Below are 115,343 nucleotides of genomic sequence, written 5' to 3' on the forward strand. Positions count from 1 at the left end.
GGTCAGGTTCACTTTAAAAATGGCTTCGAAACCTTGGTGATAGGCGCGAACGTAGAGGATATTAGGGTCTGCATCAAAACCTAATGGCCAAACAGTGTCCTCAGAAAAAGCTTTAAAGGTCCAAAGCAAGCGTGAATCACTCTTTTGCTCGGCCTGTTCATAAATGCGGTACTCAGTATCATCGTTGTAGATAGAAATTCGGACTTTGTGCTGCCTGTCGGTAATCCAACTTATAATCTTCTTTTTAGCATTTTGGGTGTAACTGGATTTCCCCTGCGCTAAATTGACTTTCAGAACGCTGTCTTCGCCTACGTTTTCTCCCATTCCGTCTAATGACAGTAAAATATTATCGGGATCATCTGGCATAAGATCGATAATTTGCCCCTGATGTTGCGGGATCCAATTAAGACGGTCTAAGACGCTGCGCGGAAGGACACTCGAGGTCTTTTTCGTGGTCAAATCATACTTAACAAGGCGGGTTTCGGTTGTAGGTGTACCGTAACGGTTAGCCGGAAACTTAGCACTGATCAGTAAGATATTATCGTTTGCCCACTGCAGAGACAGGATGACAAATTTTTGGTTATCTGTGTGCAGCGGAATGCTTTTTTCGCCAGTTTCTATATCTTGGATACTAACGACAGTACCTTTGAGTTTGGCTTGATCGACCCGTACAACAGAAGCGATTTTTTTGCCATTAGGCGAGAGTTGCACAGAGCTAACATCTGGGATGCTTGCAAAGGCTTCAACGGGTAATTGTGGCGCAGTGTTGGCAACCGTATAGTTACATAGCCACAGCAATAGCAGCGGTAAAATCCTTTTCATTATCGATTCACATCTTTATTACATTTGTAAAATCAACATAATAATGATTTTGAGATTAGTAAACTACTGTCTTTACAGATTTATTTCTGTAAAAAGGCCTGACTGAAATAATAATGCCCCGCGAGCGTTAGGCTTCTGACGATCATGAAGACACTCATCGCGGCCCAGAGGGCATGGTTGCCTTGCTCTGGTAGTAATAGCAGCTGCAGTAAATACCATGTTGGGAAAAACGCGCCAAAGGTGGCGAGTATCATGCTATTGCGCATCACTTTTCCTTTAGCGGCACCTATGTAAACCCCATCGAATAAATACGAGCTAAAGGACCATAAAGGCAAGAATATTAGCCAGATAAGATAGGTTTGCGCAGTGGCTCTGACCTCATTAATACTGGTCAATAACGCGATAATATTACTGCCAAAAAGACTAAATACAGCGCAGAATCCTAGTGCCGTTATGGCCGACCAGCACCAAGCTAAGATCACAGCTTCCCTTAATTGTTCTGCCTGTTTTTGCCCATAGGCACGGCCGACTTCTGCCTCGGCATAATAGGCTATACCATCTAGAGCGTAGGAGATTAATAGCAGTAAATTCAATAACACGGCATTGGCCGCAACGGTATTATCACCTAGACCTGCACCATGGAATGTCATAAAGGCAAAAGCTGCCTGCAAGCAGAGGCTACGGACAAAAATATCTGTGTTGAGCCTCAGTAATTTGCCATAACCCGTTAAGGTGACATGGGGGAATAGGTGGGATAAGTGAAACTCGGGTGCACGCTTGAGTTGTTGTAACACCATAGTGAGTGCGACTGAGAAAGCGGTGATATCGGCAAAGACTGAGGCGAGGGCAGCGCCTTTAACTCCCCAACCCAAGCCGAGGACAAACACCACATCGAGAATAATATTGGCAAGGTTCGCTAAAATCAGCTGCCACATGGCGGCTTTAGGTTGTTGTCGCCCTAAGAGCCAACCTAACATTACTAAATTGAGCAGGGCGAAGGGCGTTGACCAAATCCGTACCTGAAAATACTCGCGGCAATAACGTTCGACCTCGCTACTCGCTTCGGATAATCCTAACGCTAAATTCAATATCGGGACTTGCAGTGCGATAACGCCTGCGCCCAATAACATTGCTAGCATAGCGCCTTGGACTAAGAGTTTGTGCTGGGCGTGAAGATCGTCAGCACCAAAGGCTTGCGCGACTAAACCTGTCGTCGCCATACGCAAAAATCCCAATAACCAAATGATTAATGTGATAATCGTTGACCCGACAGCGACTCCCCCTAAATAATAGGCCTCACTCAGATGACCTATAACAGCCGTATCGACTAAGCCCAACAGCGGGATAGTGATATTGGAGAGTATCATCGGCAGGGCGAGCGCTAGTAACTGGCGATTTTTCGCGCCGTTGAGCATGAGGTCGAGCCAAGTTGATTTAGCAGTATTCATTAATTTCAGAGGTGTTCACATTATGGTTAAACGTGTGCTGTTGGCACTCATAGGGCTAATGACGTTTTCTGCCCATGCCGTGGTCATTCTGCAATATCACCATGTGTCAGAAACCACTCCGGCGGCAACCAGCGTTACGCCCGCGCAATTTCGTGAGCAAATGCAGTTTCTCGTCGATGACGGCTTTATGGTGATCCCGCTTTCTAAAGTGGTTGAAGCGATCAAGCAAAAACAAGATTTACCCGCTAAAACAATCGCAATTACCTTCGATGATGGTTATCGCAGTATAGCGACTACGGCGCATCCTATCCTAAAGGAATTTGGATTCCCCTACACCTTGTTTGTGGCAATTGAGCCGATTAAACAAAAGTTTACCGAGATGATGACTTGGGATGAACTCATCACACTATCCAAGGAAGGCGCCGATATTGCTAATCACAGTTGGGCGCACGAACATTTGATCCGCTCCTTAGAAAACGAATCACAGGCGCAGTGGTTAGCGCGGATAAAAGCCAATATCTTAGATACAGAAAAAGCGATTGCAGATGCCACTGGGCACAATTTTAAAATGTTGGCGTATCCCTACGGTGAGTACAATCAAGCGTTGCAGGATATGTTAACTGAGAACGGCTTTGTCGCTTTTGGGCAACAGTCCGGTGCCGCCGGGCCCTATTCGCCATTAACGGCCCTGCCGCGTTTCCCCGTTGCTGGACAATATGCTGACCTAAAAAGCCTTAAGGCAAAGTTATACAGCTTAAATATGCCTGTGATTGCACAAACCCCAAGTGATCCTGAGTTAAAGGGTGGTCATTGGCGTCCAGAGCTTAAAGTGACCCTCGATATGAGTGATATCTCTGCTAAGCAAGTGATGTGTTACATCCAAGGTCAAGGCTCAAAACAGCCGACTTGGCTCAATGAAAACGAGTTTAGTGTTCAAGCGGATTTAGCCTTGCCTGCGGGGCGCTCGCGTTATAACTGCACAGCGCCGAGTAAGGCGCGCAATGGCTACTATTGGTTTTCTCAGCCTTGGGTGAGGCCAAAGGACGATGGCTCTTGGGTTAAAGAGTGATCAGCGGCTAGGTTTGTATTGCGCTACTATTTTTTCAAAATCGCTAATTAATTTATCATTTAATACCTGCGGCGGTTTGCCTAACGCTGCCGTAGGTTTAAATACCGCAACTCGCGTTCCCTGCGGCGATACCAACACATAACCTGCACTATGGTCGACTTGGTAATTTTCTCCTTCACCCACCATGGCATAAGTGAGTCCTAAGCTGCGGGTGAGTGGGAAGATTTGTGTCTGCTCGCCCGTGACCGCTTTAAATTCTGGATTGAAAAAATTAACATAGGTCAGGAGTTTATCCTGTGTGTCCCGTTTGGGATCGACGGATAAAAACACTACCTGCAATGGCGCTATTTTGTTTAGATCAGGATAAGCCGCCGCAAGTTTATTTAAGGTCGTAGGGCAAATGTCGGGACAAAAGGTAAAACCGATAAAAAATAAGCTCCATTTCCCCTGCAAACTGGCATTGGTAAAAGCTTGCTTGTGTTGATCAACCAATTCAAAGGGCGCTAATTCATAGGCCTGTGGAAACAGAAAACCGCTCTCTAACTCGATAGGTTTTGGGGGATTAAATTTCACCGCAAATAGGCCGCCAAGACCGAACAACAAAATGGCGATGACTAAAATTCTTTTCTGCATTATTCGCTCCATAAATACAGGTTAGCGCGACAAACTCGTTCCATACACTAGTTCCACAAATAGTGGTCTAGCAGTAATGCCATAAATAACAACATTAAATGGTAGATAGAGAAGCGGAACACTTGCATCGCTAAGCCATCATGATCCCGATATTTAAGTTGCCATGCTTTATAGATAAATCCCGTACTGAGTAAACTCGAGCTGACGAAATACACTGGCCCACACATACCAACCAGCACAGGTAACAGGCAAGCAATCGCCAGCAATACTGTGTAGAGCAAGATGCAGGTTTTCGTAAATTCGACACCGTGGGTGACTGGTAGCATGGGAATATCTACTTTGGCATATTCGGCGCGTCTGTGAATGGCCAGTGCCCAAAAATGTGGCGGCGTCCACGTAAAAATGATGATCACTAGCAATAACGCATGGCCGTGAAATTCGTTCGTTACTGCCGTCCATCCCAGCAGGGGTGGCATAGCTCCCGCAAGGCCACCGATCACAATATTTTGTGATGTTGCGCGTTTCAAATAGGCAGTATAAACCAAGGCATAGCCAATCAGGCTGGCAAAGGTCAACCAAGCTGTGAGTGGATTGACTAAGGAATATAAGACGATAAAGCCAAAACTACCTAAGCTAGCGGCGAAAATTAACGCGCGCGTGGCAGAAATACGCCCTTTGGGTAGCGGGCGATTGTAGGTGCGCGCCATTAAGCCATCGATACGGCGATCGATCAGATGATTCAACGCCGCCGCAGAACCCGCCATCATGGCAATTCCAAGCATACCCGCGAGCAAAGGTTGAACGGGCACCGCATGGGGCACAGCCAGACACATGCCGACGAGGACAGTGAGCAGCATGAGTGCGACCACTTTAGGCTTGGTCATTTCAAAATAGGCGCGCCATGTTACGCTGAAAGTGGGCAGGCTACTGGTGATTGAGAGTGGTTTTGCCATCTTGGATCCCTCGCTTATGCTTTGCGCCATAAAAAATAGTTGATTGTGACTAAGGTCAGTAGCAGTAGTGCCGCACCACCGTTGTGAGACACGGCAATACCGAGTGGTAAATGCATCACTACGTTAGAAATACCTAAGCTCACTTGTAGTATGACTAGGCCCACTAATAAAAGGCTTAAAGCCTTAAGTCCCGTAGCGCCAACAAATAATCGGTAGGCGAGCACGAGTAACAAGCTGGCAGTGACGATAGCGCCAATTCTGTGGGCTACGTGGATAGTCATTCGTGCAGGGTAATCGAGCACCCCAAATTCGAAGCTAGGGTGTTGGCCTTGGAACGGTGAAAATGCCTCGGCTATTGCTAAGTTATCTACCCAATTTCCCTCACAGATGGGTAAAGAGGTGCAGGCGAGCGCCGCATAATTCGATGATGTCCAAGCCCCCAACATAATCTGACCCACAAGGACGAATAGGCTCACCAACGCTAACGGTGCGAGATGTCGAGCATGGGTTTCGCTATTAAATATACGCCGAGGTCGGGTTCGCAGGTAAAGGAGTAACAGCAGTGAGATTAGGCTAAAGCCACCAATAAGATGCGACATCACAATTATTGGCATGAGTTTCATGGTCACAGTCCACATGCCTAGTGCTCCTTGAAAAAGGATCAGCAGCACTATGATGATCGGCAACTTTTTGGGTGCTTCCGGTGTTTTTAAGCACAAAATTAAGATGAATAACACCAGTAAGCCAAGTCCGCCTGCGATATATCTGTGGATCATTTCCAGCCAAGCTTTCTCTGGATTGATATCGTGATCTGGGAATATAGTTTGCGCATGGGCGATTTCATGGTCTTGGGTGGGCACTTTAATATGGCCGTAGCAGCCTGGCCAATCGGGGCAGCCGAGCCCTGCATCCGATAGGCGGGTGTAAGCGCCCATTAAAATCACCAATAGGGTAAAGACTAAGGTTAAGCGTAGGATCCAAGTTAGTTGCATCAATCTACCCTCGACAGTTTTAACAGCTTACGCAGATCCGCAATCAGCGCCTTGCCTTGAGCTAAATGTGCTTCTTTGCCCTGCACTTGAGGGTAGCGCAGGACTAAGCTGCCTAAGGGATCGACTATGATTAGCTGCTGTTCATCTAACCATTTGCTTAAGTCTGCATTGGCGGGGCGAGTGTTGAAGTGAAAGGCGCTTAAGGCGTTAAGATCGCTGTCGGGATGGGTGAGGATGAGCGGTTCTACTCGCGCCTGATCTGGCCCTAGCGCTGTGTGGCTTTGGCGCAAAATATACAGGCGTTCGCGGCAAGTATCGTTGCATTTGGCGGGCAATAAATATAGTAGTTGCCATTCTTTGGGATTAGAATTTTCAACCCCAAGGCTGGCATAACTGGTTTCGGGACTGATCAGCTCGCCATGATTGGTGGCACCGCCATGGTATAAATTCAGGCTCAGCACTAGCTTAGCAATCACTACGGGGGCAATAAACGCCAGCAGTAATAGCCCTAATGCTTTGTGTTTAGATTTGTTCTGGGAGTTCATGCTTGCTCCTCTCATTCAAATTATCCCTAATTTATTGTTTTATATTTATTTAGTTTTATTAGTGTCTTGCTAAGTATGGTACGAATTTCCCTATTGGCTCCTTGAGTTTGCGACTGTTTGGGCGCTATGGCGTTTTACATATTTAATCCCTTGCCACAGCATTAGTCCTGCAAATACGGCTGCCATCGAAAACCACTGCAACGCATAGCCCCAATGTTTTTGTGCCGACAGTGGGAAAGGTTGCCAAGGATGGGGCAATGTGAGGGAAGGTAATTGCTCTGGTTGCAACACGACAGGTAACAATGGGTGCCCTAATACCTTAGCCATTTCGGGCATATTTAAATTTTGAAAGCGAATACTTGTCCCTGTTTCTGCCATTAAAGCTTGGCTCAAGGGATTGATTTGCTTTTGATAAAGCTTGCCTTCGATATTTAATTCCCCGCTTAGGGGAGTGATGTGAGGCAACTCATCACGATGGGAGCCTGAGGCAACAAAGCCTAACTCGACCAGCAACCAAGGTTTTTCAACTTCTACTTGCAGAGGTTGAAAGGCTAAATATCCCACTTGACCTTGATAGATTTGATTATCCAGCAGCCAGATTTGTGAGCTTGCGGGAGTGGCGCGTACTTGCAGTCGATAACCCGTTACGCCTTCTTTGCCGACCTTGAGTTGGAGCTGCTCAAAACTTAATGGCAGCAAAGCTTGCCTTGCTTCCATTTGGGCTAAAAGCGTCGTTTTATCTTCACCACGGGCTAACTGCCATAAACCCAACTTGACCAATATAGTTAATACAGCCACAGTCAATATCAGTAGAAAAACCGTTAATTTATTCAGCAGAACATGAGGATATTGTATGAATAGCCTGTTCATTTTTAAGTTGGTCTTAGTTCTGCTGTTGCTATTCATCATTTTTAATCTAGGTCGCGCCTTGTTTATTATGGTGAAAGGTGATGAAAAAGTGCCTATGAGCCGTTATCTTGGGCGGCGAGTGATTTTCTCCGTGCTCGTTATCTTGTTATTGCTGGTGGCCTTAGGGACTGGGTTAATTAGCCCCAATCCCACGCCTTACTAAAGCACTAGAGAACGTAAACGAAAATAAACAAACACAGCCAGACCACATCCACAAAGTGCCAATACCAACTCCCTGCTTGGAACGCAAAATGTTTATCTGCGCTAAAGTGCCCCTTCAACACTCTGAAAAACAACACGAATAAAAAGAGAGTCCCCAGTGTGACATGCATGCCGTGAAAGCCAGTTAACAGGAAGAAGGTGTTGCCATAAATCCCAGAGGTCAGGGTGAGTCCCATTTCCCGGTAGGCATGCATATATTCTTCTGTCTGTAAGGCAAGGAAACCCATACCCAAGAGTATGGTGATACCAAGCCAGAGAGTAATGGCAGAACGTTTACCTTTTTCTAGGCTGACATGGGCGAAATGTAAGGTAACTGAGGAGGTTAGCAGTACGATAGTGTTGATTAATGGCAGTCCAGTCCATGGCATGGCTTGGGTTTTAGTGCCATCTGGCGTAGTTATGAGCGGCCAAATAGCTTCAAACTGAGGCCAGAGCACTTCGTGGGTCATGGCATTATTCGATGCGCCACCGAGCCAAGGCACTGCGAACATGCGGGCATAAAATAGTGCCCCGAAAAAAGCCCCGAAAAACATGACTTCCGAAAAAATAAACCAGCTCATACCTTGGCGAAACGATCGATCCATTTGGCTAGAATAGAGCCCTGCCATCGACTCTTGGATCACGGTTCTAAACCAACCCACCAGCATGAATAGGATCACAGCGATCCCAACCAGCAGCACATAACCGCCACCGGATGCACCTGATTTCAACTGCTGCACGAAAAGGCCTGCACCAGAGGCGATTAAGAACAAGCCAATGGCACCTATAATAGGCCAGACACTTTGGGATGGAACGTAGTAAGTCTGATGTTTCGTTGTCATTTTGCAGCTCCTTGCTCTATGGCAGACGCTAACTGCTTGTCGGTAATGTCGTAGAGAGTGTAAGAGAGGGTCAGAGTGTGGATAGACTCAGGTAACTGAGGATCCACATAGAAAATGAGCGGCAGCTCTGCGCTAGTGTCCGCCGCTAAGGGTTGTTGATTAAAGCAAAAGCATTCTGTTTTATTGAAATAAGCGGCACCTTGGCCGGGCGAAACTGAAGGTATCGCTTGGCCAATCGTTGCTTTAGCGGACATATTGCGCGCCAAAAATGCCGTATGGATTAGCTCGCCAGGGTGAACTTCGAGCCGTTTGGTTTGTGGCGCAAATGTCCATGGCATGCCTGTTTGTACCTGAGAAATAAATTCCACAGTCACTATTCGGCTTGTATCTACTGTGATTGCTTGATAACTACTCGCGGTATTGGAGGGTTTTCCATTGATACCGAGTTGCTCGCACAACACATCGTAGAGCGGCACCAGCGCGAATCCAAAGCCAAACATGCCAATACAGCCGATAACTAACATGCTGATAAGTTTACGATTTGACTTAGGTTTATCTTGCTGGTGTTGGGTTGCCATTTCATTTCACCTCAGGTGGTGTCGTGAAGGAGTGGTAAGGCGCAGGGCTTGGCAATGTCCACTCTAAACCCTCGGAACCTTCCCAAGGTTTAGCGGGGGCTTTTTCGCCGCCTCGGATGCACTTAATTACTAATACTAAGAAAATCAATTGCGATAAGCCGAAGGCGAACCCACCAATCGAGACGATTTGATTAACATCGGCAAATTGAATCGAGTAGTCAGGGATACGCCTTGGCATACCTGCGAGCCCAAGGAAATGCATCGGGAAAAATAGCACATTGACTGAAATCACCGAGCACCAGAAATGCCATTGTCCCAGTCGTTCGTTGTACATGTGCCCCGTCCACTTAGGTAGCCAGTAATAGGCCGCTGCCATGATGGAGAAAATCGCACCAGTTACGAGTACATAATGGAAATGTGCCACAACAAAATAAGTATCGTGGTACTGGAAGTCAGCGGGTGTAATGGCGAGCATTAATCCCGAAAAACCGCCAATAGTGAAGAGTATGATAAAGGCTACAGCAAACAGCATGGGCGTTTCGAAACTGAGTGAGCCGCGCCACATAGTGGCAACCCAGTTAAACACTTTCACCCCAGTTGGCACTGCAATCAACATAGTGCAATACATGAAGAACAGCTCGGCAAACACAGGCATACCTGTGGTGAACATATGGTGCGCCCACACGAGGAACGACAGAATTGCAATACTAGCCGTAGCATAAACCATGGATGCATAGCCAAATAAGGGTTTACGACTGAAGGCTGGGACTATTGCAGAGATGATGCCAAAGGACGGCAAGATCATGATGTAGACTTCAGGGTGGCCGAAGAACCAGAAAATATGCTGGAACATCACAGGATCGCCGCCGCCAGCCGCATCGAAGAAACTCGTGCCGAAAAACTTATCGGTCAGCACCATAGTCACTGCGCCAGCGAGTACGGGCATAACTGCGATCAGTAGGAATGCCGTGATAAGCCAAGTCCAGACAAACAATGGTAACTTCATCCATGTCATGCCTGGCGCGCGTAAATTCACTATGGTCACAATCACGTTGATCGCGCCCATGATCGAACTTATCCCCATGATATGAATAGAAAATACAAAGAGCGCAGTGCTATCTGGGCTATAAGTTGTTGATAGTGGTGCGTAGAAGGTCCAACCAAAGTTAGGTCCGCCACCTTCCATAAATAGCGAACTGAGAAGAATAGTAAAGGCGAAGGGGAGTATCCAAAAACTCCAGTTATTCATCCGTGGCAGCGCCATATCGGGCGCCCCTATCATCATAGGGATCAGCCAGTTAGCGAGCCCTGTAAAGGCTGGCATTACCGCACCGAATACCATGATCAGCCCATGAACAGTTGTCATTTGGTTGAAAAAGTTGGGCTCGACCAATTGTAATCCAGGTTGAAAGAGTTCAGCGCGGATCACCATGGCCATAGCGCCACCGGTTAAGAACATAATGAAGCTGAACCATAAATACAAAGTACCTATGTCTTTATGGTTGGTGGTTAGCAGCCAGCGCATGATGCCCTTTGGCGCACCATGATGATGCTCATCATGGGCTGCGGTTTGATCTTGAGTCGTTGTGCTCATCATTATCCCCTACTGTCCATGACTTGCGATATCAGCAGGTTGCACTGTATCGCCGGTATTGTTACCCCAAGCATTGCGTTCATAGGTAATGACTGCTGCAAGTTGCTGTGGGCTAAGCTGTTTGCCAAATGCCTGCATAGCCGTGCCCGTTTTGCCGTGCATCACAATATCGATGTGATTGGCGACTGGTCCAATGGCGATAGCACTACCCACTAGCGCGGGGAAGGCGGGTGGTATTCCTGCACCTGTCACTTGATGGCAGGCAGCACAGAAGGTCGCGTAGACAGTTTCACCTTCGGCCATGAGGGCGTCATGGCTGAGTGTGGGGAGGCTTGCGGGATCGACTGCAGCTGAGACGTCTGTTGCAGGTGTGGGTGTTGGGGTTGTACTGCTTGGTACCGCGGCGGATGTTTGTGCAGAATTGCCGTTCATGTACTCGTTGACGTCTTTGGCTTGCACTGCATCGTCAGTATTATTGCCCCAAGCATTACGCTCGTAGGTAGTCACTGCCGCGATTTCTTGTGCAGTCAATTGCTTACTAAACGCTTGCATGGCTGTACCCGTTTTACCGTTGAGCACAATTTCAAGGTGGCCGCTGAGCGGTCCCGTTGCAATCGGGCTACCTTTAAGGTGCGGAAATACGCCTTGCAACCCTTCGCCATTGGGCTGGTGGCAGGCTGCGCAGTGCCCGAGGTAAACTTGTTCACCTTGAGTCATCAACTCTTCTTTACTTAGGGTTTGTGATAAAGCGGCTTGAGCGGCTTCAGCCGCAGCACCTGCGGCTTGTTTCTGCTCTGTTACCCAAGCCTCAAACTCGGCTTCAGGTAACGCTTGTACTACGATAGGCATAAAACCATGGTCTTTTCCGCAAAGTTCGGCGCATTGACCGCGGTAAATGCCGGGTTTGTCGATGCGAGTCCAAGCCTCATTGATAAATCCAGGGTTGGCATCTTTCTTAATGGCAAAGGCGGGTACCCACCAGGAATGGATGACATCCTCTGAAGTCATCAGAAAGCGGATTTTGCGGTTTATCGGTAGAACGAGCGGTTTATCGACTTCCAATAGATAGTTTTCACCCTTGGTTTCGGTGCCTTCAATTTGTGCTCTGGGTGTTGTCAGTATGCTATAAAAATCAATATCTTGATCGAAATAGCTGTAATGCCATTTCCATTGGGACCCCGTGACTTTTACGGTGAGATCGGCGTTGCTGGGATCTTCCATTGCGATTAAAGTTTTTGTCGCTGGAATCGCCATTAAGATCAAAATGATAAATGGCAGAATCGTCCAAGCGATTTCAACTTTAGTGCTTTCGTGAAAGTGGGACGCGACAGCGCCTTTGGATTTTCTGTGGTTGATCATGGCGTAAATCATGACGCCAAAGACCACTAGGCCTATTGCGCAGCAGATATACAAGATGGTCATGTGCAAGTGATAAACCTTGCCACTGATCTCGGTCACGCCAGGGGTCATGTTGAACCGCATGTCTGCGGCGGTCAACGGTGGTGCGAAAAGCACCACGAGTAAACAATACAACAATTGCTTCACAAGACTTCTCCTCTGCCAATTGCGAATAGCAACTACAAAGAAGAGCAACACAGTAAGTCTCAACTCTATGCAAACTCTTCAGTTCCCAAAAAAGCTTTTTTGACTTCAACGTGCGTTGGCGGCTGTTACTTTTAATCAAGTATTGTTACTGCTGGTAATTAGCCACGCTGGCACATACTGCTGAAATAAATCTGTTCTCTATTTTTAGTGGCGCTTCGAGTTCGATAAATACTCGATTCATTGACCACGGAAGGTGATATATCATCACCGACTTAACCAACCATACTTGCTGTTTAAATATTGATCAAGATCACTTATTTATCTAATTATCTGAAAAATTGCCAAAAAAAAGCCTCACATTCATAGGTGAGGCGGCTTTCAAGGTAAAAAATTAAATGAATATTTAGTGTACAGCGCTAAAAAAAGATTGCTGACCGAAGAGATTGCCTTGCTCAATGCGTACGTCGGCATGTAAGTGACTGTTTACGTCTTCAAGCACTATGCCCATAGCTCTGGCACTTTTAGCCACGATTTGTAGGCGTCGATTATCCCGCGCATCTAATGATTGAGTCCAAGTAATGACTGCACTGGACGTACCACTTGTCAGGGCTTTTTCCATCGCCCACAGGGTTTCGACTTCATCTTTAGCATGTACCAGCAAAACTCTATCCATACGCACACCCGCGTTAGCGAGCGTTTGCTTGTAGCCAATACTTGGTGGGTTGATGAGCACTAACCAACGGCCCTGTTGGCTTAACTGAGCGAGTTGTGCACTCAGATGAATTAATTCTTGGCGACCTTGAGTCTTAGTTGGCATGCAGGCGATAGGCGCATGGTGCCAGTCATAGTCGGCATCACGGACTTCATCGAGCCACAAGCCCGGATGGCGGGGGGCATTGCCAAGTAGTTTATTCATAGCCAATCTCCATTACGGATCACACCGACGGCGAGTCCTTCAATTGTTAAACTTTGGAAGCCTAAATCCACTTTAATCGGGGAGTAATCTTCATTTTCGGCATGTAGATAGACCACATTACCTTTTTTTTCGAAACGTTTAACAGTGACATCGTCATCGACTCTAGCGACAACCACCTGACCATTTCTAGCTTGTTCTACTTTATGAACTGCCAGCAAATCACCTTCGAGAATGCCGATATTCTTCATGCTGTCGCCTTTTACTCGCAGTAAAAAATCGGCGGCGGGATGGAACATGCTTGGGTCGACTTGGTAGTACTGTTCAACATGTTCTTGGGCGAGGATAGGTTCACCCGCGGCCACTTGGCCGATGAGCGGTAAACCTGTTTCAGTCAAATCTTCGATTTCCGCAGGCAGACGAATGCCCCGAGATGTGCCAGGCATGATCTCAATGCAGCCCTTTTTCGCCAACGCTTTAAGGTGTTCTTCAGCCGCATTGGCGCTCTTAAAACCTAAACGGGTTGCGATTTCTGCCCGAGTGGGTGGCATGCCAGTATCGGCAATATTTCGTTTAATTAGCTCTAATATTTCAGCTTGGCGTGGCGTCAAAGGTCTCATGGTGTTTCCTGTTTTTCTATACAGTTACTGTTAGTATATACAGTATTATTTGCAGCGCAAGTATTAACCACTTTTTAGCTATGTTGGAGAGAATTAGCGAATATTACCCATAGTCTGGTATTCTATCGGGCTAGTAAACGCACTTAATTGCATAAGAATAATGCCTAAACACGACTCTCTTTGGTTGAAATCATTACGTTGGATCCAAAAACACTTAGTGCACACTATTGTGGTGCCTCAGGATCCCTTTGCCGATCTGAATCTGGATGCTTCCAGACCCCTTGTTTATGTGATGAAAACAGAATCCCTCAGTGACATAGCTGCTTTGAGCGAAATAACGGCTAAGTTAGGTTTACCAAGCCCTTATGAGCCTCTAGTGGCTAATGGTGTGACTGCGCCTCGGGTTGTCTGTCTTCAAGGACGTAAGCCACTGTTTGGCGAGCGTGCTGGTAATGAGCCTTTCCTCGAATGTTTTATGCGTTTGTTAGCCGTGCATAAGGAACGTCCTGAATTAGATATTCAACTGGTACCCGTGAGCTTGTATTGGGGTCGCACGCCAGGGAAAGAAGACGACACTATGAAGGCGGCCGTATTTGAGCGGGAAAACCCGACTTGGCTGCGCAAGTGCTTGATGATTCTGTTCTTAGGTCGACATAACTTCGTGCAGTTTTCGAATGCCGTATCCCTGCGTTACATGGCTGACGAACATGGCACCGACATGGGGATTGCCCATAAGTTAGCACGGGTTGCGCGCGTGCATTTCCGTCGTCAACGTAAGGTAATGACAGGGCCTGTGCTGCCAAACCGCCAAGCACTGTTTCATTCGTTACTCAAATCTGAGTCGCTGCGCAAAGCGATTCAAGAAGAAGCCGCCAGTAAAAAGATTTCTGAGACCCAAGCGCGCGAGACGGCTATTGAGTACCTCGATGAAATAGCAGCCGATTACTCAGATAGTTTAGTGCGTATTGCCGAGCGTTTCTTAACTTGGTTGTGGAACAAGCTTTATAGCGGGATCAACATTAAAGGCGCCGAGCAAGTTCGCCAGCTGCATCACGATGGCCACGAGATTGTTTATGTGCCTTGCCATCGCAGCCACATGGATTACCTGCTGTTATCGTATATTTTGTATTATCAAGGCATGGTTCCGCCGCACATTGCTGCTGGCATCAACCTCAACTTCTGGCCCGCGGGACCTATGTTCCGTCGCGGTGGTGCCTTCTTTATCCGCCGTAGTTTTAATGGCAACAAGCTGTATACCGCAGTATTTCGTGAGTATTTAGATCAGCTGTTTGCTAAAGGTTATTCGGTGGAATACTTCTCCGAAGGTGGCCGTTCACGTACTGGCCGTCTGTTGGCGCCGAAAACTGGCATGATCGCCATGACGATGAACAGCGTACTGCGCGGTATTGAACGTCCTGTCACACTTGTGCCTGTGTATTTAGGCTATGACCATGTGATGGAAGTGGCGACTTACCATAAAGAGTTAAGCGGTAAGAAAAAGAAAAAAGAATCTGTGTGGCAGGTGTTCGGTGCCATTCGCAAATTAGGTAATTTTGGCCAAGGTTACGTGAATTTTGGCGAGCCTATTACCTTACAAAATTTCTTAAATGAGCGTGCGCCAAACTGGCGTGCTGAGTTGGCCGATGATCCCGAGCAGAAACCAAGTTGGTTAACTCCAGCGGTAAACGTGCTGGCTAATCGGGTGATGACGCGTATCAATGATGCCGCAGCCGCGAGTTCGGTGACTTTGACTAGCTTAGTCTTACTGGCGACAGATCAAAACGCCTTAGAACGTAGTCTGCTGGAGCGTCAGCTTGATTTGTATCTGACCCTACTCAAAAAAGTGCCTTACACTTCTTATACATCTGTTGCCGAAGGTGATGGTAAGCATTTAGTGCAGCAAGGTTTAGAGCTGAACAAGTTTGTTGTTAGTGCCGATCCTTTAGGGGAAATAGTGTCTATCGAAGCGAGTCAGGCTGTGTCTATGACTTACTATCGTAACAATATCATTCACTTATTTATCGTACCGTCATTAATTGCGAGTTGTTTAACCCACAATGAACAGATCCTGCGCCAGCAAGTGGTTTCAATCGTTGCCGATTTTTATCCACTGCTGAAAGCCGAACTCTTCATGGGAATTAAAGACTTACCAGCCTATGTTGAGCAAGTGCTGGATTTCCTGATTGGGCAAGGTTTAGTGGTTGAGACAGATACTTTAGCTGTCGTGCCTGAGCACTCAAGCCAATTATTGTTGTTAGCCAGTTCAGTGAGTGAAACTTTGCAACGCTACGCTATTATTTTCAATCTGTTAGCGAACAGACCTAAGATGGAGCGCTCAGAACTTGAGTCTGAGAGCCATTTACTCGCTCAGCGTTTAGGGGCTTTACATGGTATTACCGCGCCTGAATTCTACGATAAAAAACTCTACGGTACTTTGAGCGTGAAGCTCAAAGAATTGGGATATCTGGCGGATAGTGAAGATAAGTCCAATATCAATCGCATACGAGATCAGGCCAATAGCTTATTACGTCCGTCAGTGAGACAAACGATAGTGGCGAGTGTCACCGCGGAGCACACAGTTTAATGGCAAATCATATGAATGCGGCTAAGCATAAGCCCGCAGGTAAGTCCTTGCTTGGTGGTGCCATGATTATTGCTGGCACGACCGTAGGTGCTGGGATGTTTTCTCTGCCCGTGGTCGGTGCAGGTATGTGGTTTGGCTATTCGATTTTAATGTTATTGGGTATTTGGTTTTGCATGTTGATGTCGGGCTTATTGTTGCTCGAAACCAATTTACATTTCGAACCCGGTGCTAGCTTCGATACCTTAAGCAAGCAAACTCTTGGGCAGTTTTGGCGGATAGTGAACGGCGTTTCTATCGCTTTCGTGTTGTATATTTTGACCTATGCCTATATCAGCGGCGGTGGTTCGATTGTGAATCATAGCTTGCAGGGCATGGGAATTGAGTTACCGCAAAGTGTGGCAGGGCTGGTGTTTGCCATAGTATTGGCGAGCATAGTGTTGATCAGCACTAAGGCCGTGGATCGGATTACCACGATTATGCTCGGCGGTATGATCATTACCTTCTTCCTCGCTATCGGCAATTTATTGATCGAAATTGATGTGACTAAGTTGCTCGAACCTGATGGTAATAACAGCTTTTCACCTTATCTGTGGGCGGCGCTGCCCTTTGGTCTCGCTAGCTTTGGTTACCATGGTAACGTTCCCAGCTTAGTGAAGTATTACGGCAAAGATTCCTCCACCATTATCAAGGCGATTTTCGTCGGCACCTTTATCGCGCTGGTGATTTATGTCTGTTGGTTAGTGGCGACTATGGGCAATATTCCCCGCAGCCAGTTTATCGACATTATTGCCCAAGGCGGCAATATGGGGGTGTTGGTGGGCGCTTTGTCTGAGGTGATGGCGAGTAGCTGGTTAAACAGTATGTTGACCCTGTTTGCTAACTTAGCCGTGGCTTCATCTTTCTTAGGGGTGACCTTAGGTCTGTTCGATTATCTTGCTGATTTGTTTGGTTTTGATGATTCACGCTCTGGCCGAATGAAAACCGCGTTAGTGACCTTTGTGCCGCCAACGATTTTAGGATTACTGTTTCCCGACGGCTTCTTAGTGGCGATTGGCTTTGCGGCATTAGCGGCAACTGTGTGGGCGGTAATCGTCCCGGCGCTGATGGCCTATAAATCGCGGCAGTTGTTCCCCGATAGCACAGGTTTTAGAGTGATAGGCGGTACACCGCTGATTATTCTTGTGGTGTTATTTGGCATAGTCACAGGTGCATGTCATCTGCTCGCGATGGCAAATTTACTGCCGCAATATTCCTAATTTGTTGTGATGATTTAAGCCCTCTATGTGAGGGCTTTTTTGTCTTTAGTGGTTGAGTTTTGTCTTGCAGATCTTTTTAACCTGAATACTGGACAGAAATACAAACTCAGGCTTAACTCGAATGATTGTTAAGACAAAGGAGCCGATAATGAAAATGACTCAGTACGCACAAGGACATGCATGTTGGGTTGAACTTGCAAGCCATGATTGGCAGGGAGCAACAGTATTTTACCAAGCGTTATTTGGTTGGAACGCGGTTGAAATGCCGATCCCAGAAGGTCACTTTTCGCTATTTAATTTAGCGGGAGATGACTTAGGCGCCATGTATCAAATCCCTGAGTCTGAAGCACATATCCCCAGCCACTGGCGTATCTACTTTGCCGTCGATGATATCGATGCCAGCATTGCAGCGATTCAAGCGGCGGGCGGCCAAGTGCACATGGGGCCGCATATTGTGGGTGATGCGGGCGTGATGGCGCAGGTCAGCGATCCTGAAGGCGCACGCTTTGCTTTGTGGCAAGCGAAGAACCACATAGGTGCTCGCCGTCAGGGTGAACTCAATACCCTTTGCTGGGTTGAGCTGGCTTGCAAAGAGCCGCGTACTGAAGAAGCCTTTTACTGCAAAATCTTCCCTTGGACCAACATGCCAAGTGACATGCCTGACATTGAATACTCAGAATGGCAGCTTGATGGTCAATCCATCGGCGGTATGATGACGATAATGCCTGAATGGGGCGATATTTCTCCCCACTGGCTGCTCTATTTTGTGGTGGCGGATTGCGATGCGTTTGCTGAGAAAGCCCAAAGCTTAGGCGCGCAAGTGTGCATTCCGCCTAGTGATATCCCTGATGTGGGACGATTTTCTGTCATTGCTGACGCCCAAGGCGCTACCTTTGCGGTGATCAAGCTTAATCAGATGTGATTGCCATATTAAGTGCTGTCATTAAGGTTAAAAACGGCGACGCTAAATCGCCGTTTTTATTTGTCTAACTATTTGTTTAATTAGCGTTATCAATCATGATTGTTTCAGGGCAAGAGCCTTTTGAGGCCTTATTGGCTTTGGCGAGTAGGCTAGGTAAGGAGTCAGAAGTTTTAATGACTTCGGGCAAGTTAATGCGGATTTCACTCAGTAATCCCTTGCCACATTCTAGACTCATTTTAGTGTGAGCGCCTTGACCGAAGCTGTCATCAAAACTTTGGTTTAACTCACTTTTACTGACACTCTTACCTATGTTGTCATGAATAAATTTTTGTACCCATGCCGAGGCATTGACCGCTTGGGTCAGCTGGGTTGCCAATAAAAAGTACTCGTTAGGGTCTTGGCTACGGCAAGTGCCGTGTTTCCACCATTCGTGGCGTTCTAAACAGGTGCCATATTGGGCGCTAGGCATGACTTCTTCTAAATTTTTGCGCACCGATGGATTCAGTTCAAACTCTGGATAAGTACAGAAATCATTCGGTTGCAGTTTGACTGTGCTGCAATAGCCATATCGCGTGCCGCATTGTTGTTTATTCGGCCACAGTCCGTGCAGGCTGAAGTGTTGCCATTGGCTCGATTCTGGCGTTTGGCTGAGGGCGCGACATTCGGCTTTACGGCGGCCATAGAGTTCACAAAAGGTGCTTTGCCAGCTTAATGCGAGCACGTTAGCATCGAATTCGCCACCTATTTGACATTGATTCCCTTGGCGTTTCTCTGGGGAACCATGCTCTTTAAGGCTATCTCGGCTTTTGGCTTTGATGTCCGATGCCGTGGTTGTTTGCGCCGGTTCCGCCGCCGTTGCAGGTGTTGATAAATTACTGCCAGCAACATTAGATAGATATTGACCACAATCGCCGCTGATCCAACGCATGGGAGACTTCACCGCATTGGTGCGCACTCTTAGCCAATCAGGTTTAGCGCTATTGCCGAGGATTTCAAGTACAGGGTAGCGCTCACCAATATTGCTCTGCCATTGATCTGGATTCGTCTGCTTATTTTTCGATTGAAATAGCTCACAGCGTTTGTCGGCAACGAATTCACCGGTTGCGGGTGCGGCAAAGGTGGGTGCTGTAATGATGAGCGCAGAGCATAAACCGAATGCGGCAAGTAATGCGCGTGATGGGGTTTTAAGGGAAAGTGCTTGCGGCCATATCCGGCTGATGGTTAAACAAAATGACTTGGTCATGTGATTGGATCCTTCCTACGGCAGTGAATTGAGTCAATTCTGTGTGGCACTGAGTCAATGGTACACATAAGCGCTATAAACTTAGAGACTTATTTTATGGATAGCGAATACTCATGTAATTATGGTGTCATGCATTCGACTTATATTCAGGTTTCTACTTGTGAATATAAAGAGGTTATTCGTGCGTAAGGTAATCAATCTAAATGCTGTTTTGTTATCGTCTCTTTTGGTGCTATCGGGTTGTAATTCTGACTCTGACGATACTAATCCTATACCGATTGAACCAACTGGGCGTTGGTTAAAAGGTGACTTACATGTACACACCGCGGTTTCGCAGGATGCTCGCGAAACCCAGTCTGATATTCTGAAGTGGGCCTTTGATGACTTCGGTTTAGACTATGTTTCCTTATCGAATCATATGCGTAATAACAGTCAAGATAATGATGATAACGACGTAGGTGGTTTGCTTTATTACGACGCATTAACTCAGTATGAAATGCCTGGTCTAAAAAAGGCCATGCCTAACTATGAGGGCAAAATTGCCTATTCGAGTTTCGAGTGGGATATGCCAACCCATGAGCACTTTAATATCGGTATTTTAGGTGATGAAGCTAAAGTCTTGTCGGCGATTAAAATTTTCGAGTACAGATTTAGTAGTAAAAATGATATTGCAGACTTTGATCCCCAAGATATCGCCGCTTGGACTGCTGCGGGTTATACCCGTCAAAACCAGACTCATGAAGATGCCGTTGCGGCGTTGAAATGGCTAGAGACTCATTATCCCGATAGCAGCTATGGGATGTTAAATCATCCTCGTCGCTATTTAACCAGCTATACCATTAAAGATGTAAGGGAACTGAATGATGCTGCACCCAATGTCTTCTTTTTAGTTGAAGGTCTGGTTGGCGGACAATTTAGCGGTAATCGCGGCGATTATGCTGAGCGCAGTAGCGGTGTATATGGTGGAGTCGACCCTGTGGTAGCGCAGGTCGGCGGTTGGTGGGATGCGCTGTTAGGCGAAGGTCGCCAGATCTGGAATATGGGTAACTCAGATATCCATTTCAAAACGCGCCCACCTTATGCAAGTAGTTATTATCCCGGTGAATATGCGAAAAGCTACACTTGGGTCGATGGTCAAGATACCACGGCGCTTTTGAAGGGGTTACGCTCAGGTAATAGCTTTTCTGTGTTTGGCGATTTGATTGATGCCTTGGATTTTAAGCTTGAAAGTAGCAATAAGAATAGTGTCACTATGGGGCAAACCTTGGTAGCGAAAGCGGGCGACAAGTTAACGCTCACTATTCGCTTTAAAAGTCCGGCCTTGAATAATAAAGAGTCGGATATAGGTAATGAAGTTTATGCCGGCATTAACCCTGGTGTACACCACATCGATTTGATCGCAGGTAATGTGGGTCCGCGTGCTGAAGCGGGTACAACGGTATTTGAAAAGGAAACAAACGATTCAACCTTAGTTGTTAAAACTTTTACCAGTGCTGACTGGCATAAAGATGCCGATGGCTACTACAGCATGAGTTACAGTTTTATTGCGGATCAGCATCAATACTTCCGTTTGCGTGGGACTAATTTAGATTACAACCAAGCTAACCTGACGGAAAAAGGTAATCCTTTAAAATCAGCTGTGATTAATCAAGCCGAAGATGAATCGGTTCAGGCTTGGTATAACAAGATTAATGATCGTAACTATAACGACCTGTGGTTCTATTCTAACCCTTTGTTTGTTAAAACGAATAAGTAACTCTCTTTAAAGACCGTTGAATAAAAAATCCCCCAGACTATTTCGGTTTGGGGGATTTTTTATGTATGTGTTATTACTGAACTGCGTCTTTCTTTAATTTACGCGAGTAAATCAGTAAATAAAGCGCGGGTAGTACAAACAGTGACAGTAATGGGGCCGTAACCATGCCGCCGACCATAGGTGCGGCAATTTTCTGCATCACATCGTTACCCGATCCTGCACCCCACATAATGGGGAGTAGGCCGAAGAAGATGGTTGCTACTGTCATGGCTTTGGGGCGGATCCGCATAACGGCACCTTCCATTAACGCTTCTTTGAGATCGGTAACTGTATGGTAGTTATTCTTCTCTTGCCTGTGCTTAATGGCATTATTAAGGTAAATCAGCATGATTACCCCAAACTCCGCGGCAACGCCCGCCAAAGCAATCATACCGACTGCGACGGCGACTGAGATGTTGTAATCCAGTAGATACAATAGCCAAGTGCTGCCGACCAGCGCGAATGGGAGGCTGAGCATGATAATACTCGCCTGCAAAGTAGAGCCAAATGTCATCATCAACAGGATGAATATCACACCTAAGGCCATAGGGATCACTTGCTTCAGTTTTGCATCGACTCGCTGCATATACTCGTACTGCCCAGCGAAGCTGTAGCTGTAACGCGGTGGTACCTTGAGTTCGGCATTTAATGCTTGCTTTGCGGTAGTAATGTATTCGCCGATAGACGTGCCTTCAATATCGATAAACACCCAAGAGATTAAGCGACCATTTTCACTGGTGAGCATAGGTGCGCCATCGGTGATTTCGATATCCGCTAAATTTCGCAGTGGTAGATAATTTCCCGATTTAGTGATCACAGGGAGTTCGCGTAGCTTTTCGATATTATCGCGAAGCTCACGGGGATAACGTAGGTTGATGGGATAGCGCTCAGCCCCTTGTACCGACTCGCCAATATCCATACCGCCAATGGCGTAACGCACGACATCTTGAATATCTTGCAGTGACATACCGTAACGTGCGGCGACATCGAGTTTTGGGGTGATATCGATATAACGCCCGCCACCACTGCGTTCAGCATAGGCTGACTTTGTGTGTGGTACTTTGCTGAGAATGGCTTCTATCTTAGCTCCTATGCTTTGCAGTTCGTTGACATCGGCACCAGTGATCTTAATGCCGACGGGGGTTTTTATCCCAGTCGAGAGCATATCGATACGGGTTTTGATGGGTTGCACCCAAGCATTGGTCATCCCAGGTACTTTCACCGTTTGTTGTAATTGGGCGATGATGCCATCTAAGGTCATACCCTCGCGCCATTCTTCATGGGGTTTAAGCATGATGGTGGTTTCGAGCATAGTTAACGGTGCGGGATCGGTCGCAGTCTCGGCGCGGCCCACCTTACCAAATACGCGGGCGACTTCGGGGACGGTTTTGATCAAACGATCCGTTTGCTGTAACACTTCGGCGGCTTTGCCCGCACTGAGTCCCGGTAACGCAGTTGGCATATAGAGTAAATCGCCTTCTTCTAACTCGGGCATAAACTCACTGCCCATGCGCGTCATCGGATACCAAGCACTGACTAAGGCAATCAATGCTAATGCTAGGGTGATTTTAGGAAACCTAAGTACCAGATTAAGCGAGGGCTTATATAAAGCGATCAGTACGCGACTGATGGGATTTTTATGCTCACTCGGAATTTTTCCCCGAATAAAATAGCCCATTAAGACTGGCACTAATGTGATTGCTAATAATGCGGAAGCGGCCATAGCAAAGGATTTGGTATAGGCCAGCGGTGCAAATAAACGGCCTTCCTGCGCTTCGAGTGCGAACACAGGCACAAAGCTTAAGGTGATAATAATCAATGAGAAAAATAACGCAGGGCCGACTTCAATCGACGCTTCGGTGACGATCCGCCAGTGTTCTTTGGTATCGGGTTCTCGGTTGTTTTCTGTGTGAAACTGCTCCAAATGTTTGTGCAGGTTTTCAATCATCACAATTGCGCCGTCTACCACCGCGCCTATGGCAATCGCGATACCCCCAAGACTCATAATGTTGGCGTTAACCCCCATCTTATTCATTACGATAAAGGCAATCAGGATTGAAAGCGGCAGGGTAATGATGGCGACTAAGGTTGAGCGTGCGTGCAGTAAAAACAGCAGGCAGACCAACCCTACCACTAGCATTTCTTCGATGACCTTGCTGAATAAATTATCAACGGAATTAAGGATTAATTGGGATCTGTCGTAGGTGGGGATGATTTCAACCCCATCGGGTAAACCAGCTTTCAGTTCTTCAAGCTTAGCTTTTACGGCATCAATCGTGGATAAAGCATTTTCGCCGTAACGCATCACAATAATGCCGCCTACGACTTCACCTTCACCGTCAAGTTCGGCTATACCGCGGCGTGAGGCCGGGCCTTTGCGCACGGTAGCAACATCTTTGAGTAATAAACCTGTACCAGAAGGGCTGGTGATACCAAGGGGAATTTCGCGGAAATCCTCAAGGGTTTGACGATAGCCTTTGGCGCGCACCATATACTCGGCTTCAGCCATTTCGATGACCGAGCCGCCAGCTTCGCTATTAGATTTTTCTATCGCATCTTTAATGCTGGCGATATCCAGTTTATAGATCGCCATTTTGTCGGGTTCGAGTACGATCTGGTAGGTCTGCTCCATACCACCGACGGTGGCGACTTCAGACACGCCAGCCACGCTTTGTAGCTCTAATTTAAGATACCAGTCCTGCAGGCTTTTGAGTTGTGATAAATCTAAACTGCCGGAGCGATCGACCAGCGCATATTCAAATACCCAACCCACACCTGAGGCATCGGGGCCAAGAGACGGTTGTACGCCCTGCGGCAATCGGCTACTGATCTGACTTAAGTATTCTAATACCCGTGAGCGCGCCCAGTAGATATCTGTGCCATCTTCAAAAATCACATAGACATAAGAATCGCCGAACATGGAATAGCCGCGTACCGTTTTGGCGCCGGGTACAGCTAACATGGCGGTAGATAAAGGGTAAGTGACTTGTTCTTCCACCAATTTAGGCGCTTGCCCTGGGTAGGAAGTTTTAATAATCACTTGCACATCCGACAGATCGGGCAGTGCATCAAGCGGTGTTTTGCGCAACTCTTGTACGCCCCAGACAGTGATCATGATGGCAATGATCAACACCATAAGTCGTTGTCTGATGGAGGCTTCGATAATGTATTTTAACATGCTGCGCTCCTAGTGCTGATGACCGCTGCTTAAACGCATTAAGCTGCCCTTGAGGCTGGCCTCGGAGTCGAGTAAAAATTGCCCTGAGATCACCACGCGCTCGCCTTCGGTTAAGCCCGAGACAATTTCTGCCTTACCTTGACTCATCATGCCGACGGTCACGACTTTAGCGGCAAAACTATTGTCGTCTTGTTTGACTATCACGCGATTCTCTTTACCCGTTTGGATTAAGGCTTCCTGTGGGATTACTAGCGTGTCTTTATTGGGGCCGCCAAAAAGCGAGACCTTGGCGAGGGTTTTAGGTCTAAGGGAAACATGGGTGTTATTGAGCACAACACGCACTCGCAAGCTACGCGTGACAGGATCAAGTTCCGGATAGATATAATCTATAGTGCCTTTTATCCCGCTTAAGTTCATGGCGGGCACAGCCACTTCAGCCTGTTGGCCTTTGACTATCCAGCTTTGTTCATTTTCAAACACATCGGCTATGACCCATACCTTAGAGAGATCGACTAACGACATCACTTCGGTGGATGGCTCAATATACATACCATCGCGGATAGACAGTGTTTCGACTACACCATCCTGTTGTGCATAAAAGGGTACCCGATATTGGGTTTGGCGCGAGTCGGCTAATTGCTTGATTTGTTGCTCGGTAAATCCTAAAAATGACAGTCTTAAGCCTGCTCTACGAACAAGATCCTGATATCTCTGATTGCCTGCTGTTTTGGCGGTATCTAAGGCGAGTAAATAATCATCCTGAGCATTGACTAAATCGGGTGAATAGATTTCATAGAGTAGCTGCCCTTTTTTGACTGTGTCTCCCATGGACTTAACCATCAGTTTTTCAACCCAACCCGTTACTCGAGCATGGATATGCGTTATTTGGCTTTCATCGTAATCCACTTGTCCAACGGTCTCGACAAATTTCCATAGCGTATCGCGCTCAACTTTAGCGACTTTTATGGCTAGCGCTTGCTGCATGCTGCCGGAAACATTGATATTGATTTCGTGAGTGTTACCACCCGTTTCGACTTTTTCTAAATTCATACCACAGATAGGGCATGTACCGGGTACATCGCTGATGATGTGGGCATGCATAGGGCAAATGTATTTAGTTGTTGTTTCTTCGCTGGTTTTTTTAACAAGATTGTTAGCCTTAGGGGTTGGTGTGTCGAACACTTGGCTTGCCGCTTTCGTGGTCGAGGTGTGCGCATGTTCTGTCGCTAAGTGATCTGTATGTTGATGTTCAGCATGTGGATCTGCTGAATTGGTATCGGTACCTTCCTTTTCAACTAAAAACATATTGCACTTAGGGCAGCGACCAGGCTCATGGCTGAGCACTTCGGGGTGCATAGGGCAAGTGTATGTTTTTACTTGATTTAACGAATTATTTTTAGGTGCTGTTGCAGAACTTACTGCAGCTTCGGTCACCACGGGCTGTTGTGTGCTCGCCAGTTGGGCATGGCTCAACCAAGGCGTACCTAAGAGTAAGCTACTCAAGATCAGTACGGCTTTAGGGGTCTGCTTTTTTACGGTTTTAAATGAATTCATATGCCTCATCTCCAGCCTCGCTTAGTGGTGTTTGTGGGCGTTTTTTGCCGCACCTTCAGCTGGTTTTGCTTCTACCGCCTTTGGCTCTAAGTTCATACCACATTGAGGACAAGTATCCTCTTTGCTGCCAGTCACTTCAGGGTGCATAGGGCAAACATGGGTATGGGCTTGTTCCTGTGGATTGGCATTGTCGTGTTGATGTGCGTGCGGCGCGGCCGTCGCAAACACGCTTGTGCTGGTCAGCAAGAATGCGATTAAGGCGAGATTAGTTAGTGTTTTCATATTATTCACTCCATCAGATTAACGGCCGAATACGAGCGCATAAACGTCAGTGAGCACAGTGGATCAAAGCGGTTCGCTTCGATAGACGGATTGATGCCACAATTTGGCATTCGGCTCAGTAATCAACGTTTTGCTAGACTCGGGTGCACGATTTAATGATAAGGCACCACAATAAACGGCTAAATAGGGCGTTAGCTTAGGGCTAACAGCATTGTCGTTTTAGCTTGGTCGTTTGGCTTTTTTAAGGGTTGATTTGCCCAATAAGCACAAAGTAGGGCTAGGCTATCGGTGGTTTAAAGGCCGAAGACAAAGAGATAGAGTGGAAATGAGGCATAGGAGTGGCCATTGCAGTATCGCTCATGCTCACACTTGGCCAGAGGTGTGGGCTGAATAGAGTGCCAGCGACTGAAATCGTCAAACAATGACCACAATCATTTGAACATGATGTGGTGCCATCACAGCAATGCTGTTTCGCGCCGGGAAGCATTTTATCGTTGCAGCAATCCGCGTTGGCCATTGAATGTGAGTCAGAACTGTTCTCTGTGTCCATCTGCATCATTGTAGCGTGGTGCATTTGGGAGGAAACCTCATGATTCATCGCACTCATATCCATAGTGTGTGGCACCATGGCGTGACCATTAGACACGATACTTTGCCCGACGAGTGCGAGTAGAGTGAATATGACTAAAAAATAACGACCGAGTGTGTGATGCATAAGTCTTCCAAATGATGAACGGCTCGATTCTAGCATAGCGATGTTTAGCTGTAATGATTTAACTCACACTTCAGTTAACGCCTCAATTCAAATATCTAATTAATCTAAATTAGCAAATAGAATTTCTGACTCGCAGTTTTGTCTTCAACGGGCTTATCATGAATATGACTGCGTATTTTAAGAGACTCAAATTGATCGTAGAAAGTTTCATTTCGAACAGTATTATTCGGCTTACCTGCGTTTTACCATTTATTTCTGCTTCACTCTACGAGGTGCAATAAACATTGGCGCGATCACATTTCTGTTTTCTAGAAAATAAATTTCTAGTTCTAGATTATCAAGGGAAAACCTAACTATAAAAAATCGGTAACTTGCGATTATCGGGTGATTGCATTAGCTTTAGTTAAAGTGCATCACAGTTCAGCTAGCGGTTTTTACCAAATGACGTCCAAATAGTTAGAGCTAAGTCTCATTTTGCGCTTTTAAGGTTAATTTAATCAGCAAATTTCGGCTTAAAATCAAATTTCTAATAAATGAAAGAGCATAAACTAGTCTTATAAAAACTAATTTTGACAATTTTGGAGATAGAGTGATGAACTGGCGTGCACTATTTAAACCTAGCGCGAAATATTCAATCCTGGCGCTACTGGTCGTCGGTATTGTAGTGGGTGTTGTGGGGTACTTTGCCACTCAACAAACATTACACGCGACCAGTACAGATGAGTTCTGTATGTCTTGCCATAGCAATCATTCGCTGAAGGATGAAGTGTTGGCTTCTGCACATGGCGGCGGCAAAGCGGGGATTACGGTTCAGTGTCAAGACTGTCACTTACCCCATGGTCCGGTCGATTATTTGATCAAAAAAATCATCGTATCTAAAGATTTATATGGTTTCATGACAATTGATGGCTTTAACACTCAAGCTTGGTTAGATGAAAATCGTAAAGAACAAGCGGATAAAGCGCTGAACTATTTCCGTGCGAACGATTCTGCTAACTGTCAGCATTGCCACACTCGTATTTACGAGAATCAGCCAGAAACTATGAGTAAAATGGCTGTAAGAATGCACTCAAATAACTTCAAGAAAGAACCTGACGCGAGAAAGACCTGTGTTGACTGCCATAAAGGCGTAGCACACCCATATCCAAAAGGATAAGGTTTAGCGTCTAGTTGACCATTAAAAAGCCCTCTATTGAGGGCTTTTTGCTGTCTGTGTGCTCGGTTAATTCGCTTGAATCATCACCCGTTGCCGATAAGCTAACAGGCTGAAAATTCCGAAGATAAACACTTGTAGATAATCTTGTTTCGTTAATGGCAGCAAGGTCTTAAACAGCATGTGGAAAATCGCGACTTGGAAGCAATGCATCATGCAGGTAATGGCAAACAGGATATTTAAAGTAATCGCCACATTGCCTTCAAAGGGGATGACTAAGTTGTAGGCCATCATCAACCATGCAATCAGAGTGATGGCTTTACCTAAGTTAATTAATAAGGGCATGGTTTTCATCTTCGATGGGCTCAACAGTGGTTTCTGAGTGATATTGATATAAACGGTAGCTCACTTGCCCTGCATTCTTTTCTTTTAAGGCGTGCCAGCGAGAAGGGATAGCAAGTTGCGTCAATTCAGACTCGATTTCGACATAAATCAGCGCACCATCATTGAGCCAACCTTGAGTATCGAGCAGTTGAATCGTCTTTTCTGCCAATCCCTTACGAAAGGGTGGATCGATAAACACCACATCGAAACCTTGCTCGCAGCCCCTTTGCAGTACCACTAACGTATCAGCATTGAGCACTTCGGCCTTATCGCATTTAAGGGTTTGCAGATTTTCTTTTAATTGCAGGGCTGCGCCGCGTTGCAACTCGATAATTTTGGCGAAACTGGCATAGCGGGACAAGGCTTCGAGAGCTAAAGCGCCGCTACCGCCAAAACAGTCGAGTACACGTGCATTGACTAAATCATTCGCCAGCCAGTTAAAGAGTGTTTCGCGAACCCTGTCTGTCGTTGGGCGTAAACCTTCGAGATCTTGGATAGGTAGACGACGCGAGCGCCATTGGCCTGCGATGATCCGCACTTGTCCACTGCCGGGTTTATTTTTGGCTGTTTGACCCTTGGTCACATTATTTTTGACCGTTCGATGATTAACCAAAGTGCCCCCGTGATTTTGCCTGAAGAAAGAAAGTGGTAGACTGTGCCACCTTAATAAAGGCCGCTATTTTATATCAAAGTCTCACTAAAAGGTGAGAAGGCTAACTGAGCTTAGCTAATTGCCGACTTTTTGGGCGTAATTGCCGAGGCAATCTGGTATAACATCAGGGTCTTATTCAAAATTCAATACTGAAGTAGAGCGCTGGAATCACACATGGCAAAGAAAGGTTTTTTCTCTTGGTTTCGTAAAGATAAGTCACAAGATGAGGTCGTCGCTGAAACGCCAGTTGTTACTCCAACACAAGATACTGATGCAGCACAGCGTGTAGCGCAGGAACAAGTAGAGGCACAAGGGGCCATCGAGGCCGAAGCTCATGCTGAAAAACAGGCTGCAGAACAGTTAGCGGCCGAACAAACACAGGCAAAAGCCGAGGTCGAGCAATTCGCCCTTGAGCATGCCCGAATCGAATCGTTGCATTTTGCTAATCAGCAAGCTGAAGCAACACGTTTGGCTGCAGAACAACTTAGTGCAGAAAAGCATGCTGCAGAGAAGTTAGCCGAAGCACAGTTAGAAGCAGAGCAACGCATCGCAGAACAATTGGCAGCACAGCAGTTAGCGGTTGAGCAAGCCGCCGCAGAGCAATTAGCTCAAGCAGAGGCGGTGCGTGTAGTTGCCGCTCAGCTAGAAGCAGAATTACTCGCAGCGGAACAAGCTGAACTTGCCCGTTTGGCCGCCGAACAGCATGCCGCTGAAGCCTTAGCGGAAGAACAACTCGCTGGCGAAGCACTAGCACGTGAGCAAGCAGAGGCTTTAGTTCAGCAACAAGCTGAAACTGAGCAAGCTGTTATAGCCGTTGCTGAATTGCAACCTGAGCCGCAGGCTAGACCCGTTAAGGAAGGGCTCTTTGCTCGCCTGAAACGTGGCTTAATGCGTACCAGCGAGAATATTGGCAGTGGTTTTATCGGCCTATTTCGCGGCAAGAAAATCGATGACGATCTGTTTGAAGAACTCGAAGAGCAATTATTAATCGCTGACGTTGGTGTCGAAACCACTACGCGATTAATCAAGAATTTGACAGAGCATGCTTCACGTAAGCAGCTTAAAGATGCCGAAGCTTTATATGAATTGCTGCGGGATGAGCTGCAAAAAACACTGGATCCAGTCGCTATCCCGTTAGTACCAGACAATGCTAATGGCCCATTTGTTATCTTAATGGTTGGCGTTAATGGCGTGGGTAAAACTACCACTATTGGTAAATTGGCCAAACAATATCAGAGCCAAGGTAAGTCAGTGATGTTAGCCGCGGGTGATACCTTCCGTGCTGCAGCGGTTGAGCAGCTACAGGTTTGGGGTCAACGTAATGATATTACAGTGATTGCCCAGCATACAGGTGCCGATAGTGCCTCTGTGTTGTTCGATGCTTTGCAAGCGGCCAAGGCGCGTAAAGTGGATGTATTGATTGCCGACACTGCTGGTCGTTTACAGAACAAAGCGCACTTGATGGAAGAGTTGAAGAAAGTGGTGCGAGTGATGAAGAAACTCGACCCAGATACGCCACATGAGGTCATGCTGACATTAGATGCGAGCACGGGGCAAAACGCTATTAGCCAAGCACAATTATTCCAGGAAGCCGTAGGTGTAACGGGTATTACCATCAGTAAGTTAGATGGAACGGCTAAGGGCGGCGTGGTATTTGCGATTGCTGATAAGTTTAATATTCCGATCCGTTACATAGGTGTGGGTGAGCAAATTGATGATTTGCGAACCTTCAATTCGAAAGAATTTATCGATGCTTTGTTCACTCAAGAAAAAGCGGATAGCTAATTTATGATTGATTTTCAGCAGGTCAGTAAGATTTATCCTGGCGGCCAAATGGCGCTGGAGGATGTGAATTTTCATCTACAGCAAGGTGAAATGGCATTTTTAACCGGCCACTCGGGGGCGGGTAAAAGTACGCTGTTGAAATTAATCACGGTAATCGAGCGGGCAACAACGGGGCGCGTCGCGATTAACGGTCACGATATTGCCAAAGTCAGCCCTAAACATGTGCCTTATTTGCGCCGCAATATCGGGATGATTTTCCAGAACCATCACCTATTGATGGACCGCAGTGTGTTCGACAATGTGGCTTTACCACTGGTGATTGAGGGATTCTCCCATGGCGAAATCCGTAAGCGTGTTGCGGGTGCCCTCGATATGGTGGGTTTATATGGCAAGGAGCGGCATAACCCAATTATGTTGTCCGGCGGCGAACAGCAACGTGTTGGCATTGCTCGTGCGATTGTGAATAAACCACCTTTACTGCTCGCCGATGAGCCTACGGGTAACTTAGATCCTAAATTATCTATGGATATTTTGCGTCTGTTTGAAACCTTTAATGATGCGGGAACCAGCGTATTAATTGCCACCCATGATTTAGGTCTTATCGCAAGAATGAAATATCGCACTTTTACCCTCAAACAGGGCCGTATGTTAGGTGCACAAGAGTTGCATCCTAATGTGCACACTCGCAGTGCACCGACGAATAGAGGTGAAGGGCAATGAGCGATAGCGCAAAATTAACTCGCAGCAAGCTGCCTCTGTCTGGTCGGATTGTGATGTTTTTTATTCGCCATGCGCAGCAAGCAATGGCGAGCATGGGAGAGCTCTGGCGTAACCCAATATCCTCTGTGATGACCATGGCTGTCTTAGGTGTGAGCCTAAGTTTGCCTGCAGCATTGCAAGTGTTAGTTAAAAATGCCGAGACCATTACCAGTTCCTGGAACAGCGCGGCAGAGATCTCCTTGTTTATCGACGATAATCGTAGTGAACAAACGATTCAGAGCCTGCTGACTCGCATTCGGACATATCCCGAAGTGGATAAAGTGCAATATATTGATAAAAATCAAGCGCTAGAAGAATTCCAACGCTTATCTGGGTTTGGTGAGGCCTTGGCCTATTTAGATAAAAATCCTTTGCCCGCGGTCATTACCGTTACGCCTACGCCGCGTTACTCAACGCCGGTGGGCGCCCGTGAACTCTTAACTAAACTAGAGCGCGAGCCTGAGATTAGCTTTGGCCGCTTAGATATTGAATGGTTAGAACGGTTACAGGCGGTAGTGCGTCTACTCGAACGCACTGTGATGGCGATTGCCGCGTTACTCGTGCTGGCCGTGGTCTTAGTGATAGGTAATACGATTCGCTTAGCGATTATGAATCGGCGCAGCGAAATTGAAGTGATGAAGCTAGTCGGAGCAACTGAAGCCTTTATCCAGCGCCCATTTCTCTACACAGGGATTTGGTACGGAGTCATTGGCGGCATATTGGCTTGGCTTATCATCAACTTATTAGTGTGGTATCTCGATTCCGCCCTTGCTGAGCTTTTAGGCTTGTATGGCAGTCAGCTTGAAATGAAATCACTCACTTTTATTGAACTGCTGCAATTGGTTGGACTTGCCTCATTTTTAGGTTGGTTAGGTTCGTATTTGTCTGTACGCCAGCATTTACGGTCGATTGAACCTTCATAATAATCAGTCGATTAAACTAAAAAAAGTGACGAAAAAAATGCTGAGTAATGAACTTTTGTTCACTTGCAATGTCTACTTCAGCGAGGTAAAAAGGGTATCTGCAAACGAGCTGAGGTTGACATACTCTGTCAATTAGCCGATAGTTCGTGAGCTTATTCTTAGGGTATTTTGTTGTTGAACCTAAGAATGCACTCGTTAAGTAGTCTGATAAATGTAGGAGAGCGAATGACCTTTCAAACGCAATCAATGGCACTGACAGTCCCACAGGGCGCCAGTAGTCTAGAAGCTTATATCCATTCAGTGACTAGCATCAGCATGCTGGACGCTGAGGCTGAGTATGAGTTAGCCAAGCGTTTACAGGAAACTGGTGATCTACAAGCTGCGAAGCAACTGATTATGTCGCACTTACGTTTTGTAGTGCACGTTGCAAAGGGCTATTCAGGCTATGGTTTGCCACAGGCAGACCTGATCCAAGAAGGCAACATAGGCTTGATGAAAGCGGTTAAACGCTTCGATCCCGATGTTGGCGTGCGTCTTGTGTCTTTTGCTGTGCACTGGATCAAAGCTGAAATTCATGAATATGTGCTGAAAAACTGGCGCATTGTTAAAGTCGCGACCACTAAAGCACAACGTAAGTTGTTCTTTAATATCCGTAAAGCGAAAAAACGCTTAGGTTGGTTCAGCGATGCAGAAGTCACTATGGTGGCTGAAAATTTAGGTGTGTCTAAGGCCGATGTGACCGAAATGGAATCACGTATGGCAGCGCAAGATCCGGCATTTGATTTAACCAATGATCAAGACGAGGAGCATGATTTTGCCCCTGTCCATTATTTGGAAGATCATTCATCGGATTTAGCGGAAAATATTGAAAACGACAACTGGGAATCCAATGCTCAAGGTCGTTTATTATCGGCCATCAAAACCCTAGATGAACGTAGCCAGCATATTCTGCGCGCCCGTTGGTTAGATGACGATAAAACCACACTGCAAGAACTTGCAGAGACTTATCAAGTGTCGGCCGAACGTATTCGCCAACTTGAGAAAAATGCCATGAACAAGCTAAAAGCTTGCATGGAAGCCTAAGTTACATCACGTGTAAAGTGATTTTAACTTAGCCATAAAAAAACCTGCTGCGGCAGGTTTTTTTATGGGAGAAAGAATGGATTTAATCGCGCTATTTAAAGTGAATTTCGCTATAGCTATAAAGCTCAATCGTATTGAAACGTAGGCGACTATGGCTGATTTCACCACGAGACATCGGATTTATCCTACATTTAGAGCCGTTATAAATAGTTAATATATCGCTAACTTTTGAGCCTCAATTCGAAAGTTATTTTCGATGCTTATTATCGAACGGTTTGTTCCTCCGCATTTTGAGTATCGCCTTAAGCAAGTTGATATAGGCATCGGGCATGGAAGGTTGGTCGGGTAGCGATGGATTATGTACCAAGGAAAGCATTTAAGTTAGAAGGGATACCCGCCAATTTACGATAGATACTCATTATGCGTTTTTTTTAATGCTTACAAAGGTGGGAAGTTATGTTCTCAATGATCACTAAGTTAGCCCTATCATCAGAATCTGGTTGGGGTACTGCATTTCGTGTCAATGGGGGCGTCGAAGTATGTCAGCAGAGCTTGTTTTGGTTAGTTTGCAAGGGTATCGCTTTTGAACGCGAGGACTTAAAGCTTAGTTATGTATTGGGAGCTGAGGTCATTCTATGCCAATTTGAGACGAGAGTTTTAATTGAGTTGCTTAAAAAAAATAACATTCATTATTTTCAAGACGATAGCCAAGTGCGATGGTTGCTGCCCCGTAATGTATCAACAATCTTCTATGCGCAGTGGAAGAATAGTATAGCGGTTGATCTTAACCAAACCTGTGCTGACTACTGTTTTTTTTAAATGCTTATTCTTGCCATGACATTTTTATATGAATGAGTAGTGTTTTAAGCTAGATAAGTGTGATTAGTTAGTTATAAATTTTTAATCTATTAATAAGTACATTTATTGCCAGTAAATATACTTCAGAACATCCATTCTTGGTCGATAGTTAGGAGGTGTCCTACAAATCGAAATGGGTGATGAGATGTTAAAGGTATCGTTATTCGGCGTAACTACAGTCATGTTGAGCGCGGTGATAAGCTGTAACGTGATAGCAAAAACTGAGTTTAAAACTCTTTCTTTTCAAGGTGAGATAGCAGAACCAAGTTGCTACTCCGATCTATCTACCATTTCTTGTTATGACCAGAATCTCAATCAATTTATCTCTCAGACTATAACTCCCCAAGTGTATGCAAATTCTATAGATAGCGACAAAATACTTGTTATATCAACTCAGTTCAAACAAATTAATAATCTAGTTTTTAGCCGAAAAAATGAGAATGAAGTTATTCTTGCTCTTCATTATAATTGATTCACAATTTTGCCATTAATAATGGCGATTTCATTTTTTGAAATCGCTTTTTAATTTTTATCTTTAGTATATTTATTGTCAGAAATTTCCTACAAGATCGCAAGTCTAGTCCTATATGTAATTGTTAGTGTTGTTGCTATTGTGTGCTCAGCTTCGATGAGCCATAACCTTAATATTTCCATATAGTAACAACAGTAGGATGTCTGATGAAAAAATTAACGCTATCTATTTTAGTTTTAGGTGCATTGTTTGGTACTAGTGTTCAAGCGAATAATACTATTACTTTTTTGGGTGAAGTATCGGACCAAACTTGTGAAGTGGCGATTAACGGAAATGCGGCTAATCCCAGTGTCTTGCTACCAACAGTTTCTACGGCTCAACTTGCCACTGCAGGCTCAGTTGCTGGTGAAACACCTTTTACCATTTCAGTCAGTGGTTGTACTGTCAATGCAACGCAAGCTTTACCTATTAAAACCGTATTTTTGGGTAACAATATCACAACCGCAGGTAACTTAGGCAATACTGGTACGGCAACGAATGTAGCATTACAGCTTCTTGATTCAGTTGGTGGAACGAGTATCAATTTAACAGCAGGAAGTGCTGTTGATGGATTAAATGTTGCTGCAGGTGCAGACTCTGCCTCCCATGATTTTGCTGTGCAGTATATTTCTGAAACTGGTAGTGCAACAGCAGGTCGTGTGATTAGCTCTGTCCAATATGCAGTTTCTTATCTTTAATATACGATAAATTATGATTATTCGCTCACCCAGCCTATGGGTGAGCGCTGCTGCTTTTTGGGGCTTCTATGATTTTTTCTAGCTTACTTCTTCGTTTAATATTTTTGACTCTACTCATGATCGGTTTTTCAGTTAATGCGAGTGTGGTCATGACCAATACGCGAGTCATTTATCCTAGTGATGCTAAAGAGCGCAGTGTTCAGTTAACAAATAACGATGCTTTTCCAAATGTTGTTCAGGTCTGGACTGATATTAATAACCCAGAGTCGGCACCTGAGTATGCTGATGGCCCATTTTTGGCCTTACCCGCTATTTTTAGAATAGAGCCTAAGCGAGGGCAGTTAATTCGCTTAATTTATAGCGGCGGTGAGCTGCCAAAAGACCGTGAGAGTGTGTTTTATCTTAATTTTCTACAGATACCTCCATTATCGAAAGAAAATGCTGGTGAAAATCAGATGCTAGTGATGCTCAAAAATAGAGTGAAAATATTTTATCGGCCTGTAGAGATTGAATCTAATCCAGATGATGTAGCAAAAGAGATTGCCTTTGATGTTCAGTATGCTGATGCTGGAATTCACCTTGATGTGAAAAATAATGCGGCTTTTTTTGCCTCTTTTGTTGAGGCAAAAATTAAGTCGGGAAAACAAGAGCTAATCATCCCTATTACTATGCTTGAACCTAAGTCTAATCAGTTGATAGACATTCAGAATAAGCAGTTTGTCATCACATATCCAATGACGATTGAATTCACTTTAGTAAATGATTACGGCGGATTTGTAAAAAGTGAATATGTTATTGCATCTGCACATCATTGATAAGATTGGTTATGAAAAAATCCATGCGTTTGATGAGCCAAATTTACTCTTTACTGCTATTGATTGGTGTGATCTTTTGCATGTCTTCATCGTTGAGGGCCGATGACTTACAGGATTTCACATTTGATGACAGCCTATTACTTGGTGGTGGTTATGGCGATAGTTATCTTTCTCGCTTTAACTCGATTGCAGAAACTATTCCAGGTCAATACCAAGTTGATATCTATATAAATGGTACTTACTTAAATAGGGAAATTATTAATTTTGTTAAGGTTGGCTCCCAAGAAGTTGTGCCTTGTCTCGACCTTAATTTCTGGAACAAGTCGAATGTGACTGCAATATACATAAACGAAGATGCATTATTGCAGGCTGAATGTGCGGCCCCTGATACTGTGGTCAAGGGCGTATCGACGCAATTTGATGCCGAGAAATTAAGATTAGAGATTGCGATCCCACAAGCTTATTTACGGCAGATTCCGCGTGGCTATGTTGATCCTTCATCTTGGAGTGAGGGAGAGAATGCTGGATTTATCAGTTACAACAGTAACTACTATCAAACTAATAGCCGCAGTGCTGGTAGCGATATGCGTGCCATTTATACGGGCCTTAATTCAGGTGTCAATTTAGGATTATGGCGCCTGAGAAATCAATCGAGTTATCAGTACAAGGATGTTGGCCAAAATACTCAAGAAAGTTTTAATTCTATTAGAACTTATATCACCAGAGCCTTGCCGGATATGCAGAGCGAACTCTTGCTTGGTGATGCCTACACTCGAGGAAATATTTTCGGTAGTTTAGCTTTTACCGGCGTACAGTTGCTGACTGATAATCGTATGTTACCAGAATCCCAGCGTGGTTATGCACCTGTCGTCAGAGGACTCGCTAACTCAACCGCCAGCGTAGTGATTAAGCAAAATGGTGTGAGTATTTATCAAACCACAGTAGCGGCGGGGCCTTTTGTTATTAATGACTTATTTCCCACAAGCTATGAGGGGGATTTGTTAGTTGAAATTAGTGAAGCCGATGGAAAGGTCTCTAGTTTTACTGTGCCATTCAGTGCTGTGCCTGGCTCGTTGCGTGAAGGAAGTTTCCAGTACGGGTTATCATTTGGTGAAGTAGATCAAGCAGAGTCTGGTGGGTACTTTGTAGATTTAATTTCTGAATATGGTTTGAGTAATATGCTGATGCTAAATAGCGGTGGGCGTGTCGGAGATGATTATTTTGCTTTGAGTCTAGGGACTGTATTAGGTACAGAATGGGGGGCTCTAGGGTTAACCGCAGTACATTCTATGTCTCGTATTTCTCAGCCTTCAGTATTAAATGAGTGGAAAAATGGCTGGCGTGTTGGGCTTAATTATAGCCATTCGTTCGATTCGGGGACATCAGTGGCACTTGCTGGATATCACTACTCTACTGAGTCATTTCGGGAGTTGAATGATGTTTTAGGTTTGAGGAGGGCATTGGAGAGTGGGAATATTTTTGAATCTGAGACCTACAGTCAGCGGTCTGAAATGAGTTTGAGTGTGAATCAGAGTTTAGATGACTTTGGCTTTGTGTATTTGAGTGGTTCTAAACGTCAATACCGTGATGGGCGCGATGATGACGATCAACTACAGTTCGGTTATACGGTGGGTATTGGTCGTGTGAATATAGGGCTCACTTTTTCACGTCAATATACCAGTCAAGTTCCGCTACAGAATGGGTTTGGTGGTCAGCTATTAACTGAAATGAGCGGTTATTCCTCTGATAGGGTGAAGGAAGATCTCGTGAGTCTCACCGTGTCCATTCCATTTGGTAGTCGCCAGTCAAACATGCTTAGCAGTGGGTTTAGTCACTCATCTAGGGGTAATGAACAGTATAATCTAGGACTCGCAGGCACTGTGGACGATGATAATACTTGGACATATGGCCTGAATGCTTCACTGCAGCGGCAGGATAGTTCGAGTGAAAGTGTCAGCGTCAATACGCAAAAGCGTTTTAGCCAAGCGACTTTATCGGGTAACTATTCGATTTCTGATACTTATCAGCAGGTTGGCGCTGGGTTGAGTGGTGCTGCAGTGGTGCATTCTGGCGGCGTAACATTAAGCCAAAACCTCAGTGATACTTTTGCGATTGTTCAAGCTGAGGGAGCTTCTGGCGCAAAAGTGACCAATAATTGGGGTGCTGAGATTGATGACTTGGGATATGCAATTATCCCATCTTTGACGCCTTATCGCACAAATAGTGTCACGCTTGATACGGGATCTATGTTAAGTGGTACAGAACTTATCGAGACACAACAGCAAGTTGCGCCCTATGCTGGCTCTATCGTTAAGATGAAATTCGAGACTAGACACGGGATAGCCGTCGTCTTCATGACTCAGCAAGCCAACGGCGGCGTTATTCCTATTGGCGCCGAAGTCGTGGACGAAGATGGCCTAGTATTGGGCATGGTTGGACAGGCTGGTATGGCTTATGTCAGAGCTTCTAAACCGAGTGGTCAGTTGACCGTTAATTGGGGAAATAAACCCGATCAGCAATGTCACTTTGACTATACCCTCGAAAGCAGTCGTGATAACACTTTATTAAGAATGCCCGCGCTATGTGAGCGGGTTAATTGAGATAAAAACTATGATTGAGTTCAACCTAGGTCGGCTGTTGGCAGTGGTATCTTTTGTGTTTGCCACTTTAGTTAGTGGTCAAGCTATGGCGACTTGCTACCGTATATCGACGACTACAACAGATCCGGCAAATTTTTATTATGTCGCACCTGCGTATGGTAAAACAGCTATATGGTATGGTGGTCACGATCCCAATAGGGGCATACTTAATCTGCCTATCATCAATGTTACCGATGAAAGTTTTCAACCCAATGGCACGTTATTGGGATCGAGTGTTGCGCCCTTCAGTACCTATGGACAGACTGGCGGGTATGATCCTGAACAGGTGCTTTTTCGTTGCGATGCGGCGGATGAGCACCAACTAAATGAGATCTACTCAGTAAACGCTGATAATGCTTATGGCGGCATGTACGAAGATGGCGTGGCTTATGGTATTAACAAAGGTTATGCCACTTACCATCGAAATGTTGTGCTCAGGGTTAAGAATAATGCCACCGGTCAGTATTTTTCGCGCTTATGGCAATATCGACCGCTGCGGGGGTTAGACCGTGATGCTCAGGGAAGAATATTAGTGAAGGCGAAAAACTTTACTGATGTCACGATAGAGCTGTTCCAGATTGGCAATATCAGAGGTGTGACTGAGTCTATCGCATACAGTTATAATCAACCTGCAGCTTATATTGCTTTTGGTGGGCCTGGCCTTGCCTATCCTACGGAAGGGGTTGACCATATTAGTCATTATCCAGGCTGGTATGCGAATTGGCCTGGGAATATCAGCTTATATCAACAGTTGTATACGCGAAGGGCTGGAGGTTGTGCGGTAATGAATGTCACACCTTATGTGTTGTTCCCCACTGTGACTATCGCGGAATTAAACAGCGGCGTTACCCGAGAAGCTGACATCCAGATTAATTATCGTTGCCAACAGAAAGCCAATATTAATGGCCCCGCAGTTAATGCGAATGCTATCGCCTTTAAGATTGAGAGTAATAATTACCAGATAGCGAGACAGTTGGGGTTTGCGACTCAGGATGCTGTGACATATCTAGTCAGTAACGGCTATGGTACTAATACGGTTGCTAATGGTGTGGGGGTAAAGCTACAACGCAATGATGGTGTGATTCAACCCTTTTTAAATTTTGATAATAGAACCAGCTTAGACTCACAATATAATGCATGGAAAGACGGTTGGCGGCCATTACAGGGGAATCGGACTGGTATTGTCGGTACGAGTTATCAATATATGGATAATTACAGAGTTGTTTTTGGTAAGTTGCCAGGAATGAGTCCAACGGCAGGAAAATTTTATGCAAAAGCGGAAGTGCTTATTCGGGTTCAGTAGTTTAGTTTTATGGCTCCTAATGTTGCAAACCGCTCTGGCTGGCGTAGTCGCCGATCGTAGTCGAATTATTTTTGCGGCTTCCGATCGGGATCAAGGGTTGTCACTGGTGAATATTAATGACTACCCTGTGATGGTGCAACTGTGGGTGGATGACGGCGATCCAGACTCTGGCCCTGAAACTGCAAATGCGCCAATTTTGCCCTATCCTGGCTTGTTGCAAATAGCCCCAAAGGAGCGCAAGCACATAAATCTGCTTAATATTGCGGAGCAGGAACCTGAAAAACAAGAACAGTTATACTGGCTGAATGTATACGAAGTTCCACCCACCCCCGCCAAAAATATTGATGAAACCGAGGGGCAACTGTTGATTGTCGCTTTACGTACTCAAATGAAGGTTTTTGTGCGGCCCAATAAGCTCGCTATTGATGTTTTAGACTTAGCAAAGTGGCAGTCATTTATATTGAAAGACAATATGTTATCAATAGAGAATAAGTCACCTTACTATGTGACCTATCAGAACCTCAGTTTGAGTTTTAAAGGGAGGGATTATGCTATTTTTCAAGGAATGCTAGCCCCTTACTCCGTAGAAACTGTGACTATCACTGAGAGCGAGTTAATCGATCAGCTTGGACTTATCCTAAAGGCCGAGTACATAGACGATGAGGGGAATGCTCAGCCGCTTGCTTTGACAGTGAATTGAACATAAGGCTCTGTTTACAACAGGGCCTTATGTGTATGTATTTATATAGCGTGACTTGAAGCTATGGGCTTGGGCATTATTTTGAGGCTGTTTGGGTATAAGAGATCACTTCTGCCTCGAGTGAAGCAATAGCCTGAGATACGGCTTCAACATAAGCATTCAACTGCTGATGGCTCGCATTTTCCAGCATTTCACAGGCAGACATAAGCTTCTGTGCATCGATAATTCTCGCAGCACCTTTGATCTTATGGGCGAGATCTTTGATGGTACTCAAATCATTATTTTCGAGGGCTACATACAGGGACTGCAAGTCGCTTTGATTGCTTTTAAGGAGTTCTTTAAGCAATTTATCAACTAACTCTGCATTATTTCCTGTGAGTTTTTCTACTGCGTCAGCGGCAAAATGTGTGGCGGTTATGGTGATTTTCTCTGGGGTAAACCGTTTAATCATACTTTCTAGCTCCATTAGGCTGATGGGTTTGAATAAACAGTCATCCATCCCTGCAGTTAAACAGGCATCCTTGGCTTCTTTTTGGGCATTAGCGGTATAGCCGATGACGATAGCATGCGTGTGACGTTTGTGTTCGAGTTGGCGAATTTTCTGACAGAGTTCATAACCGTTCATTTCTGGCATATTACAATCGGTGATCACCACAGGATACTGTTTACTTTCGAACATGTTTAAGGCAATTAAGCCATTTTCTGCTTCATCAACACTATGGCCTAAATATTTAAGCTGCTGGGCTAATAGCAAGCGATTCGCAGGGTGATCGTCAACAATTAAGATATCGAGGGGATTACTCACATGCGATTCTGGAATGGGTTGTGAAGGGTTATGGATTGCTTCGGCTTCAAGCTGGGTGAGGGTTAATTGCATGCTGATCTGAGTTCCTTGATGCAATTTACTTTCAAGGGTTAAACTCCCACCCATCATTTCGCACAGAGAGCGGCTAATCATGAGCCCAAGCCCTGTACCACCATGGGTTGTGTGGGTTCCTTGCGCTTGGCTGAAAGGGGTAAATAGTTTCTGTTGGTCGTCCCCCGAAATGCCAATTCCTGTATCCGTGACAGTAAATAGAATCGTGTGAGTTGTATTGGTGAAACTTTCTGATTGAATTTTCACTTTTACTCCACCGCTATCAGTAAATTTAATGGCGTTACCAATTAAATTTGACAGTATTTGCTTAATCCTCATAGGGTCAACGAGTACATCATTCGCAATAACAGGATCGAAATCCAACTGTAAAGTGATTCCTTTTTGCCTTGCTAGTCCATCAAACACTCTCACGACAGAGGTTGCAATTGTCTTAAGATTGGTTCTCATGGGCGAAAGTGACAGCTGACCCGCTTCAATACGAGCAATATCTAAAATATCACCAATAAGTTCAAGTAAGTCATTAGCGGAATCATAGGCAACTTTAATTGAATTTAAATCAAACTGTTGTGAATTTGTACGTTTTAGTACCAGTTCTAACATTCCTATGATGGCATTCATTGGCGTACGGATTTCATGACTCATAGTTGCTAAGAAAGTACTCTTTGCTTGGCTTGCACTGTCCGCAGCTTCCTTAGCATATTCTAATTCTTCAATAAGCTTGACTCTATCGCTGACATCTATCCAACCACCAATAATCCCTTCTATATTGCCAGCTTCATCGCCATAGGATTTAAACCAATGATAAATATTATATTTATGTCCATTTATATGAAGTTCTCTATCCTTAAATATGGCAAGACCATCCTCTAAGGCTTGCACATATTCTTTATCTACAATAGGAGCCTCTTTAGAGCGACTGGCTCCTTCCATTGTGGTCTTATATAGCAAATCTTCGCGTGAGGCGTTGAAAGCATTAAGGTAACTCTCGTTACACATAGTCAGTTCACGCCGCTTATTTCTTACATAAATAGGATGAGGTATGGCATCAACAATGGACTGCATAAATTGCAGTTGTTGATTAAGTTCTTTTTTGGCTAATAGCCGCTTGCGATAATGAGTTCGAGTGTAAAGAGCCCAAATAATTGAGACTAAAATCATGATCGTTGAGGCAATCACAATAGTGTAAATAGTGTACTTATAATCCTTCCAGCTTTGGCGTGCAGGCAGGGCATTACGGCGCCAGCGATTTTCTGCCATTTGTAATTCATCAGGAGGAATAACAGTTAATGTTTTATTAAGTATACTCTTAAGTAGTTTATTTGAACTCGCCATTCCGAATGCCACAGATGCTCTTGGCATTTCATCTATGATCTTACTTACTTCTAAAGTATCGCTGAAATAACTATTTACATAGAAGTCGGCTAAAGCCAGTGGCACAATAGTGGTATTTGTTGCACCAGTCGCTATATCATTCAATGCCTCAAGATAATTGTCAGCGATTATAATGTCTGCATTAGGATTTATTTTTCTGAGCATGTTATCATTAAAAGTACCATCGGGAACAACTATAGCGTTAATATCTAGGTCTTGTGCATTTTTCTGTGTTACAAAAACATAAGGTGAATTTGAGAATTCTTTAGTAAAAATAATATTTTTATTAAGTTCTTCACTCGGTGAGAATATTGTCATCATAGCTTTATGATTGAGGACGGAACTAATCTGTTCTGAAAACCTATTGTTAACAATATAGTCAAACTTTAGCCCTGAATACATTTGTATTAGTTCCAAAACCTCAATGCCAAACCCTTCAGCGTTATGTGTATCGTCAAGGTATGTTAGCGGTGCCGCATACTTATTAATTGCCACTGTTATTTTAGGGTTTTTTTGTAGCCAAGCCGTCTCATCTGCTGTAAAACTGGGGAGTTCTGAGGTAAAAGGAATGGTGCTTCCACCGCCACTCCAGCGTTTTCTAATCAACTTTCTCTGTTCGAGTGAAATATTACTAATAGATTTATTAATTATATCTATTAAGGCCTTATTTTGTTCTGTTGCAGCAAAGGCGCTGCCATAGGAGTTTAGAGACAAGTGAGTGTCTAATTTAAGTTTTCCAGAGAAGTTGTTGTTTATTAAATAGTTGGCGGAGACTTGGTCGACAATCACAGCATCAACTTGCCGAAATGCAGCTGCAGCAACGGCCGCCTGTCTAGAGGAAAATTTGAGTAATTTTCTATTTGGATAAATATCTGTTATCGCTTCATCTGGTAAGTACTCATAGGCCATAGACATTGACTTGATTTGTTCATTATCACCTAAGTTAGCATTTCTGAATATAGAAGGCTTATCAACAGTATAAGGTGTACTTAGTAGCAGACCGTGCATTTGTTCAAATTTATTTGCTGTAGTAATTAGATCTACTTCTCCATTGAGCGCTGCGGTAATTGTTTTTTCCCGAGATGTATAACGTTTTATATTGACTTCAATGTTGAGCATATTAGCAATAATATGTATATAGTCAGCACTAATTCCTTTATAAAATTCTTGTTCACCATTTACTGTCATGTCAAATGGTGGATAGTCAGGCGACGATATGCCAATATTCAGAAATTTATATTTTTTAAGTGTATCAATCTCTTCTAATGATAGCTGGATAGGCAATGCAGCCTTCTCTTGATAGCCGATCAAATGATAATGGGTAAATTTACTTTCATGTGCTAGTGAATAAATTGAATTTAGACTCAATATAAGAATGAAAATAACATTTCTCATATTAAGTTTTGCCTCTTTGCTATTTCAATTATATCTACCAAATTTTTTGCATTTAGTTTATCAAGTAGTCTAGTTTTATATGTGCTAATGGTTTTGTTACTTAGCAGCATACGCTCGGCTATTTCTTTATTAGATAAGCCGACTGCTAGCTGCTGCAACACCACCATTTCACGAGTTGAAAGCTTTTTTACGAGTTCAGCCTCGTCCTGACTCGATTTAGCAATCATGTTGTTATTGCTTATAATCGGAAAATAGGAGTGGCCTGTGAGAATTGCTCTAAGCGCGCCAGTGACTTCATTCATGTCCTTTTGTTTAGAGACAAAACCTGAAGCTCCGGCTTGAATACAACGGGAAACAAAGTGATCAGATGGTTGTGCCGTCAAGACTAAAATTGGCGGGCTCTTTACGAGTTTTCTTGACCTTTCTATCACTTCTAATCCATCTAATTGGGGGATGCCAATATCGAGAATAACAGCATCGGGTGAGAGTTCTTTAATAAGTTTTAATGCATCAACACCATTATTGGTTTCTGCTATCACTTCAAAGCCACTTTGTTCTAAAATGATTTTTAGTGCTAAAACAACAACTGGATGATCATCTACTATTAATATTTTTCTTTTCATTCATGTAACTCCATAACTATTGAGTACAGATTTTATCCTTTGTAAGTCGCTACAGTGAAATAAAACTATGTGATTAAGATTTTTCCTACATATTTTTCAGCAATTTCTTTTAAATAATAGTCGTAAAATATTTGAAGGCAGATGAATTTAATCATAGGCATTCTCATTGTTTTTAATTCATAAACATCTGTATATATTTGTATCTCGAGTTTTGATCCTCTAGTGATTTAAATTATAGCTGACTATCTATATCTCGGTGTTGCAGCTTTTTTGCGGCAAGGGCGTAACAGGCATTTGTCTATTAGTATTTTAATTTTAAAGGGTATTCAATGGGTAAGGTTAGAGTGATTGTCTTAGAAGACCACCCCTTTCAACGTGCAGTACTTGAGCATAATCTTGCATCTCTTAGCAACGTTGAGGTGTTTGCTTTTGGGGCAGCACAAGATGCGCTTGTTTGGCTCGATGAGCATCATAGTGCGGACATAGTGATATGCGATCTTATGATGGCAGGTATTGATGGTCTATCGTTTTTGCGCAAAGCAAAAGCAAAATACGATATAGCTTCAGTTGCATTATTTAGTTGTATTGATAAGGAACTCAGGCGGTCTGTATCGCAGATGATTAAAATGCTTAATTTTGAATATCTTGGTGATTTAAGTAAGTGCCCTTCAGTGGATAATTTGCAGCGTATGTTAGATAGATTTACCAACAGTCGCATTCAAAGGAGTCAAATTTCTTCGGGTTTTATAGCTGCTAGGTGCCCCGAAAATTTTGTATTTGAGGATTTTGAACAAGCATTGAAGCAAAGGCAGTTCGTGGGTTTTTATCAGCCCAAATTTGATGTTGCAGGCTTTAACTTGAAAGGGGCAGAAATGCTCGCACGCTGGCATCATCCTGATTTTGGATTGTTAAATCCCAGTACTTTTATTGACCGGTTAATTTCACATGGCTTACTTGACGATTTATTCTTACAGTTATTCGAGCAAGGCTGCGCTTTACAGCAGCGTTTACAACAACATGAAAGCCTAATTTCTCTCGCCTATAATCTCGATATCTCTCAACTTAATTCGACTAAATTAGTGTATCAGATTGTCGATATGGTAAAGAAATTTAACATTCATCCTCAAAGTATTACCCTCGAAATTACTGAGACTGGCCTGTTGGCTGCGCCAGCAGTGAATATGGAGAATTTAATCCGCTTGCGAATGCTAGGATTTGAATTGGCGATTGATGATTTTGGTGCTGCACATTCTTCATTGGCACGTTTATGCGAATTGCCTTTCTCACAAATTAAATTAGATGGTTGTTTTGTGCGTGAACTTAGTGTTGAACCTAGGTGCCAAGCCGCAATTTCCAGTGTGATAGCGTTATCACAAGCACTTAATATGGAGTTAGTGATAGAAGGTATTGAAACAAATTCCCAATTAGTATTGTTGCAACAGCTTGGCTGTACGATTGGACAGGGCTTTTGTTTTTCTCGTCCTATTGATGAGCAAACATTTATCCAACGTTTTTTCCCTGCGAGTTTACAGCTTAAAGAATTACAGGAGCTTAGCCTTGAGTTTTAGTGGATTAACTTGTTTTTGTTAGCTCACTGATCAAGGATTTTCGGTTCACTTTCAGTCCTATTTGTTCATTATTTTCTGGCCATGAATAATATTGTCTTGGACGTTTGAAGCGGGCGATTTTGTTGGCAAGGAATAGTTCGAGCGTATTTGCAATCGACCCTGGGTGGTGGGTTAAACTGCCGCGAATGATGGCGGCAGGGAGATTGCCAAATTGTATATCTGGTATGGCGAAAACGATTGCATCGTCTATTTGTGGGTGCTGTTTAAGCGCGGCTTCGATTTCTTCTGGCTGGATGTTTTCGCCGCCGCAGATAAACATATTATCGACGCGGCCAAGAATGCGAAGATTACCATTTTCGTCCCATTCGCCCATGTCTTTGGTGTAAAACCAGCCGTCTTGTTCAACGCACTTTTGTATTCCATCCGCGGTGAGATAGCCCATAAACAGGCATTCACCGCGCACCAAAATTACACCGTCTTCGATTTTGAGCTCACGTTTGGGGAGTAGTTTGCCACTGCTGCCGTCGCTTAAAGCGTGACCTGTGGTGATCTGCGAGCCCATTTCCGTCATGCCGTAACTGGTGTAACTGGCGATATTGCGTTGCTTAAGTTGTTGGAGTAAGTCGATTGAGACTGCGCCGCCACCAAGTAATAAGGCTTTGATACTTTTAAGCTTGCTGCTCGTATCGGCGAGTAACTTGCTCAGTTGTGTGGGAACGAGAGATATGTGAGTCAACTGTTCTTGGTCAATCTGCTGACCAAGGCTAAGCGCTTGATCTGGTATGACAACACTGGCACCGACTAAGGCACAGCGGTTTAATATCGCAAGACCGCCAATATGGAATAAGGGCAAGGAGAGTAGCCAGGCATCACCTTGTTCGAGTGGGATTAAGCTGCGTGCACCTTCGGCATTGGCAATATGATTCGCTAAGCAATGCACCGCCGCTTTGGGAAAGCCACTAGAGCCTGAAGTTAAAATCACATTAGCTGGACGAGTAAAGTCGACAGGTTGGACCAAGTCACTGCTAATGCTATTAAAATTTAAGCGCAAGTGATGACAATTCTGTAGTTCACAAACCTCAGCACTCCAAACATAGCGGATCTGATGTTCATCAATTAAGTCTTGGATCTGCGCGAGGGGAAAACGTGGCGAGATAGGAAAAAAGATTACTCCTATATCGATGCAGGCCCAATAGAGACAAATGATCTCGAGATTATTGCTAGCAATACAGGCGAGCGGTTCACCCTTTGAGATCCCCGCAGCGCTTAGCTGCTTAGCCAGTGCGATAACGCGCTGGCTAAGCTCTGAGTAGCTAATGTCTTGCCCCGCCAACTTGATGGCTGTCTGCTGTGGAAACGCAAGCGCAGCTTGGTGCACGGGTGACAGTGCAAGCGGTTTTGATAGGCTGGCATTAGACAAACTCGTTTCCCTCACTTTTAGCTGTATCATTATTTTGTTGCATTGAATCAATGGCGGGCAGTGCAATTGGCTCAAGTTGCGCGAGTGTGAGGCAGTATTGTTTGCCCGATGACACGACTAAATCTTGGCTAAAGGCGCAGAGGGTATCGAGCCCAGGGATTTCATCCGGAGTGAGAATCGCGGCTAAATGAGCCAGATCATTAATGCCTAAACTGCTCTCTAGACTCGAACTGATAATGCAACGTACGCCATAGCTTTGCGCCGTATCGATTAAATTAGCTAGTTTTTCGATACTGCCGAGCAGCATAGGTTTGATGACAAGCGCAGTCAGGCCATTTTGCATTACAAACTGGTATTCTGGATCGTTGAGCGATTCATCGAGGGCGTAGGGTATACCAATTGCTTGATAAAATTCATGATTATCATGATGATTCAGGCAAGGTTCTTCAATGTACTCTATGGTCTCTAGGGGCAAGCAAGCGGCAAATTCGATTGCTTGCTCAAGTGTAAACCCTCGGTTCGCGTCCAAACGCAATTTGAGATCGGGGCGGGTACGCAAAATGCCATAAATCAGGCTTAGTTCATCTTCGATTGAAGTTTGCGCGACTTTGACTTTAACCGAGCGAACATTCCAGCCAAGGGCGGCAATTTTGCTATCGAGCAAGTCTTTGCTGGCATCCGTTGGATGATAAATCAAAGGGACTGTGGCCGTTTGTGGACGGATGGCATCGAGTTTGCCCATTAACTTGGCATGTAACAGACTTAAACCAAAGGCCAAAGAAGGGTAAGGACTTTGCTCGGCGCATTCCAGCAATGTATCAATATGCTGACCGTAGAGTTGGGGTAATAATCCAGTCAAAGCCGTTTGCACTTGAGTGAGTGTTTCACGGCTGAACCCCATCAAGGCTTGTTCATCGACATCTATGCCAGAGAGTGGGGAAATTTCAACTTCGACTTGTCTATGCTCGCCACCAAGATTAGCGCTGGCACAGGCTTGTAATACTAATCCCGCTCTGTGATCGATACGTTGCTTGCCGACGGGCAATAATACGTCGAGCGGTAGTCGATATTGATACAGGTTAAGCGAAGTTAATATCATATATTTCCTACATTTTAATTCTGTCATTACCCTAGCAACTTCACTATTTTTGAGGTTAATGCCTCGGGAGCAGCTTGGTGTATGTTGTGGCCGGCGCCGTGAATACTATGGATGAGGATGGGCGCGTGTAATTGCCACTCTTGGGCGAGGGCATGGAACTTAGCATCTTGGTTGCCCGCAAAGAAATGGCACTCACAGGTAAGCTGCAAAGGTACATCCCACATCGATGCTTGGTGTGCGAGTGAGGTGGCTATGAATACCTCTTTAAGCCGCTGTTTAGGATGCAGATCTAATGCTGCAGAACGATGCTCGATTAAGGTTTTTCGTTTGGTAGCCGTCATATCGGCAAATACGGGCTGCTGATACCACAAGCTTAAAAAGTCTTTGCTATTCAGATGCAGTAAACGCTCGGCCCACTGAGTATCATTTTTGATTCTGGCAAGTTTTTCTTGCGGGTCTGTAAGTCCAGGATGGCAGGATTCGAGGTTTAGGCTCAGTAGTCTTTCTGGATAGGCTTTGGCAAGGTGCAGAGCAATACGGCCACCGAGAGAATAACCGTAGAGATGGAATTGACCAATGTGAAGGTCATTCAGGTGTGCCAACACATCTTCAACACATTGGTTAAATCCATTTAATTCGGTTGGCTTCAACTCCCTTTGGTTATCCCCATGGCCCGGCAGATCTAAGCAAATACAGTGAAAGTGCTGGCTTAGCGCAGGCATTAACGGCAACCAGTCGGCCTTAGTGCCTAAAAATCCATGCAGTAGCACTAAGGTCGGTAGTGAAGAATTGCCGTAACGGGCCATGGTTGGCATTAGCTTTGTTTCACCCACAAGTTGAGCTCGGCGATTTGGTCGCTGGCTTGTGTTTGACTTACATTGACTTCAATGATCGAAGCCCCCTGAAAATCCAGCGCTTCATTATAGCTATCTTGAAAATCGGCTAAATTATCCACTTGATTATAGGGCAAATTAAACATGGCTGCGGCATAGCCAAATTCTAAACCGTGGCTGAGTCGATAATAATCGCTACGGACTTGTTCATTGGGAACAGGCAATAAGTTGAAGATGTTACCGCCATCGTTATTGAGGATCACTATCACCAGCGGGCTGGTTAAGCCTTTAGCGATGGCTAGCGAGTTAAGATCGTGCAGTTGTGATAAATCACCGATTATTAAACTCGTGGGTTTGCCTTCATGGGCCGCAATACCGCAGGCGGTGGCGAGTAGTCCGTCAATACCTGATGCGCCACGATTAGTATAAGTGGTTGCCGTACAACAACTGACAGGGGCATACATGTCGTACAAGCGTACAGGCAGGCTATTGCCGATAAAAAGCTGCTGTTCTAGCGGTCGAGTATTGGCGATGGCACGCACAACTTGTGCTTCACCAAATTCCCCTTGGTCGATATTGCGCACAAATAAGTTATGCAATTCATCGTTATAGGTGATTAGAGTATTCGCCCAGTTTGCAGAGGATGAGCGATACCAATTTAAGGCCGCAAACTGCTGTGCATTCGCGTGCCAAATGTGTTTAGCATTGTGACTAGGGTCAAGCCGGTCTTGTTCTGGTAAAACCTGCCAATAGCTGTGCCAATTTTGCTCGGCGAGATAACCTATCAAGCGTTTTGATAATAAACGGCCGCCGAATACGAGTACACGATCCGCTTCCTGCAATAGATTACGCGCCCTTGGATGTTGCAGCAGTTGATCAATATTACCTATTGCCGCGGGATGCTGACGCAGTTGCGACTGGGCATCGGTAAGTAATGGCCAGCCGATTTTTTGCGATAGGGCAATGAGCTGTTGTGGATCTTGTTCAGGCGTGAGAGTACCGACAACTATTACCCCTTTACCGTGGACGAACCGCATAATGGCATCATCACTTGGGCTGCTCACCTGTTTGCTCTTACCGTAATGGGTATACGGGCGTGCGAGCTGCAGCCAAGTTTGCAATGGTTTGAGGTAGGGTGATTCGGCATCGAGAATCGCGCCACTGAGTTCACTCGGATACAAGGGCTCACGGTACATGCAGTTGATGTGCACTGGACGAGTTTGGTTCGCCACTGCTTCATCCACTGTGGTAAGCAACGCCTGCGGTGCGATATGTGTATCCGGTGTTGGCAAATTCACTTGAGTGGCGTAATTCGCAAAAATTCCCGGTTGGACTATGGCTTGATTAGCACCGCAGCCGAGTAATTCTGGTGGACGATCGCCACTTAAGACGATTAAAGGTACATGGGTCAGCCACGCCTCCACAATGGCAGGGTACAAGTTGGCGACTGCTGTGCCTGAGGTCGTAATGATGGCGACCGGTGCACGGCTAGCTTTTGCTAGACCTAAGGCCATAAAGCCGAGCCCACGCTCGTCGAAATGTAAGTGACGCTGGAGTTTAGTTTGCTGGGCGGCGGCGAGGGTTAACGGTGTTGAGCGCGAGCCCGGCGCCATACACACATGTTGCACGCCAAGACGTGCTAACTCCTCAAGAATAAGGGCGCCCCAAATAAGATTAAGAGTGGCTGTATTTTCGGTCCGCATAGCTGAATCTATTAGGATAAAGATGGGCTTAGTGTAACGTGTTTATGCTCCAAGATGTATGCTTGGTTTAACAATTCTCGAGTGGATCGCATGGGGGCTGAGGTGGAGCCTAAGCTAAGGCAGAGGATGCCTATCACCTCGTGTATCGGTGGTTTGTTGTTTGGATATGTTGAGCTATTGCTTGGCTAGATAATACGATCGACGATTTTTTTAATCTCTCCGCTTAACCATTTCAAGTCCTCATTGATTGCATTAGGCTGATTTTTTTGCACTAAGAAAATCGTTGGGGTTTCTGTATCTGCATATAAACGTTCTGCTTCATACTGCGATAGTTGACACGTATGCAGTTCAGGAATATCGCTCACCATTTCGTAAACAATCCGATAAGGCAATAGGGAGACTGCATTACTTTCGCCTAGATATTCAAACAAACTTGAAATACTGGTAATGGTAATTTCAGTATTGAGTTTAATGCCATTCGTTATGCAAAACTCTTGGTATGGACTCAATTTGGTGCTGGGATTACCAAGATCCGTATTGACATAGGGGTATTCCGCAATCGTTTCTAGGGTGATTTCCCTTTTAAAAATAGGATGATGCCTGCTAGCAATCAGGTAGAGTTTGTCCATACGTTGCAATTCAGTCGTTAGCAGTTTATCGCCGAAGGCGGCAACATCGGCAGCACTTTTATTGCAACAAATACCTAGGGTTGTATCACCATTAATAATGTCTTGAGTCGTATGCATAGACCAAGGGTTTATATTAATGTGCATGGTTTTTTGCTCTTCTTTAATAGCCTGCATCAAGGCCTTAGGGAAGGTGTAGGCAATTAATCCTGGCGCTGCAATTTCGACATGTGTCTTAACTTGGCGAGTGTTTGCTATTCTGGCTTTTTGAAACTTATCAGTACACTCAATTGCTTCTTTTGCAATTGGATATAAATGAGTAGCAAACTCATTTGGGAATAAGCCATATTTACGACGAATAAATAACTCATCACCAAAAATTTCCCGTAGATTTTTAAGGCTACGGCTGATTTTAGGAGCTGGAATGTCTAGCGCTTTCGATACATAGGTTGCTGACTTGTTCTCATATAATGAAACAAGTATTTTTAAACTCAGAATATCGAGGCCATCCATGTTACTAATGTGCATTTTTTATATTCCTTAATATTGAGCAAATACTTAAATCAACGCCTAATTATGGTGCTAATTAATAATTTTAATGTGAAACTAATCCCAAGTTTTGGATCTAGATTTTATCTATGTGTATCAAAGGTTTTTTGTTTTATTTTTAATATTTAAAATGGTTTTTCATAAAATTTAAAATTTCAAAAACTAATATTTGCATATTTAAAATGCAAATACTGAATTATCAAGTATCAATATTTGTATTTAAGATTTACATAATTTTGCAATGTGACGCGCAATGTAAATCATTGTTTATATTTAAGTTGTTATTTGCAAGTGTGACGTGTGTCAAGAAAAGATAAGTGTTTTCAAATAATACTAAAGTTGCTTTAAAGGAGATAACAAAAAATAAATTAGTTTTTGGAGGCGTGTATGAATACTTCAGTCATTCTCAGCTATGCGTTTATGTACTTCGTACTATTCGTAGCAGTACCATTCGTGTTTGTGATGTTTGTCATGACTTGCATTAAGTTTTTTAAAGCAGGTCCTGATGAAGCCGCACATCATGAGATGAAACTTAAACCAGTATTGTTTGATAAACAAAGCTTCAATTTTTTTAAATCATTAAAAACAGTTGTTGAAGGTAAATACGATGTTTGTTGTAACGTGCCATTAGACACTGTATTTGAGATGGACAAACATGATACGGAATTAAATCATGAATGCCGACTCGATTATGTATTGATCGACCATGATTCATCTGAAGTGAAAATGGTTATCAGTGATTTTGGCAAAGAAACTAACTCACCACTGAAAAAACTGTTTAGCAAGTTCAATATCAGTTTCATTGAAATGAACCAGCATAAACAGTGGGATACTCAGAGTCTTAAGCAAGCCTTGGCTGTGTGATCTTGACCGTCGGGTTCGGAATTATCCGAACTCGACCCCTTCTTTACCTTCCTACGGATAAATGTGAGGACTTCCTATGTCCAAAAGACAATGGCTGTGGTCGTTACGCTTAGGTGCTGCTGCGTTGCTTTTAAGCTTTTCTGCAATGAGTGCTGAGCCAGCCAATCAAATTAACAGTGATGCTTGTATGAAGTGTCACAAGCGTAATGGTCAAATGTTAGGGCATCATGGTCAAGATGCGATGAAAATGAGCTGTTCTTCCTGTCATGGAGAAAAGGGCGACCACCCTAAGAAACCGAATGATATGGTGGTCTTTGGTATGGAAGAATCGTCGGATCTGACGGTTCAGCTGAGAGTGTGTCAGAAGTGTCATACCAAGAAAAAACTCAGTGGAGCAGATTGGACGCATAACGTACATGCTCAAAAAGTGCCTTGTGCCGCCTGCCATAAATTACATAGCCCAACGGATCCAATGGCGGATATGACGCCGAAGGTTCGCAGTGAGCTATGTAGCAGTTGCCACACTGGCAAGCAGGAGTAAGGTTATGGAAAATTCAAAAAGAAGATTTCTAAAAGGCACCTGTGCCTTATTTGCCGGCGCTACAGGTGCATCATTACTCGCCACAGTGAATGCATCGGATAGTGTTAAAGCAGAACCTGATGTCAAATATGCACTTATTCATGATGAAACTAAGTGTATAGGTTGCCAAGCGTGTGAGGTTGCTTGTCGTGAAGTGAATAATGTACCCGAAGGTGTTTCTAGGCTTCAAATTAAGCAAGCGGGTCCCTTTGGCGAATACCCTAATCAGTTTTATCACTTTAGTCGCAAGTCTTGTCAGCATTGTGAAGACGCGCCCTGTGTAAATGTATGTCCAACTGGAGCTGCATTTATTGATAAAGAAACGGGTATCGTTTCTGTCGATGCATGGAAATGCGTAGGTTGCCAATACTGTATTGCAGCTTGTCCTTATCAAGTCCGTTTTATTAATCCTGTCACCCATGCGGCGGATAAGTGTGATTTCTGCCGAGAAACTAACCTAGCTCAAGGTAAACAACCTGCCTGTGTTGCTGCTTGCCCAACAAAGGCACTCGTGTTCGGTAATTTAAAGGATCCGATTTCTGAGGTTGTTCAAGTTCTGCGGTCTAATCCAACCCAGCGCACTAAGGTTGATCTTGGAACGAGACCTAAATTGTTCCGTATCGTTGCAAAATCAGGGGAGGTGATACTATGAGTGCCCTACATTTTGATACCTTAGTGTGGCATTGGCCGATTGCAATTTACCTGTTTTTAGCGGGTGTATCTGCGGGAGCTATGTTCTTCGCCGTACTGTTGAAACATTTTGTTTTGAAGCAAAACGCCTATCAGTCTGGTTTTGTGCGAGCCGCTTGTATTGTCGCGCCTGTAGCTGTGATGGCCGGGTTAGGGATATTGGTCGCAGACTTAACTAAACCTCTCGATTTTTGGAAGATTTTGGTGTTCTACAACCCTAAATCTGTCATGTCGATGGGCGTGCTTATTCTGCTGATTTACCAAGTATTTATGTTTATGTGGATTGGTTTGACCTTCCGTAAACCTGTTGATGCTTGGTGTGAAACACGCTTTCCTATTGTGCTTAAGTTGACCGCATTATTGGCTCGATTTGAAGCGACAATTACAGGATTGCTCGTGATTCTATCCTTGGCATTGGGCGCGTATACAGGCTTCCTGCTCTCGGCCTTGCCAGGCTATCCCATGCTTAAAAACCCTGTGTTACCTCTGCTGTTTTTGGCATCTGGTTTGTCTTCCGGTGCGGCATCATCTTTACTCGGTGGCGTGTTGATGAATGGCAAACCTAATGACAAAGAGGTGCACTTTATCCACAAGGTTGAAATCCCACTGATTTTAGTCGAAATCGTGCTGATTTTTACCTTCTTTATGGGCTTAGTGCTAACAGGTGGACAGAGTAAAATAGCCGCCTTTAATGCCTTAGGGTATGGCTTCTGGGGATGGATTTTCTGGCTTGGTATTATTGGACTCGGTTTGTCTGGACCATTGGCGATGAATCTGTTTATGACGGCGACATCTAAACGGAAATGGGCCTATGTGGCGGGGACGGCTTGCTTGAGCTTGATCGGGGTATTACTGCTACGTAACTTCATACTCTATACAGGACAAATGACGATCGCTTAAGGCGTACCGTTAATTAATGACGAAAAAATCATAATAATCAATGGAATCGACGGATCGCGGAAACAATGTCAAAGGAAAACATTGTAGATGAGGCCCTTGCGGCGCTGGCTGAGCTCTCAAGGGTTAAGTCTAGCCGCGGTTGGTTGTGTAACAGGGAGGTCGCTGGGCAAGGATGCCATATTTTACACTTCAATATTTTGCCCTGCCTCCAAACGGGCCTCGCCACCTTATTCCTAAGGGTGGCGTTTCTTGTTTTAGGGAGGCACGATTTACTCGCCGAGGTTATTAATCCATTCACTCATTACCACATGGGTTTTGATCTTGATGATGTCAGTGTGAGTGTCGATATACTCACGGATCTCATGCAGGCGGCGCATCGAGGGCGCATGCACGTACACGAGTAAATCCATATCACCAGAAATACCACGGCAGGTAATCACTTCGGGAATCGCTTGGAATACGTGTACCACGTCGGCGCAACGTGGACATTGATGCTGGATTTCGAAATAAGCCGATACTCCTTCTTTTTGCGACTCACTCAAGAGCACTTGATAGCCACGGATCACTCCAGTTTGTTCGAGCTTTTTTATGCGCTCGGCAACCGCACTACGGGATAGATTGACCTGTTCGGCGATATTCGACACGCTCTGGCGCGCATCCTGACGCAAACTATGAATGATGGCAGTATCGAATTTATCCAAGGGTGACTCCAGTGAAAATGGCTATATTGAATCTGTGTGTTATTTTGCCATTGGTTTGAATAACCGCAGAATTTGCTGAGTATTTTTGCTTAAAATTTTACCAAAATTTAAGCTGGCCGTCATTTTGATGGAAATAACGCTATTTGCCGCGATTTTACCGGTATTGGACGTGGAGAACACTGAAATTAACGGCAGATTGTAGGGCGAAATCTCATTATACTGACAGCTCAAAAACCACAGAATATTAACAGATGAATTCAAATAGCGGAACTATAGGTCGTTGGCAAGGTGCGGGTTTAATGGCGACCACTTTGCTCGGTACAGGGGTATTTATTTTGCCTCAGATGACTATTGAAAAAGCGCATTCTGGCGCCTTAGTCGCATGGATCTTGTTAACCTTGGCCATTATTCCAGTGGCACTTGTCTTTGGTCGTTTAGCGAGTGTATTTCCCCATGCCGCAGGCCCCGCTTACTTTGTCGAAAAAGCCTTTGGTCGCACTGCTGGTCGAACAATTGGACTGATCTTTTTACTGGTTGTGCCCATGGGGGCACCGGCCGCGATTTTGATGACCTTTCAGTTTGTGAATGCCTTAATCCCGATATCGGGTTGGTCCAAGGTTGGTGTTGAAATACTCGTGATTTTTGGCTTGTTTCTGATTAATTTAAGAGGCATCCAAGTGTCGGCTAAGCTGCAATTTGGCCTGACACTTTGCATCGTCGCCGTTGTTGTGGTCTTGTTTGGTGCGAGTAGTTTTCAGCAAGGTCATCTCACGACACTTGCTAGCCATGGTATGCCTGAAATGCCGACCGTGATGATTGCCGCTGGCATCGCTTTTTGGAGTTTCTTGGGTATAGAAGCTATGACCCATCTTGCCGATGATTTTCGTCGTCCGCAGCAGGATATGATCCCCGCTATGATGATGGGCACAGTGCTGGTGGGTGTGATTTATGTGGCTTGTACACTTTTACTGCTATTAGTGCCGACAGATAAAAGTGTCGCCATGATCGGCGTGTTTGACCAACTGCTCGGTGGTTACGGCGCACAAGTGATTGGTGTGTTAGGTATCGCAAGTGGATTGGCTACCGTTAACGTGTATGCGGCCAGTGCGGCACGTCTGGTCTGGAGTTTTAGTTGTGAAGGCATTTTACCGCGCTTCTTTGCCGTTAAGAATGCCCACGGAGTGCCCATTCGAGCACTTGCTGCGCTGTTATCTGTGATGGCAAGCGTGATTGTACTGACTTACCTTACCGGGCAAGAGCTAGAGCACCTTATCGCATGGAGCAACGGCGTATTTGTAGTGATCTATTTGATGGCTATGCTCGCTGCCGCTAAGTTATTACCACGGCACAATTGGCCGCTGGTGGCGCTGGGTTGTGCGTTTTGCTTAGTATTAGGTTTTGCCCTAGGTGCAAGTATGTCCTACGTGCTTGTGTTGATCTTAGTGGTCGCACCATTTTTGTGGTGGCAAAAGACCCATATTAGTCGCAAACAAAGCTTGGCGTTACCTGAGTAATATTCGCCCCCTCTGGGGCTAAATCAACATGATGGGTTAATTAAAAAAGCCCCGAACTTTTTATTGTCATAAGAGTTTGGGGCTTTTTTGTGTGGTTTAGTGGATTTCGAAACTGGATATGATTGAGTGCGATTAAATCGAATGAAATAAAGAAGTAAACCTTAAGTCTGATGGCCGCCAAGCTTTGTTGCCTAAGGACTGCACATTACTGATATTTAATGTATCTCGGTGAGCGAGGCGATAACTTGTGTTCTATATTTTGATCATTCATTCGGAAGGAGAATAAATATGGATTCAGCTGCGTTGCTCAATCGTGTCGATGAGTTACCTAGGTTACCTAAGGCGATCAGTGAATTGTTAGATGCGGTCAATGATGACAATGCGACAGTAAAAAGCATTGCCACTAAAGTTTCACACGATCCCTTAATCAGCGCTAGGGTGTTACGCCTTGCTAATTGTGCCCACTATGGACGCAGTCGAGAGGTTGGCACTATCGATGAAGCTGTTGTGCGTCTTGGAATGCAAACCCTACGAACCTTAGTGCTCGCATCGGCGGTGATTGGTGCAGTCCCTAAGTGTGAAGGAATAGATTTAGCTCAGTTTTGGGGACAAACCTTTGAGATTGCGCTTTATAGTCAAGAAATGGCAAAGCGTTGTGGTGCTGTACCAGAAGAAGCTTTTACGTGCGGTATCTTACATCGAATTGGCGATCTATTGATTGCGGCAGTATCGCCTGAAGATGCGGCGAAAATTGCCGAAGCTGTGGCGCAGGGTAAAGATAAGCATCAGTTTGAGCGCGAGTTACTCGGATATGATTCCCCGGATATTGGCGCATTACTAGCGAAAAATTGGAAGTTTACACCAGCGTTAGTGCAAGGCATTTTGTATCAAGACCACCCTAAGGATTCAAACCCATTTTCAAAACTTGCTGCGTTATTATGCTTATCTTACAAAGTTCTAGATGAGTGGGATACGATTGAGGATGAGGAGAAAACCAGTTGGTTATCTCAATTAGCGACTAAGAAAGGATTGAAGATGGAGATGGGCGGGCTAAGGACTAAGTTGACTGAATTACACGGTTCGGGATATGAAATCGGTAAAGCGTTAGCTTAGGATCTTGTTTAGCTTAGTTTTTTGGTGAGTAGGGCGGCAGTAAAAATATTTTTAGCCAAAGAGCGATATCAATTTAGTCTTAAGAAAGCAATCGCGTGAATGGGGAACGGACGTTTCGCATTCACGCTTTTTTATGGGCTTTTGTTGATTTGCACTTTGACTGAATAGCGGATGTGGCTAGCCAGTTTGTTGGGTTGCAGCTATGGCAAGATTACGCATTTGGATCAACTCGCTGTGTTTGAGGTGCAACAAATCGGCGGTACGTCGAATGATCTGGTCTTCATATTGGGATAGCTGGCCATCGGCGTAGGCCAGTTGCCACATTGCGAGCAACAATTGCTGCTTTTGCGCTAGGCTAAATTCAGCGTTAATGGCTGAGGTGAATTCAAAGAGTGAGGTCGCGCTGCCTTGTACGCTTTTAGCCTCATCAATCAGCATCTTAGCGTCTACTTCTGACATTGATAAGGTATCGGTTAGCAGCTTAGGTAATAAGGCTTCTTCCTCTGCCGTTAAGGTCTCATCGGCAAACACGACTTCAAGTAACATACTCGCTGCGGCCAGTTTAAGTTGATGTGCCTTGTCTTCAGGGGAGACTGCTTGAGTATGAGCTTCAAAAAATCGTCTTAATTTCGCAATCATATTTGGCGGTTCTCATGCTGGAGGGAATATAAAGTAGAGTCGATTGGGAAGTGAAAGTTCACCCTAAACCTTGTATTGCTTAGGGTGAGGTAAGACTGAATTACAGTAGCGAGTTCAGACCTTTCACCAGTAAGTCTGAGGTGCCTTCAGTGCCATTGGTATCTAAGTAAGACTTAGCTATGTTGATCATTGGCATTGCTAGATCTTTAGAAATACCCAATTTTTCAAAGGCGTCTAATACCATAGCACTGCCTTGCAGTGATGAACCTAAATCACCCGCTTTGGATAATAAGCCAGAAACACCCGATTTTGAGTCCAATTTAGGCGCGGCGGCGAGCAAACTATCGGCATTAGGAATGCTGGCAGCCAGTTTTGAGTAGTCGGTTGTTCCTAGGCTTGATTGCGCTAAGCCTAATAAACTGCCTAAGCCACCTTCGGCTTGAGTTTGGTTTAAACCCAATTGTGACATGACGCTGCCAACTAAATCATTCGACTGAGTTGCCGCTGTTGTAGTGGTCGCTTTTTCAGTTTTGGCTTGAGTTCCTGCCAAGTTATCTAACCAGCCTGCACTGGCGGGCGCCGCTAAAATACAAGTGCTGAGGAGGATAGAGAAGGTCAGAGTGTGTTTCATATGGAAGCGTCCTTTGATGGTTTGCGCACGAGTTCGCTGGACAGTTTAGCGGGTTTGTCACTTTTGTTGCAGTAGTTTTCTGTGATTTACGGTTCACACTGGTGATTTCTACTGTGCATTGCCAAGGGATTTTCGGTATCCTTAGCGGCAATTCTAAGTGTTAATTCATTTCAATTATTTGGAAAGTCGCATGTCACTATCCGCAATTTTGTCAGAAGCCTATAACTTCTTCCGTAATCATCTGGCGCAACTCGCTATGCTGACGATCCCATTACTCTTGATCCAAGTGGGGATCCAGTTATGGCTTGGTATAGAGATGAGTAAAGTTGATCTAGAAAACCCACAGTTTGGCGCTCCGCATATGATCGCCATGATGCTGTTACTACTTACTTTTTCGGTATTAATTGCCGCTTTGACTCTGTTTTTAGAACTGCGCTCACAAGGGCATAGTCCTTCAGCGGGAGTGGTGTTGAAGGCGAGTTTACCGTTTGTTCCACCATTATTATTGGCTGGGGTGTTTTCTGGTCTAGCGATTTTAGCACCAGTGATGCTGTTTGCCGCCTTCGGTCCTGTGTGGCTGGTAGGATTGGTAATTAGCTTCTATCTCTTTGCGCGTTTAGCCTATGTTAACTTTATGGTTGTGGTTGAGCGCTTAACACCGCTAGAAGCGATTAAGGGTAGTTTTAGTTTTAGTGGCCCTATCGTACTGAAAACCATTGCATTATTGATGTTATATTTACCACTCTCCGTCATAGGTAGCCAGCTTTCTGGGTTAGCATCCATGGGCGGATTACCTGTGCAAATGTTAGCGGATACTTTTATGTCTTTTATTGGATTATTCGTTAACGTCGCTTTGTTCCGCTTATATATGGTGTCGAAAAAACCAAGCGTCGAATAGTGCAACATCAATTCAGCCTGTAGGGAATCACTCATGGGGACGAAAACAGTCATTAAGGATAGTGAGTTTATCCACGATTTTTCGGTCTCCTTGAGTGATGATTACCTCAAGGCGAAAAGCTATGTGCAGGATGTACCGACACAGTCGCTACTGCACATTCGCAGTTTTACCCATAAACTTACAGAGTTACTGGGGCAAGATAAGCAAATCGCGTTTTCGAGTCCGAATTTATACGATAGGATCGAACAGCTAAATCAGCGGCGCGTGATTGATGTGAAGACCACTCGTGCCCTGCATCGATTGCGTGCCGACGGTAACCGCGGTGCTCATCCTGAGAAATACCATCTCACCCAAGAACAATTACTCGCGCTAGCGCAAAAATCCATTAAAGATGTTCTGACTTTAGTCGAGCACTTGTATCCTAAGGTTAAAGGTCGAGTTGCCCCTGCCTACTGTTATGAAGCGACTGACGCAATGACGGTGAGGGACTTGTGCTACCGCGCTGTGATGGAAGATGACCCGCAAGCGCAGTATTTGGTGGGGATATCGTTTAAGACCAAGGCTTTGATACTGAAAGAACAAGAACTGCTCAAAGAGCAAGAACTTGTGGCTGAAGCCGAAGCTATATCAAGCCAAGATTTATCCACAGTTTCACCTCTAAATGTCATTTCTCACATTAGCGCTGCTGACAGTTTTGCCCGGGCGGCCTATTGGTTTTCCCTTGCGGCACCTAAGCACATGGAAGCCTTACATGAGCATGGCGTAGCACTGATCCACGGTTATCAAGGCGCGCCAGAAGTGGCTAAAGGTGAACAGATCATTGCCACTGCAGCGGCAGCAGGTGTGGTCAATGCGATGGCGTTATTGGGATATTTTTATCTTGTAGGCAGTGAGTCGTTTCAACCCGACAGCAAGTTAGCACAGCAATATTTACAAGGTGCGGCAGATGGCGAGCAAACCGAAGCGATGGCGAATCTAGGTGTATTGCATTACCAGCAAAAGAACTTAACTCAAGCCTATCATTTTATAAGCAAAGCCGCGCAAGCAGGTTATCCCCATGCTCAGTATCATTTAGCATTAATGCTTGCCAATGGAGATGGTTGTACTCGAGATATGATTGCCAGTGAGCATTGGATGGCCGAAGCTGCCGAGCAAGGACAACTCGATGCTATGCTCACGCGGGCGCAGCATATGCTCAATGATGACAATGCCTTTGGCAGTGATTTGACTCAAGCTGAGGATTATTTGCGCCAAGTGATCAAATATAGCCACAGTGTGCCTGCGATGATTGAGCTGAGTATGGCACTGGCCGACGGTATCTTAGGACGAATTGATGTCGTTGGATCTGCTGCTTTGCTTAAGCTGGCACGGCAAAATGCCAATAAAAAAGAGGCGGATATTATCGAGCCTCTGTGGCGTTCACTGGTATTACAGATTGAAAATGTGCTTGAGGTAACCCAAGATCCCGCCGAAATTCATAGCCTTAAACGCGCGCAGACCTTACTCGCTTGAGCGCAGTTTTGCTTCGATTGAACTAGTGTTCATCCTCTTTATGCTCAAAAGTGCGCCCTTGATGGCGTGCCGCATTAGATTCCCTAACAATAGTGTCAGATCCATAAACCTGACTCTGCGGCTCCTCTGTCGCGTGGGCATGCTGCGTTGCGTTTGCCTGAGCCTGATTAAACTTAGCCAACTGACGTGCCATATAAAAACGGCTAAATAGGACTAAACAACCGAGCGCAATGGCGCCAAATAAGAGCACGAAGGGCAATAAAAATAGTGATAAACAAATTAGGCTAATGCTAATTGCCATCGCTAACCAAGCCCGTGGGCCAGAAATTCGGGTCTGCAGTGGGCTCTGTTGGAACTGTTGAAAAATCATAAGAACTCCTCGATAGGCAGTGGACATTTAGTGTGCAATAGCGAGTGCGTATAGGTCACGTTAATCTTGATTAATTTACTTTATTTTACTCGGGAGGCCATTTTGGTGTTGCGCATTACTTTGATATGTGATCGCATGTCTATCTATATGTTGTTGCTCGAATAACGGTTGGTTAATTATATGTGTTTGCTAAAATCTTTTTGATGTAAATCTGAGCAATTTCTTTGCTAACTGTACATAATATGAGAAAATTCAGCTCAAATTTAACTGCAGTTTTAACTCAGTTAGCCGCCTTATTATATTGGTTGTAAATATTCGTTCGACCCGCTCAAACACCCTCTTGTTTCACTGCTTTGTTAATTAATTAGACGCCAACATGAACTCATATTCGCTCAAGCAAAAAATTCTGTTCTCTGTCGTGGCAGCCCTTTCACTCGTGATTGGTTTGTTGTCATGGCAAAGTTATTCCAGCCAAAAATCCCAACTGTTACAAAACAGCCTAGAACAAGTGCAGCGCTTAGGTGAACAGCAGGCTGAGCGGATACAAGAATGGTTGGCTGGCCGCCAAGATATTATGGGAGCCCTGGCGAATAAAGTTGAAGGTGACAGCCTCAATACACTTCAACAAGCACAGGCATCGGGCCGTTTTCAGCTGACCTATTTTGGCTCTCAAGCTGGGCAAATGTTGGATTCTGATCCGAGTATTGATCGTACGGGCTATGATCCTCGCAGCCGCCCTTGGTATCAACAAGCCATCAGTGAGCGCGGTCTTATTTTGACAAAACCTTACGTGGATGTTGCCTATAACATTCTGGTTGTGACTATGGCGCAGCCTACCGCACAAGGTGTTGTGGGTGGTGACTTATCTATCGCAAGCCTAGTTGACGGTGTTAATCGGATGAAGTTACCGGCAAACGGTTATGCCATCATGATGCACAAAGACGGCACTGTGATCGCTTATAAAGATCAAGCTAAGACGATGAAACCTATAGGTGAAATCGACAATGAGCTTAATCGCAACTTACCAGAACAGAGCCGTGCAGCGGGTACTCTGTTGCCTATGTATTTTGAAAATGAAGGACGTGACAAATTAGTCTGGAGCGTTGATATCCCTAATACAGATTGGGAATTAGTGTTAGTGCTTGATAAGGAAACGCTAGAAGCGCCACTCTCGAGCCTGTTACTCACCCAACTGGGGCTATCGGCACTTGTATTGCTCTTGAGTGTGTTAGCTATTTCTTGGTTAGTTGGCATGTTACTGGGCCCATTGAGCCGAGTATCGCAGGCACTGGCGCGTATCGCCGATGGTAACGGTGATTTAACTCAGCGTATTTCTGTCGACACTCAAGATGAAGTGGGCGTGCTTGCCGACAGCTTTAACCGCTTTGTGGGCAGTCAACATCAGCTGATCAGCCATATTCGCCAATTAGCGAATGAGTTAGATGCCGATGCTGAACGTAGTCTTGCCACCACGCAAACTTCAGTTGCCGAGTTACAACGTCAGCAGCAAGAAGTCGCTATGGTCGCGACTGCGGTAACTGAAATGGCGAGTGCGACTAATGAGATCGCAGCCAATGCTGAGAACACGGCAACGGCAGCTCAACAGTCTGCAGCGAGCAGTTTACAGGGCAAAGAGTTAGTGAATAAAACTCGTAACTCGATTAATTCACTCGCCGATGAAGTGACTCAAGCAACGGATGTTATTGGCGATTTAAGTCGTCACGCTAAGTCTATCTCGAGTATTCTGGCGACAATTCAAGGGATTGCAGAGCAAACTAACCTGTTGGCGCTTAACGCAGCCATTGAAGCGGCTCGTGCTGGCGAGCAAGGCCGTGGTTTTGCGGTCGTTGCCGATGAAGTTCGAGTACTGTCACGTCGTACACAGGATTCGACTCAGGAAGTACATACCACGATTGAAACGCTACAACGGACTACTGCCAGAGCAGTCAGCTTGATGGAAAGCAGCCAAGCATTAGCGGGTCATAGCGTAGAAGATGCCAATGCGGCGGCGAAAGCCCTTGAAGAGATTACGCAAGCGGTCAACGTGATTTCAGATATGGCAGGCCAAATTGCTACCGCAGCGGAAGAACAGACTCAAGTGACGGGTGAAATAACCCAGAATACGGTTGCGATTAAAGATGTGACTGATGAGATTACCGCATCGGCCATGGCAGATTTGGCACAGGCGAGGGGCTTAAAAGCTCGCGCTAATGACCTGAATGCACAAGTCGCGACATTTATTCTGTAGCCTAAGTTTAAAATAGCGAATGATTTGATCTTGATATAAAAGTGCCATGAAATAAAAATGGCACTTTTATTACTTTTTCATCTAAATGCTTTTATAACTCATTTCTATTTAAGTTGAATTTAATTCGTAACTATTAGCATTAAGATAAGAGTAATTTTAAATTACATGAGATTTATAGTGCATATTTAAATATGCATAAATTAGGCGTCCTATTAAATAAGAGATCGGTGCTCAGATACATACGTTGATCTATCTTGGATTTGTTGTGAGTTTGTTTATTCTTGCGGTCAAAATAAGTGTATTCTCCGTTATTTTTACGTATCTAAGTAAACTAAGCGCTACTAGGAATAGTTATTATTTTTGGTCAGCATAATTATCCAGTTTTTATTCGTGAAATATATTATGAAATCATATTCATTAAGACAAAAAATCCTTTTTTCCGTAATTCTCGCTCTCTCATCGGTAATTTTACTGTTATCTTGGCAAAGTTATACAAGTCAGAAGAAAGTACTATTAGACGTGAATTTAGAACAGGCTCAACGTCTTGGAGACCAGCAAGCGTTACTAATTAGTGAGTGGCTTGCAAGTCGTCAGAAAATTGTTAAAGGTCTTGCTGGGCAGCGCAATAATGACATTGTGCAAGCAATGAAACAGGCTAAGCAATCGGGAGGGTTTGAATCGACATATTTTGGTGAGTCTAACGGCAATATGAGAGATTCAGAGCCTGCAACTGACTATACAAATTATGATCCTCGTACACGACCTTGGTACCAAGAGACTATGCGAACTGGTGGAAGTGTATTTACTCGACCTTATCTTGATACTGCTTTTAATATTCTAGTGGTGACTTTGGCCGAGCCTGTTGCAGGCGGAGTTATTGCTGGAGATCTATCGATTAGTAATCTTATCGAAGAGGTCAACCGCATGAAATTACCGGCAAACGGCTATGCCATCATGATGCACAAAGACGGCACAGTGATCGCTTATAAAGATCAAGCTAAGACGATGAAACCTATAGGTGAAATCGACAACGAGCTTAATCGCAACTTACCAGAACAGAGCCGTGCAGCGGGCACTCTGTTGCCTATGTATTTTGAAAATGAAGGACGTGACAAATTAGTCTGGAGCGTTGATATCCCTAATACAGATTGGGAATTAGTGTTAGTGCTTGATAAGGAAACGCTAGAGTCACCACTGTCGAGTTTGTTACTCACTCAGTTTGGGCTTTCTGCACTCGTGTTGATCTTAAGTGTATTAGCCATTTCTTGGCTAGTAAGTGTCCTGCTGGGTCCTCTGAGTCGAGTATCGCAGGCGCTGGCGCGTATTGCCGATGGTAATGGTGATTTAACTCAACGTATTTCTGTCGACACTCAAGATGAAGTGGGCGTGCTTGCCGATAGCTTTAACCGCTTTGTGGGCAGTCAACATCAGCTTATCAGCCATATTCGCCAATTAGCGAATGAGTTAGATGCCGATGCTGAACGTAGTCTTGCCACCACGCAAACTTCAGTTGCAGAGTTACAACGTCAGCAGCAAGAAGTCGCTATGGTCGCGACTGCGGTAACTGAAATGGCGAGTGCGACTAATGAGATCGCAGCCAATGCTGAAAACACAGCAACAGCGGCTCAACAGTCTGCAGCGAGCAGTTTACAGGGCAAAGAGTTAGTGAATAAAACTCGTAACTCGATTAATTCCCTTGCCGATGAAGTGACTCAAGCAACGGATGTCATTGGCGATTTAAGTCGTCATGCTAAGTCTATCTCGAGTATTCTGGCGACAATTCAAGGGATTGCCGAGCAAACTAACCTGTTGGCGCTTAACGCAGCCATTGAAGCGGCGCGTGCCGGTGAGCAGGGTCGTGGCTTTGCGGTCGTTGCCGATGAAGTTCGAGTACTGTCACGTCGTACACAGGATTCGACTCAGGAAGTACATACCACGATTGAAACGCTACAACGCACTACCGCTCGAGCAGTCAGCTTGATGGAAAGCAGCCAAGCATTAGCGGGTCATAGCGTAGAAGATGCCAATGCGGCGGCGAAAGCCCTTGAAGAAATTACGCAAGCGGTCAACGTGATTTCAGATATGGCAGGCCAAATTGCTACCGCAGCGGAAGAACAGACTCAAGTGACGGGTGAAATAACCCAGAATACGGTTGCGATTAAAGATGTGACTGATGAGATTACCGCATCGGCCATGGCAGATTTGGCACAGGCGAGAGGGTTAAAAGCTCGCGCTAATGACTTGAATGCACAAGTCGCGACATTTATTTTGTAATCGCTATTCTTAATAGCGTGCCTCGATATTAGCCCGATAAAGCCTTTGCTTTGTCGGGCTTTTTACGTTTTGTTGTGTTAAAGCATTTCTGTGGGATTGAATAACTTAGCCACACTTTGACAAATGGTTTCTCTAATCCATTTATGCCCTTGATCTTCATCATTTCTTTGATGCCATAACAGCACATAGGCCATTGGCATAAATTCGAAAGGCAGTGGCAGTTGTTTGAGCGGATAAAGTTGGCAGGCGTGACGGGCAAAGCTCGAAGGCAGAGTGAAGATTAAATTGCTGTGGGCGCAAACGCTGGCGGCACCATAAAAGTCGGGTACAGTCGTGCTGATCCGGCGTCTATGCCCAAGATCGGCAAGAAAGTAATCCAGTGCCCACCAATCACTACCTTCACAACGAACCTGCACATGGGCCATATCGAGGTAAAGGGGTAAATTCCATTGTTCTGAGGTGAGCGCCGCCATCAGCGGGTGATCCTCTCGCACTAAGCAGACTTGTTGATCGGTAAATAATGTTTGATAGGCAATCCCTTCGGGCAGGCGATCTACTTGAAAATCTGACAGTGGATGCAAATCCCGCCCTGAAATGCCAAAGTCGATTTGCCCTTGCTGCAAATCCTGCATCGATTTTTCGGTCCAGACATAGGAGTCAAGTTTGACGTTGGGTGCCGTGGTCAGCATAGGGCCGATAAAATATGGGATTAAGGTTTCATAGGCGCTTTCCACCATGGCAAAAGAAAATTGTCGATTGCTACTGGCAGGATTAAAGGTCGGAGGCTGAGTGAGTTGATACAAGTCTTGCAATATATTCGGCAGTTTTTGCCCAAGAATGAGGGCGTGCGCGGTGGGTTTTAAGCCATGCGCCGTGCGCTGAAATAGGGGATCATCTAAGGTTTCTCTGAGTCGATTTAAGCTCTTACTGAGGGCTGACTGGCTTATATGTAATCGGCTGGCGGCGCGAGTGACACTCTGCTCCTCTAGCAGCACTTTGAGTATGACCAGCAAGTTCAAATCGATTCTGGCTAAGTTGTCGATATTCACAGATATTCCTCAGAGGAAATTTACTTTGGAAATTATACCATTTCTGTTCATACCTTGAGTTAATTAAAATAGCGCCCACTGAAATACCTTTCCCTGATCAACTGAGATTATTTATGCGGCGCAATCTGTTACCTATCCTGATGTCTATGGTGCTGCTCAGCCCATTAGCCATCGATATTTATTTACCTTCAATGCCAACTATGGCGACAGAATTCGCCGTATCTGCCAGTGATGTGCAATCCACGCTCGTATTGTTTTTATTCGCCATGGGCTTAGGCCAAGTGTTGATTGGGCCATTAGCCGACCGTTATGGCCGCCGTCCTGTGGCCATTTTCGGGGTCTTACTCTACGGCGCAAGTAGTCTTCTCGCTGCCGCGGCCATCGAGTTTCATTGGTTACAGATTGCTCGTGTGCTGCAAGGTTTAGCCGCCTGTTCAACTTCTATCGTGGTGTTTAGTGCGGTGCGCGACTGCTACTCACAAAAAGAAGGCGCTAAAATTTACAGTTACTTAAATGGAGCGATTTGCGTGATCCCAGCTTTAGCACCAACCTTAGGTGGCTTGCTAGCGATGCAATTCGGCTGGCGTTCAACCTTCGTTTTCATGACGTTATATGCCATGTTGATGATGCTCGTTGTTGGTTATCGCTTACCTGAGACTCGTCCAGCCAACACTGTTACTACTGGCCCACTTTACCGTTGGGGCAGATTCAAACCTGTACTCGGTAACACCCACTTTTTGTTTTATGCCTTTGCTTGTATGTCGGCTATGGCGGCTATTTTGAGTTATGTGTCTTATGCGCCTGTGTGGTTGATTGGGCATTTAGGGGTTTCAGAGTTGGCGTTTAGTGGCTTATTCGGACTCAATGCTGTGTTCAATATCGTGGCCTGTTTTGCGGCACCGATCGTCATTCGCAAACTGGGTAATCGTCCAACGGTTATTTTGGCTCTATTCTTACTCGTTCTGTCTTCAGTGGCGACAGTGGCGGGCCAACAGTTTGGTCCAAATACAGGGATGGCAGCAGCTTTTAACTTCATGTTACCTATGATGTTGTTATGTGTGGGATTTGCCTTCTTACTTGGTCCTGCGACTAGTATGGCGCTGTCAGCTTTTGGTGAGCGAGCGGGGACTGCCGCGGCTATGCTAGGTTTTATTCAGATGAGTGGTGCATCCGTTTTAGCTGGACTTATACAGCAAACGAATTTAACTGCACCTTACGCAGTGGCACTCGTCATGGGCGTGTTTTCTATTGGTTTGTTGTTGATGATGGCGCTGAGTCGATTCGACCACTGGCACCAAGAGCAGTTAGTTGGCGAGCATTAGTAGTATTGAGTTCAGGAGCGATAAAGCGGGATTAGACCCATCATATGATCGATTGTGATGACGATGCTTCAAGAGTAAACAGGGCTGTTTGTGAAATCAGTGCTGCTGAGTATATTCTGTAAACCCTTTGCCCGCAGTCTTGCTAACCACAAGCTGCGGGCATTTTTTATTTAAAAGCGGCCGTTGAGACTAAGTGAAATATCAACGCCATCCCAATCGGGTTCAAATGACTTGGCAATACCAGCTCGAGCGGATATTAAGTCTGTAATACGCCAGTGATAAGCAGTATTAATACTGTAAGGGTCCTTATCGTCTTGAATACTGTAGTTTGCGCCGATAGACCAAGCGCGAGTCATGTACCAATCAGCAGTTAAGTTTACAATTGTACTGTTATTGCTATTGTTATATTGACCGTTAGGGCCGTTAGTTAGCGTATTATCAGACTGGCTGTAGTAGATGTTTGCTTGCAAATCAATACCTGCTATCGATTGCAAAGGAATAAAACTGCGTATTCCTATGCCGAACGCATCATTGTCAGAATTTCCTTTTGATCCAAATCCAGCATCATAATCACCGTCACTACTGGAGTAGCTAGCATAAACAGCCGAGGTAGCGTTAAAGTAATAACCTAAGTTGATTCCATAAGTATTAGCATTATAGAAATCATTATCTAGATTGAAGTAATTTGCACCAACAAACCATTTAGATGCGAAAACATATTCTCCATTGACAGCATAAGAGTCTAAATCATCATTAAAACTATAATTACCACCAATATTAGATGTTTGTGCTAAAAAGCCACTTATTGCGTAGGGCGCAGAATCTTGACTAACTGGGGTAGAATAGTAGCGATAGTCAGCACTCCAGCCGCCATCACTAAATGCTTCACTTGAGGCGCCATAGTTAATATTGACATCATGTTGGTAGGCTTTGTCTGTGGCTGCAAATGTATTTGTACTCAATAATCCGAATACAACCGCAATACTGATCAGTCTTTTGTCCATTTTATCGTCCTTGTTGTGGGTACTGAAAGCAAGAAAAGTATAATAAATGCTAAGTGTTAGCAGTTTTAACTTATTGACCTTAGCGTTCTTGCTGGTGTCACTATACGATGTTGTCACAAAAGTTCAACAAAAAAACAGCTTGAAAAATAGAGCCTTAAACCGTCTTGAATATTGAATTTGAGTGAGCTGTGTTAGTTTTTAGGCTAAAGTTAAGAGGACTGCGCCTTTGTCGCGTTTTTATTGTTCTATCTGTCGTTATCCGCAAAATGCTTGCTTATGTGCGAGTGTTCAGCCTATCTCTCCAATGACTCAGTTGGTGGTTTTACAGCACCCGAGTGAAGTCGAACATAAGAAGAATAGTGTGCGGGTATTGAGTCTTGCTGTACCTAAAACGCAAGTTTATGTGGGTGAAAGCGAGTCTGACTTCAAAGGTTTACGGGAATATTTAGCGGCGTGTAATAAGCCTATTTATCTCGTCTATCCCTCTGCGTTAAGTGTAAGTGTTGAACAGCAACATATTAATCCTGATTGTATATTGCTGTTGCTCGATGGCACTTGGCGTAAGGCATTCAAAATGCTGCAGCTGAATCCTTGGTTAACCCAGTATCCTGCGGTGCATTTGGCTGAAGGTTATGAATCGCGCTATCGGATCCGTAAATCGAGTCGTAGCGATAGTTTATCGACCTTAGAAGCTTGCGCTTATATGTTAAGCGCCCTTGATCCTACCCTTGATGTTCAGCCGTTAATGATGGCATTTGATGCTATGGTGGAACTGCGGATTAAGGCGATGCCGAGTACAGTGCAGGCCCGTTATCAGAACTCAAATGAATCCAGTGGTAAGGTATAGTTGATGGGGTTAAGGCTATTGAGTCTTAGATGTTTTAGGTATGAATTAGTGCTTTTAAGTTATTAAGTTATTGAGTTTTTGAGACTCCGTACGAATTAAAATAGTCAAAATCTTATTCAGATCACGCTAACTTAATGTGAAATACGGTTTAATAACTGGGATTCATTTGCGCAGCAAATGATGAGATAGCTTTGCCAGCCAATTGCTTTGCAGGGGAGTGATTCCATTCATTACTATTAGTAAATGGCGTGCTGGCAGGGCTATCGAGCTTTAAATATGGTTTTTTTATTGATAATGATGAGAGCGCTTTGCCAGGCCATCACTGGCTTTGCAGGGGAGTGATTCCATTCATTACTATTAGTAAATGGCGTGCTGGCAGGGCTATCGAGCTTAAATATAGTGTTTTTATTGATAATGATGAGAGCGCTTTGCCAGGCCATCACTGGCTTTGCAGGGGAGTGATTCCATTCATTACTATTAGTAAATGGCGTGCTGGCAGGGCTATCGAGCTTTAAATATGGTGTTTTTATTGATAATGATGAGAGCGCTTTGCCAGGCCATCATTGGCTTTGCAGGGGAGTGATTCCATTCATTACTATTAGTAAATGGCGTGCTGGCATGGCTATCGAGCTTTAAATATAGTGTTTTTTTGATAATGATGAGAGTGCTTTGCCAGGCCATCATTGGCTTTGCAGGGGAGTAGATTCCATTCATTACTATTAGTAAATGGCGTGCTGGCAGGGCTATCGAGCTTTAAATATGGTGTTTTCTGCAAGAAAATCTTTCCCCTTAGTTCGCGACCCATCAAAATATTTCGATAAAACCTTAGCGGAATCTTTCGTTTTCCGTTGTAAACGTTGAGAGCATTAATTTGGTACGTAGGTCGGATTATCGAGCCGATGCGAACATCGGCAGTCCTAAATCTGTTCTAGGCTAAGCGTTTTTCCGCAAGAAAGGCTTGGGTGAAGTTTTCGACTGAACTCGGGTAACCAAATAGAAATCCTTGGGCGAAACCTTGGCCCATGTCAGTCATTATGTCTTTTTGTTGTTGAGTTTCAATACCTTCTGCGACGAAGTGAATGTCGAGTGCTTGTGCGAGTTGCACTATAGCATTGCAGAGCTTTTGTCCTGAGACTTCGTTTAAGCGCAAGGCAAACTCGGCATCAATTTTGACGCTGTCTATTGGCAAAGTCCCTAAGCGACTGAGTGACGATAACCCAGTCCCAAAATCATCGATGGCAATACTGACACCTAACGCTTTGATACGATTGAGTGTGAGTCGTGCTTGCTCCGGTTGTCGTAACAATGCCGATTCGGTAATTTCTAAAATCAGTGCTTCGGCGGGTAATTTCGCCATTTCTAAGGCATTTATCACTTGGTCGATAAAATCTAAGTGTTCTAATTGCAGTGGTGACACATTGACTGAAATTCTAAAGTCGGGTTGATAATGTGCTCGCCAGAGGGCCGCTTGTACACAGGCCTGTTCTAATACCCATTGGCCAATGCTGACAATTAATCCTGTTTCCTCAAGCAATGGCACAAAGTCGGCAGCTTCATAATATTCTGTCGGTGATTTCTGCCAGCGGAGCAGGGCTTCGGCAGCAATAGTTTGATTTGTGTGTAAATCGACTATGGCTTGATAAGCGAGAGTGAATTGTTTTAGGCTATGCGCATGCCTTAGGTTATTGATTAACTGTAATTTTAACTCGGCTGCTAGGCTCATTTCCTTATCGTAAAACACGAGATGCGGTAAGCTCTTTTTAGCGCAATACATGGCAGTATCGGCAAGACTAATCAGTTGTCCCGCTTGGTTACTGTGGGTAGGAAATAGCGCAATGCCTATGCTGGTGCCGAGGAAGAACTTTTGGCCTTCAATTTCAAAGGGGCTCTCAAATAAGCTGAGAATCTGTTCTGCAAACAGTTGGATTTCATCTTTGCAGCTACAGTCTTGCAGCACTAAGGTAAACTCATCTCCTCCCATACGGGCTATATCGGCTTTTTCGATACAACCCGCCTCGAGACGGGCGGCGACGAGTTGTAATACTCTATCGCCCATGGAGTGACCGAAGCTGTCATTGATATTCTTGAAACCATTGAGATCTAAAAACATCAACGCGCCCAGTGCGAGGGGATCAGTTTTAAGTTTTTCGAGGGCACTATTGAGGATCTGTTTGAGATGGAACCTGTTAGGTAATCCAGTCAAGGTATCGTACATAGCCCGAGTTGTTAGCTGGGTTTCTAATAGTTTTTTAGTACTAATATCACTGAAAATATTCACATTATAATGAGCATCATCTTCAGTGACGATTTTACGACTGCTCTGCCAAGCAGGGAAGTTACTGCCATCTGAACGTCTTTTCCATGTTTCGCCCTGCCAAAATCCCCTTTGTTTCAAGGCGATTTGGCATTCGGTTTCTTCCCCCATATTATGGGTTCTTACTTCTAAAAATTCAGGGGTTTTACTGATGAGCTGCTCAGCGCTATAGCCGCAAATACGACACATGGCTTTATTGACAGCCAAAATTTGATTATCAGTGTCAGTGATATACACAGCTTCGGCACTTTCTTCGAGCGTGGTCGACAAAATTTCTTTGGGAATATGAGCAAAACCATCAGAAATCGTTTCGCGCATTTGATTGCGGCGATTAAGAGCTTGTAATTCAACGAGTACCACGGGCTGTTGTTGCAGATAACAGCGATAGAGATTAATTCGAGTCGGCAGTTCATTGCCTTGTTGGCTCATGTGCAGCCAGTTGAATTCAACATTATTGCCTGCAATGGCTTCGAGGATCATTTCCCGTGCAAATTCAACACTATTGCGGCCTGAAGATTGGATCCTCGGAGAAAAATCATAGGGAGTCGCATTCACAAAAGCATCGTATTCAGTCTCAAAATAACTGAGGGTGGCTTGGTTGGCACTAATAAAGCTAAAGCCTTGAATTAAGGCTAAGGGGGTTTTATGGGGATGTGCTTGCCAGAGAGACAGCTTTTCTTGCAGTACAGGATCATCTGTACTGAGTTTCTTAAGTAAGTGTTGCCATCTGATCATTCAGGATACTCCCTTGTGACGCAAAATAGTCACATCCCATTTTTAGGTCTTCGTTGAACACGAAGTTGCCCAATAGTACATCATTCCAATGGGGTTAAAAATAAACCTAATTGTTGTTTCACTCAAATAGAAACTTAAAAAGTGTAGTTTAAGACTTGTATTCAAGCATATTTTTTAAGAACACCTGCTGCATATTTCAAGCTTAGGCAGATTTTATGCTATGTTTTGCACATCTTGCGTGAATTGGCTTTTATCATTGATTCATTCAATTATCGAATACAAGGAGACATGGAATGGCGTATTTATTTAAAGTGTTAATCTCTAAAATATTAATATCGCTAGTCCTCATCTTTAGTTTTCATCTCGGGTTAACAAATGCCGCCGAGGCGCCAAAGCCTAGATTGACCCTAGAGCAAAAAGCCGATAAGGCACGCATCGACTCACAGCGATTAGAACAGGCTCAATTAGAAAAGGCCCGTCAAGCCACTAAAGAGACGACAGAGCGGGAAGATAAAATTAAGCAACAATCCCAAACCAACGATTGGGAAGCGCAGCAAAAACTTAAGGCACAAAAACAGTTCGACGAAAGAGAAAGTCGCGAGCAAAAATATTTACGGGAAGCAAAAGAAGCCGCCGCAAAAGAGCGTAAAATCCCTAAACCTTAATCAGGCCATCGATATAGTCGATTTCAGCTGGTCAGTGCTAGCATTATTTGTGGGCATTACGACTATTCTCATTACTATGCACCTTAATATCCCTAGGAATTGTTGTTGAATATCTGCCCCTTATGTCATGGCGTTGAATTACTCGCTTATCATCAAGATAGGAAGCGTAGCTACCAGCAATGCCAAACCTGCCAACTGGTGAGCGTGCCTTCTGAGTTTTATCTTTCGGCCGAGGCAGAAAAAGCCGAGTACGATAAGCACGAGAATCATGCCGATGATCTCGGCTATCAAACATTTTTAAATCGCACACTCGAGCCACTACTTAGCCGTGTTAGCATTTCGGCCCAAGGGCTCGATTTTGGCTGTGGAGAAGGTAAGGCATTGAGTCTAATGGCAAAGGCGCGCGGTTATCAGATAGATAATTACGACCTTTATTACGCTAATAATCCCGAAACGTTAGCCCGCCAATACGACTTTATTACCTTAACCGAAGTCATTGAACACGTGAGTGGTGCCGCAGGGTTACTTGCCCAGCTTGATAGGTTATTAAAACCTAATGGCATTTTGGCTGTTATGACCAAGCGTGTGCAGGATAAAATCGCATTTGCCCGCTGGCACTATAAAAACGATCCCACCCACATCAATTTTTACGCCGAAGCGACCTTTGAGTGGCTCGCGCATCACTATGGCTGGCGACTCGAAATCATCGATAAAGACGTCGTATTCTTTTATAAAGAGATGTATAAAGTTGAGAAAAGTAATGCAAAACCCTAATTTATATGGCTAATTAGATTAAATAAGTTCCCATAAGTGCATATGCGAGCGGTATAAAACCAAAGGATTAATACTGCGGCCAAGTGTCAAGATGAAGGAATAAATACAATGGATGTTAAGACGTATCTACAAGCATTGAGTGCTATCTACGCCAACATGAATCAAACATTAGAACTGGATCGTGGCTTATCAAACTTAGTCTTATATGAAGCCGAAAAACAATTAGGTTTTAAACTAGTTTCCCCGCTAAGGGAGCTTTGGGGATATGCCAATGGCGGCAATGAGTGGAGCACAGTCTTTGCCCGAAAAGATTACTTTTGCCGGTATGATTTTTTGTCATTAGCCTCATCTCTTACATATCGTGACCGAATGAAAAAACGGGCCCAGCACTACGCTAATTACCAAGAGCCAGAAGTGCGGGATCCCAAAATCCAATCGGGATGGTATCAAGAAGGTTGGTTGCCCTTCGCTCAATTTGGGGGCGGCACATTACTCTTGATTGCAGATCATTCGCCCTCAGCATTAGGTAAAATGGGACAAGTCATCGCATACACCCATGACCCCGATATGATGGACTTTATCAGCCCAAACCTAAGCCAATTTTTTGCACAATCCTTGGCGCAAATCGCACTATATCCAGGTGAATTAATTGAGGATTAAGGATAACGAAAATGAACGATCCATTATTCAACAAACCTAGTGAACTGATTATTGAAGGTGAGCTTCAGGGCAACGATAAGTTACGCATAAAAATGCTCGAAGACGTTTCTCTGATGACACAAGAGACGAAGTATCAAATTCTAAATGCTATGCTCAAAATGCATAAATATTTTGAAAATTATTGCGGTGATTTGGAGGTTTCTTTAAATACAATCAATGAAATAGCAGAAAATACCCAGCCGTTGTACATTATATTGGATGACACCAGCACAATGGAGACTCGGGCAATTCGTTATCATTACGCCTGCAACTGGGAAACCGATCATGGGGTAGAAGTGATGGTACTCAATGGTAATCAAGTGATTTTTGTGGGCAACTGCGGTTACACCTATGGTGTGTTATTAGCCTCCATTGATAGTGCTTTATCCCTTCAAGATGAAGAGCTTAATTTTCTGTGAGTTGCTGACTAAATTTTACTACTATTATTCCCGCGCAATACTGTGTTACTCAGAAAGGCAATTTTAGCTAAGCATTTTAGCCAGACATCCACATATGATGGCTCTTGTTCAAGTAATTTTAGCCAGTACAGGTGGTAGAGAAACCGAAAGTGCATTATGTTGTTGATTTAAAATGGGTGGCTAGACTTTGGCTGGTAAACCAAGCTAAGCAGCCAAAACGTAATAAAGCGTTTGAAATCCTTCGCTTTACTCACTGGGAGTTCAAACTGCTGCTTCAGTTTGAAACTCCTTTAACACGGCGTTAACCTCCTATGACTCCTGAATATCTAGCCAAACAAGTTGAATTTATTGACTGGCTCTCGGCTGCAAGTCCGATTGAAGGCGTATTGGGTTCTACATATGGATGGGAGTGGCTGCCTACAAGCAGAGATCAAGAGGATCCTTTGAATGGTCCGAAAAAATGTGAGGAAACAAAAGACGCGGAGATGCTTGTGTATAAATCGGCGCTCAGATCTCTGAGAAAAATTGGCCGGTCACATCCTTTGCTTGTGTATGGTCCTCATGATTTTACTGAGAGCTTTAGAGGCGGCGCACTCTTTGCCTTCAAAATGGCAGCGAGAGAAGCAGCTCTCAGACAAAAGGGCGTATGGAGTGAGGTGGCTGAGTTGTATAGCCAAGGCCGATGGCCATGTGGTTTTAAAGAAAATCGTGAATTTGTTGTTTTGTGACTAAAGCTAACTATGCCAAGCATTAGGACAGCTTTTCCGTTGCCTTGAGTTTCTTTAACTGAGATCCGCCATCCCTATCTTTTTTCAGGTTGATTTATCTAAAAGCTGGATTCCCGCCCACAAACATTGAGGGAATGACGGTTAAAGACAGCCTCTAATGAAGCACAGTCTCTTTTACCTTTATCACTAAATCTATTAACAATTCCTCCTTGTCCGTGTAGTTTAGGTAGCTTATAAAAACAACAATAGGCTATCGCTATGACTTTACCCTCTGTATCACTTGCTGCATCAACATCATTTGAATTTAAGCCCCTAGTAAATAAATCTCATTTTTCCAAGACCTTACTCGCTTCAGCCTTAGCCTTGAGTTTTATGGGCACGGGTTTTAATTCGGTGCAAGCGGCGACCAGTGCTATGCCTGATGCGGCTAAGTTGGCGGCGGGTGTGGAGCAAAAGGTGATCGACTGGCGCCGTGATTTGCATCAACACCCTGAGTTGTCTAACCGTGAGTTTCGCACCAGCAAGATTATTGAAAAACATCTGAAATCCTTAGGATTAGAAGTACAAACGGGTGTGGCGCATACGGGCGTGGTGGCCATTTTGAAAGGCGGGAAGCTGAAGGGCGGCAAGCCTGGTCCGTTGATTGCGATTCGAGCGGATATGGATGCACTGCCTGTGACTGAAGTGGTCGATGTGCCTTTTGCCTCTAAGGTGACAGACACTTATCGCGATCAAAAAGTGGGTGTGATGCATGCCTGTGGTCACGATACTCATGTGGCTATGTTAATGGGCGTGGCCGAAAACTTGGTTAAAGTGAAAGACAGCCTAGCGGGGGATGTGATGTTTATCTTCCAACCCGCTGAAGAAGGTGCGCCAGAGGGTGAAGAGGGTGGCGCGGAATTGATGCTCAAAGAAGGGCTGTTTGCTCAGCGCAAACCCGATCAAGTATTTGGTATGCATGTCACCTCGAGTATGCCGAGCGGCATGATTGGCCTGCGCAGTGGTCCAGCAATGGCGAGTGAAGACTCTTTTACTATCAAAGTGAAAGGCAGCCAAACCCATGGTTCGCGTCCTTGGAATGGGGTCGATCCTATTGTCGCTGCGGCACAAATTATCACTAACGTGCAAACGATCGTCAGCCGTCAGGTGGATATCACTAAAGCGCCGGCGGTGGTGAGTTTTGGTGCGGTCAATGGTGGCATTCGTTCTAACATTATTCCCGATGAAGTCGAGCTGATTGGCACGATTCGTACTTTCGACCAACCCATGCGCGCCGATATTAAACTGCGTTTAGCGCAAATGGCCGAGCTGTCGGCGAAAACCTTAGGGGCGACTGCGACTACTGAGATCCACCAAGGCTATCCTGTGGTGGTTAATAATCCCGAATTAGTCGCCAGTATGCGGCCTGTGCTTGCGAGTGTGGTGGGCGATAAGATGCTGATTGAACCCGGGTTAATCACAGGTGCCGAAGACTTTGCTTACTATGCCTTAGAAACGCCGGGGATGTTTTTCTTCCTCGGGGTGACGCCAAAGGGAACGGACCCTGAAACGGCGGCCAGCAATCATTCGCCGGCATTTTATGTGGATGAAAGCGCGCTAAAAGTGGGCGTTGAGGCCATGACCAAAGTGGCGTTAACGGCGCTCAAAGCCCAATAAGTGGCTAATGCATTATTCCGTAAGCGCAGCGGTATAACTTGAGCTTACAAAAAATCGGCGCGGGATACGCTTCCTGCGCTTGATTTGTTAAACAATTTACCTCTATATGTGGATATTTACAGCAAGGAGCGAACAAGATGAAGCGCACGCTATCGGCTCTGGTTTTGGCCATGGGACTTTTGACCCCCCTAAGCCAAGCACAGGCCACCACGGCAGAAGACATTAAGAGTTTCACGCTAGATAACGGCATGAAAATCATGGTGCTAGAAGATGCCTCAATTCCCAATGCCAACATGTATTTATTTTGGAAGGTCGGTTCACGTAACGAAGTGCCCGGCATTACTGGTATTTCGCACTTTTTCGAACACATGATGTTCAACGGTTCGAAAAAGTACGGCCCAAAAATGTTCGACCGTACTATGGAAGCCGCCGGTGGCGCGAACAATGCGTATACCACTGAAGACATGACGGTTTATACCGATTGGTTCCCCGCCAATGCGCTCGAAACTATGTTCGATCTCGAGGCTGACCGCATCGCTAACTTAGATATCAACCAAGCCATGGTCGATAGCGAACGTGGCGTAGTGCAGTCGGAGCGTTCCACTGGCTTAGAAAACTCTAACTGGAATGCCCTCGAAGGCGAAATCAAAGGCGTGGCGTTTTTAGCCCACCCTTATTCGTGGTCGGTGATCGGTCACGAGTCGGATATCGCCGCTTGGTCGCTGGAAGATTTAGTCCAGTACCATAAAACCTATTATGCGCCGAACAATGCCGTGGTCGTGATTGCTGGCGATGTAAAGCTTGCCCAAGTAAAAGCCTTGGCAGACAAGTACTTTGCGCCTATTCCGGCACAGACTCCGCCTAAAGCGATTCGCACTGTCGAACCTGAGCAAAAGGGTGAGCGTCGCACCTTTGTGCAGAAGGCATCGGTCAGCACACCTAACGTAATGTTGGCGTACCATATTCCGGCGGCAACCCATGCGGATTTTTATGCGCTGGACTTATTAAGCTCGATTCTAAGCCAAGGTAATAGCTCGCGTTTATATCAATCATTGGTTGATAAACAAGTGGCCTTAGAAGCGCAAACCTACATGCCGATGTCGGTCGATCCTAACCTTTTCTATGTGATGGGCGTTGCTACACCTGAGGTGAAAGCCTCGACGCTGGAGCATGCGTTGATTGAACAAATCGATGCGATTGCGACAACTGGCGTGACCCAGCAAGAACTGGATAAAGTTAAAAATATTAAGTTGATGGATTTTTATCGTTCGATGGAAACCATTAATGGTAAGGCTAATACCATAGGCACCTATGAGATGTATTTTGGCAGTTACGACAAGTTATTTAATGCACCTGAAGCCTATAACAAGGTGACGCCTGCGGATATTCAACGAGTTGCCCAAACCTACTTACGTAAATCGAATCGCACTGTGGCTGTGCTGGCGGCAACCGAGGAGTCTTCCCTATGAAATCGACAGCAGTGAAATCACTTAAGATGGCATCACTTGGGAAATCGTCTAAGTTAATGGCAGCATTGGCTTTAGGCACAAGCTTAGTCTTAGCGGGCTGCGCGGCGACATCGGCACCAAAGCGGGTCGATACTGGCAGCTTTGCGATGCCAAGTTACGATAAGTTTGTGTTAGATAACGGCTTAACTGTGTACTTAATGCCGCAGCGCGAAGTGCCGTTAATTACCTTAAATGCCGTGGTACGCGCCGGTGCTGTGAATGACACCACCGCAGGCGTGGCACAAATGACGGCAGAAGGCTTGCTGTTAGGTGCGGCGGGGAAATCTAAGGCGGATATCGAGCAGCAAGTGGATTTTCTCGGTGCAAGCTTAGTGGCCGAAGCGGATAAGGAAGGTAGTTATCTGAGTGCTGACTTTATGGCGAAGGACATTGACTTGATGCTGGGCTTATTTAGCGCGGCGATGTTAACGCCTGATTTTGATGCCGCCGAGTTCGATAAACTCAAACAGCGCGCGATTGCTGGGCTGCAGCAGGATAAAGAAAGCCCGCGGGCTGTGATTGGTCGCTACTTCGATAAGCTCGTATTTGGTGCACATCCTTATGGCAATGCGGCTTCGGGTAACAGTGACTCACTGGAGCAAGTGACAGTGTCACAGCTACGCGCCTTCCATAAGAGTTACTATCAACCTTCCAATACCGCGATAACTGTCGTGGGTGACTTTGATGTGGCGTCGATGAAAGCCAAGCTGACGCATGCCTTTGGTCAGTGGCAGGGCAGCGAAAAGCTGGTGCAGCCTGATTTAAACCAAGGTTTGCCTCAGTTGACCGAGGCCAAAGTCTTGTTGGTGGATAAACCCGATGCAATCGAAACTACTTTTGTGATTGGGGGTTTAGGCATTAGTCGTGACAATCCAGACTATGTAGGTTTAACGGTAGTGAACACTATTTTAGGTGGTCGTTTCACCTCTTGGCTTAACGACGAGCTGCGGGTGAACGCAGGCTTAACCTATGGCGCACGCTCAGGTTTTAGCCCTTATACCGATTCGGGCGTATTCACAATCAGCACTTTCACTAAGACGGAAACCACTCAAGAAGCGATGGATTTAGCCTTAAAAACCTATGCACGTTTATGGGAAAAAGGTGTAGATCAAGCGACCTTAGATTCGGCTAAAGCCTACGTTAAGGGTCAGTTCCCGCCTCAGTTTGAAACCTCAGGGCAGCTGGCGGGGCTCTTATCTGGCATGTATCTATACGGTTTCGATGATAAGTTTATCAATGAGTTCCAAGCTAAGGTGGATGGTTTGACCTTAGAAGAAACCCAAAGGTTAGTGAAAACTTACTTCCCGCAAAAAGATCTGCAATTTGTGCTGATTGGCAATGCGGCTAAGATTGCACCTATTGCCGCTAAGTACGGCAAAGTGCAAACCGTCGATATTAAAGCCACGGGATTTGGCCAATAAGCCATCATTGCGAGGCTTGATTCAATAAAGAAAAGGTCTGCATAGTGCAGACCTTTTGCTTTTCTGTTCTAGGTGCTATTGCGCGCCCGGCTTAGCGTAGTGAGCCATCCAATCTTTCACTTGGTTATACCAATAGATAGAGTTATTGGGTTTCATAACCCAATGATTTTCATCTGGGAAGTAAATCATCCGTGATTCCACATTGCGAGTTTGCAGGGTGCGGAACAGTTCAAAACCTTGTCCCACAGGTACTCGGTAATCGAGTTGGCCATGGCTGACTAAGGTCGGAGTGTTAAAGTTAGCCGCAAAGTAATGCGGAGAAATGGCTTTATACAGCTCAGGATTATCCCAGTAGTTGCCAAATCGGGTGCTGTGCACGGCAAAATCCGACGCCATTTGTGAATACATGTCGTAAACCGCAGCGTGGATCAACAAGGCTTTAAAGGGATGTGGTTGACCTAAAATAATTGAGGTCAGATAACCGCCATAACTTGCGCCACCCGCCACCATGCGGTCGCTGTCTATCCAGCTTTGCTGTTTAAACCAGTCTGCCGCCTTGAGCACATCTTCGAGGGATTTATTCTTCCAATCTGGGTTAATCGCATCGGCAAACGCTTGTCCGAAGCCACTAGATCCATGGAAGTTTGGCCATGCAGTGACATATCCCCAAGAAGCGAAGGTTTGTGCGTTCCAACGGTAATGGAAACCGTCAGTAATGGCGTTGTGTGGCCCGCCGTGAACTAGCATAAAGAGTGGATATTTTTTACTGCGATCGAATCCGGGGGGATAGTGAACCCACATTTGAATATCTTGATTTTGATATCCCTTGTAGGTCACTGATTCGTAAGTGCCTAAATCAACATCTTTGAGAATATCGTCATTAAAATTCTCTAGGCGTACCGTCTTACCATTGCGGGGATTAATGCTGACCAAGCGCGCTGGGTGCAAAAAGCTCTCGTTGGTGGCAATCAGTTCACCGTCTTTGCCTATGGCGGGTTGGCCAAAGTCAGTTGCCTCTGTAATGGCTTTGACTTTACCGTTTTTGGCATCGATATGATAAATGCGGTTAGTGGCGGCATCTTCAATGGTGGCATAAAAGCCTTTACTGTCGGGGGTCCAATTAAATTGGCTGACCGAACGATCCCACTCTGGTGTTAGCGTATTAAGTTTACGGCTATCGATATCCAGTAACATCAGCCTTGAAGTATCGGCATAGAAACCGGGGATTTTCTGACGGGTAAAAGCCAGCGTTTTGCCATTGGGGCTAAAGCTGGGATCAGCATCTGCGGCTTGATTTTCTGGGGTGATATTCTCTGCTTTACCACTGCCAATCGTCGCAAGGAAAATATCCAGTTTAGGGTCGATACGGTTGTCTGAGCCATAAGTACTGAAGGCAATTAAGCCTTCATTAGGTGAAATATCGTAACTTGAACTGCTTTGGCTCGAGCGTGGTAATTCATGGCCGAGCGCTTGCGTCACGGCTTCGACTTCGCCGCCCGAAGCGGGGATCATAAATACATGGGCTTGGCGACGTTCATCTAACCAGTGATCAAACTGAGCGTAGGGCAAAGCGTTCCACTGGCGAGCGGAGACCTTATTATCCTCGTCGGCTTTTAGTTGGGTTTTCATCTCGTCCCATGTTTGATTTGGGAATACATTGCTGATGAAATACAAATGCTTGCCAACCCATTTAATACCATTTACGCCAGTAGGTATGTCGGTTAAGCGTTGCGCTTCACCCGGACCGTCCATAGGCAATAGGTAGATTTGGCCTGCGTCGTCTTCATTTCGCTCACTCACAAAGGCCAAGGTTTTGCCGTCGGGCGAAAACACGGGCTCGCTCACCTTTAACCCTTTGACTGTAATAGCGCGATTATTCTTACCTTCGCCATCAAAACGCCATAACTGGGTCGAACCTTTATCTTCCTTTAGATCATATTCTGTGACTGGCGCAATAATATGCTCACCAGAGGGCGATACGACTGGGCTACCAATACGCTTAAGTTGCCAGAGCAATTCCACCGAGAGCGGTTTACCCTGCTCCGCAAATGCTGAGCCGAATGGCATCAACAGACAGAGCAATAAGATTCCTGTCTTCTTCACTGTGAGTCTCCTTATCATACATATAGTTATAATGATTTTATTTGTGGTGCAGATTCGAGAGTATAGAAACCGAGCATGAAAGCAAACTGAGTGATAACTCATAGCGGGACGCTTTGTGTAAGCATCTGTGAATAGTTGTCGGCTAATTGTGATTTGTTGATGGCAGAATTACAGGCTAATCTAGGGTGAGATTTCGGCTGAGGACTAGGTAGATGCAGAATAAAATCAACCGATTAAGACTATTATGGGGAGTGGCAATTGCACTGAGTGCTGCTATTCCTCTGGCTGCACACGCGGCTAGGGTAAGTTTTAGTGAGTTTTGCCCTCAGTTTACCGGTCAATGGGTGGGCGATGCCGCCAAAGTGGGGGAAGTGCCACGAAAAGTCACAGTCACCGGATTTTGCTCCCATGATAAGCGGCAGCTGTTATTGTCTGTGAGTGTTGGCACGCGTGCGCCCTATAGTGAAACCTGGTGGTTTAGGGAGCAGGGCGAGCAAGTGTTGTTGACCTATTACGATGGCGTGTCCCAAGAGAAGCAGCAAGTCTTTAGCTTATATCGTCAAAATGGCGATTATTCTTTGCTGGGTGAGGGCGTGGTGACTGCTCGGTCTGCGTTAATTCAATTACTGTTCGAGGCAAAGGGGGCGGGTGCTCAAGCTAACGCATGGCAATGGACGCAGAATATTCAATATTTAGACGATGATGTTGATCGCTATCAGCTTTTTCGCGGGATAGAGATGACGCCAGTCGCGCCATCTCCATAGTCGCCAATCCGATTTACCTTCGATAGCGCTTAAAGTGCGCCAGCAAAATCCAGTTGGCGCCATGCTTCATAGCTGATAATTGCCACCGCATTAGACAGATTCAAGCTACGGCTGGTGGCCGCCATGGGGATGCGTAGTCTCTGCTCAGTGGGGATGGATTCGATAATCGCCATCGGTAAACCTCGGGTTTCTGGGCCGAATAGCAGCACATCGTCTTTGGCAAAACTCAGCTCAGTATGCGGGCGACTACCCTTAGTGGTGCAGGCCATAATGCGCTTGCCAGCCATGGCTTCGAGGAAAGCATCGAAGTCTTTATGGCGAGTCACATTGGTTAAGTCGGCATAGTCCAAACCCGCGCGGCGTAGCTTTTTCTCTTCTAGATCAAAACCTAATGGCTCAATCAAATGCAGCTGGCAGCCATTGTTTGCGCAAAGGCGAATGATATTACCTGTGTTAGGTGCGATTTCTGGCTCATAGAGTGCGATATGGAACATACTGGCCCGCCTGTAGAAAATGACGGCCGATTATACGGCAAACGGCGCCCAAGCGCAGTGTCTGTTGTGGGTGGATTTGGCTAAGTTCATGCAATAGAGGTTGTAATCGGTGGAATTGTTAGCTCAAGGCTTGTCTGTTTTATTATCTCAAAGTAATATATCTCAATATCAAGATACTTTTTAAGAAGTCATTATGCCTTTTATTATTGCATTACTTGCTCCTGTATTTTGGGGGACGACCTATGCGTTAGTGAGTCTCTACTTACATGACATGTCGCCCTACTGGGTAGCCGTGTGGCGTGCCTTGCCTGCGGGGATATTAATGCTGATGCTGCGTCCTCGTTTGCCAACTTTGGTTTGGTCAAAGCTTGGTTTGCTGGCTTTTTGTAATATCGGTGCCTTCTTCACTTTGCTATTTATCGGCGCGTATCGTTTGCCGGGCGCGGTGGCGGGAACCTTAGGGGCTACTCTGCCGCTCATCTTCTTAATACTGGCTTGGCTCATTGATAAAAAACGCCCAGGAATGAAGTGGTTATTATTAGGTTTGATGGGATTAGGTGGGGTCATTTTACTGCTTAACCCTTCGGCTGATCTCGATCCTATCGGCGTACTTTGCATGCTGAGTGCCACGACGTTAATTGCCTTTTCTTCTCGCTGGATGCAAAAGTGGGATGTGGGTGACTTTTTAGTGCTGACCGCGTGGCAGCTATTATTAGGCGGTTTGATGTTGATCCCACTGGCTTGGTTTATGGCAGGGCCACCGCAGCTACCGAGTATGACGCTTGTACCTTCACTGATATGGTTAGTGATTGCCAACACCGCTGTTGCCTATTGGGCTTGGCTGTGGTCGATGCGAAACTTAGGGTCAGAAATCATGGGTATGGTCGCTTTAGTCAACCCTGTGATTGCCGTATCATTAGGGGTCATGATTGTGGGGGAAACTTTAGATATGCGCCAATGGATGGGAATCGCGGTGATTTTATTGTCACTGTTATTGATGAAGTTGCCGCAGAATTTAAGGTTAAATCCATTTAAAAAAGTGCAACCCTAGTCATTATTTGGGGGTGAATGAGGCATAGATGCTAAAACGTTTGGATCTGAATTTACTGCCCGTACTCGAAATTCTACTTGAGGAGCAAAGCGTGACCGCCGCTGCTGCGCGGTTGCATTTGAGCCAGTCGGCGGTGAGTAAACAGCTCACACGTCTGAGGGAAGTGTTTGATGATCCTTTATTTGAACGTACCGCCTACGGCCTAAAACCGACCCCCAAGGCTTTGTCACTCGCGCCTGAGTTGCGCCAATGCTTACAGCAATTGGCGCAATTTACTCGGCCGGACACCTTCGAACCCGCCTTGAGCCAACGACAGTTTAGAATGCATTTGGTCGAAACCACCTATTCACTGACCTTTCCCCATTTTATGCCCATGTTGCTCACTCAAGCGCCCGGTGTGAGTCTCAATTGCCAAACGTGGCGACTCGATACCATGGACAGATTACTGCGTTGCGACATCGACTTAGCCATAGGTTGTCGCGAGTGGGACGAGCGCTCGCCCATGCATGTGAATAATATTCCCGATGACTTATGCCATGTTGAGTTAGTGCAAGATTATCCCGTGTGTTTGATGCGTCGTGATCATCCGGCGTTAACACAAGAGTGGAATTTAGATATCTTCTTGAGTTATCGCCATCTGCAAGTGGCCTTTGGCGGTTTAGAGCATTGGTTGCTGGATGATGTGTTACAACTCGAGGGCCGTAAACGGGATATTGCCGTGAATATGACCGACTTTCAGAGTGCTCTCACCCTGTGTGAACAGAGCGATTTAATCCTCTGCGCACCTTCACGCTATGCCTTGGCTGTGATGAAGTCTTTTGAGCTTCAGTCTTTACCATCACCCATCAAGCTGATCCCCGGTGCGTATTTATTGATGTGGCACAAACACTTCGAACACGACTTGAGCCATAAATGGCTGCGAGAGTTGATTATTAGCCAAGTGCTGCGTTCGATTACACCTCAGTTTTAGGCAGTTTTGGTGCGGCTAACCAAGTGATTAATGCGGGCAAGATATTTTGCCCATCTGCTAAGCCTTGCTGATAGACGGCGGTTACTTTCCCGATGTTGCGATCGAGCCGCGATAGGTTAAGTGGTTGCGCTGGGCGGATCACAAAGGCGTTATTATTCGCAACGGCTTGGTTTAACTCGACTAATGCTTGATTATAAACATGATGGCGTTCACTTAGCGCATGGGCAACGGCGGGGTAGTGTTTATAGGTTTTGCGGGCTAACCAATTCATTTTCATCGAGGATTTTTGATAATGCTCATCTTGAGTCAAGATCACGACTTGGCGTGCGTAACCGTCCTTTCGTGATTGCGCTACTGGTATCGGTTCGCCGATGCCGCCATCGAGGTAAGGATTTTGGTTGATCACGCTGGGTTTAGACATAAAAGGCAGGCTAGAGGAGGCAATGAGCACGTCGAGCAATTTATCGTGTTCATTAAAATCGGCCATCCCAAAGTAATCGGTTTTTCCTGTGTTGCAGTTAAAGGCGCCGGCCTTGAATTCGGTATTACTATTTAAAAATGTATCAAAATCAAATGGCAGCAACTCATAAGCCATGTGACGGTAGGTAAAGTCTGTATTGACATAATTACCCGTTGCCAGCCAATGGCGGATGCCCATATAGCGTTTGTCATTGAGATATTGCTGCTGAATGTGGAGATTGCGACCAAATTGGCGGGATACATAGGACGCGGGATAAATGGCACCTGCAGATACCCCAATTACATAGTTGAAGTGAAGTGACTGCTGTAAAAACGCGTCTAATACACCTGCGGTATAAATGGCCCTGAGGCCACCACCTTCCAACACTAAGGCCACATCTTTCATCGAGTTACATCTTTTTATCGGTTTATCACCGCAGAATACCCCAGCTTAGCGCAGAAATGAATGCGTGTAAGGTATCCTCAAGATGCGTGACCAACATCAAGATGATGTGACTTTTTCTTAGTTTTAATTGGTAAGATATTGGTTACGTTATCGATTACGCCATCTTTTTGATGGCTCAGGTTAACATGATAAGCTTGGTGAAAATCTGTCTGATTAAAGTATTGACTAAGTGCATTGAGCGCTTCTTTCACTTTTGCGGGCTGCTTATCCCGTGCCGACGTTACGCTATAAACACTGTAGGTATTGAGTGACCATTCGGGTAATAGGGTGACCAGTTGGCCGCTTTCGAGGTATTTGTGCACTTCAGGTTCGGGCAGGGCGGCAAATCCTAGACCATCGAGTGTGAGTTGAATTAACGCCTGCATATTGTTGACGCTAATTCGCTGGCTTGTCAGTTCAAAACACTCTTGGCTGAAGGCGTGGGTTAAGATATCGCCTTTAGCATAAGTGTGATAGATCCGATTTAATTCAGTTAACTCCGTTGGGTGGCTAAGGTTTTTATGCATTGCCAGATAATTAGGTGAGGCGCACAGTAACATACGCCAATCGGCTAAATGGCGGGCAATTAGGTTGGAATCCGATAAGGGGCCGATGCAAATCGCCAGATCGATACCGTCGTTGACTATATCTATCGGGCCATCTTGCAGCAGTAAATTCAAACTTATCTGTGGATGTGCTGCCAACAGGTAATTAAAAGGTTCGCTTAACAAGCCGCCGCCAAATCCTATAGGCGCGGCAATCTTTAATTCCCCTGATGGAATACCTTTCAAGTTATTAAGTTTCTGCTCTGTGCTTTCGACTATCGCTATGACCTTGCGGCAATTCTCGTAGAACAAACTGCCCGCTTCGGTGAGTGTGAGGTTGCGGGTATTGCGGTGGAACAGGCTGATCCCCATGTCCATTTCGAGCTTGGTCACTTGCTGACTTACCGCCGACGAGCTGAGATTTAATTGCTGTGCTGCGGCACTCATTGAGCCCTTTTCTGCGATTGTCGCAAAAACGATCATCCCTTTGATCATGTTTTTATTCATTTTTAAGTAACTCTTACAAGTGAATACCTAAAGTCTAACTTGAGCTGATTGTAACATAGAGATACATTGCCGTATTGAAAATTGTTCTCATTTACAATCTTTGCTCTAATGGAGACTTGTCGGTTATGTTGTTAAGTCGTAAGAAGTACCTCGCTCAAGTGATCACCGCTTTATGTTTGTTGCCCACAGTACCAGTAACAAATGCCCTTGCGGATACCGCGTCAGATAAAGAAAAGATGATGGAAAGAATCGTGGTGACTGCATCGGGATTTGAACAGCAAATTCGCGATGCGCCAGCTTCTATCAGCGTGATCACCCGTGAGGATCTGGATAACCGCTTCTACCGCGACTTAACCGATGCCATGTTAGAAGTGCCCGGCGTAGTGATTACGGGCGGTGCAGACCGTCAGGATATCAGTCTGCGGGGCATGGGTAGTCAATACACGTTAATTTTAGTGGATGGTAAACGCCAATCCTCGCGCGAGACACGGACCAACAGTGACGGCCCAGGCGTTGAAGGCGCTTGGACACCACCATTGGCTGCTATCGATAGAATTGAGATCGTTCGTGGGCCTATGTCGTCACTTTATGGTTCGGATGCCATTGGTGGGGTAATTAACATTATCACTCGCAAAGTGCCAAACGAATGGCAGGGTGAGGTGCGACTCGACAGCACTTTGCAGGAAAAATCTGACTCGGGAAATGTGTATCAAGGCAACTTTTTCGTCAACGGTGGTTTGATCAAAGATCTGCTAGGGATGCAACTTTATGGTCAATATACCCAGCGTGAAGAAGATCAAATCTATGGTGGTTACCGAGGTCGCGATGCGACTAACTTGACCGCGAGATTTGCGCTCACACCCAATGAAAATCACGATATCATGTTTGAAGTTGGTACTTCTAACCAAGAACTCGACAGCAGTTTAGGTAAAACCGTCACACCGTTAGCACCGGGCGAAGCCTGTGGCCGTCGCGGTTGCCCTGAATCTTCAACGACAGAATATGAAAACAGTACCTTCTCCCTTTCACATACAGGTCGTTGGGACTTTGGTACTTCGGATAGTTATATCAAGCATGAAGTGTTTGATAATAAATCCCGTAAGATGAAAATCACAAACACGGATGCGCAATCTAGCCTTATCACTACGTTAGGCCAAAGTCATACCGCGACCTTTGGCGCAGCATTCAACCATCAAGATCTCATTGACGAAACAGGTAACCAAGTGAGTGACTTAACTGATATTAGTCGCAAACAATGGTCGGTGTTTTCAGAGGATGAATGGCGCATTGTCGATAGCTTTGCTCTGACCATGGGGCTGCGTTTGGATGATGATGAAAACTTTGGTAATCATGTCAGTCCGCGCGTTTATGGCGTGTGGGGATTAACCGACAGCACCACCTTAAAGGGCGGTGTATCAACAGGGTTTAGGGCGCCGAGTTTACGCCAGACAGTGCCCGACTGGGGACAAGTCAGCCGCGGTGGCAATATGTACGGTAATCCAGATTTACAACCTGAAACTTCAGTTAACTATGAGTTAGGTTTGTATTCTGATCTGACCGAGAGCATTACCGCCAGCGCGGGTGTGTTCTATAACGAGTTTAATGACAAGATCACCCGTGTAGCTTGTCCTGCGACTCAATGTACCGATGGTCCAAATCAATTTGGTTCTAATCCGACGACTTATGTGAATGTCGACGAAGCTGTGACCCAAGGGATTGAACTGAGTATCGACTATCGCATCCGCTCAAACTTGAGTTTGACGGGTAACTATACCTATACGGATTCGGAGCAAAAGACAGGTGTTTATAAAGGTAGCCCATTGAATCAATTGCCTAAGCATTTGATCCAAGCGTCTTTCAACTACGAGCCTATTGATAATTTAAGCACTTGGTTGAGGGTGAACTACCGTGGCGAAGAGAGCCAACCGACGACAGGACCTTCATCGAGCAGTTTAATCGCCCCTTCTTATACTCTGCTGGATTTGGGGGCTAACTACCAGTTGAACGATAGCCTGAAATTTAGCGCGGGCATTTATAACGCCTTCGATAAGGAAATTACCCAAGAGGAATACGGTTATATCGAAGATGGCCGCCGTTACTGGTTAGGTATGACCTATAGTTTTTAAATTAAAAATAGCAAGTTATAAAGAGGCCAGCACTTAGCTGGCTTCTTTTTTGATTATTCAAAATTCGGTTTACGAATAAACAGGATGCTGAGATCTTGCTTTGGCGTGAACTGTTTTTGCTGGAATTCAAAGGTGAGTGGATCGGTTTTTTTAAGCTCGCCATCAAAACACAGGCTAATGAGATCTGTGGGCTGGGATTTTTTAATAGTGAGTTTGAAGTCCTTAATCGCCCCTTGCCAGTTATTGGCCGTGACCAAAATATAGCTAAGGTGGCTCCATTCCACGCCATATTCAACATCTTCGCCGTCTTGTTTGACAACGAGATTACGCTTCCGAATACCTTGCTTGGCGCTTTCATCTAAACAGGCCAGTTCAGTGTAAGTATCGATAATACTATTGGCAGTATCGGGGATGCCCGTTGAGAGGCTTGGCGTGTAACTGTGGCTGATGGAGACAGATTGGCCCGCGGGAAAGGTTTGTTCCCACACAAAGTAATCGCTTAGGGTAAAGGCGATTTGTTGGTCCTCATCTAACCATTGCTTGGGGAGCGCGGGTTTGCCCTCGGGGACTTCGGCATATTCGGCAAAGTAAGCGACTTCATCTACACCCCAGCCAAGCTGTTTCAGCTCGGTTGAAATATCGGTTTTATCGGCAAGTTGGGCAACCAGCCTGTGCTGAGTTGGCAGGGTATTACCATTCACTTTAAGGGTGAAATTATCAATGCTGCTGTGATCAGCGGAGCCAAAAAACATCGGCGGCATGGGGAAAGCGATGGGGACGATAAGATCCTGCGAACTGGTGTTGGTAAACACATAATCGACCCTGACTTCGGTCTCGCTGATGAAGAGGGACTCTTTATCCATACTGATATTAGGCTGATATTTCAAGGTAATAGAGCCATTAGCATCGCCAAAACTACTGTCGTTGGCAGAGACCGTTTCTCCGTAGACGAGTAAAACTATAGTAAAAAGGGGTATGGCTAAGTGTGCTGACATGAACTTCTTAACTCTAGTTGGATGTTTTAGTATCAATGGGGAACGATTATTGCGCGCGGGCGAGGTCGATGGCCGCACTTATCGCATTTCGCGCTTGTGGGCTATTTTTCCAGCAAGTGGTGCGCAGCATGCTGGCGACTAAGTTAGCAATATCATCCACTTCGTGTTGGGCGAGTTGTTGTAGCGAGCTGATGCCAATTTCTTCGAAGCGTTTAATTACTGTCGGGCCAACGCCTTTGAGTGCTAATAAGGCTTGTTTTTCTTGTTCATTAAAACCCATAACGAATACTCCTTTATTGTTGGGATTGTGCTCAATTAATAGTACTGGGCAAGATTACCTTTAAACCGAGTTAACAAAAAGGCCCTCGAAGGGCCTGTTTAGTCTTTATGAATCAACAATCATCAATAAGTGTTACATATCACAGGGTTTGAGTGGTTTACGCAACTGGGCGCGCACGTTATCCATGCCTGAGTAAAACTCTTTCATCATCAATAGACCCATCATCTTGCCGTTGTCGGTGACGATCAGATTGTCGGGATCTGTTGGGTCGTTTTTGATGGCGCCAATCAGTTTCATCGACGTCATTTCTTTAAATAAGGCGGTATCTAAATTGACGCCAAAGGTTTCGCGGAAATATTTACGCGATAAACGGCCGGAGAACATGCCCAGCAAAAAGCGATATTGCATCACGTCTTTTTTGCTGTAGTTCTTTTGTTGCTCGACACCCATTTGACCCGCTGCGATGCGTTCTTGGTACTTACGTAGCGAGAAAGTGTTCACATAAAGCGTGTCATTTAAGAAACTAAATGAGCCCGAACCTACCCCTAAGTATTCGTCGTAATCAATAACGTATTCGTCAAATCCTTCGTCATCGGTTTTACCAAATGCCCATGCAGACAATTGATTATATTGACCATTAAGACTGTTTAATATTTGGCGATATTGGTTTGCCATATCCGCTTGCGGCGCCGCTAATTTGCCTTTAACGCTCTTACGGGTTTGATGAGTGATCATCAGCGGATAGGTGGTAATTTGTCTTGGATCTAAGCGTGATGCCATGTCGAGATCGTGTTGGATCACTTCATCGGTTTGGCCGCGGAAACCAAAAATCAGGTCGACGTTGATAATAGGGAACAACTCTTTGGCACCCATGATCTTGTCGAAGGTTTGCTGACCCGTGCCGAATTTATCGAGTCGGTCGGTCATTTTTAAAATATCGTCATTAAAGCTTTGTACGCCGATAGACATGCGATCCACTAAGCCTTTGAGCTGTTTAAAGCCTGGGCTGTCTAAATGCTGCGGATCGGACTCGCAGGAGACTTCTTTAATGCTAGGAAATAGGGTTTTAGCGTGTTCTATGGTACGGGCTAATTCGTCTTCTAATACCGTGGTGGTACCACCACCAATGTACATAGATTCAAAGTCATAGCCGAGGGCCTTGACCATTTCCATCTCTTTACGTAATGAGATGAAGTAGGCACGCGCCTTGTCTTCCTTAAACATAAAACGGTGGAAAGTACAGTAAGAGCACAGGGTATGGCAGAAGGGAATATGTGCGTATAGCATATATTTTTTGCCTTCCACCGGTGCTGGCATCATTTCTGCGGAAAGCGTATCGAGGCGAAGATTCTTATCGACATAGTACTGCATGACCCGTTCCATCGAGCCGAGCATCCAGTTAGGGACGGTAATATTCGCTTGATAAGGCGTTGCGATAGCGCCGCTGAGCGTTTGAATAACTGATGACATAACGATTCCTATCTGAGAGTGCTAACCGTAAACACCGAAATTGCTTTAGGTAATTCACGACCACCTAGCGCAATAAGACTACCTCGTATGTAATTGTTAAAACGTGAACTGGTTATAAGTTACGGTTTCCTAACAAGGAAATCACGGGCTTTTTGTTAAGCAGATCATGTTTTAGCGATTGAGAATGCATTTTTATCATGCATTTTTTAGCGGAATTTATTGTAGATTTGCGGGGTTAGCTTGCCGGGTCAGTCTAAATGCTGAGATTGAAAATCACCATTCTAGGCATTTTGTTGCTGGCGGATTAGCGCTTGTCTATCCAAGGGACGGCTGTCATCATCCGAGCAATAAAAATAACCTCTTGATGTAAAGGGCCCACTATGTTGGCAAACGTAAACCGCTTCTTCCCGCTGTTGGCACTGATAGGCGCAATGACAGCTTATCTGATGCCGAGTTGGTTTACTGAGCTTAAATCCGCCATAGTGCCGCTGTTGGTGATCATCATGCTATCTATGGGGCTCACTTTAGATCTTCAGGATTTTGCTAATGCATTCAAACAGAAACGTGCGGTACTCGCAGGACTCGTGCTGCAATTTTCGGTCATGCCGCTCAGCGCATTATTGATCAGCCTGTTATTAGGATTAGATAGGGAACTCACCATAGGCATGGTGCTAGTAGGCAGTGTTGCAGGCGGCACCGCCTCAAACGTGGTCTGTTATTTAGCGAAAGGCGACGTGGCTTTATCGATAACCATGACGGCACTATCAACCTTAGCGGGCGTGGTGTTAACACCACTGATTATTAAGCTGTTGATTGGGGAAATGATCGATATACCCTTCGCCGATATGCTGCTGAGTTTAGTGAAAATTGTGCTGATCCCTGTCAGCGTTGGCGTGATTATCAATCATTTTTTTAAATCGCTGGTGGCTAAAGTCGCTCCTGCATTGCCACTGATTTCTATCTTGGCAATTGTGATGGCGATTACGATTATCGTGGCGTTAAATGCCAATCAGTTTGATAAAGTTGGCCCGATTATTCTGCTTGCCGTGTTCTTACATAATGGCCTTGGTCTCGCCTTAGGCTATTTCTGTTGCCGTTTATTAGGCTTTAACCACACAGTTTGTAAAACTATCTCTATCGAAGTTGGCCTACAAAACTCCGGTCTCGCCACTGCTTTATGTATTAAATTCTTTAGTCCTATTTCTGCCATTCCCAGCGCGATATTTTCGATATGGCATAATTTGTCTGGCGCCATGTTGGCGGGATATTGGGCGAGGGAATCGCAAGATTAATAAGATGTTGCTGTCGAAAATAGACAATGCCTGTAACCTGAGCAAGCGCGGCCACAGGCTTAAATTGCTGTGACTAATTAACCGGTAATGGGGTCTCGACGGGCATGAGTGTTAGCTGCAAGATATTTTCTTGCCGGCTTAATGCCAGTGGCAGTGTGTAGTTGGGAAAGCGTAATCCGAATACGGCACCTTGTTGTAACAAGTGATACAGCTGATCTGTCATGGTAATCGTTAAACTGGCGCAGCCATGTTCATCGACTCTGCCTTCTAGTGGTAAGGCGATTTTGTCAGCTAAGGTTAGATACGCCGCCATACGCCAGTGAGAGTTTTCTCCAATATTGTATGTGCTGCCATGCAGTTGGTTGTAGCCTAAACCACAGGCCTGCAAGCTTAATTGGGTTTTGGCCGCTGTTGGCAGCGAAATAATCTGTTGTCGCTGCTGTGCCAGAAACTTACCCCACGCCAGGCGATGAATAACTGAGTCCAGTGAGATGGGAACATACTGATCTTGCTGTTTTAGTGCATTAAAGCGGGCAATGCCCTGTTCCAATTTCGTGAGATCATTTTCGTATTCCAGTTGTGCATTAAGCAGATTATATGCGGGCGTTTTAGCTTGTTCCATGCCGGCTAACGCCGCTTTCTCGTAGTATGCCAGTGCTTTCACTTTATCGGCTTCTGCGCCCAAACCGCGCTCTTCCATACTGCCTAAATGATAGTTAGCGATGGCAACTTGACGCTTAGCACCTTGTAAAAATGCGGCTTTCGCGCCGCTGTAGTCATTTTCATTCAACAGTAGGGCGCCGTAGTTTGTCCACGCCGTACCGTCATCTGCTGCCATACCCAATTCTAGCCACTTTATGGCTTGCTGGCGTAACTGCGAGATGTTGAGGCTTTCTCTTTCGCTGCCGACACTTTGCATCGCCATTAAGTAAGCGCGCAGATACTCGCGTGAGGCATTATCCAGATAGAGGTTATCGGGCTGGAGTTCAAAGGCTTGCCCAAAGTAACTCCCCGCTTGCTGCGCCGCAGTGATTGCTTTCGCTAGATAGAACCTTGAGCTGGGATCTGCCGGACTGTGTGCTCGTCCTAGGTTATATAAGGTCGGTAGTTTAAGACCCCGCGCCAGCGCTTCTTCTAACAAGGGGATGGCCTGTGTTTTTCGATCATTATCCAGCGCCATGCTGCCTAGATTATGGCTGGCACGGGCCGAACCTAAGGCTCTGGCTTGTTCATAGTATTGGCTGGCGGTGGCATTGTCTTGCGTGACGCCACGGCCGAGATGGTAGGCTTTACCCAGTAAGAATAACGCCTCAGCATTGTTCTCTGCTGCTTGCTGCTGTGCTTGTTGCAAGAAAGCGTCGTATTGTTGTTGCTCAAATAGCTGTTCCAGCGCGGACTTTTCTGCAGTTGCTGCAAAGCTTACTGTCAACAGTAATAGGAGAGTCGCAATAGTGAATATCTTCATAACATCCTTGTCGTTAAGCGGGTACTTGTAAGTGGTAGTGCTAGTGAAGTTGTTTAACGTAGAGGCTTGTTATGCTACAAGCAAGCCTTGCGGTTTACCACTGTGTTATGGATCGGTGGATGAATTGCAGCGGTAGCACTGCCGTGTGTTGGCGTTACATGGAAGCCGACGATAGCTAATCGTTGATTAGCTGAGTCCGAAGTTTTTTAGTGGCATTTAATATTGTGGGAGTGGGAGATGGGCAATACGCATCTTCATTCCTGAACTATAGGCTTCACGCTCTTATTATTGCTTTAGTACTGTTGGCACTGAATCAATTTAATCATTTTTTGATAAATAATTTTTCTAAAAATACAGCATTAATAATAGGTTAGTTTTCTTGGCTGCGATTTATATTGCAGGTGTGTGACTCGCTTTATATCTCATCTAAAAATCTGACAGCCCAATAATTTTTGTTATTAGGCCGCAGATTTAAAAGCTTTTTTCAGGGAGCCTAAACCTAAAGCTTAAAATGCGAGACCACAACGACGAGTTGTTCCTTCGTCGCGGCCAAAGAGGTTGCGCTATTGAGGGTGGCTTTACCGCTTTGATTCAGTTCATCGACCATTTCACGAATGGTGGTCAGATTACGGTTTATCTCTTCGGTCACAGCACTTTGCTCTTCTGCTGCGGTGGCGATTTGATTACTGAGCCCATTAATATCGAACACATAAGTGGTCAGGGTATCAAGGTTTTCCGTCACCAGATTGGTGGTATCGGCGGCTTGCTGGCAACTGTGTTTAGTTTGCACCATTGCGGTTACGGCGGCATTGGCACCAAGATAAAGTTGTTCCAGCATCTGGTTGATTTCTGCGGTACTTGCTTGAGTGCGTGCGGCCAGTGAGCGAACTTCATCGGCGACAACAGCAAAGCCTCTACCTTGTTCACCTGCACGGGCGGCTTCGATGGCTGCATTAAGCGCTAGCAGATTGGTTTGATCGGCAATTTCACCTATTACATTCAAAATCGCGGCGATATGACGGGTATTTTCGTTCATATCATTAATCGCATCAGCAGCGACATCGACTTTAGCGACTAAGGCTATCACAGTGTTGGCAGCTTGTTCGACGGCTTGCTTTGATTTATCCGCTTGCGCATTTGCTTGTTGAGTAAACTGGGCTGCGGATGCAGCATCACCCGCGACATTATGGGCCGTGGCGCTCATTTCAGTCATGGCTGTCACGACTTAGTCGGTTTCAACGGCGTGGATTTGCAGTGCATGATTATTGGCATTCGACTGTACATTCAATTGCCCTATTTGGTCGGACATATGATCCGAGGCTTGGGCTATTTCAGACATAATTTCACGTAGATTACCTATCACGCTGTCGAGATCTTCTGCGAGTGAGCAGAGCTCATTTTGTCCTTTAATATTTGTTTTATGAGTTAGGTCGCCATGGGCAAGACGTTCCATTACCCGTTTTATCTCATTGATTATGTGGACGAGTTGTTTACTCATAATGAGGGCGCTGAAGAGTGACGCTACAATCGCGAACAAGATCAATCCCAGTAGGATGCTTTCTGTTGAGGTGACTTTATCTTCAGCTTGTTTGCCTAACTCATGATTTCGCTGAGTGATCAGCGTGACTAATTGGTTGATTTGATTACTGACCTTAGGCCCGAGCGCAGCACGCTCAGCGGTTAGCTCAGGTACTGCTCCAGTTTGTTTAGCGAGTGCCAGTTCTTCTTGGTAGAGACGAACATAATGTTCTGTTTGTGGCAAAAGTGTGTGAATAGCTTGAGCATCAGCGCCCATGAAGTCGGTATTAAATTTGGTCAGTTGAGAGACGAGTTGTGCGACATTATGTTGTTGATCTGCGATAGCTTTACCGTTGTGGACTAAGGTGGCTAAGCGCAGCTCAAAAAAGGATTCTCGTACTGTAGTGAAAGTTTCTGCGAGCTGAGTGTTGTCGACTAGGCTTTTACTGGTCTCACCGAGTTCGTTAAAACTGCGATAGCACGAAATACCTATGATGATCAGTAAGATACTTGTAAACACTGATGGTAATGCCGTCAATGTACTGGTTTTGGCATTTTTAAACATGGTGACCTTCTAGGATAAAAAGCAGCAATGCGTAATTTAATTACGCTATAGGTAATTTTAGCGTGTGCGTGAGCTAGCCAGCAAGAGAGTATTTTATGGAAATGTCTACTAAGATACTGTTTTTAATTGAATTGTTTTATTGGAGTTGCATCTGGTTGGTTGCTAAGTTACGAAATGTTGTGTTGTTTAAATTCAATTTTTATCTAGATGATTGTTTTTATTATTAAATAACTATGATACATGCAATTTTTTTACAGTGATTTAGCATTTAAATTGGTCTTTGTGATCTCGTACTCAAATGCTACAAATGATTCAAAATGTAATTCAGACATATACTTAAAGCCGATGACTAATGCTGAAATAAAAGCCCCCGCCAGTAGTGATTGACGGGGGCCCTACGTTTGCTAGTGGCTAAGTATTTTTTGAATACCTACAACTAGATTCCAGTCTTATTCTTTATATTTAAGCGTGCCGTTGGCTTTGATTTCATCAAACCATAGGTTGTGATGTTGGCTGGCCCAGTTTTCATCACAGTAGCCTGACACCATACATTCCATACCACCTTCTGACATCACAGTTGCCATGAAGATGTGTACGATAGAGAAAGCACAGATCACGATAGCGCTCACTGAATGCAGTACCAGGGCGATTAAGCTTAATGTACGGCTTGGCTCGAACAGGTTAGGGAAGAGTAATAACATGCCCGAGGCTGAAATGACTAATCCAAACAGGGCAAATGCCCAGAACCACATTTTCTCGCCCGCGTTAGCAAAACCCGCATCTGGGTGCTTACCTTTGAACGGACCAAAGTTAATGTAACCGCCTACTACCATAAACCACTTTACGTCGTACATTTTTGGCAGTTGGTTTTTCGCCCATAGGGTGGTCATCAATACCCAACCTATCATGAAGGGAATCGCCATCACGTCATGGATTTGCTTCGCGCCATAGACGATTGCTTCCCAGATGCCTTCGCCCAACCAAGGTTGGAAGAAGAAGCGACCAGCCAGCAAGGTTAAGCCTGTTAAAATCAACAGTAAGCATGGAATCGCGCCTAACCAGTGGATTGAAACATCAAACTTAGACCAGCGATGCACTAACTTGCCTGAAAAACCATGGTGCAGCTTGGAGATGCCATTCACCTTGATAAATAGGACAAAGATAATGATCATACCGAATAGTGCTGCCATTAAGGCGGGCGCTAACCAGTCGCTACGCAGCGCTAATACCCGTAAATCATAGGTATTGATCGGCTGAGCATGAAACTCACTTTGGGAGGTAGTGTATCCCGTGGCACCATCCTTCAGTTGCGCCCAAATTTGGGCATCAGACTGTTGAACTTGATTCGCCAGTTCATCACCACCATTGGCTATACACACAGCACTAAATAACAGTGCTATGGCTAAACCTATGTGTTTGAACCATTTGTTCATCATACATCCTCTCTCACTTAGTCGCGCCTACCTAGATAGGCGCTAAGCTAAGTCTGTGGACAGATCCTGTTGACCTGAATTAATTCCAAGCCGCGTTTTTAGCACCACGATAAGCCACACGCTCACGGAAGATGCTTGAAACCACTTCGGCATCACCCGCTAACAGGGCTTTAGTCGCGCACAGTTCTGCACACATAGGCAGTTTGCCTTCGGCAATACGGTTTGAACCGTATTTTTGGCGTTCTGCATCTGAGTGGTTTTCTTCTGGGCCACCGGCACAGAAGGTACATTTATCCATCTTACCGCGGCTACCAAAGGCACCTTTTTTCGGGAACTGAGGTGCGCCAAATGGACAGGCGTACAGGCAGTAACCGCAACCAATACAGGCATCTTTGTCGTGTAGCACTATGCCGTCGTCGGTTCTGTAGAAGCAGTTTGCTGGGCAAACCGCCATACAAGGTGCATCTGAGCAATGCATACAGGCGACAGAGATTGAGGCTTCACCACGTTGACCATCGTTGATCGTCACTACGCGGCGGCGTTGGATACCCCACTCGAGAGCGGAGTCGTTTTCGTTTTTACAGGCAGTGACACAACCGTTACATTCGATGCAGCGCTTGGTATCACACAAAAATTTCATTGTAGCCATAATGGCAATTCTCCTAGCTTAAGCTGCACTTACGCTTTAACAATCTGACAGAGTGATGCCTTGGTTTCCTGCATTTGTGTCACAGGGTCATAACCATAGGTCAGCGCAGTGTTACAAGATTCACCAATAACGTAAGGCACTGTTCCCTCTGGATAATTAGGCGCTAAACTTTCTCCGTGCATCACACCCGCAAAGTGGTATGGCATAAAGGTAACGCCGGGTTTTACCCTTGGGGTAACCATGGCTTGTACCTTAATACGGCCACCTTCGGCGCCTTCTAACCAGACGTCTTCACCGTTACGAATACCGCGATCGGCAGCGTCGGCAGGGCTTATCTCAACGAACATTTCCTGTTGAAGTTCAGCCAGCCAAGGGTTGGAGCGAGATTCTTCACCACCACCTTCGTATTCAACCAGACGACCCGATGTCAGTACCAGCGGGTACTTGCCGCTCATGTCTTTGTCTTGGATAGACTTATACAGCGTAGGGAGACGGTGTACTTGCATGTCGTCATAGGTTGGGTATTTCGCCACTAAGTCACGACGTGCTGTGTATAACGGTTCACGGTGCACAGGGACTTGGTCAGGGAAAGTCCAAACAATACAACGAGCTTTAGCATTACCAAAGGGGATACAACCGTGCTTGATCGCCACGCGCACTATGCCGCCTGACAAATCTGTTTTCCAGTTTTTACCTTCGGCTTCCGCTTTTTCTTCCGCCGTCAGATCATCCCACCAACCCAATTGTTTGAGCATATCGGCAGTAAATTCAGGGTAACCGTCTTGAATTTCAGCGCCTTTAGAATAAGTGCCATCGGCTAAAATGCTTTGACCTTTATATTCAACACCGTAACGGGCGCGGAAGTTACCACCGCCGTCTTTAACGTGTTTGGCTTGGTTATAGAGGATTTGAGTGCCAGGGTGTTTAGCCTCTGGCGTTCCCCAACATGGCCAAGGTAAACCGTAGGTTTCGCCTTTAGCTGGGCCGCCTGCGGCTTCCAACGTCTTGTTGCTGAAAGTGCCCCAGTTTTGGGTGTGTAACTTGATACGCTCAGGGCTTTGACCTGTCATACCGATAGTCCACATACCGCGGTTGATTTCACGGGTGATTTCTTCAATCACAGGTAAACCATTTTCAATCGCGATGCGTTTAGTGTACTGCTCGGCAATACCCAGTTTTTGGGCTAAACGGTACATGATTTCGATGTCGGTTTTAGACTCGAACAGTGGCTCGATGACTTGCTCACGCCACTGGATAGAACGGCCAGAGTTAGATACTGAACCGTGAGTCTCAAACTGAGTTGCCGCAGGTAGCAGATATACGCCATTCTTACGACGGTGCATAACACCCGCCATCGTTGGGAATGGGTCGACAACGACGACTGTGTCCATCTTGTCTAAGGCATCACGCACTTCACGCTGACGGGTTTCAGTGTTGACCGATTGTCCCCAGAAAAACGCCATACGGATATTATCTTTCTGCGCTAATTTGCTCTTATCTTCTAACACACCATCGTGCCAACGAGAACAAGGGATACCCGGTGTCGTCATTGGATCTTTGCCAAGGTAGGCTGTTTGATCGAAACGACCTTTCACCCATGCCATGTCCAGATCCCAAACATGGGTCCAGTGACTCCATGCTGCTGAGGTCAAACCGTAGTAACCGGGTAAGTTATCAAATAATAAACCTAAGTCAGTTGCGCCTTGTACGTTATCGTGGCCACGGAAAATGTTAGTGCCGCCACCTGAAACGCCCATGTTGCCCAGTGCTAATTGCAGAATACAATAAGCGCGAGTGTTGGCATTACCAACGTGGTGTTGAGTTCCACCCATACACCAAATCACAGTGCCAGGACGGTTATCAGCCATTAATTTAGCCGCTTGATAAACCTCGGCTTCGCTCACGCCAGTGATGTTTTCGACTTCTTTAGGTGGGAACTTCTTCACTTCAGCACGGATACTTTCCATCTCGAAAACGCGGTGCTTGATAAAGGTTTTATCTTCCCAACCATTTTCAAAAATGTGCCATAACATACCGTAAATAAAAGGAATGTCAGTGCCTGGGCGAATTGCACAATGCAAGTCTGAATGCGCTGCAGTGCGAGAGAAACGTGGGTCAACGACGATGATTTTGGCGTTGTTTCTTTCTTTAGCGATCAGAATATGTTGCATCGAAACGGGATGCGCTTCTGCTGGGTTTGCCCCGATCAGGAAGATGGCATGAGCATTCTGGATATCGTTGAAAGAGTTCGTTTGCGCACCGTAGCCCCAAGTGTTAGCAACACCGGCTACCGTGGTAGAGTGACAAATACGAGCTGAATGGTCGACGTTGTTTGTGCCCCACATCGCCGCCAACTTGCGGTACATGTAACAACCTTCGTTAGAAAACTTAGCGCTACCCATGAAGTACACTGAGTCTGGGCCAGATTCTTTACGAATGTTGAGCATTTGGTCGCCCACTTCGTTAATAGCATCTTCCCAAGAGATTTTTTTCCACTTGCCATCAACCAACTTCATTGGATATTTCAGGCGTTTTTCACCATGACCATGCTCACGCAGTGCAGCACCTTTCGCGCAGTGACCGCCAGCGTTGAATGGGTGGTCAAATGCGGGTTCTTGGCCCGTCCACACACCATTTTGTACTTCGGCATACAGGCCACAACCGACGGCGCAGGCACTACAAATAGTACGTTTGATTTCGATTGGCGCATCATGCGGCACTTCTTTGGCTTCGACACGACGCATCATGCCTGTGCCCATCAGAGATGCTGCAGCAATACCACCTGTGGCGATACCTGCGTGCTTCATAAATTGACGACGGCTGATGCCTAACGCCGGTTTGTCTGCCACTGTGGCAACATTGGACTTGCGAGTTAACTTCATCGCTGACTTCTCCTAGATTAGCTGCGCAAGCTATCGTAATAGCTGCTGATATGCGCAGTTTCGTGGTAACCCTTTGAATCTTTAGTGGTTACCTTGCTGCTCTCGCTGGCCTGTGCCACGCTCATGCCGGTTGCGGCAATGGCGGCACCCGCTACGCTGCCGACGGTGAGCGCTTTGAGCAAAGATCGGCGAGATAAATCGCTGGGTTGCTGCTTCATGCTGACTCCTGAAATTAGGGTTTAGTTTTTGAGCTCGCACGGCTTTTTGTGGGGTTTATCTTGTTATCAAAAAGTGAAGATTAGCGGCGGAAAAGATAATGAAATCATCTTGTTTACCATCAATCATCGCGCGTGACGGCAATATAGTAGGAAAGGGTTGAGTAGGAATTGATCTAGGACAGTTTGCAGCCCTGAAATCGGCGGCCGTTCTCTTAAAGCGTTAACTCGCTCATAGTTTAGTGAACTACTAGGGAAGAGGGCGTTGGCGGATTTTTGTATCTCGCTGTTTCAGTTGTTAATTTTTTGTATTGTTGAATTAATGCGAGGGGTATCAGTGCGAATAAAAAACACCCCGCGATGCGGGGTGTTTTGAGGATGTAAAAGCTGCAGTTTAACTTAGTCTTTATACTTTAAGCTGCCGTTGGCTTTGATTTCGTCATACCAGAGATTATGGTGCTGGATTGCCCAGTTTTCATCACAATAGCCTGACTTCATACACTCCATACCGCCTTCGCTCAATACGGTCGCCATCCAAATATGCACTATAGTAAAGGCAATCAAGATAATGGCGCTGATAGAGTGGATCAGCAGCGCGCCCATAGAGGCTTCGCGGGGTAAATCCAAGCCTGGCAATACCAACATGATGCCAGATACGCTGATGAATAAACCAAACAACATCAGGGTCCAGAACCACATTTTTTCACCGGCGTTAGCGAAACCACTGTCAGGGTGCTTACCTTTGAACGGGCCAAAGTTGATATAACCACCTACCACTAAAAACCATTTCAAATCATACATCTTGAAGGTTTGTAACGGCATCCATTTCACCACACATACAGCCCAAGCCGCGATAAAAATGGGACCTGCCCAATCGTGGATTGTTTTGCTGCCATAGATCAATGGCGCCCAAAGGTCGGGGCCTAACATTGGCTGTATGACATGCTTACCTAACATTATGGTTAGACCGGTAAACATCAGTGCCAGACAGCTGCTCGCCATGATCCAATGGATCCACAGATCCGCCTTGGACCAGCGCGAAACCATCTTGCCTGAAAAGCCATGACTCAGTTTTGATGGACCATTCACCAGATAAAACAATAAGAAAGCACCAAACACACCTACCACGGCTAGCGCCATGACGGGGGTTAAGTATTCATTTCTCAGTTCTTTACCTTGGTTACCGGCAACGTTAATCAACACCCCAGTATCTATCCCTTTGGCAGTGGTATAGCCGGCATCGCCTGCTTTTACCGCTCGCCAAAGATCGGCATCGCTGGTTTGCGCTTTCGCCTGTTGTTGACTCGATTGCTGATCACTTGCGTGTACTGGGTTTGAGCTCATGACTGAACCTAATCCCAATCCCATGACGAGCACCAACAGAGCAAACAGACTGCGCAGTGATTTGTTTAACTGTTTGTTTAACATTTTCACTCCTTGCCAGAGGTTAGGGATTTCTCCCTAACCCTCGCTCTGCTTAGTTAATCTCACCTGTCTTGGGGTTGTAACCCCAAATCACGTTAGGATTGCCTCGAGAGGCCATACGTTGACGGTAAATGTTTGATACCACTTCCGCATCACCTGCGAGCAGCGCTTTAGTAGAACAAAGCTCAGCACACATAGGTAACTTGCCCTCAGCAATACGGTTGGCGCCGTATTTTTTACGCTCGGCTTCGGAGAAGGTTTCTTCTGGGCCACCGGCACAGAAAGTACACTTGTCCATCTTGCCACGACTACCAAAGGCAGTCTTTTTCGGGAATTGCGGTGCACCAAATGGACAAGCATAGAAGCAATAACCACAACCGATACAAGTATCTTTGTTGTGTAGCACTATGCCGTCTTCGGTACGGTAGAAACAATCTGCCGGACATACGGCCATGCAGGGAGCGTCAGTACAGTGCATACAAGCTACTGAAATTGAGGCTTCGCCAGGTAGACCATCGTTGATCGTCACCACGCGGCGACGTTGAATTCCCCACTCGAGAGCGGAGTCGTTTTCGTTCTTACATGCAGTGACGCAACCGTTACACTCGATGCAGCGCTTGGTGTCACACAGAAATTTCATGACTGCCATAATGGCTTATCTCCTCATCAAGTAGGTTAGGCTTTGCTGATTTGGCATAGGCTGGACTTAGTTTCTTGCATCTGAGTCACAACGTCGTAGCCATAAGTTAAAATGGTGTTTGCAGATTCGCCTATCACGTAAGGCACAGTACCTTCAGGATAGTTTTTCGCTAGGCTTTCGCCTTCAAACACCCCAGCAAAGTGGTATGGCATAAAACATTCACCGGCAATAACGCGCGGTGTCACCATAGCCTTAACCGTGATTTTGGCGCCTTCTGGACCATGAACAAAAACATTGTCACCGTCGCGAATACCGCGATCCGCTGCATCAGCAGGGTTCATTTCGATGAACATTTCTTGTTGTAGTTCAGCTAACCAAGGGTTAGAGCGGGATTCTTCACCACCACCTTCATATTCCACTAGGCGGCCTGATGTGAGTGCCAATGGGAAGTCTTTAGCAAAATCCTTGTCTTGAATTGACTTATACAGTGTCGGTAAACGTGCAACCATACGATCTTCGTAGGTGGGGTATTTAGCGACTAAGTCACGACGAGGCGTGTAAAGTGGTTCGCGGTGGCGTGGAATATCGTCTGGGAATGTCCATACAATACAACGAGCTTTAGCGTTACCGTAAGGGATACAGCCGTGCTTGATAGCAACACGTTGGATACCGCCGGAAATGTCAGTTTTCCAGTTTTTGCCTTCGGCGTGTTTTTTCTCGTTTTCGGTAAGGTCATCCCACCAACCTAATTGCTTAAGCATATCGGCGGTAAATTCAGGATAGCCATCTTGGATCTCACTGCCTTTAGAGTAAGTACCTTCGGCAAGAATATTATTGCCTTCATGTTCCACACCATAGCGAGCACGGAAGTTACCGCCACCGTCTTTCACATGTTTGGCTTCGTTATACAGAATCTGGGTACCAGGATGTTTCATCTCTGGTGTGCCCCAACATGGCCAAGGTAAGCCGTAGGTTTCGCCTTTGGCAGGACCGCCGGGGGCTTCTAGGCTGTCAGCATCAAAAGTACCCCAGTTTTCTTGGTGCATTTTTAAACGCTCTGGGCTTTGTCCGGTATAACCGATAGTCCACATACCTGTGTTAAATTCGCGGGTGATATCTTCAATCAAAGGCTCTTCACCATTGACTTTAATATGCTTGAATAGCTCTTTATCTATACCCACTTTTTTGGCGAGTTTGTACATGATCACATGATCAGGCAGGGATTCGAACAGGGGCTCTATGACCTTAGAACGCCATTGTACTGAGCGGTTAGTCGCAGAGATTGAACCGTAGGTTTCAAACTGGGTTGCCGCAGGAAGTAAATAAACCCCATCTTGACGTTGGTGCATAACACCCGCCATGGTTGGGAATGGATCGACAACGACGACGGTGTCCATTTTGTTTAAGGCTTCACGCACTTCACGGCCACGGGTTTCAGTGTTGACCGATTGTCCCCAGAAGAACGCCAGACGAATATTGTCTTTTTGCGCTATCTTGGTTTTATCTTCTAACACGCCATCGTGCCAGCGCGAACAAGGAATACCCGCAGAGGTTTGCGGTTTTTGTCCTAGATATTCGCCTTGATCGAAACGGCTCGCTACCCAATTAGGGTCGAGATCCCACACATTATTCCAATGGGCCCAAGCGCCAGTCGTTAAACCGTAGTAACCCGGTAAGTTATCAAATAACAAACCAAAGTCGGTTGCGCCTTGCACGTTATCATGGCCGCGGAAAATGTTAGTGCCGCCGCCAGGTACACCCATGTTGCCCAGTGCTAACTGTAAAAGACAGTAGGAGCGAGTGTTAGAGTTACCCACGTGGTGCTGAGTACCACCCATACACCAAATAATGGTTCCGGGTTTGGTTTCAGCCATCATTTTGGCGACGCGGTACATCTGCGCCTTTGGTACACCCGCAACTAACTCAACTTCTTCAGGGGTATACTTCTTCACTTCCTCGCGGATACGATCCATGCCATAGACACGGTGTTTGATAAACTCTTTATCTTCCCAGCCGTTTTCAAATATGTGCCATAACAGGCCATAAATGAAGGGGATGTCTGTGCCCGGACGGATATGTACGTACTCGTCAGATTTCGCTGCAGTACGGGTGAAACGTGGATCAACAACGATGATTTTGGCACCGCGTTCTTTACCAATCAAAATATGCTGCATGGCAACAGGATGCGCTTCACTGGGGTTTGCCCCAATAAACATGATGCACTTAGAGTTGCGAATATCGTTGATTGAGTTGGTTTGCGCACCGTAGCCCCAAGTGTTAGCAACACCGGCTACCGTGGTAGAGTGACAAATACGTGCAGAATGGTCGACGTTGTTCGTGCCCCACAGTGCCGCGAATTTGCGATATAAATAAGCTTGTTCGTTAGAGAACTTAGCGCTACCCATAAAGTAGACCGAATCTGGGCCTGACTCTTGACGAATTGAAGCCATTTTATCGCCGACTTCATTAATCGCTTGATCCCAAGAGATCTTTTTCCATTTTCCGCCTTCTAACTTCATGGGGTATTTCAGGCGTTTTTCGCCATGACCATGTTCACGCAGTGCAGCACCTTTCGCGCAGTGACCGCCAGCGTTGAACGGGTGATCGAATGCGGGTTCTTGACCCGTCCATACACCATTTTGTACTTCTGCATACACACCACAACCTACGGCACAGTGAGAACAGATGGTACGTTTGACTTCGGTGGGAACATTATGGCCAATATCTTCTTGGGCCTGTGCTTTACGCATCATGCCTGTGCCCAGCATGGACGCCGCAGCGATCCCTCCTGTGGCAAGACTTGCCGATTTTAAGAACTGACGACGATTGAGACCCAGTGCTGGCGCTTTAGCTTCGACAACCTGGTCTGTTTTGCGGGTTAATCGCATCACACACTCTCCTCTATTTTAGTTTTAAAGCGACGCATAATAGCTACGAATATGGTCGGTTTCGCGGTAGTTCTCACTTTTAGGCTCTGTGGTTGCTGCCGTTTTTGTCGAAGCTAACGCTTGACTACTCACAGTGACCACTGCGCCTGCCGCACTGCCGAGTGCCAATGCTTTAAGCAATTGACGACGGCCCATGTCGGAAGCTGGCTTCTTCATAGTGTCTCCTTGTGTTACGGGATAAGGTGGTACAAACGGCTACCACCTCGGTTATTGTGGAAGCCTAAGCTTCCGTTATTGTTGCGAAGGCGAACATTAATCCCACCTTCGCAGTTTGAACTCATCTCTAACATTTACATTTAGCACGCACATGCCGTGCTATCACTCAGTTTAGTCTTAGTTCATTAACTCTACTGGTTTTGCTAAATCGCTGGTGGCTGGCTGTAAGTCTGCGCTGCCTGGGCAATTGACTGGAATATCTAAGCTTAATTGCTCAAAAGCACTGGCTTCCATTGCAAAAAAAGCTTTTGCTAGCTGTGCAACCGTGGCGTAAAACGCCGCACTTGGCGCTTTGGCTAAATTGTCGCAAAAACGGCCAATCCAGCTGCCGATATGGCGTTGGTAAAAAGCCAATTGGCGATAACTTGGCGCTTCTAAAATCAGGGTACCCATCACTTCACACAGTGCTGCAACGTGATCTTCGGGTTCCTTGACGTTGTCTTCGCGTTCAAACCCCAGTTGCATTAAGTCTTGGCGTAGCAATGCCAGTGGTTTATCCATCAATGAGCCCGTCATAAACCAGCTGCCGTAGGGCAGGATCTCACCGCAACCTACACCGAGGAACAGGGCAAAATACTCGTCTTCTAGTTGTGCGCTGTTGAACTGCTGTGCGGCGAGTTGGAGTGATAACCAAGCTTTAGTCATCTCGTTGTCTTCATTGGCATCAATTTCAAGATTGGCCAAAAAGTGTAGCAGTTCAGGGCTTGGCTGACGGCGCAATAGGGCGGCTAACAGTTGATAGATATCGGCTCTCAACTGATCGTTTTCTGAAACTTGTCTTACTGATTCGGTCATAGCGGATCTCTTATCGCAGTTGCTTTTCAGGATCTTGAAGAATGTCTTCAAACATGTCTTTTACCCGGCAGTCGCCACACATTTTCAAGCGTTCAATATTGGCAGAAAATGCGCTGTGCGCGCCGACCATATCCAGCATCCGATGCACCATAGATTGGGTCGCAAAAGGAGAGCCGCAGCGAATACATTCGAAGGGGGCTTCTTCTTTCAGGGTGTGTTGTTGCTGACGGGCAGCTTTATCAAAGTTAATTTGTGGCGTAAGGCTTATCACTTTTTCAGGACACGCTGCCTCACATAAACCGCATTGCACGCAGTTTTGCTCGATGAAGTGTAGTGCAGGTTTGTCGCCACCATCTTGTAATGCCATCGTGGGACAAATTGCCACGCAGGACATACACATAGTGCACTTTTCTACATTCACACTGACTTTGCCAAAGGGAATATTGTTGAGGCTGAGGCAAGTATCGATTTCACCCGCTTGGCTATTGAGGTGGTCGATCGCTTCAAATAGCGTATTGCGTTTAGTGGTCGAGGCAAATGCGGCGGGCACAATCACGGGCCAATCTAAGCTGATATCGAGCATCGAATCTAAATCGGCAAGCATGCTCGGGTCGATGAGGCTAATGCGTTGTGGCTGGCCCATTTCATCTAAAATGCTATTGGCTAACGACAGTTCGCCTTTAAGCATTTGCGTTAGGGTTGGCGCTGTTGCATCGGTGTTGAGGATCAGCACTTGGCGCGCGCCCCAAGCGAGAACTGACAACCAATGATCTACGCTAGCAACGGTAATTTCTTCGAGGGCAACGGGGATGATGTCGCCTGCTAAATCGTCGCTAATAAAGTTGGCGCCGACGGCATTATCGTGGAACAAGATCACTGGTGCGGTTTGTGCTTGCTCGCGGAACCGACTAACGATTTTGTTAAGGTATGAATGCAAAGCTTGCGGCGTAGGTAAATCGTAACTGATAGCACCCGTTGGGCAAGCGCTGGTACAACTGCCTGCGCCGTGGCAAAGATATGGATCGATTTCAATTTTCTTTGCGACACTGCTGATCGCATCTGCTGGACAGAAGTTGAGGCAACGATTACAACCATTGATGCCATTGCGGTCGTGGGCACAGATATCTGGGTTAATTTTGACGTAGCGCGGCTTATCAAATTGGCCTATGAGATCGGGAATTTGCGCAAGGGCATCTTCGAGTTTTTCAGCGTCTTGGCCCACGTAAAAATAGCCGGGTGGCAGCATTTCTAAGTTCAAACAAGCTGCGCTGCTCAAATCGAGCACGATATCGAAATGGGGTTTACGGATTGACACTAAACTGAGTTCGGCTGCACCATCTTGATGTTCAACACTGACTTGAAATTGGCCTAAAAAGCCTTTTACGCCAATGAGTTTGTTGTAATAGCTTTCGACATCAGTTGCCGCTGCCATGACACGTTCTAGGTGCGCTTCATCTTGGCTGGTAATGGCTTCGTTGGCTAAAATTACCCGATGGGCCATAGTGGACAATTTGTCCGCGGCGAGGCGAGCCAGATCTTCTGGGCCAATAATAAGAACATTGCCTTCGGTGGTATAGCTGACGGTTGGCGGGATCAGATTCTGCAACATCTGAGTTTGCGTTAATACCTGTTGTCGCGCTTGTTTTAACGCTTCTTGGGTTTGATTGGTCATCAAATAAGTGCTCACATTGCGTTCCTGAACAGTACTTTGGCTGTTTCTTGTTTTACTGTATCTGGGCAGATTTAGGCGGCTGGTAATAAGTAAGTCATTGCCTTTTCTGCTTTTATCTAAGCTTTTTATATCTTAGTACAGCAATTCACATACCAAAGTTACGGACATTAAAATTAGCTAAACTGACGTTAAACAACTCGGGTATGTACCTGAGCTAAGGGCTCTGGTGCATTTTGGGGTAGGTCATCAGTCTCCCCATCCAAATTGTCCGTTATCGGCTCAACTGCCCATTCGATTTCGACTTCATTAGTCTCATGAGTTGTTGTTTCGCTTACATCAAGACTCGCGGATGGATTGCTTTCTTCAGTTTGTTTGGCTAAAACAGCTGATTCTTCATCCGAGGTCTCGCTGTCTTCGGCTATATAACGGAAGACTTTTTGCATCAATTCAGCAGAGACTTCTGCACTGAGTTTCGGTTGATTACTGTAATCGAGTGCATATTCCAAAAGCCCATCTATCTCGTTGAAATGCGGTTGTTTCCACAGTGCACGTAGCGCTGCAGATTTAGCCGCAGGGTCAACATTGGCGCCCATAAAACTTGCAAAGCTGCCGCCTATTTCAATTTCGTCGGGATTGGGTAAATCCGCTGCAGTGAGGATGCGATTAGGATCGTCATGCTCTGCAGTATTAGGTTCAAAGGCTGACTCTGTGGGTTGAAGCTGCTCAACTGCCATAGTGGGCTCGGCTACGATGGTCTCCAGAGGTGTGGTTTCCCCGTCAGCTCGCGCTTCCTCTGCTGCAACTTGTTCGCGCCGTTGGTTCCAGCGACTCAGTAGCCCGCCTGTTTTTTGTATGGATTCAGCCATTAGTCCCTCCGTAATGGATCGTGACTCGGGCCTTGATTATTACGGCCATCGACATGTTTACGGCGATGAGCGGCAATTTCGACTTCACCATATTGGGTGATAAAGGCTTCAATCCAACAAGCGATAGCTTTTGGCATCAATAAGTTGAGGACAGGGGTATTGCCCTCAAGACAACCCGCCGCGACATTCTGATCCGCCGATAATGCCGCCGGTATCCAAGTGCCATCGGCCGTTTCATCACATACTAAATACAGCATGGCGTTATCTAAATCGAGATTGAGGCGATAGCTGGCGCGTTCGTCTTTGTGCAGTTCGAGTAGCACTAAGGTTGCATCGTCTGGGGCTTGATGGGTGGCGGGAAGTAGGTGATCAATTTCCCATTGTACTGAGGTCCAGCGGCCAACTTGCTTCTCTACTTTCTTGAGTGAAACGTACATAGGCCAAACACTAGTTGTATGTTGCATTGTCTCTCCGTCTCAGCCGTGTTGATGGACAAACCGTAGAGTGAACGGTTCGGTTTTACCAACAAATTGCGATAAAAGGTCACTGCAATATTGGTGCCAGTAAACATAGTGGATTAGTTTGAGCTAGATCATCAAAAACACCCTATAAATTGGACATTTTGTCCAGTACAGGATTTTGTTTGGGACATAAAAGGGCTAATGAAAAATCAGCATTGCGGCAGATCACGCATTTAACCCCAATTTTTATGTCTAGGTATAAATATTGCTATGCTCTGGCTATGACTCGTTAAGCGGTAACATTATGATCTCTGAAAATATCACTATTCCTGATAACAACATGAGCACAGATAGCGAAATAGCGGCAGCCAATCCTTCTCAAAAAACTCAGCATCAGTGTTCTTTTGTGAGAACTCAAGTGGAAGTACCGCTAACCATTGCTGTAAAAGCAGTGAATGAAGCCGGGGAAGTGTTGGATAAATTTGTCGCCTGCGAAC

101 protein-coding genes (2 of these 101 cut by a window edge) are annotated in these 115,343 nt (G+C 45.5%); 45 read left to right on the forward strand and 56 right to left on the reverse strand.

Annotated features, from left to right (window positions below; translation table 11 throughout):
- Together L5M51_RS14460 and L5M51_RS14465 are read right to left on the reverse strand one after the other, a co-directional pair.
- Positions 1-822, reverse strand: the beginning of a protein-coding gene (locus L5M51_RS14460) for an alpha/beta hydrolase family protein (protein WP_263173439.1). Its footprint begins 1,116 nt before the window's first position; only the first 822 of its 1,938 coding nucleotides appear in the window; the start codon lies at positions 820-822; its stop codon lies beyond the left edge, outside the window.
- 80 nt (positions 823-902) lie between these two features.
- Positions 903-2,270 (reverse strand): MATE family efflux transporter, encoded by a 1,368-nt coding sequence (locus L5M51_RS14465; protein ID WP_263173441.1) that lies wholly within the window; start codon positions 2,268-2,270, stop codon positions 903-905.
- A gap of 22 nt (positions 2,271-2,292) precedes the next feature.
- Here L5M51_RS14465 and L5M51_RS14470 point away from each other — a divergent pair, with 22 nt between their 5' ends.
- Positions 2,293-3,339 (forward strand): polysaccharide deacetylase family protein, encoded by a 1,047-nt coding sequence (locus tag L5M51_RS14470; RefSeq protein WP_263173443.1) that lies wholly within the window; start codon positions 2,293-2,295, stop codon positions 3,337-3,339.
- On the opposite strand, the gene L5M51_RS14475 is transcribed toward L5M51_RS14470, so the two are convergent.
- From L5M51_RS14475 to L5M51_RS14495, 5 genes are all read right to left on the reverse strand, one after another.
- Positions 3,340-3,972, reverse strand: a complete 633-nt coding sequence (locus L5M51_RS14475; protein WP_173497969.1) for an SCO family protein — start codon at positions 3,970-3,972, stop codon at positions 3,340-3,342.
- A gap of 47 nt (positions 3,973-4,019) precedes the next feature.
- The gene (gene cyoE / locus L5M51_RS14480) at positions 4,020-4,925 is read right to left on the reverse strand and encodes a heme o synthase (protein ID WP_105250648.1); all 906 of its coding nucleotides are present in this window, start codon (positions 4,923-4,925) and stop codon (positions 4,020-4,022) included.
- Positions 4,926-4,939: 14 nt separating this feature from the next.
- Positions 4,940-5,917 carry a COX15/CtaA family protein gene (locus L5M51_RS14485; RefSeq protein ID WP_105250647.1) on the reverse strand — a complete coding sequence of 326 codons (978 nt, stop codon included), beginning with the start codon at positions 5,915-5,917 and terminating at the stop codon, positions 4,940-4,942.
- Positions 5,917-6,462 (reverse strand): hypothetical protein, encoded by a 546-nt coding sequence (locus tag L5M51_RS14490; protein ID WP_198572401.1) that lies wholly within the window; start codon positions 6,460-6,462, stop codon positions 5,917-5,919. The genes L5M51_RS14485 and L5M51_RS14490 overlap by 1 nt, the downstream gene beginning before the upstream one ends.
- A 90-nt stretch (positions 6,463-6,552) precedes the next feature.
- Entirely contained in the window at positions 6,553-7,317 is a 765-nt protein-coding gene (locus L5M51_RS14495) for an SURF1 family protein (RefSeq protein ID WP_263173535.1), read from the reverse strand.
- Here L5M51_RS14495 and L5M51_RS14500 point away from each other — a divergent pair.
- Positions 7,316-7,534 carry a DUF2909 family protein gene (locus L5M51_RS14500; RefSeq protein ID WP_105250645.1) on the forward strand — a complete coding sequence of 73 codons (219 nt, stop codon included), beginning with the start codon at positions 7,316-7,318 and terminating at the stop codon, positions 7,532-7,534. The genes L5M51_RS14495 and L5M51_RS14500 overlap by 2 nt on opposite strands.
- 4 nt (positions 7,535-7,538) lie before the next feature.
- Here L5M51_RS14500 and L5M51_RS14505 read toward each other — a convergent pair whose 3' ends face one another.
- From L5M51_RS14505 to lexA, 6 genes are all read right to left on the reverse strand, one after another.
- On the reverse strand, positions 7,539-8,414 hold the full coding sequence (locus tag L5M51_RS14505) for a cytochrome c oxidase subunit 3 (RefSeq protein WP_263173447.1): 876 nt from the start codon (positions 8,412-8,414) through the stop codon (positions 7,539-7,541).
- The gene (locus L5M51_RS14510) at positions 8,411-8,992 is read right to left on the reverse strand and encodes a cytochrome c oxidase assembly protein (RefSeq protein ID WP_105250643.1); all 582 of its coding nucleotides are present in this window, start codon (positions 8,990-8,992) and stop codon (positions 8,411-8,413) included. Before L5M51_RS14510 ends, L5M51_RS14505 begins: the two co-directional genes overlap by 4 nt.
- 1 nt (position 8,993) lies before the next feature.
- On the reverse strand, positions 8,994-10,586 hold the full coding sequence (gene ctaD / locus L5M51_RS14515) for a cytochrome c oxidase subunit I (RefSeq protein ID WP_263173449.1): 1,593 nt from the start codon (positions 10,584-10,586) through the stop codon (positions 8,994-8,996).
- Positions 10,587-10,595: 9 nt separating this feature from the next.
- The gene (gene coxB, locus L5M51_RS14520; protein ID WP_263173451.1) at positions 10,596-12,131 is read right to left on the reverse strand and encodes a cytochrome c oxidase subunit II; all 1,536 of its coding nucleotides are present in this window, start codon (positions 12,129-12,131) and stop codon (positions 10,596-10,598) included.
- A gap of 403 nt (positions 12,132-12,534) precedes the next feature.
- Positions 12,535-13,047 (reverse strand): cell division inhibitor SulA, encoded by a 513-nt coding sequence (locus L5M51_RS14525; protein WP_173248214.1) that lies wholly within the window; start codon positions 13,045-13,047, stop codon positions 12,535-12,537.
- Positions 13,044-13,664 (reverse strand): transcriptional repressor LexA, encoded by a 621-nt coding sequence (gene lexA / locus L5M51_RS14530; RefSeq protein WP_105250639.1) that lies wholly within the window; start codon positions 13,662-13,664, stop codon positions 13,044-13,046. Before lexA ends, L5M51_RS14525 begins: the two co-directional genes overlap by 4 nt.
- Before the next feature lie 160 nt (positions 13,665-13,824).
- Between lexA and plsB the strand changes: the two genes are divergently transcribed.
- From plsB to L5M51_RS14545, 3 genes are all read left to right on the forward strand, one after another.
- Positions 13,825-16,248, forward strand: coding sequence for a glycerol-3-phosphate 1-O-acyltransferase PlsB (gene plsB, locus L5M51_RS14535; protein WP_105250638.1), 2,424 nt, complete (start codon positions 13,825-13,827; stop codon positions 16,246-16,248).
- Entirely contained in the window at positions 16,248-17,504 is a 1,257-nt protein-coding gene (mtr, locus tag L5M51_RS14540; protein WP_105250637.1) for a tryptophan permease, read from the forward strand. Before plsB ends, mtr begins: the two co-directional genes overlap by 1 nt.
- Before the next feature lie 148 nt (positions 17,505-17,652).
- Complete coding sequence (locus L5M51_RS14545) at positions 17,653-18,426, forward strand: VOC family protein (RefSeq protein WP_263173455.1); 774 nt, start codon at positions 17,653-17,655, stop codon at positions 18,424-18,426.
- A 76-nt stretch (positions 18,427-18,502) separates the two neighbouring features.
- On the opposite strand, the gene L5M51_RS14550 is transcribed toward L5M51_RS14545, so the two are convergent.
- Entirely contained in the window at positions 18,503-19,669 is a 1,167-nt protein-coding gene (locus tag L5M51_RS14550) for a ribonuclease T2 (RefSeq protein WP_263173456.1), read from the reverse strand.
- A 181-nt stretch (positions 19,670-19,850) separates the two neighbouring features.
- Between L5M51_RS14550 and L5M51_RS14555 the strand changes: the two genes are divergently transcribed.
- Positions 19,851-21,425, forward strand: coding sequence for a hypothetical protein (locus L5M51_RS14555; protein ID WP_263173457.1), 1,575 nt, complete (start codon positions 19,851-19,853; stop codon positions 21,423-21,425).
- 73 nt (positions 21,426-21,498) lie between these two features.
- On the opposite strand, the gene L5M51_RS14560 is transcribed toward L5M51_RS14555, so the two are convergent.
- From L5M51_RS14560 to L5M51_RS14575, 4 genes are all read right to left on the reverse strand, one after another.
- A complete protein-coding gene (locus L5M51_RS14560) occupies positions 21,499-24,642 on the reverse strand; it encodes an efflux RND transporter permease subunit (RefSeq protein WP_263173459.1) in 3,144 nt (1,047 codons plus the stop codon).
- 9 nt (positions 24,643-24,651) lie between these two features.
- The gene (locus L5M51_RS14565; RefSeq protein ID WP_263173461.1) at positions 24,652-26,196 is read right to left on the reverse strand and encodes an efflux RND transporter periplasmic adaptor subunit; all 1,545 of its coding nucleotides are present in this window, start codon (positions 26,194-26,196) and stop codon (positions 24,652-24,654) included.
- A 21-nt stretch (positions 26,197-26,217) separates the two neighbouring features.
- Positions 26,218-26,478: a heavy metal-binding domain-containing protein gene (locus tag L5M51_RS14570; RefSeq protein ID WP_113940264.1), complete on the reverse strand. Its 261-nt coding sequence runs from the start codon at positions 26,476-26,478 to the stop codon at positions 26,218-26,220.
- A gap of 277 nt (positions 26,479-26,755) precedes the next feature.
- Positions 26,756-27,193 carry a hypothetical protein gene (locus tag L5M51_RS14575; protein WP_263173463.1) on the reverse strand — a complete coding sequence of 146 codons (438 nt, stop codon included), beginning with the start codon at positions 27,191-27,193 and terminating at the stop codon, positions 26,756-26,758.
- Between the two features lie 592 nt (positions 27,194-27,785).
- Between L5M51_RS14575 and L5M51_RS14580 the strand changes: the two genes are divergently transcribed.
- Entirely contained in the window at positions 27,786-28,349 is a 564-nt protein-coding gene (locus L5M51_RS14580) for a NapC/NirT family cytochrome c (protein ID WP_219251870.1), read from the forward strand.
- A 66-nt stretch (positions 28,350-28,415) separates the two neighbouring features.
- Here L5M51_RS14580 and L5M51_RS14585 read toward each other — a convergent pair whose 3' ends face one another.
- Together L5M51_RS14585 and rsmD are read right to left on the reverse strand one after the other, a co-directional pair.
- Positions 28,416-28,700, reverse strand: a complete 285-nt coding sequence (locus L5M51_RS14585; RefSeq protein ID WP_212599513.1) for a DUF1145 domain-containing protein — start codon at positions 28,698-28,700, stop codon at positions 28,416-28,418.
- Positions 28,675-29,343 carry a 16S rRNA (guanine(966)-N(2))-methyltransferase RsmD gene (gene rsmD, locus L5M51_RS14590; RefSeq protein ID WP_263173465.1) on the reverse strand — a complete coding sequence of 223 codons (669 nt, stop codon included), beginning with the start codon at positions 29,341-29,343 and terminating at the stop codon, positions 28,675-28,677. Before rsmD ends, L5M51_RS14585 begins: the two co-directional genes overlap by 26 nt.
- Before the next feature lie 213 nt (positions 29,344-29,556).
- On the opposite strand from rsmD, the gene ftsY reads away from it, so the two are divergent.
- The 10 genes from ftsY to L5M51_RS14640 all read left to right on the forward strand — a co-directional run bounded on the left by ftsY (position 29,557) and on the right by L5M51_RS14640 (position 41,456).
- Entirely contained in the window at positions 29,557-31,167 is a 1,611-nt protein-coding gene (gene ftsY / locus L5M51_RS14595) for a signal recognition particle-docking protein FtsY (RefSeq protein WP_263173468.1), read from the forward strand.
- A 3-nt stretch (positions 31,168-31,170) separates the two neighbouring features.
- Positions 31,171-31,887 carry a cell division ATP-binding protein FtsE gene (gene ftsE / locus L5M51_RS14600; RefSeq protein WP_105250626.1) on the forward strand — a complete coding sequence of 239 codons (717 nt, stop codon included), beginning with the start codon at positions 31,171-31,173 and terminating at the stop codon, positions 31,885-31,887.
- Positions 31,884-32,849 (forward strand): permease-like cell division protein FtsX, encoded by a 966-nt coding sequence (ftsX, locus tag L5M51_RS14605; protein WP_113940269.1) that lies wholly within the window; start codon positions 31,884-31,886, stop codon positions 32,847-32,849. The genes ftsE and ftsX overlap by 4 nt, the downstream gene beginning before the upstream one ends.
- Positions 32,850-33,074: 225 nt before the next feature.
- Entirely contained in the window at positions 33,075-33,932 is an 858-nt protein-coding gene (rpoH, locus tag L5M51_RS14610; protein ID WP_006079635.1) for an RNA polymerase sigma factor RpoH, read from the forward strand.
- 456 nt (positions 33,933-34,388) lie between these two features.
- Positions 34,389-34,751, forward strand: a complete 363-nt coding sequence (locus tag L5M51_RS14615; protein WP_219251866.1) for a hypothetical protein — start codon at positions 34,389-34,391, stop codon at positions 34,749-34,751.
- A gap of 717 nt (positions 34,752-35,468) precedes the next feature.
- The gene (locus L5M51_RS14620; protein WP_131524791.1) at positions 35,469-35,999 is read left to right on the forward strand and encodes a fimbrial protein; all 531 of its coding nucleotides are present in this window, start codon (positions 35,469-35,471) and stop codon (positions 35,997-35,999) included.
- A gap of 68 nt (positions 36,000-36,067) precedes the next feature.
- Positions 36,068-36,814 (forward strand): molecular chaperone, encoded by a 747-nt coding sequence (locus L5M51_RS14625; protein ID WP_173248192.1) that lies wholly within the window; start codon positions 36,068-36,070, stop codon positions 36,812-36,814.
- Between the two features lie 11 nt (positions 36,815-36,825).
- The gene (locus L5M51_RS14630; protein ID WP_263173471.1) at positions 36,826-39,414 is read left to right on the forward strand and encodes a fimbria/pilus outer membrane usher protein; all 2,589 of its coding nucleotides are present in this window, start codon (positions 36,826-36,828) and stop codon (positions 39,412-39,414) included.
- 10 nt (positions 39,415-39,424) lie between these two features.
- Complete coding sequence (locus L5M51_RS14635) at positions 39,425-40,756, forward strand: fimbrial protein (RefSeq protein WP_263173472.1); 1,332 nt, start codon at positions 39,425-39,427, stop codon at positions 40,754-40,756.
- Between the two features lie 19 nt (positions 40,757-40,775).
- A complete protein-coding gene (locus tag L5M51_RS14640) occupies positions 40,776-41,456 on the forward strand; it encodes a molecular chaperone (protein WP_263173474.1) in 681 nt (226 codons plus the stop codon).
- Between the two features lie 76 nt (positions 41,457-41,532).
- On the opposite strand, the gene L5M51_RS14645 is transcribed toward L5M51_RS14640, so the two are convergent.
- Both L5M51_RS14645 and L5M51_RS14650 read right to left on the reverse strand, forming a co-directional pair.
- On the reverse strand, positions 41,533-45,099 hold the full coding sequence (locus L5M51_RS14645) for an ATP-binding protein (protein ID WP_263173476.1): 3,567 nt from the start codon (positions 45,097-45,099) through the stop codon (positions 41,533-41,535).
- Positions 45,096-45,722, reverse strand: coding sequence for a response regulator transcription factor (locus tag L5M51_RS14650; protein ID WP_113940277.1), 627 nt, complete (start codon positions 45,720-45,722; stop codon positions 45,096-45,098). The genes L5M51_RS14645 and L5M51_RS14650 overlap by 4 nt, the downstream gene beginning before the upstream one ends.
- Before the next feature lie 329 nt (positions 45,723-46,051).
- Between L5M51_RS14650 and L5M51_RS14655 the strand changes: the two genes are divergently transcribed.
- A complete protein-coding gene (locus tag L5M51_RS14655; RefSeq protein ID WP_198572382.1) occupies positions 46,052-47,290 on the forward strand; it encodes an EAL domain-containing protein in 1,239 nt (412 codons plus the stop codon).
- 4 nt (positions 47,291-47,294) lie between these two features.
- Here L5M51_RS14655 and menE read toward each other — a convergent pair whose 3' ends face one another.
- The 5 genes from menE to L5M51_RS14680 all read right to left on the reverse strand — a co-directional run bounded on the left by menE (position 47,295) and on the right by L5M51_RS14680 (position 53,499).
- The gene (menE, locus tag L5M51_RS14660) at positions 47,295-48,740 is read right to left on the reverse strand and encodes an o-succinylbenzoate--CoA ligase (protein WP_411569252.1); all 1,446 of its coding nucleotides are present in this window, start codon (positions 48,738-48,740) and stop codon (positions 47,295-47,297) included.
- The gene (gene menC / locus L5M51_RS14665; protein WP_263173483.1) at positions 48,703-49,809 is read right to left on the reverse strand and encodes an o-succinylbenzoate synthase; all 1,107 of its coding nucleotides are present in this window, start codon (positions 49,807-49,809) and stop codon (positions 48,703-48,705) included. The genes menE and menC overlap by 38 nt, the downstream gene beginning before the upstream one ends.
- Positions 49,810-49,835: 26 nt before the next feature.
- On the reverse strand, positions 49,836-50,624 hold the full coding sequence (gene menH / locus L5M51_RS14670) for a 2-succinyl-6-hydroxy-2,4-cyclohexadiene-1-carboxylate synthase (protein ID WP_263173485.1): 789 nt from the start codon (positions 50,622-50,624) through the stop codon (positions 49,836-49,838).
- A complete protein-coding gene (menD, locus tag L5M51_RS14675) occupies positions 50,624-52,345 on the reverse strand; it encodes a 2-succinyl-5-enolpyruvyl-6-hydroxy-3-cyclohexene-1-carboxylic-acid synthase (RefSeq protein ID WP_263173486.1) in 1,722 nt (573 codons plus the stop codon). Before menD ends, menH begins: the two co-directional genes overlap by 1 nt.
- Before the next feature lie 185 nt (positions 52,346-52,530).
- Positions 52,531-53,499, reverse strand: coding sequence for a LysR family transcriptional regulator (locus L5M51_RS14680; RefSeq protein WP_263147469.1), 969 nt, complete (start codon positions 53,497-53,499; stop codon positions 52,531-52,533).
- A gap of 408 nt (positions 53,500-53,907) precedes the next feature.
- On the opposite strand from L5M51_RS14680, the gene L5M51_RS14685 reads away from it, so the two are divergent.
- The 4 genes from L5M51_RS14685 to nrfD all read left to right on the forward strand — a co-directional run bounded on the left by L5M51_RS14685 (position 53,908) and on the right by nrfD (position 56,554).
- A complete protein-coding gene (locus L5M51_RS14685) occupies positions 53,908-54,384 on the forward strand; it encodes a DUF2726 domain-containing protein (RefSeq protein WP_105250596.1) in 477 nt (158 codons plus the stop codon).
- A gap of 76 nt (positions 54,385-54,460) precedes the next feature.
- A complete protein-coding gene (locus tag L5M51_RS14690; protein ID WP_105250595.1) occupies positions 54,461-54,925 on the forward strand; it encodes a cytochrome c3 family protein in 465 nt (154 codons plus the stop codon).
- A 4-nt stretch (positions 54,926-54,929) separates the two neighbouring features.
- Complete coding sequence (locus L5M51_RS14695; RefSeq protein ID WP_263173488.1) at positions 54,930-55,616, forward strand: 4Fe-4S dicluster domain-containing protein; 687 nt, start codon at positions 54,930-54,932, stop codon at positions 55,614-55,616.
- Entirely contained in the window at positions 55,613-56,554 is a 942-nt protein-coding gene (gene nrfD / locus L5M51_RS14700) for a cytochrome c nitrite reductase subunit NrfD (protein ID WP_105250593.1), read from the forward strand. Before L5M51_RS14695 ends, nrfD begins: the two co-directional genes overlap by 4 nt.
- A gap of 269 nt (positions 56,555-56,823) precedes the next feature.
- Here the strand turns inward: nrfD and L5M51_RS14705 are convergent, their stop codons facing one another.
- Positions 56,824-57,255 (reverse strand): Lrp/AsnC family transcriptional regulator, encoded by a 432-nt coding sequence (locus L5M51_RS14705; protein ID WP_006079646.1) that lies wholly within the window; start codon positions 57,253-57,255, stop codon positions 56,824-56,826.
- A 251-nt stretch (positions 57,256-57,506) separates the two neighbouring features.
- Between L5M51_RS14705 and yjeH the strand changes: the two genes are divergently transcribed.
- On the forward strand, positions 57,507-58,769 hold the full coding sequence (yjeH, locus tag L5M51_RS14710) for an L-methionine/branched-chain amino acid transporter (protein ID WP_113940284.1): 1,263 nt from the start codon (positions 57,507-57,509) through the stop codon (positions 58,767-58,769).
- 288 nt (positions 58,770-59,057) lie between these two features.
- The gene (locus tag L5M51_RS14715; protein ID WP_131525752.1) at positions 59,058-59,882 is read left to right on the forward strand and encodes an HDOD domain-containing protein; all 825 of its coding nucleotides are present in this window, start codon (positions 59,058-59,060) and stop codon (positions 59,880-59,882) included.
- A gap of 177 nt (positions 59,883-60,059) precedes the next feature.
- Here L5M51_RS14715 and L5M51_RS14720 read toward each other — a convergent pair whose 3' ends face one another.
- Entirely contained in the window at positions 60,060-60,521 is a 462-nt protein-coding gene (locus L5M51_RS14720; protein ID WP_212599543.1) for a TerB family tellurite resistance protein, read from the reverse strand.
- 100 nt (positions 60,522-60,621) lie between these two features.
- The gene (locus L5M51_RS14725) at positions 60,622-61,152 is read right to left on the reverse strand and encodes a DUF2780 domain-containing protein (protein WP_263147477.1); all 531 of its coding nucleotides are present in this window, start codon (positions 61,150-61,152) and stop codon (positions 60,622-60,624) included.
- Between the two features lie 190 nt (positions 61,153-61,342).
- Between L5M51_RS14725 and L5M51_RS14730 the strand changes: the two genes are divergently transcribed.
- Both L5M51_RS14730 and L5M51_RS14735 read left to right on the forward strand, forming a co-directional pair.
- A complete protein-coding gene (locus L5M51_RS14730; protein ID WP_105250588.1) occupies positions 61,343-62,050 on the forward strand; it encodes a hypothetical protein in 708 nt (235 codons plus the stop codon).
- 33 nt (positions 62,051-62,083) lie between these two features.
- Entirely contained in the window at positions 62,084-63,562 is a 1,479-nt protein-coding gene (locus L5M51_RS14735; RefSeq protein ID WP_173497986.1) for a DUF4145 domain-containing protein, read from the forward strand.
- Between the two features lie 22 nt (positions 63,563-63,584).
- On the opposite strand, the gene L5M51_RS14740 is transcribed toward L5M51_RS14735, so the two are convergent.
- Complete coding sequence (locus L5M51_RS14740; protein ID WP_173497987.1) at positions 63,585-63,932, reverse strand: hypothetical protein; 348 nt, start codon at positions 63,930-63,932, stop codon at positions 63,585-63,587.
- A gap of 376 nt (positions 63,933-64,308) precedes the next feature.
- On the opposite strand from L5M51_RS14740, the gene L5M51_RS14745 reads away from it, so the two are divergent.
- Positions 64,309-66,180 (forward strand): methyl-accepting chemotaxis protein, encoded by a 1,872-nt coding sequence (locus tag L5M51_RS14745; protein WP_105250585.1) that lies wholly within the window; start codon positions 64,309-64,311, stop codon positions 66,178-66,180.
- A 402-nt stretch (positions 66,181-66,582) separates the two neighbouring features.
- The gene (locus tag L5M51_RS14750) at positions 66,583-68,454 is read left to right on the forward strand and encodes a methyl-accepting chemotaxis protein (protein ID WP_173248164.1); all 1,872 of its coding nucleotides are present in this window, start codon (positions 66,583-66,585) and stop codon (positions 68,452-68,454) included.
- A gap of 77 nt (positions 68,455-68,531) precedes the next feature.
- On the opposite strand, the gene L5M51_RS14755 is transcribed toward L5M51_RS14750, so the two are convergent.
- Positions 68,532-69,503 carry a LysR family transcriptional regulator gene (locus tag L5M51_RS14755; RefSeq protein WP_113940290.1) on the reverse strand — a complete coding sequence of 324 codons (972 nt, stop codon included), beginning with the start codon at positions 69,501-69,503 and terminating at the stop codon, positions 68,532-68,534.
- Positions 69,504-69,616: 113 nt separating this feature from the next.
- Between L5M51_RS14755 and L5M51_RS14760 the strand changes: the two genes are divergently transcribed.
- Entirely contained in the window at positions 69,617-70,825 is a 1,209-nt protein-coding gene (locus L5M51_RS14760; RefSeq protein WP_263173493.1) for a multidrug effflux MFS transporter, read from the forward strand.
- 170 nt (positions 70,826-70,995) lie between these two features.
- On the opposite strand, the gene L5M51_RS14765 is transcribed toward L5M51_RS14760, so the two are convergent.
- On the reverse strand, positions 70,996-71,829 hold the full coding sequence (locus tag L5M51_RS14765) for a hypothetical protein (protein WP_263173496.1): 834 nt from the start codon (positions 71,827-71,829) through the stop codon (positions 70,996-70,998).
- A gap of 226 nt (positions 71,830-72,055) precedes the next feature.
- Between L5M51_RS14765 and L5M51_RS14770 the strand changes: the two genes are divergently transcribed.
- On the forward strand, positions 72,056-72,676 hold the full coding sequence (locus L5M51_RS14770; RefSeq protein ID WP_263173498.1) for a tRNA-uridine aminocarboxypropyltransferase: 621 nt from the start codon (positions 72,056-72,058) through the stop codon (positions 72,674-72,676).
- 248 nt (positions 72,677-72,924) lie between these two features.
- Positions 72,925-73,191, forward strand: coding sequence for a hypothetical protein (locus L5M51_RS14775; RefSeq protein ID WP_158682998.1), 267 nt, complete (start codon positions 72,925-72,927; stop codon positions 73,189-73,191).
- 413 nt (positions 73,192-73,604) lie between these two features.
- Here L5M51_RS14775 and L5M51_RS14780 read toward each other — a convergent pair whose 3' ends face one another.
- Positions 73,605-75,725, reverse strand: coding sequence for a putative bifunctional diguanylate cyclase/phosphodiesterase (locus tag L5M51_RS14780; RefSeq protein ID WP_173248158.1), 2,121 nt, complete (start codon positions 75,723-75,725; stop codon positions 73,605-73,607).
- A gap of 293 nt (positions 75,726-76,018) precedes the next feature.
- Between L5M51_RS14780 and L5M51_RS14785 the strand changes: the two genes are divergently transcribed.
- From L5M51_RS14785 to L5M51_RS14820, 8 genes are all read left to right on the forward strand, one after another.
- Positions 76,019-76,390: a hypothetical protein gene (locus L5M51_RS14785; protein WP_263173503.1), complete on the forward strand. Its 372-nt coding sequence runs from the start codon at positions 76,019-76,021 to the stop codon at positions 76,388-76,390.
- Between the two features lie 105 nt (positions 76,391-76,495).
- A complete protein-coding gene (locus L5M51_RS14790) occupies positions 76,496-77,164 on the forward strand; it encodes a class I SAM-dependent methyltransferase (RefSeq protein ID WP_263173505.1) in 669 nt (222 codons plus the stop codon).
- A 108-nt stretch (positions 77,165-77,272) separates the two neighbouring features.
- A complete protein-coding gene (locus L5M51_RS14795) occupies positions 77,273-77,824 on the forward strand; it encodes an SMI1/KNR4 family protein (RefSeq protein ID WP_263173506.1) in 552 nt (183 codons plus the stop codon).
- A gap of 11 nt (positions 77,825-77,835) precedes the next feature.
- Entirely contained in the window at positions 77,836-78,282 is a 447-nt protein-coding gene (locus L5M51_RS14800; protein WP_263143266.1) for a DUF6985 domain-containing protein, read from the forward strand.
- A 311-nt stretch (positions 78,283-78,593) separates the two neighbouring features.
- The gene (locus tag L5M51_RS14805) at positions 78,594-79,010 is read left to right on the forward strand and encodes a hypothetical protein (protein WP_113940298.1); all 417 of its coding nucleotides are present in this window, start codon (positions 78,594-78,596) and stop codon (positions 79,008-79,010) included.
- A gap of 258 nt (positions 79,011-79,268) precedes the next feature.
- On the forward strand, positions 79,269-80,666 hold the full coding sequence (locus L5M51_RS14810; RefSeq protein ID WP_263173507.1) for an amidohydrolase: 1,398 nt from the start codon (positions 79,269-79,271) through the stop codon (positions 80,664-80,666).
- A gap of 137 nt (positions 80,667-80,803) precedes the next feature.
- Positions 80,804-82,135 carry a M16 family metallopeptidase gene (locus tag L5M51_RS14815; RefSeq protein WP_219251848.1) on the forward strand — a complete coding sequence of 444 codons (1,332 nt, stop codon included), beginning with the start codon at positions 80,804-80,806 and terminating at the stop codon, positions 82,133-82,135.
- The gene (locus L5M51_RS14820) at positions 82,132-83,595 is read left to right on the forward strand and encodes a M16 family metallopeptidase (protein WP_219234980.1); all 1,464 of its coding nucleotides are present in this window, start codon (positions 82,132-82,134) and stop codon (positions 83,593-83,595) included. Before L5M51_RS14815 ends, L5M51_RS14820 begins: the two co-directional genes overlap by 4 nt.
- A gap of 75 nt (positions 83,596-83,670) precedes the next feature.
- Here the strand turns inward: L5M51_RS14820 and L5M51_RS14825 are convergent, their stop codons facing one another.
- Complete coding sequence (locus L5M51_RS14825; RefSeq protein WP_263173509.1) at positions 83,671-85,698, reverse strand: alpha/beta hydrolase family protein; 2,028 nt, start codon at positions 85,696-85,698, stop codon at positions 83,671-83,673.
- Between the two features lie 212 nt (positions 85,699-85,910).
- Here L5M51_RS14825 and L5M51_RS14830 point away from each other — a divergent pair, with 212 nt between their 5' ends.
- A complete protein-coding gene (locus L5M51_RS14830; RefSeq protein ID WP_212599557.1) occupies positions 85,911-86,462 on the forward strand; it encodes a hypothetical protein in 552 nt (183 codons plus the stop codon).
- Between the two features lie 29 nt (positions 86,463-86,491).
- Here the strand turns inward: L5M51_RS14830 and trmL are convergent, their stop codons facing one another.
- Positions 86,492-86,956, reverse strand: a complete 465-nt coding sequence (gene trmL, locus L5M51_RS14835; protein ID WP_006079682.1) for a tRNA (uridine(34)/cytosine(34)/5-carboxymethylaminomethyluridine(34)-2'-O)-methyltransferase TrmL — start codon at positions 86,954-86,956, stop codon at positions 86,492-86,494.
- A gap of 193 nt (positions 86,957-87,149) precedes the next feature.
- Here trmL and L5M51_RS14840 point away from each other — a divergent pair, with 193 nt between their 5' ends.
- Together L5M51_RS14840 and L5M51_RS14845 are read left to right on the forward strand one after the other, a co-directional pair.
- Entirely contained in the window at positions 87,150-88,007 is an 858-nt protein-coding gene (locus L5M51_RS14840; protein ID WP_263173512.1) for a DMT family transporter, read from the forward strand.
- Positions 88,008-88,035: 28 nt separating this feature from the next.
- Complete coding sequence (locus tag L5M51_RS14845; protein ID WP_263173515.1) at positions 88,036-88,977, forward strand: LysR family transcriptional regulator; 942 nt, start codon at positions 88,036-88,038, stop codon at positions 88,975-88,977.
- Here L5M51_RS14845 and L5M51_RS14850 read toward each other — a convergent pair.
- Positions 88,961-89,842: a patatin family protein gene (locus L5M51_RS14850; protein ID WP_263173517.1), complete on the reverse strand. Its 882-nt coding sequence runs from the start codon at positions 89,840-89,842 to the stop codon at positions 88,961-88,963. The genes L5M51_RS14845 and L5M51_RS14850 overlap by 17 nt on opposite strands.
- Before the next feature lie 77 nt (positions 89,843-89,919).
- Positions 89,920-90,933: a LysR family transcriptional regulator gene (locus L5M51_RS14855; protein ID WP_263173519.1), complete on the reverse strand. Its 1,014-nt coding sequence runs from the start codon at positions 90,931-90,933 to the stop codon at positions 89,920-89,922.
- A 125-nt stretch (positions 90,934-91,058) separates the two neighbouring features.
- Between L5M51_RS14855 and L5M51_RS14860 the strand changes: the two genes are divergently transcribed.
- Positions 91,059-93,059: a ligand-gated channel protein gene (locus L5M51_RS14860; protein WP_263173522.1), complete on the forward strand. Its 2,001-nt coding sequence runs from the start codon at positions 91,059-91,061 to the stop codon at positions 93,057-93,059.
- 53 nt (positions 93,060-93,112) lie between these two features.
- Here L5M51_RS14860 and L5M51_RS14865 read toward each other — a convergent pair whose 3' ends face one another.
- The 3 genes from L5M51_RS14865 to L5M51_RS14875 all read right to left on the reverse strand — a co-directional run bounded on the left by L5M51_RS14865 (position 93,113) and on the right by L5M51_RS14875 (position 95,804).
- The gene (locus L5M51_RS14865; protein ID WP_263173524.1) at positions 93,113-94,054 is read right to left on the reverse strand and encodes a DUF4424 domain-containing protein; all 942 of its coding nucleotides are present in this window, start codon (positions 94,052-94,054) and stop codon (positions 93,113-93,115) included.
- A gap of 46 nt (positions 94,055-94,100) precedes the next feature.
- The gene (locus L5M51_RS14870; protein WP_011787794.1) at positions 94,101-94,334 is read right to left on the reverse strand and encodes a hypothetical protein; all 234 of its coding nucleotides are present in this window, start codon (positions 94,332-94,334) and stop codon (positions 94,101-94,103) included.
- A 132-nt stretch (positions 94,335-94,466) separates the two neighbouring features.
- A complete protein-coding gene (locus L5M51_RS14875) occupies positions 94,467-95,804 on the reverse strand; it encodes a coproporphyrinogen III oxidase family protein (RefSeq protein WP_105250563.1) in 1,338 nt (445 codons plus the stop codon).
- Between the two features lie 380 nt (positions 95,805-96,184).
- Here L5M51_RS14875 and L5M51_RS14880 point away from each other — a divergent pair, with 380 nt between their 5' ends.
- Positions 96,185-97,096, forward strand: coding sequence for a bile acid:sodium symporter family protein (locus tag L5M51_RS14880; RefSeq protein WP_028759531.1), 912 nt, complete (start codon positions 96,185-96,187; stop codon positions 97,094-97,096).
- Between the two features lie 73 nt (positions 97,097-97,169).
- Here L5M51_RS14880 and L5M51_RS14885 read toward each other — a convergent pair whose 3' ends face one another.
- The 15 genes from L5M51_RS14885 to L5M51_RS14955 all read right to left on the reverse strand — a co-directional run bounded on the left by L5M51_RS14885 (position 97,170) and on the right by L5M51_RS14955 (position 114,849).
- Positions 97,170-98,561 carry a tetratricopeptide repeat protein gene (locus tag L5M51_RS14885; protein ID WP_263173527.1) on the reverse strand — a complete coding sequence of 464 codons (1,392 nt, stop codon included), beginning with the start codon at positions 98,559-98,561 and terminating at the stop codon, positions 97,170-97,172.
- Positions 98,562-99,060: 499 nt separating this feature from the next.
- Entirely contained in the window at positions 99,061-99,774 is a 714-nt protein-coding gene (locus L5M51_RS14890) for a methyl-accepting chemotaxis protein (protein WP_263173530.1), read from the reverse strand.
- 12 nt (positions 99,775-99,786) lie between these two features.
- A complete protein-coding gene (locus tag L5M51_RS14895) occupies positions 99,787-100,644 on the reverse strand; it encodes a HAMP domain-containing protein (RefSeq protein WP_263173532.1) in 858 nt (285 codons plus the stop codon).
- Positions 100,645-101,093: 449 nt separating this feature from the next.
- Positions 101,094-102,077: a formate dehydrogenase subunit gamma gene (locus L5M51_RS14900; RefSeq protein WP_263173538.1), complete on the reverse strand. Its 984-nt coding sequence runs from the start codon at positions 102,075-102,077 to the stop codon at positions 101,094-101,096.
- A 79-nt stretch (positions 102,078-102,156) separates the two neighbouring features.
- Positions 102,157-102,726: a formate dehydrogenase FDH3 subunit beta gene (fdh3B, locus tag L5M51_RS14905; RefSeq protein ID WP_105250558.1), complete on the reverse strand. Its 570-nt coding sequence runs from the start codon at positions 102,724-102,726 to the stop codon at positions 102,157-102,159.
- Between the two features lie 29 nt (positions 102,727-102,755).
- Positions 102,756-105,608, reverse strand: a complete 2,853-nt coding sequence (locus L5M51_RS14910; protein WP_131525790.1) for a molybdopterin-dependent oxidoreductase — start codon at positions 105,606-105,608, stop codon at positions 102,756-102,758.
- Positions 105,609-105,625: 17 nt separating this feature from the next.
- Positions 105,626-105,826: a twin-arginine translocation signal domain-containing protein gene (locus L5M51_RS14915; protein WP_113940317.1), complete on the reverse strand. Its 201-nt coding sequence runs from the start codon at positions 105,824-105,826 to the stop codon at positions 105,626-105,628.
- Positions 105,827-106,222: 396 nt separating this feature from the next.
- Positions 106,223-107,251, reverse strand: coding sequence for a formate dehydrogenase subunit gamma (locus L5M51_RS14920; protein WP_113940318.1), 1,029 nt, complete (start codon positions 107,249-107,251; stop codon positions 106,223-106,225).
- A gap of 49 nt (positions 107,252-107,300) precedes the next feature.
- A complete protein-coding gene (gene fdh3B / locus L5M51_RS14925; protein WP_006083566.1) occupies positions 107,301-107,897 on the reverse strand; it encodes a formate dehydrogenase FDH3 subunit beta in 597 nt (198 codons plus the stop codon).
- A 26-nt stretch (positions 107,898-107,923) separates the two neighbouring features.
- The gene (locus L5M51_RS14930; protein WP_113940319.1) at positions 107,924-110,776 is read right to left on the reverse strand and encodes a formate dehydrogenase subunit alpha; all 2,853 of its coding nucleotides are present in this window, start codon (positions 110,774-110,776) and stop codon (positions 107,924-107,926) included.
- A 24-nt stretch (positions 110,777-110,800) separates the two neighbouring features.
- The gene (locus L5M51_RS14935) at positions 110,801-110,992 is read right to left on the reverse strand and encodes a twin-arginine translocation signal domain-containing protein (RefSeq protein WP_113940320.1); all 192 of its coding nucleotides are present in this window, start codon (positions 110,990-110,992) and stop codon (positions 110,801-110,803) included.
- 177 nt (positions 110,993-111,169) lie between these two features.
- A complete protein-coding gene (locus L5M51_RS14940; RefSeq protein WP_113940321.1) occupies positions 111,170-111,847 on the reverse strand; it encodes a molecular chaperone in 678 nt (225 codons plus the stop codon).
- A 10-nt stretch (positions 111,848-111,857) separates the two neighbouring features.
- A complete protein-coding gene (locus L5M51_RS14945; protein ID WP_212601645.1) occupies positions 111,858-113,519 on the reverse strand; it encodes a 4Fe-4S binding protein in 1,662 nt (553 codons plus the stop codon).
- A gap of 188 nt (positions 113,520-113,707) precedes the next feature.
- Positions 113,708-114,385 carry a DUF3306 domain-containing protein gene (locus L5M51_RS14950; RefSeq protein ID WP_263173534.1) on the reverse strand — a complete coding sequence of 226 codons (678 nt, stop codon included), beginning with the start codon at positions 114,383-114,385 and terminating at the stop codon, positions 113,708-113,710.
- The gene (locus L5M51_RS14955) at positions 114,385-114,849 is read right to left on the reverse strand and encodes a DUF3305 domain-containing protein (RefSeq protein WP_105250549.1); all 465 of its coding nucleotides are present in this window, start codon (positions 114,847-114,849) and stop codon (positions 114,385-114,387) included. Before L5M51_RS14955 ends, L5M51_RS14950 begins: the two co-directional genes overlap by 1 nt.
- 337 nt (positions 114,850-115,186) lie before the next feature.
- Between L5M51_RS14955 and L5M51_RS14960 the strand changes: the two genes are divergently transcribed.
- Positions 115,187-115,343: the 5' portion of a formate dehydrogenase accessory sulfurtransferase FdhD gene (locus L5M51_RS14960; RefSeq protein ID WP_113940335.1), read on the forward strand. The gene runs 716 nt beyond the window's last position; 157 of the gene's 873 nt are visible here — the first part of the coding sequence; its start codon is at positions 115,187-115,189; its stop codon lies beyond the right edge, outside the window.

It is taken from the genome of Shewanella sp. SM73, assembly GCF_025653795.1.
Taxonomy (GTDB): Bacteria; Pseudomonadota; Gammaproteobacteria; order Enterobacterales; family Shewanellaceae; genus Shewanella; species Shewanella oncorhynchi.

What these genes read in the sequence shown, in the direction of transcription:
- L5M51_RS14865 (WP_263173524.1), bottom strand. Translation starts at nt 94,054, where the DNA reads ATGTCAGCACACTTAGCCATACCCCTTTTTACTATAGTTTTACTCGTC.
- L5M51_RS14525 (WP_173248214.1), bottom strand. Translation starts at nt 13,047, where the DNA reads ATGAATAAACTACTTGGCAATGCCCCCCGCCATCCGGGCTTGTGGCTC.
- fdh3B (WP_006083566.1), bottom strand. Translation starts at nt 107,897, where the DNA reads ATGGCAGTCATGAAATTTCTGTGTGACACCAAGCGCTGCATCGAGTGT.
- L5M51_RS14560 (WP_263173459.1), bottom strand. Translation starts at nt 24,642, where the DNA reads ATGTTAAAATACATTATCGAAGCCTCCATCAGACAACGACTTATGGTG.
- L5M51_RS14695 (WP_263173488.1), top strand. Translation starts at nt 54,930, where the DNA reads ATGGAAAATTCAAAAAGAAGATTTCTAAAAGGCACCTGTGCCTTATTT.
- lexA (WP_105250639.1), bottom strand. Translation starts at nt 13,664, where the DNA reads ATGAGACCTTTGACGCCACGCCAAGCTGAAATATTAGAGCTAATTAAA.
- L5M51_RS14690 (WP_105250595.1), top strand. Translation starts at nt 54,461, where the DNA reads ATGTCCAAAAGACAATGGCTGTGGTCGTTACGCTTAGGTGCTGCTGCG.
- L5M51_RS14510 (WP_105250643.1), bottom strand. Translation starts at nt 8,992, where the DNA reads ATGGCAACCCAACACCAGCAAGATAAACCTAAGTCAAATCGTAAACTT.
- L5M51_RS14505 (WP_263173447.1), bottom strand. Translation starts at nt 8,414, where the DNA reads ATGACAACGAAACATCAGACTTACTACGTTCCATCCCAAAGTGTCTGG.
- ctaD (WP_263173449.1), bottom strand. Translation starts at nt 10,586, where the DNA reads ATGAGCACAACGACTCAAGATCAAACCGCAGCCCATGATGAGCATCAT.
- trmL (WP_006079682.1), bottom strand. Translation starts at nt 86,956, where the DNA reads ATGTTCCATATCGCACTCTATGAGCCAGAAATCGCACCTAACACAGGT.
- L5M51_RS14810 (WP_263173507.1), top strand. Translation starts at nt 79,269, where the DNA reads ATGACTTTACCCTCTGTATCACTTGCTGCATCAACATCATTTGAATTT.
- L5M51_RS14685 (WP_105250596.1), top strand. Translation starts at nt 53,908, where the DNA reads ATGAATACTTCAGTCATTCTCAGCTATGCGTTTATGTACTTCGTACTA.
- L5M51_RS14920 (WP_113940318.1), bottom strand. Translation starts at nt 107,251, where the DNA reads ATGTTAAACAAACAGTTAAACAAATCACTGCGCAGTCTGTTTGCTCTG.
- cyoE (WP_105250648.1), bottom strand. Translation starts at nt 4,925, where the DNA reads ATGGCAAAACCACTCTCAATCACCAGTAGCCTGCCCACTTTCAGCGTA.
- ftsY (WP_263173468.1), top strand. Translation starts at nt 29,557, where the DNA reads ATGGCAAAGAAAGGTTTTTTCTCTTGGTTTCGTAAAGATAAGTCACAA.
- L5M51_RS14740 (WP_173497987.1), bottom strand. Translation starts at nt 63,932, where the DNA reads ATGATTTTTCAACAGTTCCAACAGAGCCCACTGCAGACCCGAATTTCT.
- L5M51_RS14475 (WP_173497969.1), bottom strand. Translation starts at nt 3,972, where the DNA reads ATGCAGAAAAGAATTTTAGTCATCGCCATTTTGTTGTTCGGTCTTGGC.
- L5M51_RS14915 (WP_113940317.1), bottom strand. Translation starts at nt 105,826, where the DNA reads ATGAAGCAGCAACCCAGCGATTTATCTCGCCGATCTTTGCTCAAAGCG.
- menC (WP_263173483.1), bottom strand. Translation starts at nt 49,809, where the DNA reads ATGATATTAACTTCGCTTAACCTGTATCAATATCGACTACCGCTCGAC.
- L5M51_RS14820 (WP_219234980.1), top strand. Translation starts at nt 82,132, where the DNA reads ATGAAATCGACAGCAGTGAAATCACTTAAGATGGCATCACTTGGGAAA.
- L5M51_RS14750 (WP_173248164.1), top strand. Translation starts at nt 66,583, where the DNA reads ATGAAATCATATTCATTAAGACAAAAAATCCTTTTTTCCGTAATTCTC.
- L5M51_RS14635 (WP_263173472.1), top strand. Translation starts at nt 39,425, where the DNA reads ATGATTGAGTTCAACCTAGGTCGGCTGTTGGCAGTGGTATCTTTTGTG.
- L5M51_RS14485 (WP_105250647.1), bottom strand. Translation starts at nt 5,917, where the DNA reads ATGCAACTAACTTGGATCCTACGCTTAACCTTAGTCTTTACCCTATTG.
- L5M51_RS14855 (WP_263173519.1), bottom strand. Translation starts at nt 90,933, where the DNA reads ATGAATAAAAACATGATCAAAGGGATGATCGTTTTTGCGACAATCGCA.
- menD (WP_263173486.1), bottom strand. Translation starts at nt 52,345, where the DNA reads ATGCGGACCGAAAATACAGCCACTCTTAATCTTATTTGGGGCGCCCTT.
- menH (WP_263173485.1), bottom strand. Translation starts at nt 50,624, where the DNA reads ATGCCAACCATGGCCCGTTACGGCAATTCTTCACTACCGACCTTAGTG.
- L5M51_RS14735 (WP_173497986.1), top strand. Translation starts at nt 62,084, where the DNA reads ATGGGGACGAAAACAGTCATTAAGGATAGTGAGTTTATCCACGATTTT.
- L5M51_RS14945 (WP_212601645.1), bottom strand. Translation starts at nt 113,519, where the DNA reads ATGACCAATCAAACCCAAGAAGCGTTAAAACAAGCGCGACAACAGGTA.
- L5M51_RS14570 (WP_113940264.1), bottom strand. Translation starts at nt 26,478, where the DNA reads ATGAAAACACTAACTAATCTCGCCTTAATCGCATTCTTGCTGACCAGC.
- L5M51_RS14885 (WP_263173527.1), bottom strand. Translation starts at nt 98,561, where the DNA reads ATGAAGATATTCACTATTGCGACTCTCCTATTACTGTTGACAGTAAGC.
- L5M51_RS14870 (WP_011787794.1), bottom strand. Translation starts at nt 94,334, where the DNA reads ATGGGTTTTAATGAACAAGAAAAACAAGCCTTATTAGCACTCAAAGGC.
- mtr (WP_105250637.1), top strand. Translation starts at nt 16,248, where the DNA reads ATGGCAAATCATATGAATGCGGCTAAGCATAAGCCCGCAGGTAAGTCC.
- L5M51_RS14645 (WP_263173476.1), bottom strand. Translation starts at nt 45,099, where the DNA reads ATGAGAAATGTTATTTTCATTCTTATATTGAGTCTAAATTCAATTTAT.
- L5M51_RS14650 (WP_113940277.1), bottom strand. Translation starts at nt 45,722, where the DNA reads ATGAAAAGAAAAATATTAATAGTAGATGATCATCCAGTTGTTGTTTTA.
- L5M51_RS14955 (WP_105250549.1), bottom strand. Translation starts at nt 114,849, where the DNA reads ATGCAACATACAACTAGTGTTTGGCCTATGTACGTTTCACTCAAGAAA.
- menE (WP_411569252.1), bottom strand. Translation starts at nt 48,740, where the DNA reads ATGATACAGCTAAAAGTGAGGGAAACGAGTTTGTCTAATGCCAGCCTA.
- ftsX (WP_113940269.1), top strand. Translation starts at nt 31,884, where the DNA reads ATGAGCGATAGCGCAAAATTAACTCGCAGCAAGCTGCCTCTGTCTGGT.
- L5M51_RS14730 (WP_105250588.1), top strand. Translation starts at nt 61,343, where the DNA reads ATGTCACTATCCGCAATTTTGTCAGAAGCCTATAACTTCTTCCGTAAT.
- L5M51_RS14785 (WP_263173503.1), top strand. Translation starts at nt 76,019, where the DNA reads ATGGCGTATTTATTTAAAGTGTTAATCTCTAAAATATTAATATCGCTA.
- L5M51_RS14655 (WP_198572382.1), top strand. Translation starts at nt 46,052, where the DNA reads ATGGGTAAGGTTAGAGTGATTGTCTTAGAAGACCACCCCTTTCAACGT.
- L5M51_RS14815 (WP_219251848.1), top strand. Translation starts at nt 80,804, where the DNA reads ATGAAGCGCACGCTATCGGCTCTGGTTTTGGCCATGGGACTTTTGACC.
- L5M51_RS14890 (WP_263173530.1), bottom strand. Translation starts at nt 99,774, where the DNA reads ATGACTGAAATGAGCGCCACGGCCCATAATGTCGCGGGTGATGCTGCA.
- L5M51_RS14715 (WP_131525752.1), top strand. Translation starts at nt 59,058, where the DNA reads ATGGATTCAGCTGCGTTGCTCAATCGTGTCGATGAGTTACCTAGGTTA.
- L5M51_RS14615 (WP_219251866.1), top strand. Translation starts at nt 34,389, where the DNA reads ATGTTCTCAATGATCACTAAGTTAGCCCTATCATCAGAATCTGGTTGG.
- L5M51_RS14805 (WP_113940298.1), top strand. Translation starts at nt 78,594, where the DNA reads ATGACTCCTGAATATCTAGCCAAACAAGTTGAATTTATTGACTGGCTC.
- L5M51_RS14680 (WP_263147469.1), bottom strand. Translation starts at nt 53,499, where the DNA reads ATGCACATTAGTAACATGGATGGCCTCGATATTCTGAGTTTAAAAATA.
- yjeH (WP_113940284.1), top strand. Translation starts at nt 57,507, where the DNA reads ATGAATTCAAATAGCGGAACTATAGGTCGTTGGCAAGGTGCGGGTTTA.
- L5M51_RS14940 (WP_113940321.1), bottom strand. Translation starts at nt 111,847, where the DNA reads ATGACCGAATCAGTAAGACAAGTTTCAGAAAACGATCAGTTGAGAGCC.
- L5M51_RS14840 (WP_263173512.1), top strand. Translation starts at nt 87,150, where the DNA reads ATGCCTTTTATTATTGCATTACTTGCTCCTGTATTTTGGGGGACGACC.
- L5M51_RS14930 (WP_113940319.1), bottom strand. Translation starts at nt 110,776, where the DNA reads ATGCGATTAACCCGCAAAACAGACCAGGTTGTCGAAGCTAAAGCGCCA.
- L5M51_RS14640 (WP_263173474.1), top strand. Translation starts at nt 40,776, where the DNA reads ATGTTGCAAACCGCTCTGGCTGGCGTAGTCGCCGATCGTAGTCGAATT.
- L5M51_RS14725 (WP_263147477.1), bottom strand. Translation starts at nt 61,152, where the DNA reads ATGAAACACACTCTGACCTTCTCTATCCTCCTCAGCACTTGTATTTTA.
- L5M51_RS14850 (WP_263173517.1), bottom strand. Translation starts at nt 89,842, where the DNA reads ATGAAAGATGTGGCCTTAGTGTTGGAAGGTGGTGGCCTCAGGGCCATT.
- L5M51_RS14900 (WP_263173538.1), bottom strand. Translation starts at nt 102,077, where the DNA reads ATGAACAAATGGTTCAAACACATAGGTTTAGCCATAGCACTGTTATTT.
- L5M51_RS14545 (WP_263173455.1), top strand. Translation starts at nt 17,653, where the DNA reads ATGAAAATGACTCAGTACGCACAAGGACATGCATGTTGGGTTGAACTT.
- L5M51_RS14800 (WP_263143266.1), top strand. Translation starts at nt 77,836, where the DNA reads ATGAACGATCCATTATTCAACAAACCTAGTGAACTGATTATTGAAGGT.
- fdh3B (WP_105250558.1), bottom strand. Translation starts at nt 102,726, where the DNA reads ATGGCTACAATGAAATTTTTGTGTGATACCAAGCGCTGCATCGAATGT.
- L5M51_RS14830 (WP_212599557.1), top strand. Translation starts at nt 85,911, where the DNA reads ATGCAGAATAAAATCAACCGATTAAGACTATTATGGGGAGTGGCAATT.
- L5M51_RS14795 (WP_263173506.1), top strand. Translation starts at nt 77,273, where the DNA reads ATGGATGTTAAGACGTATCTACAAGCATTGAGTGCTATCTACGCCAAC.
- L5M51_RS14950 (WP_263173534.1), bottom strand. Translation starts at nt 114,385, where the DNA reads ATGGCTGAATCCATACAAAAAACAGGCGGGCTACTGAGTCGCTGGAAC.
- L5M51_RS14490 (WP_198572401.1), bottom strand. Translation starts at nt 6,462, where the DNA reads ATGAACTCCCAGAACAAATCTAAACACAAAGCATTAGGGCTATTACTG.
- L5M51_RS14935 (WP_113940320.1), bottom strand. Translation starts at nt 110,992, where the DNA reads ATGAAGAAGCCAGCTTCCGACATGGGCCGTCGTCAATTGCTTAAAGCA.
- L5M51_RS14630 (WP_263173471.1), top strand. Translation starts at nt 36,826, where the DNA reads ATGAAAAAATCCATGCGTTTGATGAGCCAAATTTACTCTTTACTGCTA.
- L5M51_RS14575 (WP_263173463.1), bottom strand. Translation starts at nt 27,193, where the DNA reads ATGCATCACACACTCGGTCGTTATTTTTTAGTCATATTCACTCTACTC.
- ftsE (WP_105250626.1), top strand. Translation starts at nt 31,171, where the DNA reads ATGATTGATTTTCAGCAGGTCAGTAAGATTTATCCTGGCGGCCAAATG.
- L5M51_RS14875 (WP_105250563.1), bottom strand. Translation starts at nt 95,804, where the DNA reads ATGTCATCAGTTATTCAAACGCTCAGCGGCGCTATCGCAACGCCTTAT.
- L5M51_RS14760 (WP_263173493.1), top strand. Translation starts at nt 69,617, where the DNA reads ATGCGGCGCAATCTGTTACCTATCCTGATGTCTATGGTGCTGCTCAGC.
- L5M51_RS14880 (WP_028759531.1), top strand. Translation starts at nt 96,185, where the DNA reads ATGTTGGCAAACGTAAACCGCTTCTTCCCGCTGTTGGCACTGATAGGC.
- L5M51_RS14500 (WP_105250645.1), top strand. Translation starts at nt 7,316, where the DNA reads ATGAATAGCCTGTTCATTTTTAAGTTGGTCTTAGTTCTGCTGTTGCTA.
- L5M51_RS14470 (WP_263173443.1), top strand. Translation starts at nt 2,293, where the DNA reads ATGGTTAAACGTGTGCTGTTGGCACTCATAGGGCTAATGACGTTTTCT.
- L5M51_RS14565 (WP_263173461.1), bottom strand. Translation starts at nt 26,196, where the DNA reads ATGAATTCATTTAAAACCGTAAAAAAGCAGACCCCTAAAGCCGTACTG.
- nrfD (WP_105250593.1), top strand. Translation starts at nt 55,613, where the DNA reads ATGAGTGCCCTACATTTTGATACCTTAGTGTGGCATTGGCCGATTGCA.
- L5M51_RS14620 (WP_131524791.1), top strand. Translation starts at nt 35,469, where the DNA reads ATGAAAAAATTAACGCTATCTATTTTAGTTTTAGGTGCATTGTTTGGT.
- rpoH (WP_006079635.1), top strand. Translation starts at nt 33,075, where the DNA reads ATGACCTTTCAAACGCAATCAATGGCACTGACAGTCCCACAGGGCGCC.
- L5M51_RS14625 (WP_173248192.1), top strand. Translation starts at nt 36,068, where the DNA reads ATGATTTTTTCTAGCTTACTTCTTCGTTTAATATTTTTGACTCTACTC.
- L5M51_RS14910 (WP_131525790.1), bottom strand. Translation starts at nt 105,608, where the DNA reads ATGAAGTTAACTCGCAAGTCCAATGTTGCCACAGTGGCAGACAAACCG.
- L5M51_RS14765 (WP_263173496.1), bottom strand. Translation starts at nt 71,829, where the DNA reads ATGGACAAAAGACTGATCAGTATTGCGGTTGTATTCGGATTATTGAGT.
- L5M51_RS14720 (WP_212599543.1), bottom strand. Translation starts at nt 60,521, where the DNA reads ATGATTGCGAAATTAAGACGATTTTTTGAAGCTCATACTCAAGCAGTC.
- L5M51_RS14585 (WP_212599513.1), bottom strand. Translation starts at nt 28,700, where the DNA reads ATGAAAACCATGCCCTTATTAATTAACTTAGGTAAAGCCATCACTCTG.
- L5M51_RS14550 (WP_263173456.1), bottom strand. Translation starts at nt 19,669, where the DNA reads ATGACCAAGTCATTTTGTTTAACCATCAGCCGGATATGGCCGCAAGCA.
- plsB (WP_105250638.1), top strand. Translation starts at nt 13,825, where the DNA reads ATGCCTAAACACGACTCTCTTTGGTTGAAATCATTACGTTGGATCCAA.
- L5M51_RS14745 (WP_105250585.1), top strand. Translation starts at nt 64,309, where the DNA reads ATGAACTCATATTCGCTCAAGCAAAAAATTCTGTTCTCTGTCGTGGCA.
- L5M51_RS14465 (WP_263173441.1), bottom strand. Translation starts at nt 2,270, where the DNA reads ATGAATACTGCTAAATCAACTTGGCTCGACCTCATGCTCAACGGCGCG.
- L5M51_RS14780 (WP_173248158.1), bottom strand. Translation starts at nt 75,725, where the DNA reads ATGATCAGATGGCAACACTTACTTAAGAAACTCAGTACAGATGATCCT.
- L5M51_RS14845 (WP_263173515.1), top strand. Translation starts at nt 88,036, where the DNA reads ATGCTAAAACGTTTGGATCTGAATTTACTGCCCGTACTCGAAATTCTA.
- L5M51_RS14895 (WP_263173532.1), bottom strand. Translation starts at nt 100,644, where the DNA reads ATGTTTAAAAATGCCAAAACCAGTACATTGACGGCATTACCATCAGTG.
- L5M51_RS14580 (WP_219251870.1), top strand. Translation starts at nt 27,786, where the DNA reads ATGAACTGGCGTGCACTATTTAAACCTAGCGCGAAATATTCAATCCTG.
- L5M51_RS14860 (WP_263173522.1), top strand. Translation starts at nt 91,059, where the DNA reads ATGTTGTTAAGTCGTAAGAAGTACCTCGCTCAAGTGATCACCGCTTTA.